Here is a 115343-nt window from a genome sequence, read left to right as displayed (position 1 = left end):
TTCCCTCGGTCACATACGCCGGATGGAGCCGGTACGACTGCTCAGTCATGCCGGACGGCACTTAGGGTCGTTACATGGCGCGACCGCAACGCATAGTTCTCGTCCGGCACGGCGAGTCCGAGGGCAATGCCGACGACACGGTGTACGAACGTGAGCCCGACCACGCGCTGAGACTCACGGCGACCGGTCTGCGCCAGGCGCGGGAGACCGGGACCGAACTGCGCGAGCTGTTCGGGGACGAGAAGGTCAGTGTCTACGTCTCGCCCTACCGGCGCACCCACGAGACGTTCCGGCTGTTCGGCCTCGATGGGCGGCAGGTCCGCATCAGGGAGGAACCACGGCTGCGCGAGCAGGACTGGGGCAATTGGCAGGACCGGGACGACGTCAGGCTGCAGAAGGCCTACCGCGACGCGTACGGGCACTTCTTCTACCGCTTCGCGCAGGGCGAGTCCGGGGCCGACGTCTACGACCGGGTCGGAGCGTTCCTGGAGAGTCTGCACCGCAGCTTCGAGGCCCCCGACCACCCGAAGAACGTTTTGCTGGTCACCCACGGACTGACCATGAGGCTCTTCTGCATGCGCTGGTTCCACTGGTCGGTCGCCGAGTTCGAATCGCTGTCCAATCCCGGCAACGGCGAGACCCGCACGCTGCTGCTCGGCGAGAACGGCCGGTACACGCTCGACCGGCCCTTCGAACGGTGGCGCACACCCGAGCCGTACGGCCGTACCGGATAGAGTGGTGGAGCGATGACCGTTGACTCCGCTTTCGACCGGCGCTTCGAACGCGCTCTGGCCAGCCTGCGTGGACTGTCCGTGGGAGATGCCCTCGGCTCCCAGTTCTTCGTACCGGCCAACTATCCGCTCCTCAAGAGGCGAGCCCTGCCGCCGGGTCCCTGGCAGTGGACCGACGACACCGAGATGGCGTCCTCGGTGCTCGCCGTCCTGGCCGCGCACCAGCGCATCGACCAGGACGCGCTCGCCCACTCCTTCGCCGAGCACCACGATTTCGACCGGGGCTACGGGCCGGCGGTGAACCGTCTGCTCAGACTCGTCCGGGAGGGCGGTGACTGGCGCGAGCTGGCTGCGGCTCTCTTCCAGGGCCAGGGGTCCTGGGGCAACGGGTCGGCCATGCGGATCGCACCGCTCGGCGCCTGGTACGCCGACGACCCCGAGCAGGCGACCCACCAGGCCGAGATCTCCTCGTACACCACGCACCAGCACCGCGAAGCCGTCGTCGGTGCCATGGCCGTCGCGGCAGCTGCCTCGCTGGTCGCGTCGCCGGACGGGCCGCCGACGCCGGAGGGCCTGCTCGACGGCGTCGTCGCACTCGTGCCGCGCAGTGCGGTCGGTGCCGGGCTGCGCCGTGCACGCGACATGCTCGACTACCGGGACGCCGGGACGGTCGCGGCCGTCCTCGGCAACGGCCGCCGTACGAGTGCGCACGACACGGTTCCGTTCGCTGTCTGGTCGGCGGCCCGCAGTCTCGGTGACTTCGAACAGGCTTTCTGGGTGACTGCTCAAGCAGGCGGCGACGTGGACACCACCTGCGCGATCGTCGGCGGCATCGTGGCCGCGGGCGAGGCCGGCAGTCCTCCGGCCGACTGGCTGGCCCTCACGGAAGAGCCGCCGCACTGGCTGACCCGGGCACACGCCTGACGTTCCGACCGGCCGCTTCCACTTGTCACGGTCCTGCCACAGCAGCCCCCCGGACGCCTGGAGACGCCGGGACGGGGCTAATCTTTCGGCCACGCCGCTCTCATTGATCTTGAAGGGCGTGCGCCGATGAGACGCCGGGGCCGGCGCGCCGCCATGGGGCCGTGCGGAAGGACCCCGGTGGGGGAGGGGTCCCATGTCCGATCAACCGTCCGAGGCAGCCGGCCGAGCCGAGGCGTCACCGCCGCCCGAGGGCGCCCAGACGCCCGGCAGCGTGCCCGGGCCGGCCGACGCGGAGTCTCCCGAGGGCACCGGCAGAGCGCAGGCGGCTCCCCGGGAGCGCGCGCAGACACCGCCGGCGGTCCCGGGCCAGGCTTCCGGCCAGGAACCGCCGGTACGGCCGGCCTATCTCCAGCCGCCGCCCGCCGATCCCTGGCAGCGCCGCGCGCAGAAGCCGTCCCCCGGTGTGCTGTCCGGACTCCGGCCCTCTTCGCCGCCCGCGATCGGGACCGCGACGTTCTGGTCGGTCCTCGCCACGGCCCTGCTCAGCGCGCTGCTGCTCGGCGACGGTATCGGGGTGAATCTTCTACTGGTCGCCGTGCCCGCGACCCTGGCGGCATTCTTCGCCGCGCGTGCGGCAGGCCGCAGGATTCGCCCGTGGACCGTCACGTGGGCGGTCGGAGGCCTGGCACTCCTGGTGGTCCCGGCGCTCCGGGACGCCGGGTGGCCGACCTTCCTCGCCGTGGTCTCGGCACTTGCCCTGGGCTCGCTCGCGCTGCACGGCAGCCGAAGCTGGCTGGGAGTCCTGCTCGCATCGCTGGGGCTGTTCAACTCGGTCCCGGCGGGTCTGCGCTGGGGACTGCGGGGCGTGCGCGACCGCGCCGACGATTCCAAGGGCCGCGTGCGCACGGCGGTACGCAGCGTTGCGGTGGCCATCGTCCTGCTCGTCGTGTTCGGGGCGCTCTTCGCCAGCGCAGATGCCGCGTTCGCGGACCTTCTGGGCAACCTGCTGCCCGACGTGTCGATCGGCGAGGCGCCGTGGCGGGTCTTCCTGTTCGTGCTCGGGCTCGTCGGCGCCCTCGCCGCCGCGTACACCGCGGCCGCCCCGGTTCGCTGGGACGGCATCACCGTCCGCCCGGGACCGGCCCGCAGCAGGGTCGAGTGGGCGCTTCCGCTGATCGTGCTCGACCTCCTCTTCGCCGCCTTCATCGCGCTCCAGCTCGCAGTCCTTCTCGGTGGGTACGACAAGGTCTACGAGGAGACCGGGCTGTACCCGGCCCAGTACGCACGCCAGGGGTTCTGGCAGCTGCTCTGGGCCACGGTCCTCACCCTGGTCGTCATCGCGCTCGCGCTGCGCTGGGCCCCGCGGGGCGGATCGCGTGACCGGACCCTGGTCAAGGGCGTCCTCGGTGTCCTGTGCGTGCTCACCCTCGTCGTCGTGGCGTCGGCACTGCGTCGTATGGACCTCTACGTGGACGCCTTCGGCCTGACGCGGCTGCGGATCTCCGTCGCCGCGGTGGAACTCTGGCTCGGCGCGGTGCTCGTCCTCATCATCGCGGCGGGCGTGTTCGGCGCCAGGCTGCTGCCGCGCGCGGTTGCCGTGAGTGCCGCTGTCGGTGTCCTCGCCTTCGGGCTGCTCTCGCCCGACGGGCTGATCGCGGAGCAGAACGTCCAGCGCCACGACAAGGGCGGAACCATCGACATCGACTACCTCGGGGGCCTCTCGGCCGACGCCGTACCGGCGCTGGACGAACTGCCCGAGCCGCTGCGGTCCTGCGCACTGGAGAGGATCCAGCGCGACCTCGTCACCTCGGACACCCCTTGGTACGCGTCGAGCTGGGGCGAGGCGAGGGCCCGCGACATTCTTGAGGAGCGCGAGGTCTACAACCGGAGCCTCGAGTGTGCCGGGCTGGGCAGCGACACCAGCGAGCGGGACTACGAGGAAGAGGACTCGTACGACCCGTACTGATGATGCTCGCACTGTGCGGGCCGTCTCCCAGGAGCGGCCCGCGCAGTGCTGTCCGGGCCCGCTAGGCGCCCGGCCCCGCTGCCGCGGACTTCCCGCTCAGTGCTTCCAGGTCGCTCTTGCGTACCCGGATCACGAGCGCGGCAGTCAGCAGAGCGAGTGCGACCATGGCGACGGCCGCGGTGAAGGCCGTCGAGATGCCGTGGGTGAGCACGTCGTGTCCCCAGGGCGCGGGCAGTTCGTGCGTCCTGGCGAACTCCGCCTTCTGCTCGGGTGTCGCCTGCGCCAGGAAGGACGGAAGCTGTTTCTCGGCCTCGTTGCGGCTCGCGGTGCCGAAGACGGTCACCAGGATGGACAGGCCCAGCGAACCTCCGACCTGCTGGCTCGCGTTGAGGAGGCTGGAGGCTGCGCCGGCCTCGTGCTGAGCGACGCCGGAGACCGCTGTCAGGGTGAGGGTGACGAAGTTCAGCCCCATGCCGAACCCGAAGAGGAACATCGGGCCGAGCACGCCGCCCAGATACGAACTGTCAGGTGAGATGAGGGTCAGCCAGAAGAGCCCGATCCCGGTGATGGCCGACCCGGTCACCATGAACGGCTTCGGCCCCAGCACCGGGAGCAGCCGCTGGGAGATCCCCGCGCCCAGGATGATCGCGACCGTGACGGGCAGGAACGCCAGACCCGACTCGATCGGGCTGTAGTTCAGCACGTTCTGGACGAACAGCACGATGAAGAAGAACATGCCGAACATGGCCGCAGCCAGGCTGAGCATGATCATGTAGGTGCCGGAGCGGTTGCGGTCGGCGAACATCCGCAACGGGGTGATCGGTTCCCTGGCACGCGACTCGATGAGCACGAACGCGGCCAGGAGCACCACGGCGGCACCGAAGGACGAGAGCGTGAGGGAGTCCCGCCAGCCCGCCTCCGAGGCGCGGATGAAGCCGTACACCAGCGAGGCCATGCCGAGCGTCGAGGTCAGGGCCCCGGAGATGTCGAAACGCCCCGGGTGCTTCTCCGACTCGTTGATGTACATCGGTGCCAGGACCGCGATCAGCACACCGATGGGGACGTTGACGAAGAGAACCCAGCGCCAGTCGAGCCATTCGGTGAGCATGCCACCGGTCAGCAGCCCGATCGCTCCGCCACCTGCCGAAACTGCGGCGAACACGCCGAACGCCCGGTTGCGTTCGGGTCCTTCGGGGAACGTGGTGGTGATCAGGGCGAGGGAGGTGGGCGACGCGATCGCGCCCCCGACGCCCTGCAGCGCCCGTGCGGCCAGCAACTGCCAGGGCTCCTGGGCGAGTCCGCCGAGGAGCGAGGCAAGGGTGAAGAGCAGGATGCCGGCCATGAAGACCCGGCGGCGCCCCAGGATGTCGCCCGCCCTGCCGCCCAGCAGCAGCAGTCCGCCGAAGGTGAGGGTGTAGGAACTCAGCACCCAGGAGAGGTCGGTCGTCGAGAAGCTGAGCGCGTCCTGGATGTGCGGAAGAGCGATGTTGACGATCGTGGCATCGAGTACAACCATCAACTGACATGCGGCAATCACGGCGAGGGCGATCCCCGGGCGCCCTGTCCGGCGCGCTGCGCCTGGTTTGCTCTGTGTTTCTAACTGAGATGTTGTCACTATGGATCCCCCACAAGTGAGTTAGTGAACGAACGCGTTCACTGTCCCGCCAACGGTAGTGAGTCCCCATTAGTGAACGCAAGCGTTCACTGATACTGCTGTCGGCGGGATGCGATCGGGGGTGCTCGTCCTCGGTACCGGGTCCGCTCAGGCCCGCGACGATGTGCGCTTCCCTGTTTCGATGGAGAACTGCTGATGACTTCTTCGCGTCCCACGGCCGCCGCCCGGCCCGGGCCGATGTCCCTGCGCCGCCGCGGGCCGGTGCTCGAACGGGCCATCCTCGATGCCGCTCTCGAGCAGCTGAGCACGGTGGGATGGGGTGGGCTGACGATGGAAGGCGTCGCGGCCGGCGCCCGGACCGGCAAGGCCGCGGTGTACCGGCGGTGGCCCTCGAAGGAGGACCTGGTCGCTGACGCGCTGCGTGCCGGCCTGCCGGCCCTCGACGAGGCGCCCGACCGTGGAGGAGTCCGTGAGGACCTCTACGAGGTATGCCGCAGGATGCGCGACGCGATGCTTTCGGGACCCGGTATCGCCCTGAGGTCGGTCCTGCACGAGTGCGACGTGAACGCGGCCGAGCGGTTTCAGGCGGTGATCGTCAACGGAATGATCGAACCGTCCACCGAACTCTTCCGGGAAGTCGTCGCCCGTGGTGTAGCCCGGGGTGAGGTGCGACCGGACGCCATGAGCGGGATGGTGCTGGACGTGATTCCGGCCATGATGATGTACCGCACCAAGGTGAGCGGAAGCGAGTGGCCGGACGACGAGATCGCTCAGATGATCGACGAGGTCATGATGCCGCTGTTCCGCTCCTGACGCCCCCGGCGGTCGCCCTGCTGCGGTGTCCGTCCGGTGCGTCGGCGGTCGCCCGGCCACGGTCTCCGCCCGCGCGTCGGCGGACGCCTGGTTACGGTGCCCGCCCCGACCCGTTCCGGCCGGGTGCGGGTCCGCCCGCTGTCCGGTGCCCCCGGGGTGTTCTTGCCGTGCCCATCGGCGTACGCTGACAGGCGTCATGCCGTACGAACCGCCCACGCACACCGTCGAGCGCTCACTGCGCGCTACCTCCGGTGCCCGGACCGTCGCAGGTGTCGATGAGGTCGGACGCGGAGCGTGGGCCGGCCCCGTCACCGTGTGCGCGGCCGTCACCGGTCTCCGCAGACCCCCCGAGGGCCTCACCGACTCCAAGCTGATCAGCCCCAAGCGCCGGGCGGAACTGGCCCCGCTGCTCGAGGGCTGGGTCACGGCCTACGGGCTGGGTCACGCGTCTCCGCTGGAAATCGATGATCTGGGCATGACCGCGGCGCTCCGACTCGCGGCGGTCAGGGCCCTGGACGAGCTGCCGGTGCGTCCGGATGCCGTGATTCTCGACGGCAAGCACGACTACCTCGGACAGCCCTGGAACGTCCGTACGGTGATCAAGGGCGACCAGTCCTGCATCGCTGTCGCCGCGGCGTCGGTGATCGCGAAGGTCCGCCGGGACACGATGATGGCCGAACTGGGAGCGGAATCAGGCGAGTACGCAGACTTCGCCTTCTCCGCCAACGCGGGTTATCCGTCACCGGTGCACCGGGCCGCGCTGGAGGAGATGGGGCCCACGCCTCATCACCGCCTCAGCTGGTCCTACCTCGACGCGCTGCCGAAATGGCAGCACCTGAAGAAGGTCCGACTCTCCGCCGAGGCGGCCGCACTGGAAAGCGGGGGCCAGCTCGGCTTCGACTTCTGATCGCACAGGTGTATCTCCCCGGCGTGCCGCCGGTGTTCGACAGACAACCAATCAAGCGTCCCAACCCCTCCACGAGGAGCCTCAGATTCCCGAGAGCGTCCAGGGTCCCCGCGCCACTCCGGCCGCCGGCCGCACCGCGCCGACCCCCCGTCCCGTACCTGGTCCGCGTTCCGCGGCCACGCCGCGTCCCGGACATCCGGGCCCCGGCCCCGCGCGGCCCGCGCCCCCGGCGCAGCGCCCGCTTCCCACATCCACGCGTCCCGCTGCCCCGGCTGCTGCCCAGGCTCCCGCCCCGGCCGAGCGCAAGCGGCCGGAGAATCGTTCCGCGGCGCAGCTCCAGCTGATCCCGGCTCCGGCCGGCGGCGCGCTCGACGCAGCCGACGAGGCCGTCGATCTGCTCCTGGACTCCGGGCGGGCGCCCGGGGAAATCCTGGTGCTCACCACGGGTGAGAACCACCCCTGGGCCACACACGAACTCTCCTTCGGAGAAGCCGCGTACTGGGCCCAGCACGATGCCGGTGACGATGTCTTCTTCGCCCGCACAGCGACTGTCGACCGCTGTGCTTCGCGTCCCGTAGTCATCGTCGCGGCCAACGGGGACATCGATGACAGTGCCGCCCGTGCACTGTCCGTCGCCCGGGACCGCGCGGGCGCGCTGCTGATCGTGTGCGGTGACGCGCAGAAGATCAACTCCGCGCTCGGCGCGGGCGTCTGAGTCGTACGTCCGTGGGTCCCGATGGTCCGAAGAATGGGCTCTCGGGACCCACGTTCCGTTTCACCGGGCGGCGGTTCGCCTCAGCGCCTCCGCCGCTCCGCCGCCCGTGCGCAGCGGGACCGGATCATGATCGGCGAATGTGTCGGCGAGAGCCGACGGCTGGGACAGCGAACTGGGACGCCGGCCTCCCCGGCCCTCACCCAGCACCTGCCACCCTCCACGCGTCAAGGTGATGTAGGCGCCGCAGCGAAGCCCGTGCAGCGTGCAAGCATCCCTCAGCCCCCACATCCACGCCCCGTCCTCCTCCGTCCACCGTTCGTCGCCCTCGCGGCAGTAGAGCAGTACTGCGGTACGCACCGGGGTACGGCGGCGCAGATCGTGCGGGATCACCCGGCGCAGATGGGCGAGCACCGCGTTACGGAACTCCCATCCGTCCGCCGCCACCGAGGTGCGGCGGGCGAACGAGGCGCTGGCTGTGAGCCGTTCCTCATGATCGAGGACAGCGACGACGGCGGTGGCCGGGGTGGGCCGGTGCCGTGCGTGCAAGCCGCTGACGACCTCGCGCGGGCTGCGCAGCAGGGGTATGCCGGCCGCTGCCCACTCGGCCGGTTCGAGCATCCTGGCAAGGTGGTTGACGGAGTCTGCGGATACCGGGGACGCCGACAGCGATGTGGCTGCGGACGGAGCGAATCCGAAGGTCACGGTCCTCCCTTCGCTACGCGCCCACGGTGCGGGCAGGGTCGAATGAGGGCGCGCCGCGGCACAGCCCTTGCGGGCCCGCGAAAGGACCGTGCGGGGAGCGAGTTCAATTCTTCCTGTCGTATCGGCAGGCGGCAACGAGCAATTGGTGAGCCTGACGGGTATCAGCCGGAATGACACAGATATCCCTGCCCACGCGGCGCCCGATGAAGCCTGGGGTCATGCCTGGATGGCGAGGACCAGCGGAAACACACCCTCTGCGCCGGCCCGGCGGAGCAGCCGAGCCGCTACGGCGAGCGTCCAGCCGGTGTCGGAGAGGTCGTCCACGAGCAGGACCGGCCCCCTTGCGGCTGTCAGGGCTTCGGCGAGGGAAGGCTCCACGACGAGCGCCTCGTGCAGGGCCTTCACCCGCTGTGCGCTGTTGGTCTGCGAGATGCGGAGGTCCTCGGCAGCGGGCGCGTAGGACACGGTCCCGAGCAGGGGCATCCTGCCTACCTCGGCGATGCGGCTTCCGAGCGAGTGCACCAACTGCGGTCTGCGGCGCGACGCGACCGTGACGACGCCGACCGGTCTGGCGGCGGCGTCCGGAGCCCCGGAAGCCCAACCACCCGGCCCCTTGGCCCAGTCGGTGATCACCGTGACCACCGCGTTCGACACATCGTCCGGAACAGCCGTGTCCGGGGCCTGGGCTGCGAGCATCGGGCGGAGCCTGTTGCCCCAGCCGATGTCGGAGAGCCGCCCCAGCGCGCGTCCGGTGAAGGCCAGCTCTCCCGCCGGGATCCGTCCCTTGAGGTCGATCCCGACGGCTGCCAGCCCCGTGGGCCACATCTTGCGCGGCTCGACATCCACGCCCGGACGGCCGAGCTCGCCCCGCGCACCGTCGAGCGCCGCGGTTGAGACCTTGTCGTCGAACCGGGCGCCTGCGCAGTTGTCACAGCGGCCGCACGCCCTGGCCTCCTCGTCGTCCAGCTGGCGCCGGAGGAACTCCATGCGACAACCGGTTCCCGAGGCGTAGTCGCGCATGGCCTGCTGCTCGGCGGACCGCTGTTTGGCGACCCAGGCGTAGCGCTCCGAATCGTAGATCCATGGCTGGCCCGTGGAGATCCAGCCGCCCTTCACGCGCTTCACGGCTCCGTCGACGTCCAGCACCTTGAGCATCGTCTCGAGGCGGGTGCGCCGCAGATCGACCAAGGGCTCCATGGCGGGCAAGGACAGGGGCCGGCTGGCCTGGGCGAGGACATCGAGCGTTCGGCGCACCTGCTCCTCGGGAGGGAAGGCGACCGAGGCGAAGTACTGCCAGATGGCTTCGTCCTCCTTGCCGGGGAGCAGCAGCACCTCGGCGTGCTCGACCCCACGCCCCGCGCGTCCCACCTGCTGGTAGTAGGCGATGGGGGAGGACGGCGACCCCAGGTGCACGACGAACCCGAGGTCGGGTTTGTCGAATCCCATACCGAGTGCCGATGTGGCGACCAGGGCCTTTACCCGGTTGGCCAGCAGATCGTCCTCCGCCTGCTGCCGGTCGGCGTTCTCCGTCCGGCCGGTGTAGGACGCGACCGTGTGCCCGCCCTGGCGCAGGTAGGCCGTGATCTCCTCGGCAGCCGCGACGGTGAGCGTATAGATGATTCCGGAGCCGGGAAGCTCCCCGAGATGGTCGCTCAGCCAGGCCAGACGATGCGCGGCGTTGGGCAGTTGGAGCACGCTGAGACTGAGGCTCTCCCGGTCCAGCGGGCCACGCAGGACCAGCGCGTCCGTGCCCGCGCTCGTTCCGAGCTGCTCCGCGACGTCCGCGGTCACACGGGCATTGGCGGTGGCCGTGGTGGCCAGGACGGGGACGCCTGCGGGGAGGTCCGCGAGCATGGTCCGCAGACGCCGGTAATCCGGCCGGAAATCGTGCCCCCAGTCGGAGATGCAGTGCGCCTCGTCCACCACCAGCAGACCCGTCGCGGCGGCGAGTGCCGGCAGCACCTGGTCGCGGAAGTCCGGGTTGTTGAGCCGCTCAGGGCTGACGAGCAGCACATCCACCTCTCCTGCGGCGACCTCTGCCTGGACGGTCTCCCACTCCTCGGTGTTCGAGGAGTTGATCGTGCGGGCGCTGATGCCCGCACGGGCCGCTGCGGCGACCTGGTTGCGCATCAGCGCGAGCAGGGGCGAGACGATCACCGTCGGACCGCTGCCCTGTGCGCGCAGCAGCGAGGTGGCCACGAAGTACACAGCGGATTTGCCCCATCCCGTCCGCTGTACGACCAGGGCTCTGCGCTTGTCGGCGACGAGGGCCTCGATGGCCCGCCACTGGTCCTCGCGCAGGCGGGCAGTGCCGGTGGTGTCCCCGACGAGTCGGGCAAGTACGGAATCGGCCGAGGCTCTGAGCTCTGCGCGGTCTGCGTTGGTCATGCACCCATGCAACCCGATGCCTGTGACAACCGCGAACGGCCGTGCGGTTCCTGTGGATAAAGTTATCCACAGGGGTCGCGGAAATCGGCTGCCCGCGGGACGGTCGTGCCATGAACAAGCACCACGAATCCACCGGACCGGCCGACGAGCAGCAGATCACCCTGCGCGGCCCCGCCGAACTTGCCGACGCCCTGCCGTACCTCATGGGCTTCCATCCGAACGACAGCGTGGTCATGGTGGCCCTCCACGGTGGGCGGGGCCGTTTCGGAGGGCGGCTCAGGCTGGGCATTCCTCAGGCGCCGACGGAGTGGGCGCCGGTCGCCGACCAGCTCGCGCAGTGCCTGATCTCCGGCAGCGAACGGCGCGACACGCGTCCGGACGCGATCGTCGTCTTCCTCTGCCAGGACCCGGCCGACGGAGAAAGCGGCAATCGGACCATGGAGCGGCTGAGGCCCCTCGCGCAGCTTCTGCGCAGGGCCTGCGGGGCGCTCGACGTTCCGGTGCTGGAGGCCCTCTGTATCTCCGACGGCCGCTACTGGTCCTACTGCTGCCCCGATGAGCGGTGCTGTCCGGCCGAGGGGAATCCGCTGGCCCTTCCCGGTACCACCGTGATGGCGGCGGCAGCCGCTTACGCCGGCATTCAGGTGCGCGGTTCGCTGCGGGAGATGGAGGCGCGGCTCTCTCCGTGGGATTCCGCGGCTCAGGCCGCGGCGGAACAGGAGCGGGCTCTGGACTCCGCGGGAGCTGCGCTGATGTCCAGGATCCTCGACGCCGTGGGGCGGCGTGAGGTGGCCGGGGAGACTCTGACACTCGCGCGAGCCCTCATGGACCGCCTCGGAAGTGCGCCGGTGCCCGCTCCGTCGGATGCGGACACCGGTGACGACAGTCTGATCAGCGCGGACGAGGGAGCCGCTGTGATTCTCGGGCTTCAGGACAGGGAGACGCGGGACAGGGCTGCGGAGTGGATGGAAGGCCGAGAGGCCGAAACGGCGCTTCGGCTGTGGCGGGCTCTGTCCCGTCGATGTGTCGGTCCCTACGTGGAACACGCGGCTGCGCCGCTCTCGCTGGCGGGCTGGGTCTCCTGGTCCTCGGGCGACGAACCGGCTGCGAGGGTGGCGCTGGGGCTCGCGCTGCGGGCCGACCCGGACTACACGTTCGCCCAGTTGCTGCACCAGGCGTGCAACGAGGGCCTGGACCCGGAGACACTGCGCCGCTGTCTTCGCAGCGAACGCAGGGTGCGCTCCGGACAGAGCGGCGGCCGCAAGGCAGGTGAACAGGTTGCGCGGCGTGAGGAGCGACGCACTCGGACGCAGCAAGCGCGCACCTCGGCGGCACGGCGCAGGAGGGCGTCCCCCGGCTCTGCGCGTCCCAGGCCTGCTTCGTCGTCCCGGCGTCGGGTGAGGGACCTCCAGCAGGGCCGACGTGAGACCAGGAGCCGCCGTTGACCAAGAGGACCGTCGGGGGGTGGGTCCGCCCGGAGCGGGCGCTGAGACGGGCAGCGGGCACCGGGACGGGCAAGGGGGACGAGTGCGGCTCGGTCCGGGCATCGGCCGACCGAAGGTGAACGCGGGCCCTGGGCGAGTGCCGCCGCGCGGCACGGACGTGGCCGAGTGGCGGACGCCCGCACGGCGAAGGGACTGTTTATCGTCAGGCAGACGACTATGATCTCGGCATGCCGCCCTACGACCCGTCGACCTTCCCGCCCTTCGCTGTCACCGTCGACCTGGTTGTGCTCACGGTGCGTCGTCACGCGCTCTGTGCGTTGGTGGTGCGCCGCGGCGAACAGCCTTTCCAGGGCAGGTGGGCGCTACCGGGCGGATTCGTCAGAGCCGATGAGGATCTCGCTGCCGCGGCAGCGCGTGAACTCGTCGAGGAAACCGGGCTCTGCGCGCACGATCCGGCGGTCCCCGCTGTCGGAAACGGTGCCCACCTGGAACAGCTCGCCACATACGGAGACCCGGAGCGCGACCCCCGGATGAGGGTCGTCAGTGTCGCGCACCTCGCACTGGCGCCCGATCTTCCCGCGCCTCGCGCCGGCGGTGATGCGAACAGCGCCCGCTGGGCCCCGGTCGAGGATCTGCTCGGCCCCGAAGGAGGCTTCGGCCGCGAGGGCGAGCAGTCCGAGCCGCTCGCCTTCGATCACGCGCGGATTCTCGACGACGGGGTGGAGCGGGCGCGATCCAAGATCGAGTATTCCTCGCTGGCCACCGCGTTCTGCCCGCCCGAGTTCACTGTCGGTGAGCTGCGCCGGGTCTACGAAGCGGTGTGGGGTGTCGTCCTGGATCCTCGCAACTTCCACCGCAAGGTCACCGGCACGCCCGGATTCCTGGTTCCCTCCGGAGGAACGACCACCCGCCAGGGCGGGCGCCCCGCGCAGCTCTTCCGGGCGGGTGCGGCCAATGTGCTCAACCCGCCGATGCTGAGGCCCGAGGTCTGACGGCGCGGACGTGTGAAGTCCGGGGCGGCGGAACGCCCGCCGCCTCAGCGCTGCACAAAAAGTCTGAAATGTCGCGTTATCTTGCTGGGGTACCCAACCCTGCCGCCGAGCGGTCTCACACTCCGCGAGAGAAGCGATGCTCCAGGCCATCGGACTCACAAGCACCCCCCGCCGCGACCTTTCCCCCGCTGTGGACGACCTGACCTTCGAAGCCCCGCCCGGCCGCGTCACCGTACTTCTCGGCGCCCCGGGATCCGGCAAGACCACTGCTCTGCGTCTGATGCTCGAGCTCGAAACCGGGCGGGGTGTCACCTACTTCCGAGGCCGGCCACTGCATCGCATCGGCCACCCCGCCCGCGAGGTCGGCGTACTGCTCGGCGACGTCCCGGGCCATCCCGCACGTACCGCCCGCGGGCAGCTCCGCATGCTCTGCGCCGCCGCCGGCGTCCCCGCGTCGCGAGCCGACGACCTGCTCGAAGTCGTCGGTCTCGGCGGACTGGGGGATCAGCGCCTCGGCACGCTCTCGGTCGGCATGGACCGTCGCCTCGGAATCGCGTCGGCACTGCTCGGCGACCCGCACACGCTCGTTCTCGACGACCCCGCCGAAGGACTCTCCCCTCGGGAGAGGAGTTGGTTGCACGGGCTGCTCCGCGCGCACGCGACCGAGGGCGGCACCGTTCTGCACACCACCAGTGATCCGAAGGAGGCCTCTCGTACCGCCGACCGCGTCGTGACCATCGAGGACGGGCGCCTCGTCGCCGACCAGGACGTCGCCGACTTCTCCCGCACCAGACTCCGTCCCCGTGTCGCGGTGCGGACTCCGCATGCGGCCAGACTGGCCTCGGTGGTCAGGCGTGAGGCGAGGGCCGCTCAGCGCTCCGTCGAGGTGGTCGCCGAGGCGAGCAACCGGTTGTCGGTGTACGGCAGCAGTTGCGCGGAGATCGGTGACACCGCATACCGGCACGGGGTTCCCGTGCATCAACTCGCAGACGAGACCGGGGACACGGGGCCGGCAACCGCTTCCGCAGCCGGTCCCGGTGGGCGAGCCGCGCCGAGGCCCGCCTCGTCCGTAGCGATCTCGGAGCTCCCCCCTCCGATCCCCGTACGTCCGGCCCGGGGCCCCCTGCGTCCGCTGCGCTACGAACTGCGCCGCCTCCTGGGCGTCCGGACAACGACCATGATTATGGCGGCCGTTCTGGCCGTCTCCGTGGGGCTCTCCGTCCTGCTGGCCCGCTCGGGCCGGACGCCTCTGCCTGATCTGCTGGTTGCCTGGCCCGACCTGCTGCCTCTTCCCCCCGCGGCGCTCGGCGCAGGTCTGCTCGGTGCGCTTTCCTTCGGCGACGAGTTCCGCTACCCGGCACTCGCGGCGGGACGCGGGACCGTCCCGCGTCGCTTGGGGCTCCTGGTCGCCAAGCTGGCCGTCTCCGCGGGCGTGGCGCTGTTCCTGGCCGCGGCATCCGTGCTCGCGGACGCCGAAGCCCTGCGTCTCGTCTACGGCGGCGACTTGGTCGAGGTCCCCGCAAACGCCGCGCCGCTGGCGGCGAGTTGGGCAGGTCTCGCGGTCGGCTGCGCCTGGGCGGGGCTGCTGGCGGCCGGTGTCTTTCGCCTGACGGGCGCCGGAGTTGCCGCAGTCCTCGCCGTTCCTGTCCTTGTCGTTCCCCTCGTGCAGTGGCTGCTCTCGGGTCCGTCCACCCGTTCGATCGTCGGACTCCCGAGCAGGCTGCGGGAGCTCGCCTGGCTGCAATGGCCCTATGAAACGGACAGGTGGGCGATGGCTGCCGTGCGCGTGGTGACCCAACCCGTGGGAGTGGCACTTTCCTTGTCGTTGTCGGCCCTCATCTGCGCGTATGTGTTCACCAGCCTTCGAGGAAGGGCCCGTTGGTGATCGCGGAGGGTCGCCCTGGAAACGGGAGGCGGACAACTCTCCAGAAAATGTGCGATTTCAGACGATAAGGCGTCAATTGCGCGGTGGGTGCCGATCACCCTTTCGTGTGCTTTTCACCAAAGACCTCAAGGGTCGGCTGAGCCGCGCCGACAAAGGATGCGTGAGTACCCTTGCGCACACCATGATGACCGCCGCCCGCTCCGCTGATTCCGGCCTCGCCGGCCCGGGCGAACTCGACCGATACCCCTACGGGGAGGCGCCGGCCGGCGAGCGTGCCCCGCTGCGTTCCTGGGGCGTCGGTGATTCCGATTTCGGGCGGGCGAGCCGACGCGGCACGGCCAGTCGGGGCCGTGGGCTCCATGGCCAACTGGTCCAGCAGCTGGGTCAGATGATCGTTTCCGGCGACCTCGGTGCCGACCGGCCGCTGGTTCCGGAGGAGATCGGACAGCGATTCGAGGTCTCCCGCACCGTTGTGAGGGAGTCCCTGCGCGTTCTCGAGGCCAAGGGGCTGGTCAGCGCCCGGCCCAATGTGGGCACGCGCGTCCGGCCGGTCAGTGACTGGAACCTTCTGGACCCCGACATCATCGAATGGCGGGCCTTCGGTCCTCAGCGCGACGACCAGCGCAGGGAGCTGGCCGAGCTCCGCTGGACGATCGAGCCGCTGGCCGCCCGGCTCGCCGCGGGTCATGGGCGTGAGGACATCCAGCAGCGCCTCGGCGACATGATCGAGATCATGGGGCACGCGATGGCGCAGGCGGACGGAATCACGTTCTCCCGGGCGGACGCGGAGTTCCATTCCCTCCTCATCCAGGCGGCGGGCAATCGCATGCTCGAGCACCTTTCCGGGATCGTCTCGGCGGCCCTGCAGGTCTCCGGTGGCCCGGTCACGGGCTGTGACCGGCCCGGTGAAGTGTCGCTCGGTCACCATGCGCGCATCGTCGAGGCGCTCGCGTCGGGCGACTCCGCCGGTGCTGAAGCGGCGATGCGGCAGTTGCTCGTCGTCCACCTGGATGTGGAGCGGGTGGTTCCCGCGCCGCGCGAGCACTGACCGCCGCACTGCCGGGGTACGGAACCGTGTGCCGCCGGACCCTCATGGTCCGGCGGCATAATTATACGGAAATATGACCCTTGGGTATGTTTGTCGGTAATGAGGTGTGACTCGGGCCACGCGGATTGGGCGTAACACTCCTCGAAACAGTGCGATGACTTAAGAGGTGACCGCCGCGGAAGGAATACAGCAGCCACGTAGTGCGCTGTGCAGTTCTGAGGCCAAGCCCGCGCCGTCGGCAACATCCCCAGCCGCCGGTCGTCGGTTCCAGCCCTCTCCAGGGCAGGGCCGGAAGCCGTTTCCATCGTTCCGAGAGGTTGTTCGTGTCGGCCAGCACATCCCGTACGCTCCCGCCGGAGATCGCCGAGTCCGAGTCTGTGATGGCGCTCATCGAGCGGGGAAAGGCTGATGGGCAGATCGCCGGCGACGACGTGCGTCGGGCCTTCGAGGCTGACCAGATTCCGCCAACCCAGTGGAAGAATGTTCTGCGCAGCCTCAACCAGATCCTCGAGGAAGAGGGTGTGACGCTGATGGTCAGTGCCGCGGAGTCGCCGAAGCGCGCCCGCAAGAGCGTCGCAGCGAAGAGCCCGGTCAAGCGCACCGCCACCAAGACTGTCGCCGCCAAGACCACCGTGACGCGGACCGTCGCGGCCACTGCCGCCCCGGCGGCCGAAGGCGTGGACTCGGCGGCTGACGACGCCGCCGTGGCCGCCCCCGCGAAGAAGACCGCCGCCAAGAAGACAGCGGCCAAGAAGACTGCCGCGAAGAAGACCGTGGCCAAGAAGACCGCGGCGAAAAAGGCCGGCAAGCAGGACGAGGAGCTCCTCGACGGCGACGAGGCGGCCGAGGAAGTCAAGGCTGCCAAGGGCGACGAAGAGGAGGGCGAGGGCGAGAACAAGGGCTTCGTCCTCTCCGACGACGACGAGGACGACGCACCTGCCCAGCAGGTCGCCGTCGCCGGCGCCACTGCCGACCCGGTCAAGGACTACCTGAAGCAGATCGGCAAGGTTCCCCTCCTCAACGCCGAGCAGGAGGTCGAGCTCGCCAAGCGCATCGAGGCCGGTCTCTTCGCAGAGGACAAGCTGGCGAATTCCGACAAGCTCGCGCCGAAGCTCAAGCGCGAACTGGAAATCATCGCCGAGGACGGCCGCAGGGCCAAGAACCACCTGCTGGAGGCCAACCTCCGGCTCGTGGTCTCGCTGGCCAAGCGCTACACCGGCCGCGGCATGCTCTTCCTGGACCTCATCCAGGAGGGCAACCTCGGTCTGATCCGCGCGGTCGAGAAGTTCGACTACACCAAGGGCTACAAGTTCTCCACGTACGCCACCTGGTGGATCCGTCAGGCGATCACCCGCGCCATGGCCGACCAGGCCCGCACCATCCGTATCCCGGTGCACATGGTCGAGGTCATCAACAAGCTCGCGCGGGTGCAGCGCCAGATGCTCCAGGACCTGGGCCGTGAGCCCACCCCGGAGGAGCTGGCCAAGGAGCTCGACATGACCCCTGAGAAGGTCATCGAGGTCCAGAAGTACGGCCGTGAGCCGATCTCCCTCCACACCCCGCTGGGTGAGGACGGCGACAGCGAGTTCGGAGACCTGATCGAGGACTCCGAGGCGGTCGTGCCGGCCGACGCGGTCAGCTTCACGCTGCTCCAGGAGCAGCTGCACTCCGTACTCGACACGCTCTCCGAGCGTGAGGCGGGCGTGGTGTCGATGCGCTTCGGTCTCACCGACGGCCAGCCGAAGACGCTGGACGAGATCGGCAAGGTCTACGGCGTGACGCGCGAGCGCATCCGTCAGATCGAGTCGAAGACGATGTCGAAGTTGCGTCACCCGTCGCGCTCCCAGGTGCTGCGCGACTACCTCGACTAGATCGCGGACAGGCACGGACGCGGGGCCCGGAACCTTCTCAGGTTCCGGGCCCCGCGTCTGTCTGCAGGTGCGGGCGGCTGCGGTGCGGATGACGCTGAGTAGGCAACGTCCACCCCGGAGTCAGGAGTCTTCATGCCCCGCTTTGTCGTCCGTGCCTTGCCTGTGGCGTTCTCGCTGGCTGCTGTTGCGGCCGTGATACCCCTCGCCCCCCAGGCCCCTGCCGTGGCGGACAGCATTGTTGTCGGCGGTCGGCCGGCGAAGATCGCGGACAGTCCCTGGACGGTGGCGCTGTCCAGCCGTGACCGGTTCGGAGGAACTCGTGACGGTCAGTTCTGCGGTGCGGTGGCGATCGCGCCCGCGAAAGTGCTGACGGCCGCGCACTGCCTGAGGCAGGACGTCCTGGGCGTCGGTGTCTCCGAGGTCCGAGATCTGCGGATCATCGCGGGCCGGGACGAGCTGAGCGGACCCGGCGGTCAGGAGATCCCGGTACGTACGGCATGGATCAATCCCGCTTACGACCCGCGCACGAACGCCGGCGATCTGGCGGTGCTGACACTGGCGGGGAGGCTGCCGGCGAGCAGCGTCATCCCGATGGCCGGAGCCGGGAACGCCGCGTACGAGCCGGGCACCGCTGCCAAGGTGTACGGCTGGGGGGACACGTCCGGCTACGGCGCCTACGCGTCCGTCCTGCACGCCGCCCAGGTGCGTGTGCTGTCGGACAGTGCCTGCGCGCGCGCCTATCCCGGCGGCCTGCACGGCACGTACGACGCCTCATCCATGCTCTGCGCCGGCGACACGGCCGGCGGGCGGGATGCGTGCCAGGGCGACTCCGGCGGCCCGCTGGTGGCCCGTGGGCGGCTCATCGGCCTGGTTTCCTGGGGCAGCGGCTGCGGGAGCCCGGGGAGCCCCGGTGTGTACACGCGTGTCTCCGCCGCGATCCGGTGGATGGCCGCCGGTCAGGAGTGACCGCGCGAGCACCCCGGAGATACGAGAACGGGCGGCTTCCCCTCACGGGAAGGCCGCCCGTCGGCCGGTCCTGGACAGGCCCCTGGCTCGTCGTGGATGCGAGGTGTCAGTGTTGTTCCTCGTCGGCCGCACTTGCCTGTACGGCAGTGAGCCGATCTGTCTCATCCTGTATTTCCGCGGCGATCTTCTTGAGTTCCGGCTCGAACTTGCGTCCGTGGTGGGCGCAGAAGAGCAGTTCACCGCCGCTGATCAGGACGACGCGCAGATATGCCTGGGCGCCGCAACGGTCACAGCGGTCAGCTGCGGTCAGCGGGCTCGCGGGGGTCAGAACAGTAGTCACGTCGCCTCTTCTCTAGCTCGACGAGCTGTCGTACCAGGGTCAACATCCAACCAGGCCGAAAACGTTCCCGCTCGTGGCTTTTCTTCGAAACTTCTTCTCAAGATGGCTGTCTGTTGCCGGTTGGCGGCGAATGTGCCGTATTGCGTAGCGCTACGGTTTCGCGTTGCTTGCGGTGGGTGGGTCCGCCGGCTGGCTTGCCGGTTGTTCATGAGGACGTGCCCGGAGCCTAAATGGTTCATGCCTCGAAGGGAACGTGATGTGCACGTCACTCCAACGAATGATCGAACGCCTATGCGAGGCTGGACTAGCATAATGATTCCCCCTGGGTGGCGTTACAACCGCTCTACCAGGCCTCGGTAGGCTCTCAGCGGCTACCGAGGCCGAGCCCGTTACCCACTGGGCCCCAAATGAAATTCAGCGAGGAGCGAACCGCGTGACCGCCGATTCCGTGCCGTCCACTGCGCTGCTGACCGGAGCAGGCGGCGCAGACAGGGACAGCTCCAACTACACCGCGCGGCACCTTCTCGTTCTCGAGGGGCTCGAAGCGGTCCGCAAGCGCCCCGGAATGTACATCGGGTCCACGGACAGTCGCGGACTCATGCACTGCCTCTGGGAGATCATCGACAACTCGGTCGACGAGGCTCTCGGCGGGTACTGCGACAGCATCGAGGTCATCCTCCACGACGACAGCTCCGTCGAGGTGCGCGACAACGGGCGGGGCATCCCCGTCGACGTCGAGCCCAAGACGGGGCTCTCCGGCATCGAGGTCGTCATGACCAAGCTCCACGCTGGCGGAAAGTTCGGCGGTGGCTCCTACGCGGCGTCGGGCGGCCTCCACGGCGTAGGTGCCTCGGTGGTCAACGCGCTCTCTGCCCGGCTCGACGTGGAGGTCGACCGCACCGGCTCGACCCACTCGATCAGCTTCCGGCGTGGCGTTCCGGGCATGTTCACGGAGCAGGGTCCGGACAGTCCCTTCGATCCGGCCAACGGGCTGCGCAAGGGGAAGCGAGTAGCGAAGAACCGCACCGGTACCCGGGTGCGGTACTGGGCGGACCGGCAGATCTTCCTCAAGGACGCCAAGCTCAACCTGGAGACGCTGTACCAGCGAGCACGACAGACGGCCTTCCTGGTGCCCGGCCTGACCATCGTCGTACGGGACGAGCGCGGCATCGACGGCGAGGGCAAGACGGAGGAGACGTTCCGCTTCGACGGCGGAATCAGCGAATTCTGTGAGTACCTGGCACAGGACAAGGCGGTCTGCGACGTCCAGCGCCTGACCGGGACGGGGACGTTCAAGGAGACCGTGCCGGTCCTGGACGACCGCGGGCACATGACGGCGACAGAGGTCACCCGGGAGCTGGGCGTCGATATCGCGCTGCGCTGGGGCACCGGGTACGACACGAACGTCAAGTCCTTCGTCAACATCATTGCCACCCCCAAGGGCGGCACCCATGTGTCGGGCTTCGAGCGCTCCCTGACCAAGACCGTCAACGAGGTGCTCCGCTCCGCCAAGCTGCTGCGCGTCGCCGAGGACGACGTCGTCAAGGACGACGCCCTGGAGGGCCTCACGGCGGTCGTCACCGTACGGCTTGCGGAGCCGCAGTTCGAGGGTCAGACCAAGGAGGTGCTCGGCACCTCGGCGGCCAACCGGATCGTTGCCAACGTGGTGGCCAAGGAGCTCAAGGCGTTCCTGACCTCGACGAAGCGTGATGACAAGGCCCAGGCCCGCTCGGTGCTGGAGAAGGCGGTGGCAGCCGCCCGCACCCGCATCGCCGCCCGCCAGCACAAGGACGCACAGCGCCGCAAGACCGCGCTGGAGTCCTCCTCGCTGCCCGCGAAGCTCGCCGACTGCCGCAGCGACGACGTCGAGCGCAGCGAGCTCTTCATCGTGGAGGGAGACTCGGCGCTCGGTACGGCCAAGCTCGCCCGGAATAGTGAGTTCCAGGCGTTGCTGCCGATCCGCGGAAAGATCCTCAACGTTCAGAAGTCGTCCGTGTCGGACATGCTCAAGAACGCCGAGTGCGGCGCCATCATCCAGGTCATAGGAGCGGGGTCCGGTCGGACCTTCGACATCGACGCCGCGCGCTACGGCAAGATCGTCCTGCTGGTGGACGCCGACGTCGACGGCGCTCACATCCGGTGCCTGCTGCTCACGCTCTTCCAGCGCTACATGCGGCCCATGGTCGAGGCAGGGCGGGTCTTCGCGGCGGTTCCCCCGCTGCACCGGATCGAGCTCGTCCAGCCCAAGAAGGGCCAGGACAAGTACATCTACACCTACTCCGACAACGAGCTGCGGCAGACACTGCTGGAGCTGCAGCGGAAGAACGTCCGGTACAAGGACTCGATCCAGCGCTACAAGGGTCTCGGCGAGATGGACGCGGACCAGCTGGCGGAGACCACGATGGACCCGCGCCACCGCACGCTGCGCCGGATCAACATCGGTGACCTCGAATCCTCCGAGCAGGTCTTCGATCTGCTGATGGGCAACGAGGTGGCGCCCCGGAAGGAATTCATCACGAGTTCGGCGGCCACGCTCGACCGCTCGCGCATCGACGTCTGACCGAGTCCATGCCGGACGGAGCCGACGTCCGGCGGAGTCCCGGTTGACCGACGTCTGACAGAGTCCACCCGTGGGTGGAGACACCTTCTCCACCCACGCTCAACCCCTGAGCCGATCCCCTGATCCGCGCGCTTCCGTAGCGTCGAAGGCCTCGAACCTTCCCGCCTGTCGGAGGCATCCATGTCCGCGCTCTTCCACGTTCTGGTGATCGCTGCGGTTGTCGCGCTCGTCGTCGTGCGCCAGTTCACGGCGCAACGGATCGGCGACGACAAGCGGTGGTGGGTCCTGCCGGGGATCTTGCTGATCATTTCCGCGCGCAACGACGGGGCCCTCGACCCGCACCACGAGGCACTGTCCGCTCTGATTCTCGGGGCCGGGATCGTGGTGGGACTGGTCACCGGCGCCGGTTGGGGCTGGACCGCGAGGCTGTGGCGCGAACCGGACGGCTCGGTGTGGAGCAGGGGTACCAAGGGCACGGTCCAGGTGTGGGTGGGTGGCCTCACGATCCGCGTCGCGCTGGCGGGTGCCGGGGTGCTGCTGGGCATACACCAGGGGCCGGCCGCCCTCACGATGTCTCTCGCGGCCATGCTGCTGGCGCGCAGCGGTGTGCTGAGCGTGCGGGCCCTGAGCCTGCGTGCGCAACACGGCGGTCCGGCCGGCGGAATGCCGTTGCGGCCCGCACATGCCGCGTGGAAGGGGCACGCGTGAACCGCAGCAGCACCTGGACGAGCTGGCCGTCCAAGGAGGCGCTCGCCAGAACCGCGCACACACGCCCGCGGGCCGCCATCGGTCGACTCGTATGGACCGCTGTGCTCGTCGGCCTTCTCTGGCGCACTCTCGCCGAAGGGGGATTCGCCCTCTGGCAGGTCGCGGTCCTCCCGGTGGGGGTGGCCGGCTGCGCGGTCGCGGGCGTCGCGTTCTTCCGGAGCACCCTGGCGCAGCGTCTCTGGCCCTCCCTGGGGCTGCTGGTCCTGCTGATGGCCGCGGCGTTCGGGGCTCAGGAGGCGGGCGCGGGAGCCCTCGCCGTCGTGCTGTGGGGCGGGTGCGCCATCACCGCTCTCGAGCGTCTTCCACTCTCCGCGGCCGTGCCGCTCACCGCCGTGGCACTCGCCGCCTACGCGATCGTGGAGAGCGACGGGTGGCTGACCACGGTGATCACCACCGGAAGCCTGTGCCTGGGGGGATACGTCCTGCGACTCGACGCCGAGGCCCGCGGCAGCGCCAGGCGACTCCTCGACCAGGAGCGGGCTGCGAGGGTGGCGGAGGCCGGGACGGCCGCGCTGGCCGAGAGGTCGAGGATCGCCCGTGAGATCCACGATGTGCTCGCGCACAGCCTCTCCGCACAACTGGTGCACCTGGAAGCTGCCCGGCTGCTGATCGAACGAGAGCCTGCGGGGGAGTTCCGCGACCTTGTGCTGGAGAGAGTCGTCGCAGCGCGCGCCATGGCGCGTGAGGGCCTTGCAGAGACGCGTCAGGCCCTGTCCGCACTGCGAGGGGAGATGACTCCGGTGGAGGACTTCCTGCGGCAGTTGGTGGCCGGTGAGGCGGCCGAGGTGCTCGTCGCGGGGGACTGCAGACCACTGGCCGCGGAGGCCTCCCAGACGGTGCGGAGGGTGGCACAGGAGGCGATGACCAATGCCCGGAAGCACGCTCCGGGGGCCACGGTCATGGTCCGGCTCGAGTACCTGCCGGACTCCGTCGCCCTGGAAGTGCGGGACTCCGGCGGACGCCGCTCGGAGGGAGAGCTCGCTGTCAGTGGCTCCGGCTACGGTCTGCTGGGGATGAGGGAGCGCGCCGAACTGATCGGCGGAACGCTGGAGGCAGGGCCGGGCGAGGAGGGGTTCGTGGTGAATCTTCGGGTGCCTGCGTGAGTGCGCGGGTGGTGGTCGCCGATGATCAGGCAATCGTGCGCGAAGGCATCGTCATGCTGCTGGGGCTGCTGCCCGGCATTGAGGTGGTCGGTGCGGCGAAGGACGGGAACGAGGCGGTTGCCCTCGTAGCCGAGAAGGCGCCCGACGTGGTCCTTATGGATCTGCGGATGCCCCGCTGCGACGGCGTCGAGGCAACGCGCAGGATCCGCAAGGAATACCCGCGCACCCAGGTGGTGGTGCTCACGACCTTCGCCGACGACGACTCGCTCTTCACGGCGCTGCAGGCAGGCGCGCGAGGCTATCTGACCAAGGACGCGCGGGGTGAGGAGATCGTGCAGGCCATCGAGGCGGTGCTGGCCGGCGAGGCCGGACTCTCGCCGAAGGTGCAGCGCTGGCTGCTTGAGCGCGTCACCGCGGAGGCCGGCCCGCCGGTTCCGTCCGAGCTGCCCGACGGGCTCACCCCACGGGAGGCCGAGGTGCTCGCCCTGATCGCCGGGGGACTGTCCAACGCGGAGATCGCCCGCACGCTGCACATCTCCCGGGCCACGGTGAAGACTCACATCAACAACCTCTTCGCCAAGACGGGAGCGCGTGACCGCGCACAGGCCGTGCGCTATGCGTACGGCCGGGGACTCGCACACCCGCCCGGCACTTCCGTCACCTGAAATGGTGAAGCGGGGCGAATGAAGTGCCCGGGATCTTCCCGATCTGCCCATTCTTGGCTACGCGACCGAAAAGGCTCGTGGACAAGGGAGTTGTTCGGGTGGAGAAGGAAGCAGGGCCGAAAGTCGCAGCAGTGCGGCTCGACGACCCGTGGTACGACGCGTTGGCTCCCGGATGGGGTGACCTGGACGGTACGGGAGGTATTGCGCCCGACGGGCCGCCCGGGCCGCCACAGCACAACCACAGTGCCGCCGACATCTATCTCGAGGTGCAACAGAGCGCGGCCTTCCGCGAAGTGCGCCGCCGCTACCGCAGGTTCGTGGTCCCCGCGGCAGCCGCCTTCCTCCTCTGGTACTTCGCCTATGTCGTCGCAGCGATCACGGCACACGACCTGATGGCGCGCCCGGTTGCCGGTGCGCTCAACGTGGCGATGGTCGCGGGGCTCGGACAGTTCGTCACCACGTTCCTGCTCACCTGGGCGTACGCACGTCATGCCCGGCTGTGCAGGGACCGGGACGCGCTGGAACTGCGCTGGGACACCCAGGAGATGACGAGAGGGATCGACCGGTGAGCGGGGACCACCAGACGCTGGCGCTGTTGCTGTTCAGCGCGTTCATCGCCGTGACGCTCGGCATCACCACCTGGGTGAGCCGGAACAGGCAGGGATCGCCGGAGGAGTTCTACGCGGGCGGGCGGCTCTTCTCGCCCATGGAAAACGGATTCGCCATCGCCGGCGACTACATGTCCGCCGCCTCCTTCCTCGGGATCTCGGGACTGATCGCCCTTTTCGGCTACGACGGCATGCTCTACTCCGTCGGGTTCCTCGTCGCCTGGCTGGTCGTTCTGCTCCTGGTCGCGGAACTCGTGCGCAACTGCGGACGGTTCACTCTCGCCGACGTGGTTGCCGCCCGCATGGCGGAGCGTCCCGTGCGCACCGCGCTCGGCACCTCGTCGGTCACCGTCTCGGTTCTGTACCTGGTGGCACAGATGGTGGGTGCGGGCAGTCTCGTGGCGCTTCTGCTCGGCGGGACGAGCGACACCGCCCGGTCGTGGACCGTCGTCGGGGTCGGCGCACTCATGGTGATCTACGTGTCGCTCGGCGGTATGCGCGCCACGACCTGGATCCAGATCGTCAAGGCCGTCCTTCTGATGGCCGGTGCTCTCGCGCTCACCGTGCTCGTCCTCGTGCACTTCCACGGCAACGTCAACACGCTGCTCAACACGGCCGCCGAACGCAGCGGCCACGGGCGGGATTTCCTCTCGCCCGGACTCAAGTACGGCGGAAGCTGGACGGCACGCTTCGACTTCATGAGCCTGGGCCTTGCCCTCGTGCTCGGCACGGCCGGCCTGCCGCACATTCTGTCGCGCTTCTACACCGTGCCCACGGCCCGGGCGGCCCGGCGCTCCGTCGTCTGGTCCATCGGCCTCATCGGCAGCTTCTACCTGATGACGATCGTGCTCGGGTTCGGAGCCGCCGCCCTGGTCGGCTCGGCGGACGTACGGGCGTCGAACGCCTCGGGGAACACCGCGGTCCCACTCCTGGCACTCGTTCTCGGAGGCGGCGAGGGATCCACCGGCGGCACGGTCCTGTTCGCCGTGGTCGCGGCCATCGCCTTCGCGACCATTCTCGCCGTCGTCGCCGGGATCACGCTGGCCTCTTCGGCCTCCGTCGCCCACGACCTCTACGCGTCGCTCCGCCGCCGGGGTTCCAAGCAGCGCAGCGAGGTGGCCGTGGCCAGGACGGCGGCTGCGGGCGTCGGCGTCGTCGCGATCGCCCTGGGGCTCCTCGCCCAGGACCTCAACGTCGCGTTCCTGGTGGGACTGGCCTTCGCCGTCGCAGCATCGGCCAACCTTCCCGCGCTGATCTACTCGCTGTTCTGGCGGAACTTCACCACGCGGGGGGCGGTCTGGGCCGTCTACGGCGGGCTGATCCCCGCAGTGCTGCTCGTCCTGTTCTCGCCGGTCGTCTCGGGGAGCCCGACCTCGCTCTTCCCGGGCGTGGACTTCCAGCTCTTCCCCTTGGACAACCCGGGGCTGGTCTCGATCCCGGCCGGTTTCCTGGCCGGCTGGATCGGCACGGTCACCTCCACGGAGCCGCCCGACGCGGCCAGGCACGCGGAGGCGGAGGTCCGGTCGCTGACGGGCGCGGGTGCGGCCTGAGGACCCGGTCCTCTCCTGCGATTGGTTTCAGGGGCCCGGAGCCCAGGTGTACCGGTGTTCGGGGCGGCCCGTCTCGCCGTACTTCAGGGACAGCCGCACCCGCCCCGTTCGCTCCAGCAGTTTCAGATAGCGCTGGGCGGTCTGCCGGCTCATTCCGGCGCTCTCCGCGATCTCCTGTGCGGAGAGGGGCCCGTCGGCGGTGCGCAGGGCCTGACGGACCAGCTCGGCGGTGGTGGGCGAATGCCCCTTGGGCAGGTCGGGTTCCCCGGTGGCCCACAGGGCGCCGAAGAGTCGGTCCACCTCTGTCTGCTCGGCCTCGCCGCCGCCTTCGAAGGTGTGCCGAAGGGCTGCGTACGCCTCCAGTTTGGTGCGCAGCCCCGCGTACGTGAACGGCTTCACCAGGTACTGAAGGGCTCCGTGGCGCATCGCCGCCTGAACGGTCGCGACGTCGCGTGCGGCCGTCACCATGATCACGTCGGTGTGATGGCCGAGCCCTCGCAGTTCCCGTACGAGGGTCAGACCGTTGCGGTCCGGCAGATAGTGGTCGAGCAGGATCAGGTCGACGGGTGTCTCACCGATCCGGGCGAGGGCCTCGGTGGACGAGTGTGCCTGGCCGGCCACGTGGAAGCCGGGCACCTTGGAGACATACGCCGCGTTGATCTGCGCGACCCTGATGTCGTCGTCCACGATCAGGACCTCGATCACGCGGTCTCTCCTGCCGTTGTCGGTCGCGGGGGTGTCGTGATGCCGTCCGGGGCCTGTTCCTCGAGGGCCTCGGGCAGGACGACCGTGAACACGGCCCCGCCCTCCTGGGAATCCGACACGGAGACGCTGCCGCCCTGCCGTTCCGCCAGCCGCCGCACCAACGGCAGGCCCAGCCCGCGTTTGCCGTGGGCGGGGAGCTCCTTGGTGGACCAGCCTTCCATGAAGATCGATTCATGGCTGCCCGCGGGTATGCCCGGGCCGCTGTCGTGCACGCGCAGGACCACCGTACGGCCGTCGGCCCGCAGGTCCACCTCGACCCGGGCGTCCCCCGATCCCGCGGCGGCGTCCAGGGCGTTGTCGACGAGATTGCCGACGGCCGTGACGAGACCGCGCGGGTCCACCAGCCGGTCCGGCAGGAGCGTGCCGGGCGATATGCGCAGGGCGACACCACGCTCCGCGGCCACCGTCGTCTTGCCGACGAGCAGCGCGGCAAGGAGTGGGTCGTGGACCTTCTCGGTGACCTGCTCAGCGGTCGCCCGGTGGACTCCGACGACTTCGGTGACGAACTCCATCGCGTCGTCGTGCATCTCCAGCTCGAGGAGACCCAGGAGGGTGTGCAGCCGGTTCGCGTGTTCATGGTCCTGGGCGCGGAGGGCGTCGATCAGGCCGCGGGTGGAGTCGAGCTCACGGCCGAGGTGCTCCAGCTCGGTCCGGTCGCGGAGGGTGGCGACCGCACCGCCGTCGTCGGTCGGCATCCGGTTGGCGAGCAGCACACGGTTGCCGCGGACCGTCACCAGGTCGTGCCCGACCACTCGGCCCGCCAGCACATCGGCGGTCCGCCCGGCTCCCAGGGCCTCGTCGAGCGGGCGGCCCGCAGCATCGGGACCGAGCCCGAGGAGACGCTGGGCCTCGTCGTTCAGCAGCCGGATGCGTCCCGTGCGGTCGAGGGCGACGACACCCTCACGGATGCTGTGCAGCATGGCCTCGCGCTCCGTCAGCAGCGCGGAGATGTCGGAGAACGCCAGGTCGTGGGTCTGCCGCTGCAGGCGGCGCGAGATCAGGTAGGCGGCGAAGGCTCCCACAGCCAGCGCCCCGCCGGCATACGCGAGCAGCCCCGGGATCGTCGCGAGCAGCCGGGCGCGGACGCTGTCGTACGCGATGCCGACGGAGACGGCGCCCACGATCCGGTCCGCCCCGTCGCGCAGCGGCACCTTGCCGCGGGCGGAGCGGCCGAGCGTGCCGCTGTCGATCTCCATCACGGATCTGCCCGCGAGAGCCGTGCTGGGGTCGGTGGAGACGACTGCGCCGATCCGGGAGGTGTCGGTGTGTGACCAGCGCACCCCACGCCTGTCCATGACCACGACGTACTCGGCGCCGGTGGACCGCCTGATCCGCTCGGCGACGGTCTGGACGGGGCCGTCCGGAGCCGGGGCGGTGGAGAGCAGCGACGCGGCGATCTGCGGCTGTGCCGCGGTGCTCTGCGCGATGGCGAGGGCCCGGCGCATCGCCTGGTCGTCGAGCTGGTCGCTGAGCGGCGCCAGGAAGAGGCCGGTGACCAGCGCTGTGACACCGGTGATGATGGTCAGCTGCATCAGGAGGACCTGCGAGAAGACCCGCTTCGGCCAGCCGAACCGGCGGGGTCCCCGGACGGTGGTCGGTGGGGCGCTCATCGTACGAACGGTAGAGGGCATTCCGGTCCTTCCCGAAATCCGTCGCCGTTGATCTCCGCCGACGCACAGGAACGCTTGCGCCGGAGGGCTTGCCTCCAGGGTCTCGATCTGTGAGCGTGCAGTGGGTTTCGGTGATTTCCACCGCAGCGCAATCTTCTTGCGGTTCTTGCGCTAATCTTGCGTTCATGACGCGACGACTTGCTCAAGTTGCCCAGAAGGTAGGAGTCAGCGAGGCCACGGTCAGCCGGGTGCTGAACGGCAAGCCGGGCGTCTCCGACGCCACGCGGCAAGCCGTCCTCTCCGCGCTGGACGTCCTTGGTTACGAGCGCCCCACGCAGCTGCGTGGCGAGCGGGCCCGGCTGGTCGGGCTCGTCCTTCCCGAGCTGCAGAACCCGATCTTCCCGGCCTTCGCCGAGGTGGTCGGCGGCGCGCTCGCCCAGCAGGGGCTGACGCCCGTGCTCTGCACCCAGACCAAGGGTGGCGTCTCCGAAGCCGACTACGTCGAGCTGCTGCTGCAGCAGCAGGTGTCCGGGGTCGTGTTCGCCGGTGGCCTCTACGCCCAGGCCGACGCCCCGCACGATCACTACAAGGTGCTCGCCGACCGCAAGATCCCCGTGGTTCTGATCAACGCGGCCATCGCTCATCTCGGGTTCCCCGCGGTCTCGTGCGACGACTCGGTGGCCGTCGAGCAGGCGTGGCGCCACCTCGTCTCGCTCGGTCACGAACGGATCGGGTTCGTCCTCGGCCCCTCCGATCACGTGCCCTCGCAGCGGAAGCTCGCCGCCGCCCGCGCGCTCGCCGAAGAGGCGGGGACGACGGTGCCGGACGAGCGGGTGGCCCGGGCCATGTTCTCGCTGGAGGGCGGGCAGGCCGCCGCCATGCGGCTTCTGGACCAGGGGGTCACGGGCATCATCTGCGCCAGCGACCCGCTCGCCCTGGGGGCTGTGCGTGCGGCACGCCGCCGCGGACTGTCCGTGCCCGCGGACGTCTCGGTCGTCGGCTATGACGACTCGGCCTTCATGAACTGCACCGAACCGCCGCTGACCACGGTCCGCCAGCCCATCGAGGCCATGGGCCGGGCCGCGGTGGAGCTGCTCTCTGTGCAGATCGCGGGACGTGCCGTGCCGTCCGACGAGCTTCTCTTCGAGCCGGAACTCGTGGTGCGCGGCTCCACGGCTCAGCCTCCCCGTGAAAATTCCCGCTGATTGTAGCTAATTTGCAGGATCGTCCAGCGGCGGTGGATCGGTGCGCGGCAGTGGTGCCCACCGCGGCACCGGCGCGGGCAGTGGCTGCGGCGGGCGAGGTCCTGTGTACTGCCCGCTGGGCCGCATCCGTAGGGGCCGCTCCCTGTACTCCTCCAGCGCGTGGGCGATCCAGCCCGCGGTGCGAGCCACGGCGAACACCGTCTCGCCCGCCTCCGCGGGCATGCCGGAGGCGACCGACAGGACGGCGAGCGCCAGGTCGACATTGGCGTGCAGGGGGGTGTGGCGGGCGGTGGTGGCGACCACGTCGCGGGCCGCGGCCAGCGCCGGGGCGGCCTGCGGTACGTCCTCCAGCAGATCGAACAGGACCTGTGCCCGCGGATCCTCGCCCGTGTACAGGCGGTGCCCCAGCCCGGGGACGTGGCGGCCGGCGCGGAGGTGGTCGGCGACGACCGGGGACGCGCTGCCCCGTTCCACGACCTCGGACAGCATCCGATGGGCCAGGCCGCTCGCGGCACCGTGCAGGGGTCCCTCCAGTACGCCCAGCCCCGCCGAGACCACTGCGTACGGATGGGCGTGTGCTGACGCGGCGACCCGCGCGGCCAGCGTCGACGCGGCGAGGTCGTGGTCCGTGAGCAGTGCGAGAGCGGCGTCGAGCACGGCCAGTGAGGCCGCGTCGGCCGGCCGGCCGGAGAGCCGCGGCCACAGCTGCCGGGCAAGGGTCGCGGCGGAGGCGCCGCCCGCCCCGTCGTGGCCTTCGGCGGGCGGCTGGTCCCCGATCACGGGCAATGCGGCCACCAGGGTGGGGATCAGGCCGCGTGCGCTGCTGAGAACCCCCTGGGGCGACAGATCGAATCGCAGGGGATCGGCTGCCGCGGCCGCGCTGACCGCGACCCGCAGCCGGTCCGTCGACCCGCTGTGGTCCGGGAGTGCGGCGACCGTCCGGCGCGCGGCGGCGAGCGATTCCGGGGGCGCGGTGAAACGGATGCCCGGACGGAGCTCGCCGGTCCAGATCCACTCCGCGACTTCCTCGTAGCCGTACTCGCGGGCGAGCTCGGTGGCGTCGACACCGCGGAAGTAGTAGGCGTCGTGCTCGATGAGCGTGATGCCCGTACGGAAGACCAGCTCGCCCGCGGCGGGAACGGGCTCCCTGCGCCCGGTGCGCCGGACCAGGGCCGCGACCTCGGCGGCGTCGAACGTGCTGCCGCGTCCCCCGGGGGCCCGCCTGCTGCTGAGCTGTCCCCGGCTCACGTACGCGTACACGGTCTCGGGCTTCACTCCCAGCTGTTCCGCCGTCTCCCGCGTGGTGAGCCTGCGCGCCTCCCCCGGATCTTCGCCCCCGGCGCCTTCCGTGTCCGCCCCGCGCGCTGCCTCATGCGTCATGGCGCCCACCGTATCCATATCCATCGGCATCCATCGACACTCCATATTGATTGAATCAATGTTGACATGAATTGAGTCAATCATAGACAGTCGAATCAATGTTCAATCGACTGTCGGAGGAGAGACCCGAAATGTCTGCCCTGAGGACTGGTACCGCCCCGCTCGACGTGCCCCGCGGTCTCGCCGGAGTGATCGTCACCGACACCGCACTCGGCGATGTGCGCGGGCGCGAGGGCTTCTACCACTACCGGCACTACTCGGCGATCGATCTGGCGCGGAGCCGTAGCTTCGAGGACGTCTGGTACCTGCTGTTCCACGGCGAACTGCCCGACCGTGCCGCAGGCGCCGACTTCGCGGCCCGCACGGCCGGTCTGCGCCGTCTGCCGGACGAGGTGCGCGACGCGCTGCCGGCCATCGCACGCGCCGGCGCGGTCTCCGGCCCGCTGGCCGGCCTGCGCACCGCACTCTCACTGCTCGGGGCCTCGGCCGGATTCCGCCCGGTGTACGACATCGGCGCCGACCGCCGCCGTGGCGACGCGCTCGCCGCCTGCGCGGCCGTACCGACCGTGCTGACCGCCCTGTACCGGCTCGGCCAGGGACTCGAACCGGTCGAACCGCGTGAGGACCTGCCGTTCGCGGCGAACTACCTGTACATGCTCACCGGAGCCGAGCCGGACGCCGCGCGGGTCAGGGCCGTCGAGCAGTACCTGATCTCCACCATCGACCACGGCTTCAACGCCTCGACGTTCACCGGCAGAGTGGTGGCGTCCACCGGCGCGGACGTGGCCGCCTGCCTGGTCGCGGCGGTCGGCGCGCTCTCCGGACCTCTGCACGGCGGCGCGCCCAGCCGGGCCCTGGACACCCTGGACGCCATCGGGACCCCGGACCGTATCGACGGCTGGATCCGGGAACAGGTCCTCGCGGGAGGCCGGATCATGGGCTTCGGACACCCCGTCTACCGCACCGAGGATCCGCGCTCACGCATGCTGCGCTCGATCGCGCAGGGCTTCGGCGGACCGCTCATCGACTTCGCCGTCGAGGTCGAACGGCAGGTGGAGGCCATCCTCGCCGAGCTCAAGCCGGGGCGTGAGCTGCACACCAACGTGGAGTTCTACGCCGGGGTCGTGATGGAGCTCTGCGGTCTGCCGCGCGAGATGTTCACCCCCACCTTCTGCGCCGCGCGTGTGGTCGGCTGGAGCGCCAATATCCTGGAGCAGGCGGAGGACTCGAAGATCATCCGACCGGCGGCCCGCTATGTGGGAACGCCCCCGCCCCAGCCCGTACCGGCACCCTGACCGACCCCGAGAAAGGCCCACGTTGACCCCGCCCCGCGCCCCGCAGATCCCGGTCGTCGTTCTGGCGGGGTTCCTGGGATCAGGCAAGACGACGCTGCTCAACCATCTGCTCCGCAACCGGGCCGGCAACCGGATCGGGGTGATCGTCAACGACTTCGGTTCCATCGAGATCGACGCCATGGCCGTCGCGGGCCAGGTCGGGTCGACGGTCTCGCTGGGCAACGGCTGCCTGTGCTGCGCGGTCGACGCGAGCGAGCTCGACACCTTCCTGGAGACGCTGACCAGGCCTGCCGCCCGGCTCGATGTGATCGTCATCGAGGCGAGCGGTCTTGCCGAGCCCCAGGAGCTCGTACGGATGCTGCTGGCCAGCGACAACCCGCACATCCGGTACGGGGGGCTGGTCGAGGTCGTCGACGCCGCCGAATTCGTGACCACGCGGGAGCGGCACCCGGAGATCGACCGTCATCTGGGGGTGGCCGACCTCGTCGTGCTGAACAAGACCGACAGGGTGGCGCAGGCGGAACTGGACGCCGTGCGAGAAGCGGTGGCGACCGCGGGCAGCAGGGCGGCTGTCATCCACGCCGAGTTCGGGCGCGTCGACCCCGAGCTGCTCGTCGATCCCGTGCTGCGGCCGGACGGAGACGACACCGCAAGTCAGCTGACGTTCGAGGACCTTCTCCTGGACACGGACCACGAGCACGACAGCCATATGCACGCGGCGTACGAGAGCGTCTCCTTCACCACCGACGTGCCGATGAACCCACGGCGGTTCATCGAGTTCCTCGACTCCAGGCCCGAAGGCCTCTACCGGATCAAGGGGTACGTCGACTTCGGCGCGGGCGACCCGGGAAACAGGTACACCCTGCACTCCGTCGGGAGGTTTCTGCGCTTCGTTCCGCAGCCCTGGTCGCGGGACGAGCCCAGGTGCACGCAGCTGGTGCTGATCGGTTCCGGGATCGACGCGGAGGCGCTGGACAAGGGGCTCTCCGACTGCCGGGAGCCGGAGCAGGGCGCCGGCGGAGAACTCGAGCGCAGCATGTGGGGCATCCTGCGCTACGTACAGCAGCCGGACGACGACGAGGCCTGAGCGGCCCCGGCGTCGTCCGGCCGGGTGTCTACAGCGGGCCTGCGATCACGGAGACCGGGCTCGTCAGCGGTGTGCCCGAGCCGTCGCGCCGCGGATCCGGGGCGGGCAGCTCCGCCGGTGTGCCGTTCTGCTGCGCGGCGCGGGCCGGAACACCTCCCGCCCAGGCGAACACCAGGACGTCCTCCCCCTTGAGGAAGCGCTGGCAGCGCACCCCGCCGGTCGCCCTGCCCTTGCGCGGATACTGGTCGAACGGGGTGAGCTTCGAGGTCAGCTCCGAATCGTCCAGCGTGCCGTGCGACCCGGCCACCGTGAACACCACGGCGTCCAGCGCGGGATCCACCGCCGTGAACGAGAGCACCACGGCCCCCGCCGTGAGCTTGACGCCCGCCATGCCGCCCGCGGGGCGCCCCTGCGGGCGCACCTGCGCCGCCGGATAGCGCAGCAGCTGGGCGTCGGACGTGATGAAGACCAGGTCCTCCTCGCCCGTACGCAGCTCCGTCGCGCCGACGATGCGGTCACCGTCCTTGAGCGTGATGACCTCCAGCTCGTCCTTGTTGGCCGGGTAGTCGGGCACCACGCGCTTCACCACCCCCTGCAGGGTGCCGATCGCCAGGCCGGGCGACTCCTCGTCCAGCGTGGTGAGGCAGATCAGCTCCTCGCCCGTCTCCAGCGTGAGGAACTCCGAGATCTGAGCCCCTCCCGAGAGGTTGGGAGCCGCATGGGTGTCCGGCAGCCGCGGCAGGTCGATCACCGACAGCCGCAGCAGGCGCCCCGTGGACGTCACCGCACCCACATCGCCGCGCGCCGTCGCAGGGACGGCCGACACGACCACGTCGTGCTTCGTGCGCTTGGCGTCCTCGGCCGCCACGACCTGGTCGGCGTTGGCCGTACGGGCCAGCAGACCGGTCGACGAGAGGAGCACGCGGCACGGGTCGTCGGCGACCTCCAGCGGTACGGAGGCGACCTGCGAACCCGCCGACTCCAGCAGCACCGTGCGGCGGTCGGTGCCGAACTTCTTCGCCACCGCGGCCAGTTCGGCCGAGACGAGCTTGCGCAGCTCCGCGTCCGACTCCAGGATCGCCGTCAGCTTGTCGATCTCGTCGTTGAGCCGGTCGCGCTCGCTCTCCAGCTCGATCCGGTCGAACCGGGTGAGCCTGCGCAGCGGGGTGTCCAGGATGTACATCGTCTGGATCTCACTCAGGGAGAAGCGCTCGATCAGCCGCTCCTTGGCCTGCGCCGAATTGTCGCTGTCCCGGATGATGCGGATGACCTCGTCGATGTCGAGCAGGGCGACGAGAAGACCCTCGACCAGATGCAGCCGGTCCCGGCGCTTGGTCCTGCGGAACTCGCTGCGCCGGCGCACCACCTCGAAGCGGTGGTCGAGGTAGACCTCCAGGAGCTCCTTGAGCCCCAGGGTGAGCGGCTGCCCGTCGACCAGCGCCACGTTGTTGATGCCGAAGGACTCCTCCATCGGCGTCAGCTTGTAGAGCTGCTCCAGCACCGCCTCCGGAACGAAGCCGTTCTTGACCTCGATCACCAGCCGGAGCCCGTGCGAACGGTCGGTGAGGTCCTTGACGTCCGCGATGCCCTGGAGCTTCTTCGCGGAGACGAGGTCCTTGATCTTGGCGATCACCTTCTCCGGGCCGACGGTGAAGGGCAGTTCGGTGACGACGAGGCCCTTGCGGCGCGGGGTGACGTCCTCTATCGCGACGGTCGCACGGATCTTGAACGTGCCGCGGCCTGCCGCGTACGCGTCCTTGATGCCGCCGAGGCCGACGATCCTGCCACCGGTCGGCAGGTCGGGGCCCGGGACGAAACGCATCAGGGTCTCGAGGTCCGCGTTCGGGTGCCTGATGAGGTGGCGGGCGGCGGCGATCACCTCGCCGAGGTTGTGCGGGGGCATGTTGGTCGCCATGCCGACCGCGATCCCGGACGCCCCGTTGACCAGGAGGTTCGGGTACGCAGCCGGGAGGACGACGGGCTCCTGCTCCTGGCCGTCGTAGTTCGACTGGAAGTCGACGGTGTCCTCGTCGATCGACTCCGTCATCAGCGACGTGGCGTCGGCCATCCGGCACTCGGTGTACCGCATGGCGGCCGGCGGGTCGTCGTTGCCGAGCGAGCCGAAGTTGCCGTGTCCGTCGACGAGGGGAAGGCGCATCGAGAACGGCTGTGCCATGCGCACCAGTGCGTCGTAGATCGACGCGTCACCGTGCGGGTGCAACTTGCCCATCACTTCGCCGACGACACGGGCGCACTTCACGTAGCCGCGGTCGGGGCGCAGCCCCATCTCGTTCATCTGGGACACGATGCGGCGGTGCACGGGCTTCATGCCGTCGCGGGCGTCGGGCAGGGCCCTGGAGTAGATCACCGAGTACGCGTACTCGAGGAAGGAGCCCTGCATTTCGTCGACGACGTCGATGTCGAGGATCTTCTCCTCGAAGTCGTCCGGCGGCGGGGTCTTCGTGCTGCGGCGGGCCATCGCGGCTGCGACTCCTTCACAGATTCTGTCGGGCAACCTCAGGTTCTGACGCCGACCATTGTGGACCGCCGTACTGACAACCCCGACCTCGACCCGTCCGAAGTGGTCTCAGGGGCCCCTCCGGAGCCCCTGTTTACGGCACCATCTACGACAACATTCACCGATCGGGAACTTCGCCAGGTGCCGGTGCGCTTGCTTACAGTGGCAGGTCCGGCAGGAAATCCTGTATCGCGATCGAAGGGACGTACATGCCCATGGGTCACACGGCCACAGCCCAGGCCGGTTCCGGCGGCTTGACGGCGACCGAGCACCGCCTGGCCAACGGCCTGCGCGTGGTGCTCTCGGAGGACCATCTGACCCCGGTCGCCGCGGTCTGCCTCTGGTACGACGTCGGTTCCCGTCACGAGGTCAAGGGACGCACCGGTCTGGCTCACCTCTTCGAGCACCTGATGTTCCAGGGCTCCGGCCAGGTCAAGGGGAACGGGCACTTCGAACTGGTGCAGGGGGCCGGCGGTTCCCTGAACGGCACCACCAGCTTCGAGCGCACCAACTACTTCGAGACGATGCCCACCCACCAGCTGGAGCTCGCCCTGTGGCTCGAGGCCGACCGGATGGGCTCGCTGCTCGCCGCGCTCGACGACGAGTCCATGGAGAACCAGCGCGACGTCGTGAAGAACGAGCGCCGTCAGCGCTACGACAACGTTCCGTACGGCACGGCGTTCGAGAAGCTCACGGCCCTCGCGTACCCGGAGGGCCACCCGTACCACCACACGCCGATCGGCTCGATGGCCGATCTGGACGCGGCGACCCTGGACGACGCGCAGGCGTTCTTCCGCACGTACTACGCGCCCAACAACGCCGTGCTCTCGGTGGTCGGTGACATCGACCCGGAGCAGACGCTGGCCTGGATCGAGAAGTACTTCGGATCCATCCCCTCGCACGACGGCAAGCAGCCGCCGCGCGACGGCACGCTGCCCGGCACGATCGGTGAGCAGCTGCGCGAAGTGGTGCACGAGGAGGTTCCCGCGCGTGCGCTGATGGCCGCCTACCGGCTGCCGCACGACGGCACCCGTGAGTGTGACGCCGCGGACCTGGCGCTGACCGTCCTCGGCGGCGGAGAGTCGTCCCGGTTGCACAACCGCCTGGTCCGCCGCGACCGTACGGCGGTGGCCGCGGGATTCGGGCTGCTCAGGCTCTCCGGCGCGCCCTCCCTGGGCTGGCTGGACGTCAAGACGTCCGGTGGCGTCGAGGTGCCGCAGATCGAGGCGGCCGTCGACGAGGAGCTGGCCCGCTTCGCGGCCGAGGGCCCCACGCCCGAGGAAATGGAGAGGGCGCAGGCCCAGTTGGAGCGCGAGTGGCTGGACAGGCTCGGCACGGTCGCGGGCCGTGCCGACGAACTGTGCCGGTACGCCGTGCTGTTCGGCGACCCCCAGCTCGCCCTGACCGCGGTGCAGCGGGTGCTCGACGTCACCGCGCAGGAGGTCCAGGCGGCCGCCCAGGCGCATCTGCGTCCCGACAACCGGGCGGTCCTGGTCTACGAGCCGGTCGAGCCGGCGGACGAGGCCGAGGACGCCGCAGGCAGCACCGACGACCACGAGGGGGCCGAGAAGTGACCGACGCCGCCGTGACTGGAGTAGCGATGGAGTACCACCCGCAGCCGACCGCAGGCGAGGCCAGGCCCTGGGCCTTTCCCGCGCCCGATCGCGGCGCTCTGCCCAACGGCCTGACCGTGCTGCGCTGCCACCGCCCCGGCCAGCAGGTCGTCGCCGTGGAGATCTTCCTGGACGCGCCGCTCGACGCCGAGCCCGAAGGCCTGGACGGCGTGGCCACGATCATGGCGCGTGCGCTGTCGGAGGGCACGGACAAGCACTCCGCGGAGGAGTTCGCCGCCGAGCTTGAGCGCTGCGGTGCCACGCTCGACGCGCACGCCGACCACCCGGGTGTCCGGGTCTCCCTGGAGGTCCCGGTCTCCCGGCTCTCCAAGGCGCTCGGCCTGGTCGCCGAAGCGCTGCGGGCACCGGCCTTCACCGAGAGCGAGGTGGAGCGCCTGGTGGGCAACCGGCTCGACGAGATTCCGCACGAGCAGGCCAACCCCGCCCGGCGTGCGGCCAAGCAGCTCTCCAAGGAGCTGTTCCCGGCCACGGCACGTATGTCGCGTCCGCGCCAGGGCACGGAGGAGACCGTGCGGCGGATCGACGCCGGGGGTGTGCGCGCCTTCTACGACGCCCACGTACGCCCGTCCACGGCGACGGCCGTCATCGTCGGCGATCTCACCGGGGTCGATCTGGACACGCTGCTCGCGGACACCATCGGTGACTGGTCGGGCAACGCCGGCCAGTCGCGCCCGGTGCCGCCGATCACCGCGGACGACACCGGCCGGGTGGTGATCGTGGACCGTCCCGGAGCCGTGCAGACGCAGCTGCTGATCGGCCGGATCGGCGCCGACCGGCACGACAGCGTCTGGCCCGCCCAGGTCCTGGGCACCTACTGCCTGGGGGGCACCCTCACCTCCCGTCTCGACCGCGTCCTGCGCGAGGAGAAGGGCTACACCTACGGGGTCCGGGCCTTCGGCCAGGTGCTGCGTTCGACGGCACCCGGCTCCGTCTCCGGGGCGACCGGCGCCGCGATGCTCGCCATCAGCGGCTCCGTGGACACGGAGTCCACCGGGCCGGCCCTGGAGGACCTCTGGAAGGTCCTGCGCACCCTGGCGGCCGAGGGGCTGACGGATACCGAGCGCGAGACCGCCGTACAGAACCTCGTCGGGGTCGCCCCGCTGAAGTTCGAGACGGCGGCATCGGTCGCGGGCACCCTCGCCGACCAGGTGGAGCAGCACCTCCCGGACGACTACCAGGCCCAGCTGTACGCGCGCCTGGCGGAGACGGGCACGGTGGAGGCGACGGCCGCGGTGGTCAACGCGTTCCCCGTGGACCGCCTGGTCACGGTCCTGGTGGGAGACGCTTCGCAGATCGCGGAGCCCGTGAGGGCCCTGGGTATCGGCGAGGTGTCGGTCGTCACCGGCTGACAGGACGGAACGGAGCGAACCCCGGCGAGTGTGTTCTCGCCGGGGTTCTCCTTTTTGTCTGATTTGGAGAAGAACGTTCATGTATGACCTGTGGGATGTGCGACAAAGCGACCTGTCCGTTTGGTGATTGAAAGTCGCCCGGCCTAGCGTCGGCTCGGCTGTCCGCCAGACGTATGCCGCATCCGCGGCGCCGGACAGTCATCGCCGAGTCCCCGTCAGGCGCGAGCCTGGGGAGCCGGGGACCCACGCAGTCCCTGGGGTGAATCGGATGTCCGCGTCTCGTAGGAGGCCGGGGATCCGTAGGAGACCTTCCTGCTCCGAACCCGTCAGCTAACCCGGTAGGCGAGAAGGAAGGAAAGGATCAGCCCCTCCATGGCGTTCACCCGTGCCACCGGGAAGCACCGTGCCCCGAGCCGCCTGACGCGCAGCAGCGCCAAGGTCGCCGGCATCGCGGCTCTGGCCACCACCGGCGTCATCGGCGGCATGGCCTCCCCGGCCCTCGCCGCGGACTCCGAGGCCCTCACCGTCACCGGTCTGACCCAGGCCGTTGCCATCGACACCACCCTCGCCGCCCAGATCGACGCCCAGGCCGAGGCGCAGCAGCACCAGGCCGACCTCGCGGCGAAGGCGAAGGCCGAAGCGGCGGCGAAGGCGAAGGCCAAGGCCAAGGCGAAGCGCGAGGCCGAAGCCCGCGCCGAGGAGGCCCGTGAGGCCAAGGCGCGCGCCGCCCGCGCCGCCGAGCGCGCCCGGCTGAACGCCTTCCACCTCCCGGTCGCCGGCTCCTCCGTGACCACCGGCTACAAGTCCAGCGGCGCCCTCTGGTCCTCCGGCAGCCACTCCGGCGTCGACTTCCGCGCCGCGTCCGGCAGCTCCGTCGTCGCGGTGGGCGCCGGAACGGTCGTCGAGGCGGGCTGGGGCGGCGCGTACGGCAACAACATCGTGCTCCGGATGACGGACGGCACGTACACCCAGTACGGCCACCTCTCCTCGATCGGCGTGTCCGTCGGACAGAGCGTCACCTCGGGGCAGCAGATAGGCCTGTCGGGCTCCACCGGCAACTCCACCGGACCGCACCTGCACTTCGAGGCCCGGACCACCCCGGAGTACGGATCCGACATGGACCCGGTCGCCTACCTCCGCGCGCACGGTCTCCAGGTCTGAGACCCCGTACCGCACAGCTTCCCGAAGGCCCCGGCACCCGCCGGGGCCTTCGTCGTGCCGTGCCCCGGGGCTGCTCCGTCCCGAACCGCCGGAGAAGTACCCGTCGGCTGGAAGATATCCATGGATTCCGCTCCGCCATCGGAAATTGCGGCTGATTGCAATAGAGTCACAGAACAGGCGTCGATCGGCCGCGTTTCGCGGGGATTAAGGCGGAGGTTCGGACATGCGCATTCCCGCGCATTCGGTATGCACGGCAATCCGTGACGACATCGTCTCCGGTGTCTTCGAACGCGGCAGCCGCCTCACCGAGGAGGTGCTCGCACGTCGGTACGGGGTCTCCCGCGTCCCGGTGCGCGAGGCACTGCGCACCCTGGAGTCCGAGGGGTTCGTCGTCACCCGCCGGCACGCCGGCGCCTGTGTCGCCGAGCCCACGGAGCAGGAGGCCGCCGACCTCCTGGAGATCCGCATGCTCCTGGAGCCGTTGGGCGCCGCCCGTGCCGCCCAACGCCGTACCGAGGCCCACCTCAAGGTGCTCCGAGGCCTGGTCAGGCTGGGGCAGGAGCGGGTTCGCCGGGGCGAGGGGGAGGATCTGCGCTCGCTCGGCGGCTGGTTCCACGAGACGCTGGCCCAGGCGTCGGGCAGCCCCGCCCTCATCGCGCTGCTCACCCAGCTCAGGCACAAGATCGCCTGGATGTACGCGGTCGAGCATCCGGTCCGCCCCGCCGATTCCTGGGCGGAGCACGGCGCCATCGTGGACGCCGTGGCGCGCGGTGACGCGGAACGGGCCAGAGCGCTCGCGGCCCAGCACGCCGAGCGGGCCACCACCGCCCACCGGCTGCGGCGCGCGGACCGGCCGGGCCGCACGACCGGTCCGGCGCGGGTGAGGACTTCGCAACATTCTGTAAACATCGCAGGCGTCCGGCATTAACAATGGCGCCGTATACAAAGAAGGGAATTCGGGAGGGCTTTCTTTTTGCTGCCCGAATTCAGCTCGTCCTCGCAGTCGCCCGCGACTTTCCGGCAACGAGAAAGCCGCGGCTCCCGATCGGGACACCGCGGCTTTGTCGAGAGAGTAATTCCGGACCGGAACGGGCGGAATCAGACGGTCTCCGGAAGCTCCTCGAGCCCCTCGGTGACCAGCTTCGCCAGACGGTCCAGGGCGGCTTCGGCGTCGTCCGCCTCGGACGCGAGCACGATCTCCTCGCCGCCCTGGGCGCCCAGGCCGAGCACCGCGAGCATGGAGGCGGCGTTCACCGGGTTGCCGTCCGCCTTGGCGATCGTCACGGGGACGCCGGAGGCCGTGGCGGCACGGACGAAGATGGATGCGGGGCGGGCGTGCAGGCCCTCGGCCCAACCGACGTTGACGCGGCGCTCAGCCATGGTTCTGCCCTTCACGTATCAATGGTTGTCTAGACCAGTCTCTCATGCAGTGCGCACTGCTGTGCCCGACCTCCGGCCCGGCCGCCACCGCCGATCGGCTCCCTCAGACTGCCCGCGCGACGATCCGTCCGCGACCGGTGCGGCGGCCGTAGGCTTTGCCCATGGAGCCCACGCCGGAGCAGAGTCCGCACCACGCGTACCCCGACCACTGGGAAGCGGACGTGGTGCTCCGCGACGGTGGTACCGCCAGGATCAGGCCGATCACCACGGACGATGCCGAACGGCTGGTCAGCTTCTACGAGCAGGTCTCCGACGAGTCGAAGTACTACCGCTTCTTCGCCCCCTATCCACGTCTCTCCGCCAAGGACGTGCACCGCTTCACCCATCACGACTACGTCGACCGGGTGGGGCTGGCCGTCACGATCGGCGGAGAGTTCATCGCGACCGTCCGCTTCGACCGGATCGACGAACAGGGCAGGCCGGCCTCCGCACCCGCCGACGAGGCCGAGGTCGCCTTCCTCGTCCAGGACGCCCACCAGGGGCGCGGCGTGGCATCGGCGCTCCTCGAACACATCGCGGCGGTTGCCCGCGAGCGCGGCATCGTTCGCTTCGCCGCCGAGGTGCTGCCCGCGAACAACAAGATGATCAAGGTGTTCCGGGACGCCGGCTACACCCAGCAGCGCAGCTTCGAGGACGGTTCCGTCCACCTCACGCTCGACCTCGAACCCACCGCGGCGTCCCTCGCCGTCCAGCGCGGCCGTGAACAGCGGGCCGAGGCGCGCTCCGTGCAGCGACTGCTGGCCCCCGGCTCCGTCGTCGTGGTCGGCGCCGGCCGCGCCCCGGGCGGAGTGGGCCGCACGGTGCTGCGCAACCTTCTCGGCTCGGGCTTCACCGGGCGCACCTACGCGGTGAACCGGTCCTTCGCCGCCGAGCAGGCCACGGTCGACGGTGTGCCCGCGCACCGCTCCGTGGGGGAGATCGGCGAGCAGGTCGACCTCGCGATCGTCTCCGTCCCGGCCGAGCGGGTGCCGGAAGCCGTGGCCGACTGCGGTGAACACGGGGTCCAGGGCCTCGTCGTCCTCTCCGCCGGTTACGCCGAGCGCGGCGCCGAAGGCCGGGAGCGCCAGCGCGAACTCGTCCGGCAGGCCCGTTCGTACGGGATGCGGATCATCGGTCCGAACGCCTTCGGCATCATCAACACCTCCGACGCCGTCCGGCTGAACGCCTCGCTCGCACCCGAATCGCCCGCACCCGGACGCATCGGGCTGTTCACCCAGTCCGGCGCGATCGGGATCGCCCTGCTGGCCGGCCTGCACAGGCGCGGCGCGGGGCTCTCGACGTTCATCTCCGCAGGCAACCGGGCCGACGTCTCCGGCAACGACTTCCTGCAGTACTGGTTCGAGGACCAGGACACCGATGTGGCCCTCCTCTACCTCGAGTCGCTCGGCAACCCGCGCAAGTTCACCCGGCTCGCCCGCCGGACCGCCGCCGTGAAGCCCGTGGTCGTCGTCAAGGGCGCCCGGCACAGCGGCTCCACCCCGCCCGGCCACGCCGTCCCCGTCAGCCGGATCCCCGACGCGACGGTCTCCGCACTGATGCGCCAGGCCGGCGTGATCCGCGTCGACACGGTCACGGAGATGGTCGACGCGGGCCTGCTGCTCGCCGATCAGCCCTTGCCGGCCGGTCCCCGGGTGGCGATCCTCGGCAACTCCGAGTCCCTCGGCCTCCTCACCTACGACGCCTGCCTCGCCGAGGGACTGCGCCCGCGCCCGCCGCGCGACCTGACGACCGCGGCCGGGCCGCAGGACTTCCGGGACGCCCTGGCCGAGGCGCTCGCCGACCAGACCTGCGACGCCGTGATCGTGACCGCGATCCCCTGGGTGGGAGAGAACGGCGAAGCGGAGACGGGCGAAGGTGAGGTGCTCGCCGCGGCCCTGCGCGAAGCGGCGGCCACCGGCCCGGCCAAGCCGGTCGCCGTGGTGCACGTCGAGATCGGCGGCCTGGCCGAGGCTCTGGCCGCGGCCGCGAGCACGGCGACCCCGGCCGGCGGATCAGGGACAGCGGCGCCGACACCGGCCCCGTACGCGACAGGCGACCCGGCGACCGTCGGGGCCGGCGAGCGGGGACCGGGCGGCGAGCCCCCGGCCGGTACCTCGCGGCCGGACGCGTCGCGTGCCGGCACGGCAGCCCGGGAGGGGACCGGCCGGGACGGTGCCGCCGGGGCCGGGAGCAGCGGCACCGCCGAACGCGGCGAAGAGCCCGACGACGCGCTCGGTCCGCAGCCCCGGACCGGGCGGATCCCCGCCTACCCGGCCGCCGAGCGTGCCGTCCGGGCGCTCTCCGAGGCCGTGAAGTACGCGCAGTGGCGGCGGCAGGCGGCCATGCCCGGGAAGATTCCCGAGTTCCTGGACGAGACCATCGACGAGCCGGGGGCGGCCGCCCTGATCGAGGAGCTGCTCGGCACCAGTCCCGATCCGAAGGGCCGTCCGCTCACCCACGACGAGGCAGCCGAACTGCTCGGCCGCTACGGCATCGCCGTACGGCCCGCCCTTCCGGCCCCCGACCCGCAGGCCGCCGCCGTCGCCGCCGAGCGGCTCGGCTACCCGGTGGCGCTCAAGACGACCGCCCCCCACCTCCGGCACCGCGCGGACCTCGGCGGTGTCCGGCTCGACCTCGCCAACGAGAGCGCCCTGGGCCGGGCCTACGGCGAACTGACCGAGCTCCTCGGTACGCCTGCCGAGCTGCGGCCCGTCGTCCAGGCCATGGCGCCGCGCGGCGTCGACACCGTCGTACGGGCCTCGATCGACGCCGCCGCGGGAGCCGTCCTGTCCTTCGGTCTGGCCGGCGCACCCTCCGAGCTGCTCGGAGACGTGGCCCACCGCCTCGTACCGGCCACCGACCGTGATGCGGCGGAGCTGATCCGGTCGATCAAGGCCGCGCCCGTGCTGTTCGGCTGGCGGGGCTCCGCTCCCGCGGACACCGCGGCGCTCGAAGAGCTCCTCCTGCGGGTGTCCCGGCTGGTCGACGACCACCCCGAGGTCGTGTCGGTCGCGCTGGAGCCCGTCGTCGTCGCCACGCAGGGCCTGACCGTTCTCGGGGCGAGCGTCCGGCTCGCGCCGCCTCCGGCCCGTACCGATCTCGGTCCCCGCAGACTCCCCAACTACTGACCGCCCCCGGACCTCACCACGGCGTCCCCGGCAGCCACCGGCCCCCCGTAGGATGGTCCCTATGGCAAAGACCGGTACGACGACCCAGGGGCTGCGCGCGGCGATCGAGCGCAGCGGCTACTACCCGGCCCTCGTGGCCGAGGCGGTGGAGGCCGCCGTCGGCGGTGAGCCTGTCGCGTCGTACCTGGTGCACCAGGAGACCACCTTCGACTCCAACGAGGTGCGTCGCCATGTCACGGTCCTGGTCCTGACGGACACCCGCTTCATCGTCAGCCACACCGACGAGCAGGCCGCCGACACCAGCTCCCCGACGCCGTACGCCACGACGTCCACCGAGTCGGTCAAGCTCGACCGGATCTCCTCCGTCGTGGTCAGCCGCGTGGTCGCCGACCCCGAGAAGTACGTGCCCGGCACCCTGCCCCGCGAGGTCGTCCTGACCATCGGATGGGGCGCGGTCTCCCGCATCGACCTCGAGCCCGCCGCCTGCGGCGACCCCAACTGCGAGGCCGACCACGGCTACACCGGCAGTTCCACCGCCGACGACCTGAGCCTGCGGGTCAGTGAGGCCGGTGACGGACCGGACACCGTGCGCCAGACCCTGGCCTTCGCCCAGGCCCTCTCCGAGGCCACGGCCGCCACCGCGGCGACCGGCCGCTGATGGCCCAGCCGGCCTGGCAGGACCCCGTTCTGCTCACTCTCGACAGCGCTCCCGTTCCCGAGTACGGCAGTGGCTCGCTCGCGGACCTGCTCCCGACGATCGCCGCGGGGCAGGGTGTACCCGGCTTCGAGGCGACGCTCGCGGAGCTGACCCCCGCCGACCGGAACTGCGTCTTCCTGATCGACGGACTCGGCTGGGAGCAGATCAAGGCACACCCCGACGAGGCGCCCTTCCTGTACTCGTTGCTCCCCACGTCCCGCGGCGGCACGGGCCGCCCGATCACGTCGGGCTTCCCGTCCACCACCGCGACTTCGCTCGCCTCCGTCGGTACGGGGCTGGCGCCCGGCGAGCACGGCCTTCCCGGCTACACCGCGCGAAATCCGGAGACCGGTGAGCTGATGAACCAGCTCCGCTGGAAGCCCTGGACCGAGCCCAAGGTCTGGCAGCCGTATCCCACCGTCTTCCAGCTCGCCGACGCGGCAGGTGTGCGCACGGCCCAGGTCTCCGCGCCCACGTTCGAACAGACTCCGCTCACCAAGGTCGCGCTCAGCGGCGGTTCGTTCCTCGGCCGGCTCTCGGGCGAGGACCGGATGGACCTGGCCGCGGAGCGGCTCGCCGCCGGTGACAGGTCGCTCGTCTACACGTACTACAGCGAGGTCGACGGCAAGGGGCACCGCTTCGGCGTCGACTCCGACGCCTGGCGGGGCCAGCTGATGTATGTCGACGGGCTGGCCCGGCGCCTCGCCGAGCAGCTCCCGCCCCGGTCGGCGCTGTACATCACCGCCGACCACGGCATGATCGACATCCCGTTCGACGAGCAGTCCAGGATCGACTTCGACGAGGACTGGGAGCTCCGTGCCGGAGTCGCCATGCTCGGCGGCGAAGGGCGGGCCCGTCACGTGTACGCGGTGCCCGGGGCGCAGAACGACGTCCTGACCGTCTGGCGCGAAGTGCTCGGCGAGCAGTTCTGGGTGGCGAGCCGGGACGAGGCGATCGAGGCCGGCTGGTTCGGCCCGCGGGTCGACGAGCGGGTCCACGGCAGGATCGGGGACGTGGTGGCGGCCGCGCACGACGACGTGGTGATCACCGCGTCGGTCAACGAGCCCCATGAGTCCGTGATGGCCGGCATGCACGGTTCGCTGACCCCGGCCGAGCAGCTCGTCCCGCTCCTCGAAGTACGCTCGTAACTCCTCCCCACCCCACCACGCACGACCCGAAAGGCGCTCAACTCCTCATGCCCGAGCTTGTGTTCTTCTCCGGAACGATGGACTGCGGAAAGAGCACGCTCGCGCTGCAAATTGCGCACAACCGGTCGGCGAGAGGGCTGCAGGGTCTGAACTTCACCCGGGACGACCGCGCGGGGGAGGGAAAGCTCTCCTCCCGGCTCGGTCTGGTGACGGAGGCGGTCGAGGCGGTGGCGGGCATGAATCTGTACGCCTACGTCGTCGACCGGGTGTCGCAGGGCGGCAGGGTCGACTACTTGATCGTGGACGAGGCGCAGTTCCTGGAGCCCGTGCAGATCGATCAACTGGCACGCATCGTGGATGACCTTGACCTGGATGTCTTCTCCTTCGGTATCACCACCGACTTCCGCACGAAGCTCTTCCCGGGCTCGCGGCGGCTGTTCGAGCTGGCGGACCGTGTCGAGACGCTGCAGGTGGAGGCGCTGTGCTGGTGCGGGGCGCGTGCGACGCACAATGCCCGCACCGTGGGCGGCGAGATGGTGGTGGAAGGTGAGCAGGTCGTCGTCGGTGACGTGAGCAGCCCCGCTGCGGACGTCGGCTACGAGGTGCTGTGCCGACGTCACCATCGTCGCCGTATGACGAGCGGCTCCGTCCACGCCGGCGCGCTCTCGCCCGACGTCCTGCCGATGGGCTCCGACTGAACGTTGTCGACTCCGTACGCCATGGTTCACCGTGCCGTGCCACCTCGACGTCGTCACCGTCCGGCTCAACGGCCGCCCACACAGAACGCTCGGCCGGAAAACACGGCCGAGCGCCTTCACGCGGACGCCACGGCCTGGAGTGCAACCGTGCCGTGCTGGTTCCGGCCGATTGTCGAGTACCAGCCGTTCACGCCCGCGAGGACGGCGGAGAAGGCGCGTCACAGGCGGCCAAGTCGCCTTTGTGCACGCCGAGTTCGCGTAGCCTGATGAGGACAGGACCCGTTACCCGTGGGTGCGATCGGCAGTTGTCCGGTTACCGGCCAATCGGACCAATCCATAGGGCATTTGGATCCGAACAGCCAGCGGAGGGGACGGGTCCGGCGCCGTTTGCCGGACCTCTTCAGCGCGCGCGTGGCGCGGACCCCGGCAACGGACGACCCCTGCCGACGAGCGATCCGGCAGGCCGACACAGGTGGAGACGCACGTGGGCATACGCAGCGCGACAGTGGACGAGATACGGAGCAAACGGGCCGACATGGCCACGGGCGACGAAACGGACAGGTGTCAGGGCGATGCCCTTCGTCGCGGCAGCGGCGCGAACAGTGTCGAGGACCCGGCCGTGGACGGCAGGGCACCCGCCGTCGCCGCTGTCGGTGACGACGCGGACTCCCGCACCGTTGTGCCGCCCACCCGGGCGGTCTTCGTCGACTCCACCGGGAAGCGCAGCCGTACCTGGCGTCGCGCAGGGGCCGTTACCGCGCTCTGCTGCACCTGCTACGCCACGACCGTGGTCGCCGCGCTGATCGGAGGCGACTCCAGCGCGCCCTTCTTCCAACTGCCCCGGGCGTTGGGCCTGGAGCGCGAGGCGGGGGAGCGGCCTGCTGAGTCCCGGGACACCTCGCCCACCGAATCCGCGCTCGGCACGCCCGGTCCGGTGACACCCGATCAGGAACGCCTGTCGGCTGCTGCCCGGCCCACCGTTCAGCGGCCGGTCGAAGCGTCCTCCGACCCCGCGGACATCCCCACCCTGGATGCCGCGCCCACGCCCGGACCCCGGACGTCCGACGGGGCCGCGCAGGCCGGTGGGGGCGGCGGGGAATCGCCGGGCGAGCCCTCGGTGCCGGCGCCCGCTCCGGAGACAAGCAGCGGCTCCGGTACCGAGGGCTCGCCCGGCGGCGATGATGACGCCCAGGGTCCGGACGCGGAGGACCCGCCCGGCGGGCCGCTCGGCGATCTGCTGGGAGGACTGCTCGGCGGGTTGCTGGGAGGCGCCTGACCGGCCACGAACGCCGTGCCGCAGGATGCCGGGCGCGGCCGGGCAGGGCTCAGCGGTCCGCCGATCGCACGATCGTGAACACCGCACCCTCCGGGTCCGCGACCGTGGCGAGCCGCCCGCTCGACCCCTCCCGCGGCGGCTGCAGAACGTGTCCGCCGAGCTCCACCACACGCGCGGCTGCGTCGTCCGTGTCGGACACCTCGAAATAGGTCATCCAGTGCGGTCCCCGGTCGCGCGGCAGCGCATGGCCCACCCCGTGGAGGGCCGCCACGGGGCGGCCTTCCAGATGCAGTGTCTGGTAGTCGAAGTCGGCCGAGACGACCGCCTCCAGCTCGAACCCGAACACGGCCTGGTAGAACTTGGCGACCGAGGACGTCTCGCGCGTCACCAGCTCGTTCCAGACAGGGGTTCCCGGTTCGCCCGCCAGGGTCGTACCGACGTGCGCGGCGGCCTGCCAGATACCGAAGACCGCTCCGCTCGGGTCGGAGGCGATGGCGAGACGGCCCGCGCTCCCGGCGACGATCGGTCCGACGGCGACCGTTCCACCGCAGGCCCGAATGACCTCCGCGGTGAGATCGGCGTCCTCGGTGGCGAGATAGGTGGTCCAGGCGATCGGCAGGTGGCGGTCGGGAGGAAGCTGGCCGATGCCTGCGACGTCCTTCCCGTGAAGCAGCGCGCGGACATACGGTCCGAGCTCTGCGGGTCCCGGCCGGAACTCCCAGCCGAACAGATTGCCGTAGAACTCCTGGGTCGTGCTCAGGCCGTGCACGATCAGACTCACCCAGCAAGGTGCTCCGGGCGTGCGCCGGGCGGCAGCCTCGGTCATCTTCTTTTCTCTCCTCGGACCATCGTCGTGGCCGTACGGGGGGAACGGGGCCGGTACGCCGTCCAGCGGTACGGATACGGGTGTGTACGCTCCGTGCAGATGCTCGCACCACCGAGCTCCACAGGCACCCCGGCCGCGCCGCATTTTCCGGGTTCTGCATGCGCGAAGACCGATTTGATGCGGTACATCCGTTTTGGTATCGCCCTGTGCGGGGCGCGGTCTGCGCGAAGATGGCACATATGAAGCCCATCATCACCGCATCCGAATACGTGAGCGAGTCGGCAGGGCCGCGTCCCCCGGTGCTCCTGGACATCCGCTGGCAGCTGGGCGGTCCTCACGGCCGCCCCGACTACGAAGCCGGGCACATTCCCGGCGCGGTGTACATCGACCTCGACGCGGAGCTCGCCGGTCAGGCGGGCAGCGGCGGGCGCCACCCGCTGCCCCGGCCGGAGACCTTCGGAGCGGCCATGAGGCGGGCAGGGGTCTCCCACGACACGCCGGTGGTGGTCTACGACGGCGGCCAGGGCTGGGCGGCGGCCCGCGCCTGGTGGCTGCTGCGATGGTCCGGCCACCCCGACGTCCGGGTTCTGGACGGCGGTCTCGCGGCATGGACCGGAGAGCTCTCGACGAAGGTTCCGGAGCCTGCCGAGGGCGACTTCCGGCCCGAACCGGGCGCGCTCCCCTTGCTGGACGCGGACGCCGCCGCGGCACTCGCCCGCTCCGGACTGCTCCTCGACGCGCGGGCCGCGGAGCGTTACCGGGGCGATGTGGAGCCGATCGACCGGGTGGGCGGTCATATCCCCGGCGCGGTATCGGCACCGACCGTGCAGAACGTGGCCGAGGACGGGCGCTTCCTCCCCGCCGGATCGCTGGCCTCCCGTTTCGCCGCCCTGGGGGCCGACGGGGGCACCGAGGTCGGCGTCTACTGCGGCTCGGGTGTCTCGGGCGCTCATGAGGTGCTGGCACTGGAGATCGCCGGGCACCGGGCGGCGCTGTACGCGGGCTCCTGGTCCGAGTGGTCCTCGGACGAGTCCCGCCCCGTCGCGACCGGGCCGGACCCCAGCTGACGCGACCGCGTCCGGACAGAGCGAGGGCCCGTACGCGGCGGCGTACGGGCCCTCGTCATGCCACGGGCATCCGGATGGACCTCAGTCCTGCTTCTTCCGGCGCGTACCGAAGACGATCTCGTCCCAGCTGGGCACCGCTGCCCGGCGGCCCGGACGGACTCCGTCCGCCTCGGCCTGCCGGTCCGTCGTCCCGGTCAGCCGGTCGCGGTGGCCGGCCACCGCGCGCGGCATGAGCACGTCCGCATAGGCGGAACCCGCACCCGCGGACGCGGCAGCAGCCGGCGGTTCGTCGGCCACCGGCTCCTGGGAAGCGGGTTCGATCGCCGGCGGTTCGGGCTGCTGGGGACGCTCCGGGACGACCATGTCGCCACGGAAGCTGGGCACCGCCTCCAGCAGGCTGGTCAGCGAGTCGCGCTCGCCGGCCGACACACCGCTGATGCGCTCCTCCGGCTCCGGTGCCGGGGGAGTGGGGCGCTCGATCTGACGGTCGAGCGCACGGTCCAGCGGCCGGTCGCGCGGCAGCCGCGCGATCCGCGGCACGAACGGGAAGCTGGGCTCCGGCGCGGCGACGTCGTCCGTCTCGCCGATCAGTGAGCGCGCCTCGTCGTCCACCGCCTGGACCAGCCGGCGGGGCGGGTCGTACGTCCAGCTCGCCGAGTGCGGCTCGCCCGCGACCCGGTACACCAGGAGGACCTCCCAGGTGCCGTCGTCTCGGCGCCAGGAGTCCCACTGGACGGTCTCCTTGTCGGCGCCGCGCAGCAGGAGACGCTCCTGCACCGCCTCGCCGAGCTGGGGGCCGGTGTTCTCGCCGGGGCGGCGCACGGGAGTCTTCCGGGCCCGCTCGGCCATGAAGGCGCGCTCGGCGAGGACGGGGCCCTCGAAGCGGCGCACACGGTCGACGGGGATTCCGGCGAACTGGGCGACTTCCTCCGCGGAGGCACCGGCTCGTATGCGTGCCTGGATGTCGCGGGGGCGGAGGTGGCTCTCCACCTCGATCTCGATCTGGCCGAGCCTGGCGCGGTCATTGCGCACGGCGGCACGCAGCCGCTCATCGATCGGAAGCGTGTACTCCGTGCTGTCCGCAGCCTTGAGCACCAGTCGTGTGCCGTCGTTTGAGACGGCCACGACACGCAGTTCGGGCATGGGAACCTCCCGGGTGGTGCCTGCCGACGTCACGTGCGTCGCTGCTTCCGCTAGTCGAGTGTGGCCTGCCCGGGTGCAGCCTGCCACAACCTTGCCAAGTTACCCGGCGTGTCGGGCGTTGGCCCTGGATCGCCACCATGGCACGGTTACCTGTTTGCGACACATGGTGACCAGGTGGTCGCTCTGTGTCGCTGGCGCCCGTGCGATGCCGCGGCGCCGCCGGTTCGAGTGCCGTCTTCGGCCCCCTCCCGCAGGTCCCGGATACCCATGTGGGAGTCCGGCCCCAGGGCTCGCCACAGTACTCCATTCGGGCCACGAGGGTGGACCGGCGCGCCGCCGAAGTTCTCGCCGGGCACGGGAGTTGGGCTACCCAGTTGTCGGCGCTATGCCCTCAATGCGTGTGCTGCTTCACACAATCTCCAGAATCGGAACTATTCCTTTCGCTCATATGTCCCTTCTTGGTGCAGGGTGGGGTAGTTGTCGAGCAAGGGCTGGTAATGGATCAGAAGCCGCAAAGGGATGCGGAACCCGGGCAGAAGCGCATAGAGCTGAGCCTGCCGCAGGTCGCGGGGAGCGCCGTCGCAGCGGTCGCCGCGGCGGTGATGGCTTCGCAGCTGGGTGTGTACGGGACGATCGCCGGCGCGGGTGTGATGAGCGTGGTCGCCACCTGCGGGGGGTCGGTCTTCCAGCACTTTTTCCGTCGCACGGGTGAACAGATCCGCGAAGTCACGGTCCAGGTGAAGCATCCGGCCGGCCGTCAGGTGGCCGTACTCACGCGGGAGACGGCTCCGGAGCCGCAACGGCACCCCGGTGACGCACCGACGACGGTCCTGCGGCCGGCACGGCTCCCGGGCGACGACGCGACGACGGTCCTACGCACCGTGGAGTCCGACCCGGAGCGTACGCAGCTGCTGCGGGCCGACGCGGATGCCACGCAGCTGCTCGTCGGCCAGGTCCTGCCCGACGCGTACTCGGACGCCCGTACCCACGGCACGCGGATCCGGGGCGCACGGCGCTCGGCGCTCGCGGCGGTTGCCGTCTTCGCCCTGTCGATGGCAGGTATCACCGCCTACGAACTGGCCTCCGGCAACGACCTCAGCGGGGGTGGAGGAACGACCGTCGGCTCCGTCGTACACGGCGAACGGGACACCGGAACGACCGCTCCGGAGCCCTCGGGCAGTACCGGCGAGGAGCAGGACGGTGACCACGGCAGCGATCCGGGCAGCGGGACCGGCACCACACCCGGCACGGACGCGGACGACGGGCGGAGCACGGCCCCGGACCCGGTTCCGGACCGGAGCGGCGGCTCGTCGGCCGAGCCCGGCACCACTCCCTCCGGCCCCGGCGGAGACCCGGCCCCGGATCCCACCGCCACGCCGACGGCGCCCGGCGACGGAGCTCCGGCGGCACCGGACCCGAGCGGAACCGGCGAGGCCCAGGAACAGAGCGACGGTTCCACGGCGGGGTCGGACGCAGGCCGGTGACCGGCCGTCCGCGCGGCGCCGCCCGGTTCAGTCGCCCAGAACGCGCCGCAGATAGTCGTTGGCGAACAGCCGGTCCGGGTCGAGCCGGTCGCGTACGGCGGTGAACTCGCCGAACTTCGGGTAGGCCCCGGCCAGATACTCGGCGTCCCGGGTGTGGACCTTCCCCCAGTGCGGGCGGCCGGCATAGCCCGTCATGATCCGTTCGACGGCTGTGAAGTACGCCTGGTGCGGGGTGCCGCGGTACAGGTGCACGGCGATGTACGCGCTCTCGCGGCCGTGGGCCGTGGAGAGCGTGATGTCGTCCGCGGGCGCCGTCCGGACCTCCACAGGGAAGCCGACCTTCAGCGGCGAGCGCTCGACCATGGCCTTGACCTCGCGCAGTGCCTCGACCGCGGCCTCGCGCGGCAGCGCGTACTCCATCTCGACGAAGCGCACCCGCCGGGGACTGGTGAACACCTTGTAGGGAACGTCGGTGTACGTACGGGCCGACAGGGCGCGGCTGGAGAGCTTGGCGAGGGACGGGATCGCCCCCGGGACGGCCCGGCCGACCGAACAGGCGACCTGGAAGATCCCGTTGGAGAGGAGCTCGTCCTCGATCCAGCCGCTGATCCTTCCGGGCGGATCGGCGGGGCCAGCGCTGCGGTTGTTGCGCTTGGTGTTGCAGTTGCCCGTGTGCGGGAACCAGTAGAACTCGAAGTGCTCGTTCTCGGCTACGAGCTGATCGAAGTCGGCGGTGACCCTGTCGAAGGCCATCGGCTCCTCGCGTGCCCTGAGCAGAAAGACCGGCTCCACCGCGAAGGTGACCGCGGTGACCACACCGAGTGCGCCGAGTCCGATCCGGGCGGCCGCGAAGACTTCAGGGTTCTCGCTCTTCGAACAGCGAAGCACCCTGCCGTCCGCGGTGACCAGTTCGAGCGCGCGTATCTGCGCGGATATGGAAGCCGAGTCGCGACCGGTGCCGTGGGTACCCGTGGAGGTGGCACCGGCGACCGTCTGCTCCATGATGTCGCCCATGTTGGTGAGCGAGAGTCCCTCGCGGGCGAGCACCAGGTTGAGTCGCTTCAACGGCGTGCCGGCCTCGACGGTCACCGCCATCGCCGAGCGGTCGATCTCCCGGATCCCGGTGAGCAGACCGGGGCGGATCAGCACACCGTCGGTCGCCGCAGCCGCGGTGAACGAATGACCGGTGCCGACCGGCTTGACCGTCAGGCCGTCCTCGGACGCCTTGCGGAGGACCTCGGCGAGCTCGTCGACGGAGGCGGGGGACACGGTCCGTACCGGCCGGGCGGTGACGTTTCCCGCCCAGTTACGCCACGTGCTCGTCGTCGTCCGTGCGTAGGTGTCGGTCATCTTCCCCGCGCCCTCCCGTAGGAACCGGCTCGGCGAGCCGGCGATACCCCAGGAACGCCACCGCGGCCGCGAGCGCTCCCGCCACCGCGGGCACCGCGTACCCCGCCTCGGCCCCGGAGGCGTCGACCATCCATCCGGCGGCGGAGGAGCCGAGCGCCACCCCGACGGCGAGCCCGGTACTGGTCCAGGTCATGCCCTCGGTCAGCTGGGTGCGCGGTACGTGCTGTTCGACGAGGGCCATGGTGGTGACCATCGTCGGTGCGATGGCGAGACCCGCGACAAAGAGCGCCACGGCCAGGAACGGCAGGCTCCCGGCCAATTGGAGGGGGATCATACTCACGGCCATCGCGCAGACCCCCACCAGCCACCTCGTGGACGACTTCCCCTTGAGGTGCAGCAGGCCGAAGACGGCTCCGGCGAGACACGACCCCAACGCGTAGACCGCCAGTACGAGACTGGCCGCGGCCTTGTGGCCGCGCTCCTCCGCGAAGGCCACCGTCACCACGTCGACCGCTCCGAAGATCGCGCCCGTGGCGACGAAGGTGACCACCAGGACCTGCAGACCGGTCGAGCGGAGCGGCGAACGACCCGAGTGGTGCTCCTTGGGGTGCGGTCTCGGTTCGGTGGCGCGCTGGGCCGTCAGCCAGAAGACGCCGATCACCAGGAACCCGGCCGCGAGCAGCGGCCCGGCCTCCGGGAACCACGCGGTGGACAGGCCGATGGAGATGATCGGCCCGAAGATGAAGCACACCTCGTCGACGATCGACTCCCAGGCGTACGCGGTGTGCAGCTGCCGGCCGGAACCCCGGTAGATCTCGGCCCAGCGCGCCCTGACCATCGAACCCACGCTCGGGACGCAGCCCGCGCCCGCGGCGAAGACGAAGAGGGTCCAGTCCGGCAGCCGCTGCTGGGCGCAGATCAGGAGCCCCGCGACCGCCGCGACGGAGGCCAGGGTGACCGGGCGCAGGACCCGGCGCTGCCCGTACCGGTCGACCAGCCGGGAGATCTGCGGCCCCATGACGGCAGCGGCCATGGCGAGCGTCGCCGAGAGCGCACCGGCGAGCCCGTAACGGCCGGTGATCTGGGACACCATCGTCACCACGCCGATCCCCATCATGGAGAGCGGCATCCGGCCGAAGAATCCCGCCGCCGAGAAACCCCTGGTTCCGGGGGCGGCGAAGATGGCGCGGTAGGGGCTGGGCAAGAGGAGCTCCGGGGAAGCCTGTCAGGCGTATAGATGGCTGATACAGCTTACGGGCGGTCGCGGGCACCTGGGACCGGGACCGATGTCGGCTGTCGCACGGGCGGCGGCGGGTGGCAGGATCGGGTGCATGTCCGATCTGCGCGATCCCGCTCTCTACGACGCCCTGCTGCTGCTCTCCTTCGGGGGCCCCGAAGGCCCGGACGACGTGGTCCCGTTCCTGGCGAACGTGACCCGGGGCAGGGGCATCCCCGAAGAACGGCTCAAGGAAGTCGGCAAGCACTACTTCCTGTTCGGCGGCGTCAGCCCGATCAACGCGCAGAACAGGTCGCTGCTCGACGCGCTGCGCAAGGACTTCGCCGACCACGGCCTCGATCTGCCGGTGTACTGGGGCAACCGCAACTGGGCGCCGTACCTCACCGACACCCTCCGGGACATGGTCGCGGACGGCCACCGCCGCATCGCCGTCCTCGCCACCAGCGCCTACGCCTCCTACTCGGGCTGCCGCCAGTACCGCGAGAACCTCGCCGAGTCGCTCGCCGCCCTGGAGGCCGAGGGGCTGCCGGTGCCGCGGGTGGACAAGCTCCGGCACTACTTCAACCACCCCGGCTTCGTGCGTCCCATGGCGGACGGTGTGCTGGCCTCGCTGGCGGACCTCCCCGACGACGTCAGGGCGGGCGCGCACCTCGCCTTCACCACCCACTCCATCCCGACGTCCGCCGCCGACACCTCGGGCCCCGTGGAGACGCACGGGGACGGCGGCTCGTACGTGGCGGAGCACCTCGACGTCGCCCGGGTGATCGTCGACGCGGTGCGCGAGGAGACCGGGATCGACCACCCGTGGCAGCTCGTCTACCAGTCGCGCAGCGGTGCCCCGCACATCCCGTGGCTGGAGCCCGACATCTGCGACCACCTGGAGACCCTCCACGGCGCCGGTGTCCCGGCGGTCGTCATGGCGCCCATCGGCTTCGTCTCGGACCACATGGAGGTCCTGTACGACCTCGACACCGAGGCCACCGCGAAGGCCGCCGAGCTGGGGCTGCCGGTCCGCAGGTCCGCGACGGTCGGTGCGGACCCCAGGTTCGCGGCGGCCGTGCGTGAGCTCCTCCTGGAGCGCACCGCCGCGGAGGAGGGCCGCCCGGTGGACCGGTGCGCCCTGGGCGCCCTCGGCCCCTCCCACGACCTCTGCCCGGCCGGGTGCTGTCCGGCCAGGGCCGTCAGGCCCGCAGCTGCGGGTGCCGACAGCCCGTACGCCTGAATCCCCGGTGAGCAAGCCGGCCGGAACACCCCTGGAGCGCTGTGACCGACCCCTTCCTGTCCGAACTGCTCGACCTCGCCATGGAGGCGGCCCGCCGGGCCGGAGCCCTGCTGCGTGACGGCCGCCCGGCCGACCTGGGGGTGGCCGCGACGAAGTCCAGCCCCATCGACGTCGTCACCGAGATGGACATCCGGGCGGAGAAGCTCATCACCGGCTTCCTCTCGGGGAACCGCCCCCGCGACGGCTTCCTCGGCGAGGAGGGCGCCAGCGCCGAGGGCAGCAGCGGGATCCGGTGGGTCATCGATCCGCTCGACGGCACGGTGAACTACCTCTACGGGCTGCCCACCTGGGCCGTGTCCATCGCAGCCGAGCGCGACGGCGAGCGCGTCGTCGGCGTGGTCGAGGCCCCGATGCGCCGCGAGACGTTCCACGCGGTGCTCGGCGGCGGCGCGTACCTGAACGGCGAGGCCCTGACCTGCCGGCCCGCCCCGCCCCTCGGCGAGGCACTCGTGTCGACCGGCTTCAACTACGTCACCGAGGTACGCACCCACCAGGCCGCCGTCGCGCAGCAGCTGATCCCGAGGCTGCGTGACATCCGGCGCGGCGGATCGGCCGCGGTCGACCTCTGCGACGTCGCGGCGGGCAGGCTCGACGGCTACTACGAGCGCGGACTGCACCCCTGGGACCTGGCTGCCGGCGATCTCATCGCCCGCGAGGCCGGAGCGCTCACGGGAGGCCGGCCGGGGCTCCCGGCGGACCGCGACCTGACCGTCGCAGCGACCCCGGGCGTCTTCGAGCCGCTGCAGGCGCTCCTGGAGGAGCTGGGGGCCTGGCACGACTGACGCCGGGTCCGGGGCCCCTGGTGGCGCCCCGGACGGGCGCGGACGTACGAGAGGGCCCCGGGTGCCGTAATCGGCTCCGGGGCCCTCTCGTGGCGGCTCAGACGCTTGTGGCGCTGATTTCGACGCCGTGCTCGGCGGCGAGGCGGTGCAGGTCGTCCAGCTCTCCCTGCTCGACGTCCGCGAGGAAGTCGTCGCCCGTCTCGCGAGCCCTCGTGAGATCGGACTCGGTGGTCTTGATTCGTTGCAGCAGACCTGCGGTGAAAGCGTCCATGGAGCGCCCCCTCATCGTGGGTCGGTGGCACGGGGGTGTGCCCGGGATTCCCCCGGCCAGCGGTCGGGGGAGGGTGATCACGCAGGCCCTCCGGGGAGAAGGGTGTGCTGTGGAACGCCACGTGCATGGCGTGATCGCGGGTGTGAAATCGTCCTCCCCGGGCCGCATGCCGGAGAAACCTCAACTGGCCCGGGAATCCGATGAATTCCCGGGAGGCGCAGCCCGGGCCGCGTCGTCTTACCGCCGGTTTATGCGCGTTACGGGCAGGATGGACGCGCACAGTCGGTGCCGCTGACGTGCAGCGAGCGGCCGGAACGAGGGCCGCTCGCCGTATTTCTGGAGATCTAGGGAAGGACTGCGCCGTGCGCGTACTCGTCGTCGAGGACGAGCAGCTGCTCGCCGATGCGGTGGCCACCGGACTGCGCCGGGAGGCCATGGCCGTCGACGTCGTCTACGACGGAGCGGCGGCCCTGGAGCGCGTCGGGGTCAACGACTACGACGTCGTGGTGCTGGACCGGGACCTTCCGCTGGTGCACGGCGACGACGTCTGCCGCAGGATCGTCGAGCTCGGCATGCCCACCAGGATCCTCATGCTCACCGCGTCCGGGGACGTCAGCGACCGGGTCGAGGGCCTGGAGCTCGGCGCGGACGACTACCTGCCCAAGCCCTTCGCCTTCAGTGAGCTCACCGCGCGGGTACGCGCCCTGGGACGCCGCACCACGGTCGCCCTGCCGCCCGTCCTGGAGCGGGCCGGCATCAAGCTCGACCCCAACCGCCGCGAGGTCTTCCGGGACGAGCAGGAGATCCAGCTGGCCCCGAAGGAGTTCGCCGTGCTCGAGGTGCTGATGCGCAGCGAGGGCGCGGTCGTCTCGGCCGAGCAGCTCCTGGAGAAGGCGTGGGACGAGAACACCGACCCGTTCACCAACGTGGTGCGCGTGACGGTGATGACCCTGCGGCGCAAGCTCGGGGAACCGCCCGTCATCGTCACCGTGCCCGGCTCCGGATACCGGATCTGAGCGCCCCGTGGCCGCCTCCCCGGCGCCCGTGAAGGCGCCTCCGAAACCCACCTGGGAGCCCAAGCCGCAGGAGCCGCCGTACCCCTGGCTGCGCCCGACCATCCGGATACGGCTCACCCTGCTCTACGGCGGCATGTTCCTGATCGCGGGCATCCTGCTGCTCTCGATCATCTACATGCTGGCCGCACAGGCGCTGAACGTGGGCAGCGACCTGCCGTTCCGGATCGTGAACGGCCAGGTCACCAGTGAGGTCTGCGACCTGCCGAAGACGGCGAGCCCGGAGACCTTCAACGCCGCCATGAACGCCTGCGTCAACCAGCAGCGCCAGCAGGCGCTCGACTCCCTGCTGAACCGCTCGCTGCTGGCCCTCGTGGGCCTCAGCATCATCGCCTTCGCCTTCGGCTACGCCATGGCCGGCCGCGTCCTGTCCCCGTTGGGCAGGATCACCCGCACCGCACGCAGGGTGGCCGGCACGGATCTGTCCCGCCGGATCGAGCTGGACGGGCCGGACGACGAGCTGAAGGAGCTCGCGGACACCTTCGACGAGATGCTGGACCGCCTGGAGCGGGCCTTCACGGCCCAGCAGCGCTTCGTCGGGAACGCCTCGCACGAGCTGCGCACGCCGCTCGCGATCAACCGGACCCTGCTGGAGGTGCATCTCTCCGACCCGGAAGCCCCCATGGAGCTCCAGCAGCTCGGCAAGACACTCCTCGCCACCAACGAGCGCAGCGAGCAGCTGGTCGAAGGCCTGCTGCTGCTCGCCCGCAGCGAGAACCAGATCGTCGAGCGCAAGCCGGTGGACCTCGCCGAGGTCGCCGACCGCGCCATCGACCAGGCCCGCGCCGAGGCGGCGCAGAAGGCGGTGGAGATCCGCGGCGAGCGTGCCCCGGCCGTCGTCCAGGGCAACGGTGTCCTCCTGGAGCGGATCGCGCTGAACCTCGTACAGAACGCCGTCCGCTACAACGTGGCGGAGGGCGGCTGGGTGGAGGTCACCACGGAGCTCCAGCCCGGACAGGCGCTCCTGGTGGTCTCGAACACAGGTCCTGTGGTGCCCGCCTACGAGATCGACAACCTCTTCGAGCCGTTCAGGCGGCTGCGTACGGAACGCACAGGCAGCGACAAGGGGGTGGGGCTCGGCCTGTCGATCGCGCGGTCCGTCGCGCGGGCGCACGGAGGCCGTATCATCGCGGAGCCCCGCGAGGGCGGTGGTCTCGTGATGCGCGTCACCCTGCCGGTCTGAGAGGCTTCGCGGTGTGAAGCCGCATTGGATCGCTCTGTTCGCTTTGGGCGGAATTTACGGGCGGCAGTCCCGTTGACTCCCTGTGTGATCGATCACAGGAGCCATTTTCGGTCCTTCTACTCTCGGTGATCACGTCTCTGCCGGAAAGCCGGGAAACGTCCGGGTTTCCGGGGGTCGATATCACGGGAAGTACACGGGGTGGCACCCGTGAACTGCAGCAATCGGACCGTGTACGGTCCCCATCGCCACCCAAGCTGATCGCCCTCGGGAGATCCGGTTGGGTGTCGATTGAGTAACAGACCTTGATGTGAGGCAAAATCTCCGCCTCAGGTCGGGCACAAGTCCGGCCTCTCACGCGTTACGTGCGCTGAGACACCGCAGACACCCAAGAGGGGGAGAGCGACATGGCAACGGATTACGACACCCCACGCAAGACTGACGACGACGTGGACCAGGACAGCCTCGAAGAGCTCAAGGCTCGTCGGAGCGACAAGACGGCATCCGCCGTCGACGTGGACGAGTTCGACGCGGCAGAGGGCCTTGAGCTGCCCGGCGCAGACCTGTCCAACGAAGAACTCGCCGTGCGGGTCCTGCCCAAGCAGGCGGACGAGTTCACCTGCATGAGCTGCTTCCTGGTCCACCACAGGAGTCAGCTGGCGCGCGAGAAGAACGGCCAGCCCATCTGCCGCGACTGCGACTGAGGCAGGCCGGCCGTGGCAGGCGACACACCGTTCCGGAAGCGGCGCTTGCGGCGCACGAAGTCGTCGGAGGCGCATCAGGGCGGTACAGGCCCGGCAGAAGGCGCAAGCCCACCTGCCGAGAACCAGGCCGCCCTGCCGCCCTCTCCCGGCACATCTGACGACGAGCGGGGCCGGTCGGCCTCGCTCGAAGCAGTCCGGGCAGCGGCATCTCCGGAGATGCCCGGACAGGACGGCACGACGGAGCCCACGACCGGGGCAGGCCGTCTGAGGAAACTGAAACGGGGCGTACACAAGGGCGGGGAGAGCGCCAGGGCGGCAGTCGGCCAGCTGGCCGACCGGATCATCGACACGGCTCCCCGCATCCCTGTGCGCGACCTCGCCAGGCTGCGCAAGCAGTTCCCGGGACTGGGTCCCGAGGAACTCGCCGACAAGCTCGTAGCGGGCGCGTGCAACGCGACCGCCACCGTCGGCGCGGGGATCGGGGCGGCGGCCATGATGCCCGTACCACCCGCCATGCTGGCCGAGCTGGCCGCAGAGATCACCGGCGTGGCAGCCATCGAGATGAAGCTCGTCGCCGAGCTCCACGAGGTCTACGGCCGGCGCCCGCCGGGCAACCTCGGGCAGCGCAGCACCGCGTATCTGACGTCCTGGACGGAGGAGCGCGGCATCGACGTGTCACGCCCCACCACGCTGAACGCGGCGCTGGGCGGGCAGATGAAGCGCGAACTGCGTCAGCAGATCATGAAGCGCATGGTGCGCGACCTGCCCAATCTCATTCCGTTCATGATCGGCGCCGCGGTGGGCGCGCTGATGAACCGCCGGGACACCAGAAAGCTGGCCGACCGGGTCAGGGCGGATCTGCGCAAGCAGCAGGTCACCTGGGACCGGCTCCCCGAGCTGCCCCCGCTGGAGCAGCCCGCAGTGCCTGCGAAGGAGCTGCCGAAGGGCCTCGACGAGCCCGGCTTCTAGGGCCTCAGGCGGGGACACCCGTAAGGGCGGCCACCAAGGCCTGCGGCTCCCGGGTCGAGAGGTAGACGTACGGCGTCGGGTCGTCCGGATCCGTGACCTTCACCCGCACCGCGGTCGGGATGTAGCTGCGCAGCAGCATGAAGGCGCGGGGATCAGCCCTGTACGAGCGCCAGGCGCGCGCCTCCTCCGCATCCAGCGCCTCGGCGTCGCCGAGCGCCGACAGCGGGATCCGCGCATCGCCCGCGACGAGGGCGCCGGCCACCACCCGGACGCGTGCCGAGCCGTACGAGCTCACCACCACGGCGGCCGCGACGGTGCCGCCGGCCAGACCGCCGAGCATGGGCAGCGTGCCGAGCGGCAGGAGCATCAGGGCGCAGGCGACGCCGACCCCGAAGGCGATGAGCCACCACGTGCGGGGTGCGGTGAGACGTTCGTCGAAGGGCGGTGCGGAAGGCTGCATGGAGCCAAGCTTGGCACGGCGCGACCTGCGATCGGCCGCGCGGGTAAGGTCTGCGCCTGTGAGTGGAACATCTACACGTCTGACACCCCCGGCCGATGCCGCGAAGCCGGAACGGCACCCCGATGCCCCGGCGCCGGGCACGCTGCTCGGGTCGCACTACGAGCAATGCTTCGGCTGCGGGGACGAGCAGCCCCACGGGCTGCACCTCCGGGCGCGGGCCGGGGAGGGCGTGAGCGTCACCGCCGAGTTCACCGTGAAGCCCGCGCACCAGGGTGCTCCGGGGCTCGCGCACGGCGGCGTGCTCGCCACGGCGATGGACGAGACCCTCGGTGCGCTGAGCTGGCTCCTGCGGGTGATCGCGGTGACCGGACGGCTGGAGACCGACTTCGTCAGGCCGGTGCCGGTGGGCACGGTGCTCTTCCTTGACGCCGAGGTCACCGCAGTGCACAGGCGGAAGATCTTCTGCCGGGCCACGGGCCGGATCGGCGGCCCCGATGGGCCTGTCGCGGTCCGTGCCGAGGCCCTCTTCATCGAGGTCAAGATGGACCACTTCATCGACAACGGCCGGCCGGAGGAGATCCGGGCGGCGATGGCCGACCCGGACCAGGTCAGGCGTGCCCGTGCCTTCGAGGTGAACCCGTGATGCGCCATCCTGTCGACGTGCTGATCCGCCGGGTCGACCCGGACGTGCCGATTCCTGCTTACGGACACCCGGGCGATGCCGGTGCCGATCTGGTGACCACCGAGGCCGCCGAGCTCGCCCCGGGAGAGCGGGCGGTGCTCCCCACCGGGGTGTCGATCGCGCTGCCCGACGGGTACGCCGCGTTCGTGCATCCCCGATCCGGCCTCGCAGCCCGCTGCGGAGTGGCCCTCGTGAATGCCCCAGGGACGGTTGATGCCGGGTACCGTGGGGAGATCAAGGTAATCGTGGTCAATCTCGACCCGCGCGAGACCGTGCGGTTCGAGCGGTTCGACCGGATTGCCCAGCTGGTCGTCCAGCAGGTCGAGAAGGTGCGCTTCCACGAGGTGGCGGAGCTTCCCGGTTCGGCGCGGGCCGAGGGGGGCTTCGGGTCCACCGGCGGTCACGCCGCCGTGGACGGCGTCAGGGGCGGTAACACCCAGGGTGGGAACAGCTACGCTTCGGTCGTATCCGACCGGGAAGGACAGTGACGTGTTCGGACGTCGCAAGAACAGTGGTTCCGCCGAGGACAGGGCGGACGAAGCGCGCGAGGCCGAGCAGGTCGCCGACGAGCTCGATGGCACCGACGGAGCCGCATCCGGCTCGCGCCGGACGAACCTTCCGCCGGCCCCCAGGCCGGACGGGCCGTGGGACATCTCCGAGGTCTCCCAGCCCGGCGAGGGCCGCGTGGACCTCGGCGGCATCTTCGTGCCCGGAGTCGAAGGCATGGAGCTGCGGGTGGAGGTGGCCGGTGACGCGATCGTCGCCGCCACCGTCGTACTGCGCGACAGCGCGGTCCAGCTGCAGGCCTTCGCCGCCCCCAAGAAGCAGGGCATCTGGGGCGAGGTCCGCGAGGAGATCGCCTCGGGCATCACCCAGCAGGGCGGGATCATCGACGAGGTCGAGGGCCCGCTGGGCTGGGAGCTGCGCGCGCAGGTCCCCGTACAGCTTCCCGACGGGAAGAACGGCGTACAGCTGGTGCGCTTCATCGGTGTCGACGGACCTCGCTGGTTCCTGCGCGGAGTGATCTCCGGTCAGGGTGCCGTGCAGCCGGAGGCGGCCGGACTCCTGGAGACGATCTTCCGGGACACCGTCGTCGTCCGTGGCGACGGCCCGATGGCCCCGCGCGACCCGATCGTCCTCAAGCTTCCCAACGACGCCCAGATGGTGCCGGAGGGTGTGCAGCAGGAGGACCAGGAGAGCTCGAAGTTCTCCGGCGGCATGGGCCAGCTCCAGCGCGGACCCGAGATCACCGAGGTGCGCTGAGCGGCTCGCACAGCATGATCCGGCCGGTGGGCCGCACCCTTCCCGGGGTGCGGCCCACCGGCCATTGCCCGTGCGTGTGCCTCGTGCACATACTGGCGGCGACGAGAGCACGTACGTACGGGGGAGAGACATGACCGAGAGCGCCACCGGACAGAGCGGCACGGCAGTGGCCGAGGACCCGGCCGGCGGGCCCATGGTGCGGATCGAGGACCTCCACCGCTCGTACGGAACCGGCGCGGCCGCCGTGCACGCCCTGCGCGGCGTCTCCTTCGAGATCCCGCGCGGGGAACTGGTCGCGCTCAAGGGCCGCTCGGGCTCCGGCAAGACGACTCTGCTCAACCTCGTCGGCGGCCTCGACTCACCGGACGGCGGCCGGATCACCGTCGACGGTACGGACCTCTCCGAGCTCGGCGAGAACGGCCTGCTGGAGCTGCGCAGGGACCGGATCGGCTTCATCTTCCAGTCGTTCGGTCTCATCCCGATCCTGACCGCGGCGGAGAACGTCGGCGTGCCGATGCGGTTGCGCAGGGCGGACCCCGGTGAGCGCGAGGACCGGGTGGCGCTCCTGCTCTCCCTGGTGGGCCTCGGCGACCACGCGCAGCAGCGCCCCGGGGAGCTCTCCGGCGGCCAGCAGCAGCGTGTCGCCATCGCCCGTGCGCTGGCCAACCGGCCCGCTCTCCTGATCGCCGACGAGCCCACCGGGCAGCTCGACGCGGAGACCGGTCTCGCGGTCATGGAGCTGCTGCGGGCCGTGGTGCGCAGCGAGGGCGTCACCGTTCTCGTCGCCACTCACGACGCCCAGCTGCTCGGCTTCGCCGACCGGGTCCTGGAGCTCAGCGACGGGCACATCGTCGAGCAGGTGTGAAGGGCGGGCACACCGCCGGCCCGCATCAGAATCCCGTCAATACGGACCCTGCGCCCGCCCCTGGTCCCATATGCCGGAAATTCTCGGGGTAGCTTCTGAAGCAGCCGCCGGTTCCACGGCGGCTGGTTCAGAGAAGACAATGGGGCCATGGCACGCGGCAAGCTTCGGATCTACCTGGGTGCGGCACCCGGCGTCGGCAAGACGTACGCGATGCTGTCCGAGGCGCACCGCCGGGTGGAACGGGGCACGGACTGCGTCGTCGCCTTCGTGGAGCACCACGAACGGGAACGCACCGAGGTCCTGCTGCACGGCCTCGAACAGATCAGCCGGCGCGAGATCGAGTACCGTTCCGCGGTCTTCGCGGAGATGGACGTCGACGCCGTTCTGGAGCGGGCCCCCGCCGTCGCACTGGTGGACGAACTGGCCCACACCAATGTGCCGGGCTCACGCAACGCCAAGCGCTGGCAGGACGTCGAGGAGCTCCTGAAGGCCGGCATCGATGTGATCTCCACCGTGAACATCCAGCACCTGGAGTCGCTCGGCGATGTCGTCGAGTCGATAACCGGTGTGCGGCAGAAGGAGACGATTCCCGACGAGGTGGCACGCCGGGCCGACCAGATCGAACTTGTCGACATGTCGCCCCAGGCGCTGCGCCGCCGTATGGCCCACGGCAACATCTACCGGTCCGACAAGGTCGACGCGGCCCTGTCCAACTACTTCCGCCCAGGCAACCTCACCGCCCTGCGCGAGCTGGCCCTCCTCTGGGTCGCCGACCGCGTCGACGAGTACCTCCAGCAGTACCGCGGCGAACACAACATCCGCACCACCTGGCAGGCCCGCGAACGCATCGTGGTGGGACTGACCGGCGGCCCCGAGGGCCGTACGCTCATCCGCCGGGCGTCCCGGATGGCGGCCAAGGGCTCCGGCAGCGAGATCCTCGCGGTGTACATCGCCCGCAGCGACGGGCTGACGTCCGCGTCGCCCAAGGAGCTCGCGGTCCAGCGCACCCTCGTCGAGGACCTGGGCGGCACCTTCCACCACGTCATCGGCGACGACATACCTTCGGCGCTCCTCGAATTCGCCCGGGGAGTCAACGCCACCCAGATCGTCCTCGGCTCCAGTCGCCGCAAGGCCTGGCAGTACATCTACGGACCCGGAGTCGGCGCCACCGTCGCCCGCGAGTCCGGACCCGACCTGGACGTCCACATCGTCACGCACGAAGAGGTCGCCAAGGGACGCGGCCTCCCCATGGCCCGCGGGGCCCGGCTCGGCCGCACCCGGATCATCTGGGGCTGGACGGTCGGCGTCGCCGGACCCGCCCTGCTCACCCTGCTCCTGCTCCGCCTGGAGAACGGCCCGGGTCTCGCCAACGACGTCCTGCTCTTCCTCTTCCTGACGGTCGCCGCCGCCCTGCTCGGCGGACTGGCGCCCGCGCTCGCCTCGGCCGCCGTCGGCTCGATGCTCCTGAACTACTGGTTCACCCCGCCCACCCACACCCTCACCGTGCAGGACCCTGAGAACTTCGTCGCCATCGTGATCTTCTTCGCGGTGGCCGTCGCGGTCGCCTCCGTGGTGGACCTGGCGGCCCGCCGCACCCACCAGGCGGCACGGCTGCGTGCCGAGTCGGAGATCCTCTCGGCCCTGGCCGGGAGCGTCCTGCGCGGCGAGACGGCCCTGGACGCCCTGCTGGAGCGGGTCCGCGAGACCTTCGGCATGGAGTCCGTCGCCCTGCTGGAGCGGCAGAGCGACGTCGATCCGTGGACCTGCGCCGGATCCGTCGGCCCCGCCCCCGTGACCCGGCCGGACGACGCCGACGTCGACATGCCCGTCGGCGACAACATGGCGCTCGCCCTCTCCGGCCGGGTGCTGCCCGCCGAGGACCGCAGGGTGCTCGGAGCGTTCGCGGCGCAGGCTGCGGTGGTCCTGGACCGCCAGCGCCTGGTGGGGGAGGCCGAGGCGGCCCGGCGGCTGGCCGAGGGGAACCGGATCAGGACCGCGCTGCTCGCCGCCGTCAGCCACGACCTGCGCACGCCGCTGGCGGCCATCAAGGCCGCCGTGAGCTCGCTGCGCGCCGACGACGTCGCCTGGTCCGACGAGGACGAGGCCGAGTTCCTCGCCGCCATCGAGGACGGCGCCGACCGACTGGACCACCTGATCGGCAACCTCCTCGACATGTCCCGCCTGCAGACCGGCACCGTCACCCCGCTCATCCGTGAGATCGACCTCGACGAGGTCGTGCCGATGGCCCTGGGGGGCGTACCCGAGGGCAGCGTCGACCTCGACATCCCCGAGACGCTGCCGATGGTCGCCGTCGACCCCGGGCTGCTGGAGAGGGCCGTCGCCAACATCGTCGAGAACGCGGTCAAGTACAGCCCCGGCCGGGACCGCGTCACCGTCGCCGCCAGCGCCCTGGGCGAACGCGTCGAGCTACGGGTGGCCGACCGCGGCCGCGGTGTCCCCGACGAGGGCAAGGAACGGATCTTCGAGCCCTTCCAGCGCTACGGCGACGCCCCCCGCGGCGCGGGGGTGGGCCTCGGGCTCGCCGTCGCCCGGGGCTTCGTGGAGTCCATGGGCGGAACGCTGGGGGCCGAGGACACCCCGGGCGGCGGGCTCACGATGGTCCTCACGCTCAAGGCGGCACCCGGTCAGGTCGGAGTGGACCCCGGTCTGCCCGTCCAGGTCACCTCGTGAACCTCCCGGGGCGGAACCCCACCTCGTACACATGTTCAGGAAAGGCAGGATCGCGATGACCCGGGTGCTTGTGGTCGACGACGAGCCGCAGATCGTACGCGCCCTCGTGATCAATCTGAAGGCGCGCAGGTACGAGGTGGACGCGGCGCCCGACGGGGCGACAGCCCTGCAGCTCGCCGCCGCCCGCCATCCCGACGTCGTCGTCCTGGACCTCGGGCTGCCGGACATGGACGGCGTCGAGGTGATCAGGGGCCTGCGCGGCTGGACACGTGTGCCGATCCTCGTGCTCTCCGCCCGCCACACCTCCGACGAGAAGGTCGAGGCACTGGACGCCGGCGCCGACGACTACGTCACCAAGCCGTTCGGCATGGACGAGCTCCTGGCCCGGCTGCGCGCGGCGGTGCGCAGGGCCGAACCGGTCGGCCAGGACGGGGCCGACGACCTCGTGATCGTCGAGACCCAGGGCTTCACCGTGGACCTGGCGGCGAAGAAGGTCCACCGGGAGGGCCGCGATGTGCGGCTCACCCCCACGGAGTGGCACCTCCTGGAGGTCCTCGTCCGCAACGCGGGCCGGCTCGTCAGCCAGAAACAGCTGCTCCAGGAGGTGTGGGGGCCCTCCTACGGCACCGAGACCAACTACCTGCGGGTCTACATGGCGCAGCTGCGCCGCAAGCTGGAAACCGACCCCTCGCACCCCAGGCACTTCGTGACCGAGCCGGGCATGGGCTACCGCTTCGAGAAGGGCTGACGGGGTCCCGGGGCGGCCTTGGTCATCCGTTCGGGTGGGACCCCCTCGGGCCAGCCCTTACCACAGGAGACCGGTACCCTTCGGGTATGAGCGCTGTTCCCCGATTCGAGAAGGCCGGCAGGGCCGAGAAGCCGTCCGGCCGCTTCCGCCGCATGCTCGACCGGCTGTCCAGTTCCCAGGAGGATCTGGAGTCCGAGGAGCTGCAGGAGGACACGCACGCCTCGGGCTGCACGCGCATTTCCGAGTGCTCGGACCGCCAGATCGTCAAGGTGGCTGGTACCTTGCGGACGGTCACCTTGCGCCCGCGTGCCGGAGTGCCCGCCCTGGAGGCGGAGCTCTTCGACGGCACCGCGCCGCTCGACGTGGTCTGGCTGGGCCGGCGTTCCATCATCGGCATCGAGCCCGGCCGCAAGCTCATAGCCTCGGGCCGCATCGCCATGAGTCACGGGCGCCGGGTGCTGTTCAACCCCAAATACGAACTCCGACCACTCGGCAAGGAGTAGCCGGTGACGTCTCTCGACAAGCCGACGCCCGACACGCACCAGCCCCACAGCACCGACCAGCCGGCAGCCGACGCGAAAGCGGTCACGGAAGCCGCGCTCTTCGAGGCCTTCGGCGGCGTGCGCGGCATGGTGGAGACAGTCCTGCCCGGGCTGCTCTTCGTCACGATCTTCACCGTCAACAAGGACCTGAAGGCCTCGGCCATCGCCGCGCTGGCGCTGTCCCTGGTGCTCGTCGTCGTACGGCTGATCCGTAAGGACACCGTCAAGCACGCCTTCAGCGGTGTCTTCGGCGTCGCCTTCGGTGTGGTCTTCGCGATGATGACGGGCAACGCCAAGGACTTCTACCTGCCGGGCATGATCTACACGCTCGGCCTGGCGCTCGCCTACCTCGTCACGACCCTCGCCGGGGTCCCGCTGATCGGACTGATCCTCGGTCCGGTCTTCAAGGAGAACCTCTCCTGGCGCACCAGGAACCCCGGTCGCAAGAAGGCCTATGCCAAGGCCAGCTACGCGTGGGGGCTGATCCTGCTCGCCAAGTGCGCGATCCTCTTCCCGCTGTACTGGTGGGCGGACACCACGCAGCTCGGCTGGGTGCTCGTCGCGCTCAAGATCCCGCCGTTCCTGCTCGCGGTGTACCTGACCTGGGTCTTCCTCGCCAAGGCGCCGCCGCCCATCGACGTCTTCGCGGAGATGGAGGCGCAGGAGGAGGCCGAGAAGGCCCGCAAGGACGCGCAGAAGGCCCGGGCCGCCGAGGCCCGCAACTACGACGTCTGACCCGGCCGCGTACACGCTGGACATCGCCCGGCCCGTACGCGCCGGACAGGAGAGGGGCCCGGAACCGTGACACACGGTTCCGGGCCCCTCTCCTGTCCGGACCTCAGCTGTCGGAAGGCTCGCGGCGGACCGAGAGCAGGTCCTCCAGCTGCTCCTCGCGGGCCTGGGCGGCCACGAACAGCAGTTCGTCACCGGCCTCCAGGGTCTCCTCGGGGCTCGGCGTCAGGACGCGCGTACCGCGGATGATGGTGACCAGCGAGGTGTCCTCGGGCCAGGCCACATCGCTGATCGGGGTGCCGGCCAGTGCCGACTCCGGGGGCAGCGTCAGCTCGACGAGGTTGGCGTCGCCGTGGCTGAAGCGCAGCAGCCGGACCAGATCACCGACGCTCACCGCCTCCTCGACCAGGGCGGACATCAGACGCGGCGTGGAGACCGCGACATCGACCCCCCAGGACTCGTTGAACAGCCACTCGTTCTTCGGGTTGTTGACCCGGGCGACGACCCGCGGAACGCCGTACTCGGTCTTGGCGAGCAGCGAGACGACCAGATTGACCTTGTCGTCCCCGGTCGCGGCGATCACCACGTTGCACCGCTGCAGCGCCGCCTCGTCCAGCGACGTGATCTCGCAGGCGTCCGCGAGCAGCCACTCGGCCATCGGGACCCGCTCCACCGAGATGGCGGTCGGCGCCTTGTCGATCAGCAGCACCTCGTGCCCGTTCTCCAGGAGCTCGGCCGCGATGGAACGCCCCACCGCGCCGGCCCCGGCAATCGACACGCGCATCAGTGACCGCCCTCCTCAGGACCTTCGGCAAAGGCCTCCTCGACCTTCGCGATCTCGTCCGTACGCATCATCACGTGGACCAGATCGCCCTCCTGCAGAACCGTCTGCGACGAAGGCAGTACGGCCTCGCCCAGCCGGGTGATGAAGGCGACGCGAACGCCCGTCTCCTCCTGCAGCGTGCTGATCTTGTGACCGATCCAGGAAGGCGTCGTATGGACCTCGGCGAGCTGGACACCGCCGCTCGGGTCACGCCACAGCGGCTCGGCCCCCGAAGGCAGCAGCCGTCGCAGCATCTGGTCCGCCGTCCAGCGGACCGTGGCGACGGTGGGGATGCCGAGGCGCTGGTAGACCTCGGCACGCTTCGGGTCGTAGATGCGCGCCGCGACGTTCTCGATGCCGAACATCTCGCGGGCCACCCGGGCCGCGATGATGTTGGAGTTGTCGCCGCTGCTCACCGCCGCGAACGCCCCGGCCTCCTCGATCCCGGCCTCGCGGAGGGTGTCCTGGTCGAAACCGACCCCGCTCACCCGCCGGCCGCCGAACCCGGAACCGAGCCGGCGGAACGCCGTGGGGTCCTGGTCGATCACGGCGACCGTGTGCCCCTGCCGTTCCAGGGTCTGTGCGAGTGCGGCTCCGACTCGGCCGCAGCCCATGATGACGATGTGCACCTTGCGCCTACCTCGCAGTCCTGGTCGTCCGGATGACCTGCGAAAACACCCTGCTCACACTTCTCTCTCAGCTTGCGGGGCAAACAATGGGGCAACCACCTTCGGTGTTGCCCGGGGATGAGCTTATGCGGCGCCGCATCCACTGCCTCATCCGAGTGTGCGTACGCCGCGGCCGGAACGGCAAAGGGAACCCCGCGGGGGCTGCGCCGCGGGGCCCGCGGACCCCCGCCCAGCCCCTCGCACCGCAAGGATTCCGTTAAGGATTCCATGGACTTTTCCGGTGAGGGCGGGTAATTATGAAGGATTTACGGGCACCGAGGGGGTGGTGCCCCGACGGCCCGTCTTCGCAGCGCTTACGATCCTCAGCGTGTCCAAACTGACCGACGTGCCCAAACGGATCCTGATCGGCCGGGCGCTGCGCAGCGACAAGCTGGGAGAGACACTCCTCCCCAAGCGCATCGCGCTCCCCGTCTTCGCATCCGACCCGCTGTCCTCTGTGGCGTACGCACCGGGAGAAGTCCTCCTCGTACTGTCCATCGCGGGCGTGTCGGCGTACCACTTCAGCCCATGGATCGCGGTCGCCGTCGTGGTCCTCATGTTCACGGTCGTCGCCTCCTACCGGCAGAACGTGCGCGCCTATCCGAGCGGTGGCGGTGACTACGAGGTCGCCAACACCAACCTCGGCCCCAAGGCCGGCCTCACCGTTGCCTCCGCCCTGCTGGTCGACTACGTCCTCACGGTGGCTGTGTCGATCTCCTCGGGTGTGGAGAACCTCGGTTCGGCCATCCCCTTCGTCGTCGAGCACAAGACGTTCTTCGCCATCGGCGCCATCATCCTGCTGACGCTGATGAACCTGCGCGGCGTCAAGGAGTCCGGCAGGCTCTTCGCCATCCCCACGTACCTCTTCGTGTTCGGCGTCTTCGCCATGATCCTCTGGGGCGCGTTCCGCGGTCTCGTCCTCGGCGACACCATGCACGCCCCGACCTCGGACTACGAGATCAAGGCCGAGCACCAGGGACTGGCCGGGTTCGCCCTGGTCTTCCTGCTGCTGCGGGCCTTCTCCTCCGGCTGTGCCGCACTCACCGGCGTCGAGGCGATCAGCAACGGTGTGCCCGCCTTCCGCAAGCCCAAGAGCAAGAACGCCGCGACCACCCTCGCGGCGATGGGCCTGCTGGCCGTCACCATGTTCTGCGGCATCATCGGCCTGGCCATGGCCACCGATGTGAAAATGGCGGAGAACCCGGCCCAGGACCTCATCCACAACGGAGTGGCCGTAGGCGCGGAATTCGTCCAGGACCCGGTGATCTCCCAGGTCGCGGCAGCGGTCTTCGGTGACGGAACGTTCTTCTTCGTCATCCTCGCCGCGGCCACCGCACTCGTGCTCTTCCTGGCTGCCAACACCGCGTACAACGGCTTCCCCCTGCTCGGCTCGATCCTCGCCCAGGACCGCTACCTGCCGCGCCAGCTGCACACCCGCGGTGACCGGCTCGCCTTCTCCAACGGCATCGTGCTGCTGGCCGGCGCGGCCATCCTGCTCGTCTGGATCTACGGGGCGGACTCGACCAAGCTCATCCAGCTGTACATCGTCGGCGTCTTCGTCTCCTTCACGCTCAGCCAGACAGGCATGGTGCGGCACTGGAACCGCCACCTGCGTACGGAGCAGGACCCGGCCAAGCGCCGCCACATGAAGCGCTCCCGGGCCATCAACACCTTCGGCGCCTTCTTCACGGGCCTGGTGCTCGTCGTCGTCCTGGCGACGAAGTTCACGCACGGTGCCTGGGTCGCGCTCCTCGGCATGGTCATCTTCTACGGGACGATGACCGCGATCCGTAAGCACTACGACCGGGTCTCGGAGGAGATCGCCGCCCCGGACGCCCCGTCCGACGACACCATGCGGCCCTCCCGGGTCCACTCGATCGTCCTGGTCTCCAAGGTCCACCGGCCCACGCTGCGGGCACTCGCGTACGCCAAGCTCGTGCGCTCCGACCGTCTGGAGGCGCTCTCGATCAGCGTCGACCCGGACGAGACCAAGGCACTCAAGGACGAGTGGGAGCGACGCGGTATCAACGTTCCGCTGAAGATCCTCGACTCGCCCTACCGGGAAGTGACCCGTCCGGTCATCGAGTACGTGAAGGGCCTGCGCCGGGAGAGCCCGCGCGACGTCGTCAGCGTGTACATCCCGGAGTACGTCGTCGGGCACTGGTACGAGCACCTGCTGCACAACCAGAGCGCCCTGCGCCTCAAGGGCCGGCTGCTGTTCACCCCGGGGGTGATGGTGACCTCGGTGCCCTACCAGCTGGAGTCCTCCGAGGCCGCGAAGCTGCGGGCCAGGAAGCGCGCGGACTGGAACGCTCCGGGATCGGTCCGCCGAGGCCCCGTGGAGCGGCGGAACAAGGAATCCAGCCACAAGGGCTGACTCGGCGCAACCGTTCGTGGTAAGCGGCAGGGCGACACCCACGTAGACTCGTGGGTTGTTGTCCGGCCGCTTTCCCCTTGATCTCTGGAGCCACCCCCTCATGCAGAACGAATCCACATCGTCGCAGGCCGGGGAGTCGCTGATCGGTCGGGAGTACGAGGTCGAGGTCGGCCCCGTGGCACACGGCGGTCACTGCATCGCCCGCACCGCCGAGGGCCAGGTCCTCTTCGTACGGCACACCCTCCCCGGTGAGAAGATCGTGGCCCGGGTCACCGACGGCGAGAGCGACTCACGCTTCCTGCGCGCCGACGCCGTACAGATCATCGAGGCGTCCAAGGACCGGGTCGAGGCCCCCTGCCCCTACGCGGGCCCCGGCAAGTGCGGCGGCTGCGACTGGCAGCACGCCAAGCCCGGCGCCCAGCGCCGCCTCAAGGGCGAGGTGATCGCCGAGCAGCTGCAGCGCCTCGCGGGCCTCACCCCCGAGGAAGCGGGCTGGGACGGCACCGTCATGCCCGCCGAGGGCGACAAGCTCCCGCCGGGCGAGGTGCCCGCATGGCGCACCCGCGTCCAGTACACGATCGACGCGGACGGCCGGGCAGGGCTGCGCAAGCACCGCTCGCACGACGTCCAGCCGATCGACCACTGCATGATCGCCGCCCCCGGGGTCTCCGAGCTGGGCATCGAGAAGCGCGACTGGCCGCAGATCGCGTCGGTCGAGGCCATCTCCGCCACCGGGTCGCACGACCGCCAGGTCATCCTGACCCCGAAGGAGGGCGGCCGGCTGCCGCTCGTGGAGCTCGACAAGCCCGTCTCGGTGCTCCGCGTCGAGGAGAAGGACGGCGGCGTCCACCGCGTCCACGGCCGCGCCTTCGTCCGCGAGCGCGCCGACGACCGTACCTACCGCGTCGGCTCCGGCGGTTTCTGGCAGGTCCACCCGCAGGCGGCCAACACCCTGGTCCGCGCGGTCATGCAGGGCCTGCTGCCCCGCAAGAACGACACCGCCCTGGACCTGTACTGCGGTGTCGGCCTCTTCGCCGGCGCGATCGGCCAGCGCATCGGCGAGAAGGGCGCGGTGCTCGGCATCGAGTCCGGCAAGCGCGCCGTCGAGGACGCCCGCCACAACCTCCAGGACCTCGACCGCGTCCGCATCGAGCACGGCAAGGTCGACCAGGTCCTCCCGCGCACCGGCATCACCGAGTGCGACCTCATCGTCCTCGACCCGCCCCGCGCCGGTGCCGGCAAGCAGGTCGTCAAGCACCTGTCGGGGCTGGGCGCACGCAAGATCGCCTACGTGGCCTGCGACCCGGCGGCACTGGCCCGGGACCTTGCGTACTTCAAGGACGGCGGCTACAAGGTCCGCACGCTGCGGGCGTTCGACCTGTTCCCGATGACGCACCACGTGGAGTGCGTCGCGATCCTGGAGCCGGTGAAGAAGGACGACTGACCCGACTCCGTCGGGGAGGCGAGGGCGCCGACGGCGGGCACTCGGCTGCGCGCACAACCGCAGAAGGTCGCCTCCGGTGCCTGGCACCCACCCAGATCGGCTTCGCCGACCTGCACCTTGCCGTGTTCGCTGCCCGTCCGTGGCCGGACAGCCGGCACGGTGATCAGATCGGCAGCAGGCGGGCGATCAGGGTGCTGAGCTGTTGGACGTTACGGCACTCGTGCATCTCGACCAGGTCGGCATAGGCGAGTGCGGCGGAGTCGCCCGTGCCCCACTGGGCACGGTGCTCGGGGTTCAACCAGTAGACACGGCGGGCCTGTCCGACGACGCGTCGCACGGCTGGAAGGTTCGGATCGCACATGTTTGTCCGGGCGTCACCGAGTACGAACACCGTCGTGCGCGAGCCGACCGCTTCTCCGTACCGCTCGGCGAACTCACCCAACGCCGTACCGTAGTCACTGCTGTCGCGCCAGCTCGTGAGTTCCGCCTCGGACCTGATGCGCGCGCTCAGCTCCTCGGGGGCGGCTGCGCCGTGCTCCATCAGCCGGGTCACCTCGTCGATCCGGTTGACGAAGGCGAATGCCCGCACCCTGCTGAACTGGTCGTGCAGCGCCTGCACCAGCAGCAGCGTGAAGTTCGAGAAGCCTGAGACCGAGCCCGACACATCGCACAGCAACACCAGTTCGGGGCGAACAGGACGCCGCTTACGCAGTACGAGCCGCATCGGAACGCCGCCTGTCGACAGCGATCCTCGCAAGGTCCGCCGCAGGTCGATGGACCCACGCGCGGCACGGCGGCGGCGTGCGGCCAGCCGGGTCGCCAGTTTGCGGGCGAGGGGCTGAACGGTCCGGCGCAACTCGGCCACCTGGGCCTGCCCGGCGCTCAGGAAATCGACCCGGTCCGCGGTCGGCGCAATCGCCCGCCGGGCGATCTCGTCAGTGCCGCGCCGCTCGGCGACCCGGCGCCGTGCCTCCGTGGCGACCTGCCGGCGGAACGCCTCGATGCGCCGACGGATCTCGTCCTCCAGCAGCCGGTCGGCGAACCCTGTCGGGCCGGTCCGTGCCCGGATGCTGTCCCGGACGCCGGCCAGGAGCGTCTGGGGCTGGAGCCGCTCGAGCGTCTGGTGCGACGACCAGCCGCCCGGCCCAGGTGAGGATCCGTATCCTCCGAATCCGTTGACCGCCTCGACGGCCAGTCGGCCGAGCATTGCCTGGTCGCCCGTGGTGAGGGCGAGCGAGAGTCGGTCACGCAGATCACCCAGGTCTGCGGGCGCGTCCGTGCTCGGCGCCCCGACACCGCCCGGAAAGTAGAGGTCGAAGACCCCGTCGAAAATCGGCCGTTGACCCGCGTTGTGCAACAGCGTCGCGGCAAGCCCCTCGCGCAGCTGTTCGCGATCGGCCAGGCCGAGCGCGGCTACCGCCTGAGCCGCGTCCACGGTCTCCCCGGTGCCGATGCGGATACCGTGCACGCGCAGTGTCCCGACGAGACCGGTCAGTCGCTCCGCGACAGCCGTCTGCGCACTCACAGGGCATCCAGATCGAGCTTGGCGGACGCCTTCACGAGGTCGTCCTGATGCTTGAGGATCACGCCGAGACTGTCGCGCACGATGGTCTCGTCGAGCGTGTCCGCTCCGAGCGCGAGGAGTGTGCGCGCCCAGTCGATGGTCTCGGCGACCGACGGCACCTTCCGCAGGTCCATCTCTCGCAGCGCGCCGACCACCCGCACCACGGACTCGGTCAGCGCCTCTCCGAGGCCCGGTACCTTCAGCCTCACGATGTGCCGCTCCAACTCCTGGTCCGGGAAGCCGATGTGGAGGAAGAGGCAACGGCGGCGCAGCGCTTCGGACAGCTCACGGGTCGCGTTCGAGGTGAGGACGACGAACGGGCGTCGTGCGGCGGTGATCGTGCCCAGTTCGGGGACGGTGATCTGGAAGTCGCTGAGCACTTCGAGCAGCAGCCCCTCCACCTCGACGTCGGCTTTGTCCGTCTCGTCGATCAGGAGCACCTTCGGGTCGTCGCCGCGGATGGCTGTCAGCAACGGACGCGGCAGCAGGAACTCCTCGCTGAAGATGTCCGTGCGCGTCTCGTCCCAGGTCTTGTCGCGGCCCGAGCTGATGCACAGGAGCTGCTTGGCGTGGTTCCACTCGTACAACGCCCGTGACTCGTCGACGCCTTCGTAGCACTGCAGCCGGACAAGCCGCGCGCCCGCGACCTGAGCGACGGCTTTGGCGAGTTCCGTCTTGCCGACCCCGGCGGGGCCCTCTACCAGGAGCGGCTTGCCGAGGCGGTCGGCAAGGAAGACGGTTGTGGCGACCGCCGGAGATGCCAGGTAGCCGGTCTCGGCGAGGCGCGCAGAGACGTCGTCAACGGATGTGAACAGCAACGGGATCTCCAGCTCGGTGGGCGCACGTTCGGGACGTACTATCTAAGCGCTTGCTCAGGGGCGTGTCACGTGAATGTACTGAACGGCACCGTCGGGCGAATGTGGAGCCGTGCCCCGGAAACCGCAGAGTGAGCGCCAACGAACGCTTCTGCCGGGACCACAATGAAGTGTGTGGGCATCACTGCGGCGGAGCTGCTGGAGAGCGCGGCCGTCGGAGGGTTCGCGGCGCTGCTGTGGTGCCTGATCTTCGCTCCGGGGCCAGGGGCGGATGAGTGAGCGCCTATGAAGGGACCGACATGAGTGTCGGAGAGAAGGCCAAGGCCAAGACCGAGCGGGCTGTCGGGAAGGTCGTCAGGAAGGTGGCGCACGCGGTGGGTAACGAGACCACGGCAGCCAAGGGAGCCGCACTGGAGGCCCGGGGTAAGGCCCGGGACGTCAAGGAGAGGTCGAAGGACAGCTTCAAGCGCTGACCGCGCCGTGGTCGGAGGCGGTGCGAGGCTCGAGTGGCTTCGTGCGTCCGGCGGTGCGCGGCAGGGCTCGGTGCCGCAACGGTTGCCCCCAGAACGCATCCGTCGCACCGGCCCGCTCCTGTGAGCGACTCAAGGCGAGGGGTGGGCATCGGGGTTGTCGGCGTGGGTTCGAAATTTCGGACTTCATTCGGAAAACCGAGGTGCCGCGCATCCGGGAAGGGTGGTCGGTCATGTCAAGATCTTTCCCGAAATCGGCCCTATTCCGCAGCTGAAGAGCTGTCCTTCCGTGTAGTCCGGCCATCTGATCAGTCAGGCCTGCATGTTTGGCCCACAAGGTCCTGCGAATCTTTCGGCACTGCTCGCGAATCATGCGAGAAGTATTGACGCAATTCAGCGGTTCCCTATTATTCAGGTTGCTCGACACTTCGACCCTTGTTCGAAATTACGAACACGTGGAAGTTCCACCGGGCGCAGCGGAGTGCCTGCGAGTCGCGCCCACCGAAATGTCGAGCCGAGGAGGAGTGCGCCGCGCAGGTGTATGTCATGGCCATGCCTAATTGCGCATGGTCGCGCGCCGACCGCACCACAACGACAGTCCGGACAGCCTCTGACGGGGTCGGCCGGAACCGCTTACTCGAGGTTTGGGAAGTCCCCATGCGCAGTGGAAAATTCAGCCGCAGGCATCTGTCTGTGGTTCTCGCCGCCGCGGTCGCGGTCCTGGTCACGTTGGCGGCGATGCTCGTCGCCAACCCGGCCCAGGCGGCAACCAGTGGCGCCTTGCGCGGTGTCGGTTCGGGCCGGTGCCTCGATGTGTCGGGTGCCGTCCAGACCGACGGCACGTCCCTGCAGATCTACGACTGCTGGAACGGAACCAACCAGCAGTGGACGTTCACGGACGCCAACCAGCTGACCGTGTACGGCAACAAGTGCCTGGACGTTCCGGGCCACGCCACCACGGCCGGTACCCGGGTGCAGATCTGGAGCTGTTCCGGCGGTGCGAACCAGCAGTGGCGGGTGAACTCCGACGGTACGGTCGTCGGCGTGGAGTCCGGACTGTGCCTGGAGGCCGCGGACGCCGGAACGGCCAACGGCACGGCGGTGCAGCTGTGGACGTGCAACGGCGGCGGCAATCAGAAGTGGACCGGTCTGACCGGAACCCCGCCGACGGGCGGCACGTGCGCTCTTCCGTCTACGTACCGGTGGACGTCGACGGGTGTTCTGGCGCAGCCGGCGAACGGGTGGGCCGCGCTGAAGGACTTCACCAGCGTGATGTACAACGGCAAGCACCTGGTCTACGCGTCGAACGTGTCAGGATCGTCGTACGGCTCGATGAGGTTCGCTCCCTTCACGAACTGGTCGGACATGGCTTCGGCGGGCCAGGCCGGGATGAGCCAGGCCGCAGTTGCGCCCACGCTGTTCTATTTCGCGCCGAAGAACATCTGGGTGCTGGCGTACCAGTGGGGTGCGTCGGCCTTCGTCTACCGCACCTCCGGCGACCCCACCGATCCCAACGGCTGGTCCTCGCCGCAGCCGCTTTTCACCGGCAGCATCTCCGGCTCCGATACCGGACCGATCGATCAGACCCTGATCGCCGACGGTCAGAACATGTACCTGTTCTTCGCCGGTGACAACGGCAAGATCTACCGGGCGAGCATGCCGCTCGGGAACTTCCCGGGCAGCTTCGGCTCGTCGTACACGACGATCATGAGCGACACGAAGGCCAACCTCTTCGAGGGCGTACAGGTCTACAAGGTCCAGGGCGAGAATCAGTACCTCATGATCGTCGAGGCGATGGGCGCGAACGGGCGCTACTTCCGCTCCTTCACGGCCTCCAGCCTGAACGAGTCATGGACCCCGCAGGCCGCCGGCGAGAGCAACCCCTTCGCGGGCAAGGCCAACAGTGGTGCCACCTGGACCAACGACATCAGCCACGGTGATCTGGTCCGCAACAACCCCGACCAGACCATGACCATCGACCCCTGCAACCTGCAGCTCCTCTACCAGGGCAAGTCCCCCACCGCGGGCGGACCCTACGACCAGCTGCCCTGGCGGCCGGGCGTCCTTACCCTGCAGCGCTGACCCGCCTGATCCGCGGTGAGCGCGATGTGGTGCGGTCCGCAGGCGCGTAGGCGAGCGTTCTGCGGCGTGGGCAACTCCACCACCTGACCGGTACTCATCGCATGGAGGAACCCCATCCGCGCGTCGGATGGGGTTCCTCTTTTGAGCGCAGGCGCACTCGGCGAACGGCCGGCGCGCACCCCATGGCCGAGGTCGACTATCTCGTTGCCCAGCGCATGGAAATCTATGGTGGCGGTAGTAGACATTGGGTGGTGGGGTGGTTATGGTTTCTCACGTAGTCGAGATCGAGCAAGGCCCGGCAGGCATGAACTGCCAGGCAGTGGTACGCAGTTGCAGTCGCACGACGGTGCGGTGGTGGAGTTCCGAAGCCAGGGCTGTTGCAGGACGGCGACGGGACTGACGACCGGACCGGGCGGCCCGCGGGACCAGGGGCTGCCATGAGAAGGGCCGCAGTTCATGCGGCAGCGGTCCAGTAGGTGCAGCTCGCAGTACCAGTAGTACGCAGGTCTTGCTCGGTAAGCAGTTCATCCAGAGGGAAAGAACGGAGGAGCCCCGCGCCATCAGGATCGCCCGGGCGGACATCGTTGGGCCCGGGTACCGCAGGACATCGATAGTGAGGTGGTCTCCGGTCAAGCAACCGCGATCCCCGCGTCCCCGACAGCGTTCAGGTCGGGTCTGCGGAAACAGAGGGCCGGCGCAGTATCTGGGCCGGTGGATGGTGTAGAAGTTCCTTCGGGGCCTTGGTGCCAGTACGGCACCAAGGCCCCTCAACGCGTTCCGCAGAGAGGTGCAAATGACAGTAAATGACTCGTTCGGTCGTCTCGATGACGACGACTACCCCGCCTACACCATGGGCCGGGCCGCTGAGATGCTCGGCACCACCCAGGGATTCCTCCGCGCCATCGGAGAGGCCCGACTGATCACCCCGCTCCGCTCCGCGGGCGGCCACCGCCGCTACTCCCGCTATCAGCTGCGCATCGCCGCGCGAGCCCGGGAACTTGTCGATCAGGGCACCCCCATCGAGGCAGCCTGCCGCATCGTCATCCTTGAAGACCAGCTCGAAGAAGCCCAGCGCATCAATGCCGAATACCGCCGGGCCGCGGGGCCGTCCGTTCCGCCCACGCCCTGAGACGGTGCACCCCAGTTCTTTCCGAAACGTTGTGCTCCGGATGGATTAATAGCTGCGACGGCGAGATGAGGGTTTGACGTGCCACGGCGGGAGCATTTTTCCCACGCGCCGACCGCACCGCGCACTACCTGCCCACCCCCGGCGGCATGCTCACCGGTGCCCTGCCCCGGCTCCTGCCCGGCGACACCCTGCTTCTCTGCACCGACGGCCTGACCGAACCCCGCATCGGGCCCGGGCGTGAGCTCTACGGCGATGACGCCCTGCGCACCTCCACGCCCTCCGCGCAGGACATCCTCCGGCTGTGACGGAACGTCACTGATGCCGGGCCTACCCGGGTTTGACGATGGGCGGAGCGGTGCCGCGGAGGTTCCCGGCACCGGCGGCGCCGGGAACGTTCAGCCCGTGGTGCGAGGGTTCACTTGAGGCGTTCGAGGCACAGGGTGAAGTCCCGGCCCGCGCCGCCCTGGGTGTAGCGCTGGTACTGACTGTCGCAGGTACCGTCCGTGCCGGAGGTACGGCCGGTGACCTTGAACTGGGCTTCGGGCGTGCCGCAGTCCACGATCTCGAACTCGGGATCGCCGACGGATATCACCGCGGTGGCCGACGCGTTGCCCGCGTGCAGGCAGTCACCCGCGTCGGCGGTCGCCGCGCCGCCGAACCAGGTCGTGTACCCGCCGTACACGACGACGCCGGCCACGACGACGGTGACGACTCCCCTGAGGACGCGTTTGACGCTCGAGCCGCGGGCGGGGACCGGCGCGGCGGGTTGTCTGTACGGGTTCTGACCGGGCGGCGGCGGAGTGGTCATCAAGTTCCCCTGAGGTGTCGTGGGCCATGTCGATCGGCGGCAGAAAATACCACCATTGACCGACGCCGGGACCCGCCCGTGACCACCGGGCCGCTGATCCGGTTCCGGGCGGGCGGCGTTGAACACGGCCGAGAGCAAGAATGTGTTCCAGGCTGCCCTGTTGGCGCTGGTTGCCGTCGAAGACGAAGCGGGTCTCAGCGGCCCACCGCGGTTTCCCGATTGACGCGTGACAGCTTCTCGGGGTTGCGGACGGCGTAGAGGCTGATGATCCGACCGTCCTCGATGCGTACGGCCAGGACGCTGTCGATCTCGTCGCCGAGGCAGAGGAGCAAGGCCGGATGGCCGTTGACCTGCGTCGGTCGCAGCGCCCTGCGGCTGTCTCCCGGCCCGAGGGCGATCCGGCCCAGAACCTCGGCCACCGCGTCGGCGCCGACGACAGGCTCCAGCGCGGCCGGCACGATTCCGCCACCGTCGGTCAGCAGGACGACATCGGGCGCGATCATGTCGAGGAGGCGCCGTAGATCGCCCGTTTCGAGCGCCTGCCGGAACGCGGTGAGCACGTCGCGGGTCTCCGTCGGGGACACGACGGCGCGGGGCCTGCGCGCCGCGACGTGGGCCCGTGCACGGTGGGCGATCTGCCGGACTGCAGCGGGCGTCTTGTCGACAGCCTGCGCGATCTCGTCGTACCCGAGATCGAAGACGTCGCGCAGCACGAAAACGGCCCGCTCGGTCGGCGCGAGCGTCTCCAGCACGAGCAGCATCGCCATGGAGACGCTGTCGGCCAGCTCGATGTCGTCGGCGACATCGGGAGCTGTCAGCAGAGGTTCGGGCAGCCAGGGGCCGACGTAGGACTCCTTGCGCCGGCGCAGCACGCGCAGCCGGGTCAGCGCCTGGCGTGTGGTGATGCGGACCAGGAAGGCGCGAGGGTCGCGGACCGTGTCCTGGTCGACGCCCGCCCAGCGCAGCCAGGTCTCCTGGAGGACGTCCTCGGCGTCGGCCGCGGAACCGAGCATCTCGTAGGCAACGGTGAACAGCAGGTTGCGATGGGCGACGAACGCCTCGGTGGCGGGGTCCGTACCCCCGACGTGAGGGCTGTGCCCGCTCACGCCGGCAGCCGGCTCGGTGCGCTCGTCCATCGTTGGCTCCCACCTGTCGCGTCCAGTCCCTCCCGCACAAGTCGCCGTTCCTCACGTACTTGTGACACAGAAACGTGGTGGCCTGCGTCACATCGCCGTGTTGTCACAGCACCGGGCCGATCGGCGACTCATGGGCATCAGGACGCTGCCCGGCCGATCCGGGCGGCACACGATTCCACGAGCGAGGACGTTGTGATGGAACCCCGTATGAACCTGTTCGAGAACGAGACCGGTGCCAGGATCGGCAAGCGGATCTTCGCCGTGAGCCAGGTGATCCAGGAGTCGCCGCTGCCCAAGTCCACCCAGGAGCTGGTGCAGCTGCGCGCCAGCCAGATCAACGGCTGCGGCTTCTGCGTCGACATCCACGGCAAGGACGCCGCAGCCGCAGGTGAGACCGCGGCCCGGCTGAACCTGGTAGCCACCTGGCGTCACTCCACCGTGTTCACCGAGGCCGAGCGGGCCGCGCTGGCCCTCACGGAGGAGGGCACCCGCATCATCGACGGCTACGAAGGCGTTTCCGACGAGACCTGGGCCCAGGTCCGCAAGCACTACGACGAGGACCGGACCGTCGCGCTGGTCGCCCTGATCGCCATGATCAACGCGACCAATCGGCTCGGCGTCATGCTCAACAACCAGGGCGGCGCCTACGAACCCGGCGATCTCGCCGCCATCGCCGGCTGATCAGTGTCGATGCCGCCGGGCCGACCCACGATCGTCCGATCCGGGTCGGCCCAGCGGCGAGGCCACCCACCCCGCCCCCGTACGACGACCGGCGGCACTCCGCCGAGTTCGACCCGCCTCAGTCCTTCGGCAGGCCCACGCGCCGCAGCCAGGACTCGACGGCGGCGCCGGCCTTCCGGACCTCCTCGCCGCGCACCGCGAGTCCTTCACCGATGGTCGCCCCGGAGCAGAAGTCCGCGTAGTCGCGCTCCGTGGTGCCGAGACCGCTCATCGCGTACGTCGTGACAGGGAGGACGGTCTTCCCGCTGAAGTCGAACGCATCGGTGAACGTCGACATGATCATGGGGGCGCGAACGTTCCATATGGGACTCGCCAGCAGCACCGTGCCGTACTGGTCGATCGAGTCCGGGAATCCGGCGATCGCGGGGCGGGCATCGCCCTCCTGCTCGCGGATGTTGCGCGCGACGGTCTCTTCGTAGTCGTCGGGGTAGGGGTCGACGGCCTTGATGCGGTGCACGTCGCACCCGGTGCGCTCGCTGATCATCCGGGCGAGGACCTCGGTGTTGCCCGTCCTGAGGTCGGTGCGCCCGCCGTAGTAGTAGTTCTCGCCCGGCCGCGAGAAGTAGGCCAGCAGCACCCGCTGTCCCGGCGTGACGGACGGGGCAGGCCGCCCGGTGGTCTTCGTGGCCGCAGGTGCGCTCCCTTCGCCCGGTGGCGGGGAACAGCCGCTGATCCGGGCTCCGGTCATGACGGTCACTCCTGCCAGAAGTGCGCCGCGAAGCAGCGCACGGCGTCGTGCTCCGGCCGACGGGCCTGTTCGTATGTCGGTGATCTTCTGCTTCTGGGACAAGGGGCCCCCTGGGGCCGTGGGACGGGCCGCCGATGGTGGCGGAACGGAGGGGGATGGCCGGGGCCGCCGTGTCGGGCGGAAGCCCCGGCCACCTTGGGCGGTTCGCGGTCAGTCGGTCAGTCGCCGCTTGCCCAGCTGTCCTGCGACGGCCGGGTCCCGGTGGTCGAAGAACAGGGAACTGCCGGTGTCCAGGCCGGCGATGGAGGCCATCTGGTCGTCGGAGAGCTCGAAGTCGAAGACATCGAAGTTCTCGGCCATGCGGTCCGCGCGAACGGACTTGGGGATGGTCACGATGCCGCGCTGGACCAGCCAGCGGAGCACGACCTGGGCCACGGACTTGTCGTGCGCCCTGCCGATGTCGCTGAGGACCGGGTTCGTGAAGAGACTGTTCCTGCCTTCGGCGAATCCGCCCCAGGACTGGATCTGAACGCCGTGCTCGCGCATGACGTCCTGGTCGGCGGTGCGCTGGAAGAAGGGGTGGGTCTCGATCTGGTTGACCGCGGGCGTCACGTCGTTGTTGCTGAGGAGGTCGACGAGGCGGTCGGGGTAGAAGTTGGCGACGCCGATCGCCTTCGCACGGCCCGCGTGGTGCAGCTTCTCCATGGCCCGCCACTGCCCGTACACGTCGCCGAAGGGCTGGTGCATCAGGTACAGGTCGAGATGGTCGAGGCCGAGCTTGCGCAGCGACGTTTCGAAGGCGCGCTCTGCGTTGTCCTGCGCGGGCGCGTCCTGGATCCACAACTTGGTGGTGACGAACAGGTCCTCGCGCGGGATGCCGCTCTTCCTGATCGCGCGGCCGACGGCTTCCTCGTTGCCGTACGCGGCGGCGGTGTCGAGCAGCCGGTAGCCGGCGGTGAGGGCGTCGGTGACGGTCCGCTCGGTGTCCTCCGGCGGGATCTGGAAGACGCCGAAGCCGAGGATCGGCATCTCGACGCCGGTGTTCAGGGTGACGGTCTGCACGGGGTCTCCTTGATGCGATGCGATGCGATGCGGTGTGGGCCTGCACGCCCGGGGCGTGACGGGTCAGAAGGTGATGAGGGCCTTGAGGACACGCCGGTCGGCCATGTCCTGGTAGGCGGCGGGGACTTCGTCCAGGGAGATGGTCCGGTCGAAGACGCGGCCCGGCTGGATGGTGCCGTCGAGCACGGCAGGCATCAGATGCTCGATGTAGGCGCGGGCCGGGGAGACGCCGCCGGTGAGGGTGATGTTCCGCATGATCATGGAGGCCCCGATGGGGCCTTCCTCGTACTGCGGCATGCCCAGACGGCTGATCGTGCCGCCGTCGGTGACGGCGGCGAGGGCGGTGTCCAGGCCCTGGCGGGCGCCGACGGCCTCGATGACCCTGCCGACGCCGTTCCCCGCGGTCAGCTCGCGTACACGGGCGACGCCTTCCTCCCCGCGCTCGGCGACCACGTCGGTCGCCCCGAAGTCGCGGCCCAGGTCGGTGCGGTCGGTGTGCCGGCCCATGAGGATGATCCGCTCCGCGCCCAGGCGCTTGGCGGCGATCACCGCGCACAGGCCGACCGCGCCGTCCCCGATCACGAGGACGGAGTCGCCGTCGGACACGCCTGCGGTGACGGCGCCGTGGTGTCCCGTGCCCATGACGTCGGACAGGGCGAGCAGGGAGTGCAGCAGCGGTGAGTCCTCGCCGACCGGGAGCCTGACCAGGGTGCCGTCGGCGTACGGGACGCGGACGGCCTCGCCCTGGCCCCCGTCCACGCCGTCGATGCCGTACCGGCCACCGTGCCGGCACGAGGAGTGCAGCCCCCTCGCGCAGTAGTCGCACGTGTTGTCGCAGTAGGTGAACGGGGTGACGACCAGGTCACCGGCCTTGATCCCGGTGACGTCGGAACCCGTCTCCTCGACGACGCCGAGGAACTCGTGGCCCATCGGGCGGCCGGTGTCCGTCACGGGCATGGATCTGTAGGGCCACAGGTCGCTGCCGCACACGCACGACAGGACGGTGCGCACCACGGCATCGGTGGGCCGGTGGACCTGTGGGTCCGGCCGGTCCTCGATCCGGACGTCGCCGGCTCCGTACATCACTGCTGCGCGCATGGGGTGGTGCTCCTGGTGGAAGAGGTTCGGTCGTCATGGGAGAAGCCGGGCACGTACGGCGCGGGTCAGCGCTCGAGCATCTGCCGCTGAGCGTCGGTATGGGTGTCACCTGCGGCGGGCGGCAGACTGCCGAGCTTGTCGAGCTGTTCGGCGGTCAGCTCGACGCCGTCCGCGGCGGTGTTCTCCTCGACCCGGGTCACGCGCTTGGTACCGGGGATCGGGGCGATGTCCTCACCCTGGGCGAGCAGCCAGGCCAGGGCCACCTGCGCCGGTGTGGCGCCGACCTCGGCCGCGATGGCCTTGACCTCGTCGGCCAGTCGCAGGTTGTGCTGGAAGTTCTCGCCGGTGAAGCGCGGGTTGTCGCGGCGGAAGTCGGTGGCGTCGAACTGGTCGGCGGAGCGGATCGTGCCGGTGAGGAACCCGCGGCCGAGCGGGGAGAACGGCACCAGGCCGATGTTCAGCTCGCGCAGCACCGGCAGCACCCGCTCCTCCACGCCCCGGGTCCACAGGGAGTACTCCGACTGGACGGCCGTGACCGGTTGGACTGCGTGGGCGCGGCGGATGGTGTCGGGGCCGGCCTCGGACAGGCCGAACGCGCGGACCTTTCCCTCGGTGATCAGCTCGCCCACCGCGCCGGCCGTCTCCTCGACGGGAGTGTTCGGGTCGACCCGGTGCTGGTAGCAGAGGTCGATGTGATCGGTGCCGAGACGCCGGAGCGAGCCCTCGACAGCGGTGCGAATGTTGGCCGGGCTGCTGTCCAGGTTCCACGCACCGTCACCGGCATGGGAGACGAGACCGAACTTCGTCGCCAGAACGACCTCGTCGCGACGGCCCTTCAAGGCCCGGCCCAGAAGCTCCTCATTGGTGTACGGGCCGTAGATCTCCGCAGTGTCGATGAGGCTGACACCGAGCTCCAGCGCGCGATGCACGGTGCGCACGGACTCCGCCTCGTCCGTTCCGGACCCGGTGTAGCCGTGCGACATCCCCATCGCACCGAGACCGATCCTCGACACCTCCAGATCACGCAGCTTGATGGTTTTCATGACTATTTCTCCCTTTTGTTTGTTTCCTCGTTCAGTCTGCTCCGTGGCAGCGCGGCTTCTCCGCATACACGCGGGCGCCGGGACGGAGCCGAAGGACGCCGTCGGACCGGCGGAAGGTGCGAGTGGGCACGTCATCCACAGTGCCGCTCCAGGCGTCGAACAGGCAGGCCGGGTTCTGCCGGGGAGCGGCCAGCGGGGGTGTGACAGGGCCCCTCTCGCGCATGCCCTCCCGGTGGCGGCGGGGCGACACTGGCACCATGGCACCCGAGCACACGAGCGGCGACGAACTGGCGCGATTCCTGCACGCCCGTCGCACCCAGACCAGTCCCGGCAGCGTCGGCCTCACCCCCGGGCCCGGAGTGCGCCGCACGCCTGGACTGCGCCGCGAGGAGCTGGCCACGATCGCCGGGATCAGCATCGACTACTACACCCGCATCGAACGCGGCAAGGAGACCCGGCCCAGCTCCGCGGTGATCGACGCCCTGGCCCGCGCCCTCCGCCTCGACGACGACGAGCACCACCACCTGCGTGAGCTCGCCGCACGCGCGGCCCAGCACGCGTCCGAGCCGCCGCTCCCACCGAGCCGGACGGTCCGCCCGCACCTGAAGCTGTTGCTGGAGACGATGCGGCCGAATCCGGCCTACATCGTCAGCCGGAGCATGGACCTGCTCGCCTGGAACACCGGCGGCCTGGCCCTGTACGCGGGAATGGCCGACTGGCCCGCCAACCAGCGGAACCTGGCCCGCTACCTCTTCCTCCACCCCACCGCGCGCGAGTTGTTCCCCGACTGGGACACGCAGGTCCGCGGCTGCGTAGCCCGCCTCCGCGCCGAGGCCGGTATGAACCCCGACGCCCCCGACCTGGTCACTTTGGTCGGCGAGCTCCTGCTCAAGAGCCCCGACTTCGCCAGGCTGTGGGAACGCTACGAGGTCGTGGGCCGGAAGAAGATCCAGAAGACCTTCCACCATCCTCAGGTCGGTGTGATCACCCTCAGCGGGCAGAGCATGCACATCGAAGGCACACCGGGCCAACGCTTCGGTGTCTACACGGCCGAACCCGGCTCACCCGATCACGACTCGATGCTCCTCCTCGACATGACCTCGCCCCAGCCCGCCGGGAGTTCGCACACGCAGGACGAGCAGCACCCGCCCACACGGCCCTGACCGGTTCCCGTCGCCGAATCGGCGTCCGGCGCCGACCGGCGGTGCGGGGCGGCCGTCGTACCCGGTACCCGGCGGCGGCACCCGGCTCCACGAACCCGGTGGAGCGGGACCGTCCGGCGGGCAACCGCTGATCCGGCCTGCCTGACGCGACGGCCGGACATCCCGGTGGGTCCGGCCGTCGCGCGCAGGTCCGCAGGCTGCCCGGGAAGCCGCTCGTCCAGCCGTGAGCGGCGCCGAAGGCGTGGGGCTTCCGGGGCCGGATCAGGCGAGGCGGCCGAGGATGTCCTGGGACTCGACGAGTCCCTCGTCGCTGGGCTCCTTGCCTTCACCGAAGCGCCGTGCGGCCTGGCGGGCACGCAGGTCGAGATGCGCCTCGGCGGGCTTGGCGTAGCCGTGGCGGGCGCGGGCTTCGGCGGGGGTGAGCACCTCGTCGGTGCGCGGGGGAATGCCGAGCTTGACCGGTGCGACGACAGGGACGGTGGAGGGGGAGAGCTTCTCCAGGATCGTCAGCTCGGCACGGGGGCTGAGATGCAGGAGGGCGAAGCCGGCCTTCACGACGGGCACGATCAGGACGTCGGTCAGTCGCGACTGCCGGATGCCGGCCATCTGGCGCATCCAGCGGGGCAGTGTGGCGATGGTGGCTGCCCGGATCGCCCTGGCCGCCACCAGGGCGCCGGGCTTCTCCCACCAGGGCATCCCCGGAAGGAGGACGAGTTCTGTCCTGAGCAGGTGGTGCATGGCCTGCTTGGCGATCGGGCTGGCGGACATCTTCGGGCGCATCCGCTCGAAGTACGCGCGGACACCGGCACGGTCGCGTGGGATGTCACCGGGCGGGCAGGTCTGGAACTCCGCGGCCACGGCACAGGATTCCCAGTACTCCTTCTCCTCGTCCGCGGAGAGCTTGCCCGGCCCGTACTTCTCGTAGGCGTAGAGGATCGAGTGCCAGCCCGTGAGCTGGATCCACAGCTGGGAGTCGGGGTCGTTGGCGTCGTAGGTGCCGCCGCCGTAGGGCAGTGTCCCGATCGCCTTGGAGTGGACCTTGACCAGGATGTCCGCCGCTTTGCACACGTCCCGTGAGCCCGCGAAAGCCACCATCGAGAAGTAGCGCAGGGTCCGGTCGTAGCGGGTGCGGGGACGGCGGTAGATGTCCTGGGTCCCGTGCACGGCCGCCACCAGGGGCGGGTCGAGTTCCTCCACCACGACAGCCCGCTGCAGAGCGACGGTCGGCGCCGTGGGATAACCCCAGACCTTCCACACCACCGAACCGGGGCCGAAGAACCCGTAGTCCTCGTGCGGCTCGACCGTACTGTGCCGTGTCGGCATGCTGCGCCTCCTCATGTCCGTGCTGCGTACGCCTGATGGCTGTCCCGGGTCTGCCCGACCGTATTTACGACACTGCCGTCGTAAATTAAGACACGGATGCCGTAAGATGCCAAGGTGTCGACCACGAGCAGTCCGAAGGCCAGACCGCGCAAACGTCGCCCCTACGCCCCGCGGGTACCGATCGAGGAGCGCCGTGAGCAGCTGCTCGACGCGGCGCTCGCCGTGATCGTGGACGCGGGCCACGACCGGGTGTCCATTGACGCCGTGGCGAAGCAGGCCGATGTCGCGCGGGCCGTGGTCTACAGCGCCTTCGGTGATCTGGGCACACTGCTCAGTGCGTTGCTCGACCGGCAGCAGGCGCGCGCCTTCGGCCGTCTGCTCGCCGTCTTTCCCCAGGGGGACGGTCTGCGCGATCCGGCCGGGTTCGTCGCGGAGTCGGTGCGCCGCGGGGTGGAGATGCTCTCCGAGGACCCCGACACCTGGCGGCTCATCCTGCTGACCCCGTCGGCCATGCCCTCCGTGGTCCATGAGCGGATCGAGGCGGACAGGGAGCGGGTGCGGCAGCGGGTGGCCGAGTGGATCACCCGGCTCGGGGCCGCGCGCGAAGACGTCCCTGCCCTCGACCCCGAGATCATGGCTCATGCGCTGGTCGCCTGTGCGGAACACTTCTGCCGCATCGAACTCACCGACCCCGGCAGGTTCGCCCCGGAACGTCTGGCCGGGCAGATCCGGGCGGCCCTCGGCGCGCTGTGGCCGCCCGGTTGATCCATGGCCGGAGGCCGTTCGGGCTGAAGCCGTTGTGCCTGGCGGGTCCGTCCGGGGGTGTCGGGTGAAACGAAAGCGGTACGCCCGCCCACTGCTCAATGCGTTGACATGTACCGGACTAATCAGGATGCTGTGAGAGCGCTCTTCCATCGATGTAAACCCCCCGCCGGCCCGGCGTCGCAGCGGCGGCCAACCTTGGAACGGGACCATGAAGCTCTCTCGACTTCTCTCCGGCGCCGCCGCCGTCGTGCTCTCCGGCGTCCTCGCGGCCGTCATGTCCCTGTCGTCCGCCCAGCCCGCTCAGGCCGAACAGACCATCAGGGCCGCGGATCCGAGTGTGATCCGGGTCGGCAGCACCTACATATCGGCGCAGTCCACCGGTGGGGGCATCGCCGTGCGTCAGGCGTCGTCGACGGCCGCGCTGGCCTCGGCGCCCGCACGGCAGGTGTGGTCGGACACGGCAGGCCGCGGTGAGGTCTGGGCTCCGGAGATCGTCACCGACGGCGGCCGCTACTACATCTACTTCTCGGCCGGCCGCGGATCCGCCCACCGGATGTACGTCATCAGCTCGGCCGGCCCGGACAGCGGATACACCGGGGAGAGCCAACTGGCCCTGCCGGACAACAAGTGGGCCATCGACGGGACCCTGTTCACCTTCGGTGGGCAGCGCTGGTTCGTGTGGTCCGGCTGGGCCGGCGACACCAACGTCGAGCAGAACCTCTACATCGCGCGGATGAGCGGTCCCACCACGCCGACCGGAGCGCGGTACGTCATCTCGCAGCCTCGGGAGAGCTGGGAACGGGTGGTCGGAAACCCGTTCATCAACGAGAGCCCCGAGGCCATCAAGGACCCGAACGGGCAGTTGCACATCGTGTACTCCGCCAACGGCAGTTGGAGCGACCAGTACTGTCTGGCCGACCTGCGGCTGCGGGCCGGCGGCGACCCGACGTACGTCTGGGACTGGTACAAGTCGAACGGCTGCCTGTTCGGCTCCAACCGCGCGACGATGATGTCCGGTTGGGACCCGACGCTGTACGTCAACGGCCCCGGCCACCACAGCTTCGTCCTGCTCAACGGCGACATCAACACCAGCCCGCCCGCCGGCCCGAGGTTCCCCCTGATGTTCCATGCGGTACCGAAGGGGACGCCGTACACGTGGGAGAACCGGTACTGGTACACCGGGACGTTCGCCTGGTGGGGCAACACGACCTACAGCCGTGCCAATGTCCCCGGTCCGACGGCCGACACCGGCTGGAGCCTCAAGTTCTTCGAGTAGGGCGGAGGGCGGCCGGCGCGGTGCTCGGGCGGGCCTCCCCGCAGGGGCCCTTCCCGCACCGGCCGGCCCGATATTCGGCTGCGGAGCTCCGTGGGGCCTCCCATACTGAGCGGGCTCGAACTCCCAAGCCCCGAAGGAACATTCCCGCGTGCAGGCCGCCGTCACCGTCACTCCCGCCCAGATTCCCGAACTGCTGCTCGGGCTCGCCACCGTGCGGCCCGTGTTCCTCTGGGGAGCCCCCGGGATCGGGAAGTCGTCGCTCGTGCGGAGGTTCGCCGAGTCGCTGGGACTGGAGTGCGTCAGTCTCCTTGGGACGCAGCTCGCGCCCGAGGACCTGATCGGTGTGCCGCAGATCCGCGACGGGCGTTCCGTGTTCTGCCCGCCGGAGATCATCGCGCGCGACGAGCCGTACTGCCTCTTCCTCGACGAGCTCAACGCCGCCACCCCCGATGTCCAGAAGGCCTTCTACTCGCTGATCCTGGACCGGCGGATCGGCTCGTACGAGCTGCCCGCCGGCTCGATCGTCATCGGGGCCGGCAACCGCGCCACGGACAACGCGCTGGCGAGGCCCATCGCGTCCGCGCTGGTGAACCGCCTCACCCACGTCCATCTGCGGGCATCGGGAGCGGACTGGCTGGTGTGGGCGGGGGAGAACGGCATCCACCCGTGGGTGACGGACTACCTCGTCGACCGCCCCGACCACCTGTGGTCGCAGCCGCCCAAGACCGAGGAGCCGTTCTCCACGCCGCGCTCCTGGCACATGCTCTCGGACGCCCTGCACTCCTTCGGGCCGGACGTCGACGAGCAGACGCTGAAGGTGATCGTGCACGGCACGCTGACGCCCGCGCATGCCGTCTCGTTCTGCGGCTACGCGAAGATCGTGCGCCACACCTTCGGCATCGAGGCGATCCTCAAGGGCGACGCCTCCTGGCCCGCCCGGCTCGAGGACCGTGACCTCCTCTACTACCTGGCCGAGGCGTTCCGCGGACGGCTGGTGAAGGAGCTGCCGCGCCAGAAGGAGCACGTCTCGGCTTCCATGCGGCAGGTCTCCTACCGGGCCAAGTCGCTGCTCGTGCAGCTGGCCGAGATCTCGGTCGAGGTCGCGCAGACCGTCATCGCGGACGACGCCGACGGCCTGCCGGTGCTGCCCGCCTGGTTTCTCATCGACGCGGCGCGCGACATGCCCAGACTGGTCGAGGCCCGGCGATGAAGGCCGTGTCGCGCGGGGCCAAGGGCGGCGGCGGGAAGAACGGCAAGGGCGGGAAGAACGGCAAGGGCGGCACCTCCGACCCGGCCGCCGAGGCGTTCGCGGCTGGGCTCGCGACGGTCAAGCGGAACCCTGCCTTCGCCGCTGTCGACGCTTCCGTCTGCAGACAGGACAAGTGCGCCCTGACCCCGGCCGGGGGACTGGCCGCCGTCACCTCCAACGGCACCATCCACGTTCACCCCGCCAAGCGGGCGGATCCCGCCGAATGGGCCTGGGCCCTGGCCCACTGCCTGCTGCACCTGGGCTTCGGGCACGTACCGGCCGCCGCGGACGACCCGCGCGAGCAGCCCGACCGGTTCGACCTCGCGGCTCGCTGCACGGTCGTCAACCGCTTTCTGCTCACCTTCCCGGTCGGCCGTCCCCCCGTACACCTGCCGGAGTCCTTCCCCGGCGGTGACGAGGCAGAACTCGCCGCCCGCTGGCGCCGCGACGGCATCCCCGCCGCCCACGAGCTCTGCGGCACCGCGGGCGGACACCCGGACCAGGTCCTCACGACGTGGCCGGCATGGAACAGCACCTCTGTCCCGGACTGGGAGACGGCCTTCGCACACGCCCTCACCCGGAGCGTCTCCACCGCCATGGACGTGGCGGGCGGACGCGTCGACCGGGTCACAGGAGAGCGCGCACCGCAGCACCCCTGGAGCCGGGCCATGAACTGGTTCGTCTCCTCGTACCCGCTGCTCGGCGGACTCGCCGCCGGCCTCACCGTCGTGGCCGACGCCGAACTCGCCCGCACGCAGGGCATATCGATCGCCGCGGTGAGCTCTGCCGCGGGTGAGATCTACATCAACCCGCTGCGTACGTTCACCGATGAGGAATGGCGCTTCATCATCGCCCACGAGATGCTGCACGCCGCGCTGCGCCACGGCGAACGTCGCGGTGGCCGCGACCCGTTCCTCTTCAACGTCGCGGCCGACTACGTCGTCAACGACTGGCTCGTCCAGATGCGCGTCGGCGACATGCCCGAGGGGCTGCTGTACGACCCGGGCCTGCGGGACCTGTCCGCCGAGGAGGTGTACGACCGCATCGCGGTCGACCTGCGTCGGCAGCGGCGGCTCGCGACCCTGCGCGGCAAGGGCGCCGGCGACATCCTCGGCGAGCCACTGCCGCACGCGGGGGCCCGCCCGTACACCGACCTGGACGAGTTCTACCGGCGCGGCCTGGTACAGGGTTTCGATCTGCACCAGTACGGTGAGCGCGGCCTGTTGCCGGCCGGGCTGATCCAGGAGATCCGGGCGCTGGCACACCCGCCCGTACCGTGGGACGCGCGGCTCGCCCGCTGGTTCGACGAGTACGTCCCCCGCCCGGAAGCCGTACGCTCCTACGCGCGCCCGGCGCGGCGCCAGGCCTCCACACCTGACATCCCGCGCGCGGGCCGCTACTTCCCGCCCCAGGAGACGGCCCGCTGCACGTTCGGAGTCGTTCTCGACACCTCCGGCTCGATGAACAGCGCCCTGCTCGGCAAGGCGCTCGGTGCCATCGCCTCGTACGCGGAGGCCCGCGACGTACCCGCGGCGCGTGTGGTGTTCTGCGACGCGGCACCGTACGACGCCGGATATCTGCCACCGGCCGAGATCGCGGGCAGGGTCCGGGTGCGCGGCCGTGGCGGAACCCAACTGCAGCCCGGCATAGACCTGTTGCAGAGGGCCGACGACTTCCCGTCGGCGGCCCCGGTACTCGTCATCACCGACGGATGGTGCGACACCCTGCGGATCCGCCGTGAGCACGCCTTCCTGATCCCGCAGGGCGCCTCCCTGCCGTTCACGCCGCGCGGCCCGGTGTTCCGGCTGAGCTGAGGGTGCGGCGTCCCCACGTGACGTCACGGATGTCCGGCACCGACCGGCCCCGGCCGCCGCAGTGGCTTCGTCACGCCGCGTCCGTGCGGGCGTCGGTGCGGGGCGTCGGTGCTTACCTCCGACGTAATCGACGCTCCGTCACCGCCCCGGCAGACTGGTCCCATGACGCACACCACCGCGGATGTCACCCGCGCCACCGTGGAGAAGTTCCTCGCCCTCCGGCTCGCCGGGGACACCGAGGGGCTGACCGCCCTCTTCGCCGACCACGTCGACTGGCTGCTCGCCGAGAACCCCGCAGTCCCCTGGATCAGGCCCCGTTCCACCGCGGCTGAATGTGCCTCCCAGGGTGCGGAGTTGGCGGAGTACACCGTGCCGGAGGATGCCCGCGCGTCTGTCGACGCCTTTCTCGTCGACGGCGCCGACGCCGTTCTGATGGGTCACCTCTCAGGAACCGTCCGCGCGACGGGCAAGTCCTTCGCGGGCCCCTTCGCGCTGCATCTCACCGTCGAGGGCGGCCGGGTCACCCGGCATCATCTGTACGAGAACAGCCTGTCGATCGCGGAGGCGTGTGCTCCCTGAAGATGCCTGGTGGTGCGGCATCCCGAGGAGGCGATCGGGCAGGTCGGCATGGGTTTCCCGCGGCTCAACGCCAGCTGCCGCGGCGGGGGTTACCGCCTTCGGCGGATGTCCCTCCTCGTTCCGTCTGTGCCCGCGCGGGCTTCTTGACGCGATGGAAGTTACCGGTAACATCGAGCCTGCTCCTTTCCGTGACGGGCTGACGGGCTGACGGGCACGGCAGGCCCGCCCGTGGAAGGCCGCACGGGGAACATGAGTCACCTCCGGCGTCGCTCCCTGCGAACCATGCCCCCGACCAGGGATCGGAGATCTCCTGATGCGAAACCACCTGCGACTGCCGCCCCCTGCCCCCGCCCCGTTGTCGGGCCACCTGCCCTTCGGTGACGCGACGGAGGCCACCGACCCCATCGAGGTGACCAGCAGGTACCTCACCCGCGGCGGCCGCCCCTGGTTCCCCGTGTCCGGCGAGTTCCACTACACCCGCTGCCCCGCACGGCACTGGGAGGAGGAACTCCTCAAGATGAAGGCCGGCGGGATCACCGTCGTCGCCACCTACGTGATCTGGATCCACCACGAGGAGACCGAGGGCCGTATCCGGTTCGACGGAGACCGCGACCTACGGCGTTTCGCCGAGCTGTGCGCTCGCCACGACCTCGGCCTCATCCCCCGTATCGGGCCCTGGTGCCACGCCGAAGTACGCAACGGTGGGCTGCCCGACTGGATGCTCGCCCGGGACTGCGCACCACGCACCGACGACCCCGCCTATCTGGAGCCCGTGCAGCGGTGGTTCGCGGCCGTCGGGGAGCAACTGCGGGGAATGGACCGGGCCCACGGCGGTCCTGTCGTCGCCATCCAGATCGAGAACGAGCTCTACGACCGGCCCGGCCACCTGCTCACGCTCAAGCGGCTCGCCCAGCACAGCGGCCTCAGCGCACCGCTGTGGACAGCCACCGCCTGGGGCGGCGTACAGCTTCCCCCGGACGAACTGCTGCCCCTGTACGGCGGTTACCCCGAGACCTTCTGGACCGATGCGGACGGTGGCTGGCCCGACACCTGCCGCAAGCACTTCTTCTTCACCCACCAGCGGGACGACGAAGGCATCGGCGCCGACCTGCGGCCCACGACCGTACGGGGCGGGGCGGGTGCGCCCACCGACCGGTTCCCCTGGGCCACCTGCGAACTCGGCGGCGGCATGGCCCACTCCTACCACCGGCGGCCGCGGGTCGACGCCGCCGATGTCGCCGCACTCGGACTCACGAAGATCGGATGCGGTTCGGCCTGGCAGGGCTACTACATGTTCCACGGCGGCACGAACCCGACGGGCGAACTCACCACCCTGCAGGAATCACACGCCACCGGTTATCCGAACGACCTGCCGGTCCTCAGCTACGACTTCCAGGCTCCGCTCGGCGAGTACGGCCAGTACAGGCCCTCGTACCACGAGCTGCGCCTCCAGCACCTGCTGCTCGAGGACTTCGGGCACCGCATCGCGCCCATGGCCTCCGCCCTGCCCGGCGAGCAGCCCACCGGGCAGGACGACCGTTCCACCTTGCGCTGGGCGGTGCGCTGCGACGCCGGGGCGGGATTTCTGTTCGTCAACAACCATCAACCGTACGAACCGCTGCGCTCCCACCCCGAGACCACGTTCGGCGTCGACTGGCCCGACGGCACCGAACTCTCGCTTCCCAGCACGCCGGCGACCATCCCCTCCGGCGCCTTCTTCTGCTGGCCGCTCCGCATGCGGGTGGCCGGGGCGCGGCTGGAGTGGGCGACCGCACAGCCCGTGTGCCGGGTCGAGGCCGACGGGCAGACCGTCCTCGTACTCGCCGCCGTCGACGGCATCGACCCCGAACTCGCCCTGGACGCCTCCACGGTCTCGTCGGTGAGGACGCCGAGCGGCGACATCACCCGGGTCGACGGACGCATCCTGATCACCGGTCTGGCAGCCGGGACCGACGCCCTCGTGGAGATCGACACCGCCGACGGAGGCCGCGTCGCCCTGCTGGTACTGGACGCGACCACGGCCCGGAGTGTCTACCGCGGCCGCGCCTGGGACGCCCGACGCCTCGTGCTGTGTTACGAAGGGGTGGTCTTCGACCACGAAGAGGTCCGCATCCACAGCGCCGCCGGGGAACCGTCCTTCGCGGTGCTCCCGGCCCCGCAGGTACCGCTGAAGGTGACCGGCGCCCAGGTGCGCACGGAGCCCGACGGAGTCTTCACCCGCTACCGCCTGACCCCGGCCCCGGAGCAGTCGGCGGCCCCGGTGGCCCTTGCCGTCCGGCTCACCAGGCCCGCAGGCCCCGCTCCCGCGCCGAAGACCAACGCCCTGGGCAGGGCGAGCGCTCCGGCCGACGAGGACTTCGACACCTCGGCCGCCGAATACCGCCTCGACATCCCGGACGACGTCCTCGACCGGCCCGACGGAGTTCTCCTGCACATCGACTGGACGGGAAACGTGGCACGCGCGTACACGGGTGACACGCTCGTGGCCGATCAGTTCCAGGCCGGACAGCCCTGGGAGATCGGCCTGGACCGGTTGGACGCGACAGCGGTACGCACCCACGGGATCACGCTGCGGCTGCTTTCCCTGCACGAGGAGGAACGCGGAGTGCACCTCCCGCCCGCCGCGGAGCCTGCCCCTGAACGGGATCACCGAGAGGCCCTGGTCATCGGTGCCACGCTGAACACGACGCGGAGTTGGGCGGTCCGGCCGGGCTGAGCCGGGTGGGCACCGGTCCGGCCGTCCGGCATATCCTGCTTTCCGGCCGGACGGCCGTGCCCGATCACCGGCGCTCCGGAGGGGACCCCAACGATGCCCGCAGCCGCTACCGGCGGACCGGCTCCGGCCGGGCGCAGCCGCCGCAGCTTCGCCCGGTCCAAGCCGGTCATGGACGATGTCGCCCGGCTCGCGGGCGTCTCCAAACAGACCGTCTCCAGAGTCCTCAACAAGAACCCCTCCGTGCGTGCCGAAACGCGTATGAAGGTGCTGGCAGCGATGAACGAACTGGGATACCGGCCCAGTTCGAGCGCCCGCTCCCTGGCCAGCGGCCGTACCCGGGTGCTCGGCGTGATCTCGTTCGACGCGGCCCGTCATGGACCCGCCTCCCTCCTCACCGCGATCAACCTCGCCGCTCGCGAGGCCGGATACCTGATCAGCTCGATCTCCTTGCCCCCGTCCGACGCGGACACCGTCATGAAGGCCGTGGACCTGCTGGCCGCGGAGGGGGCGGACGGTGTCATCGCCATCGCTCCTCAGCAGAACACCGACGAGGCGCTGTCCGGCGTCGTCCCGGCCATTCCGCTGGTCACGCTGGAGAGCCACCTCGGCCCGGACACCCCCGTCGTCACGTCGGACTCCGCCGCCGGAGCCCGCATGGCCGTCGAGCACCTCCTGGCCCATGGACACTCCACCGTCTGGCACATCGCGGGGCCGGACGGCTGGCTCGCCGCCGAGCAGCGCGTATTCGGCTGGCGTGAGGCTCTGGAGGAAGCGGGCGCATTCGTACCCGGCCGGCTGATCGGCGACTGGAGTGCCGGCTCCGGGTACGCCCTCGGCCGGCAACTGGCCTCCCGGCCGGAGGTCACGGCCGTGTTCGCCTCCAACGACCACATGGCACTGGGAGTGCTGCGAGCCCTGCACGAGGCTGGGCGCCGGGTGCCCGAGGACGTCAGCGTCATCGGCTACGACGACATCCCCGAAGCCGCTTACCTCATACCGCCGTTGACCACCGTCCGCAACGACTTCGCAGAGACCGGCCGACGCGCGCTCCACCTGCTGCTGCGGCAGCTCCGGGGGGACGTGGAGAGCGATGTCCGCTCGGTCGTCCCGGTCGAACTCGTCGTGCGGGCCAGCGCGGGACCTGCGCCGCGGCGAACAGGCGCCTGAGGTTCTCCCGGCGCCGAGGTCCTGCCGCCGGAGTTCATGGAGCCGTCATCCGCACCCCTTGCCACCTGCTCGAACGTTCGTTCATGATCTGCGGCATGCCAGCAGACATCCGTGCGGACAGTGAACCGGGTCCACGCCTGCCACGCCGGGTCCGTATCGGATACGGGCTCGGCTCCCTGTGCACCGGCACCTTCGCCACCGTGCCGGGACTGATCCTGCTCTACTACCTCACCAACGTCCTCGCCGTACCCGCGGCCGTCGCGGGGGCGGCGGTCTTCCTGCCGAAGGCCTGGGACGTCCTGGTCAACCCGCTGGTCGGCGCGGTGTCCGACCGCAGCAGGCTGCGCGGCGGGCCACGCCGTCCGTTCCTGCTCATCGGCGCCTGCACCCTCCCACCGCTCTTCGCGCTGATCTTCGCCGCGCCCCCGCTGCGGGGAGCGGCCGCGGCCGGCTACGTGGCGGTGCTGTTCCTGCTGGCGGCCACCGCGTACGCCGTCTTCCAGGTGCCGTACGTGACGATGCCCGCCGAGATGACCGAGGACCCGGCCGAACGCGGCCGGATCCTGGGCTGGCGGGTGGGTTTCCTCGGCGTCGCGATCCTGCTGTCCGGGGCGCTCGCACCGGCGATCGCCCACGCCGACGGCGACAGTCCGGCGAGCTACCGGACGATGGGGATCGCCGTCGCCGTCCTGCTCGCCCTGGGCATGTTCGGCGCCTGGTTCACCACCCGGTGGGCCCCCGCGGTGGCCCGCAGCGAGGCCGAACCCTCGCTCCGGGCCCAGTTGGCCGCCGCCCGCTCCCACAAGCCGTTCCTGTTCCTGGCCGGCATGTGGACCCTCCAGGCCCTCGCCATCGGCGTGATGCTCGCGGGAGTCCAGTACTTCGCCACGTACACCCTCGGCTCACCCAGCGCGGTCACGCCGCTGTTCGCGTGCCTGATCGGACCGCTCGTCCTCGTCATGCCGCTGTGGAACCGGCTGGCCCGCCTGCGCGGAGTGAAGGGGGCCCAGTGGTGCGCGTCCCTGCTCTTCCTCGCCGGCGCCGTGCTGCTCGCCTTCACCCCGGCGGCCGGACCGGCCCTGGGCTACGCGGCGGTCGTGCTCATCGGTGTCGCCTACGCCGGGCTCCAGTTGCTGCCGCTGACCATGCTCGCGGACACCCTCGCCGCCGATGTCGCCCGTACCGGCAAGAGGCGGGCCGCGACCTTCACCGGACTGTGGACGGCCGCCGAGACCCTGGCCTTCGCGCTGGGTGCGGGGGTGTTCGCGCTGGTCCTGGCGGTGACGGGGTTCCGCTCGTCCGACGCCGACCACCGGGTGGCCCAGCCCGAGGCCGCCCTGACCGGCATCACCATGGGCATGAGCCTGCTGCCCGCCGTCCTCGCCGGGGCAAGCCTCTGGCTGCTGCACCGCTACCGCGAGGACCGCATCGGGCCGGTACCCCCGGAGTCCGTACCTCAGCCGTCCGCAGTGCCCCCGCAGCCCGCACCTCAGCAGGAAGAGACCGACCGTGTCGACTGAAACCACCCGCGCCCTTCCCGCAGGCCGTTCCGCCGCCGAGGTGCTCGCCGAGCTGCGCGGCCTGCGGGAAGCCGACGCACCCACCCGCGGCGGGCGCACCTTCGCGTACGTCTACGACGCGGGCCTCGACGGCCTCGACGAACTGGCCGCCGCCGCGTACACGGCGTACGCGACCGTCAACGGGCTCGACCCCACCGTCTTCCCGAGCGTGGCCCGGCTGGAGAACGACCTGGTGGGGGCCGTCGCGGCGCTGCTGGGCGCACCGGGTGCCCAAGGCACGTTCACCAGCGGCGGGACGGAGAGCATCATGCTCGCCGTCAAGACGGCCCGGGACCACGCGCGTTCGGTACGAGGCATCACGGCACCGCAACTCGTCCTCCCGGCCACCGCGCACGCCGCCTTCCACAAGGCCGCCCACTACCTCGGCCTGGAGACGGTCGTCGTCCCCGTCGACCCCGTCACCTTCCGTGCCGACGCCGCCGCCGTCGGCGCGGCGATCACCGACCGCACCGCGCTCGTGGTCGCCTCGACCCCCTCGTACGCGCACGGGGTGATCGACCCGGTGGCCGAGATCGCCGAGGCCGCCTCGCGGCGCGGGGTCCTCTGCCACGTCGACGCCTGCATCGGCGGCTGGCTCCTGCCCTACCTGCGGCGCGCCGGACGCGAGGTGCAGCCGTTCGACCTGTCGGTTCCCGGGGTCACCTCGCTCTCCGTCGATCTGCACAAGTACGCGTACGCGGACAAGGGCGCCTCCGTCGTCCTCTACCGGGATGCCGAACTGCGCCGGTACCAGTACTTCGCCCATGCGGGCTGGCCCGGCTACCCGGTCGTCAACCCGACGGTCCAGGGCACGAAGTCCGGCGGTCTGCTGGCCCAGGCGTGGGCGGTCCTCCAGCATGTCGGCGAGGACGGCTACACCACGCTGGCCGGCCGGGTCGCCGAAGCTTCGGACCGGCTGCTGGCGGGCCTGCGCGGGACCGACGGCGTACGGGTGCTGGGGGAACCGGCCGCCGGACTCGTCGCCTTCACCGTCCACCGCGGGCCGGTGGACGGTGACCCCGACCTGAGCCTGCTGCTCCACCTCGCCGACGAGATGCGCGACCGCGGCTGGTACCTGCAGCCCCAGCTCTCCTTCGACGGCCTGCCGCCCAATCTCCACCTCACCCTGACGCCGGCCACCGTCGGGCAGGTCGACGCGCTGCTCGAGGACCTCGTGGCCGCCCTCGGGGCCGCGCGGGCGCTGCCGCCGGTCACCGTGGCCCCCGGGCTCGCGGAGATCGCCGCCGGGCTGGACCCGGAGATGCTCGCTCCGGACGAGATCGCGGCCGTCCTGGCCTTCGCGGGGCTCGGCGGCGGCTCCGGGCTCCCGGGCAGGATGGCACCCGTGCTGGTGCTGCTCGACGCGCTCGACGGGCCGCTCAAGGAGCGGCTCCTCACGGAGTTCATCGGCTCGGTCTTCCAGGTCGGCTGAGCAGCCGCGCCCAGGTCGGGTGCACCGCGCGCACGGGACCGTCCCTGCTCAGGGGCTGAGCGACCGCCAGATCCTCTCCGGCAGGACGCGCGCGGCCTGATCGAGGTCGACGTCGTCCATGCCGGACAGCCAGCGGCGCGCGGTCGCGACGACGGGTCCCATCACCAGTGCCTCGACCAAGGGGACGGACAACGGGGCGAGTTCTCCCGTTTCGACATGCTGCCGCACCCACTCGGTCATGGGCGACAGCCTGGCCTCCTGGGCGTCGCGGAGCTGCCTGGCCTGCGCCATCCCGAGCCGGTCGGCGTAGGAGGAGTGCAGGAGCCGGGCCGCGTCCGGGTGCTCCTGGATGAAGGTCAGATAGGCCCGCACGAGGGCGCCGATGCCGGTACGGGCCGTGCGGGAACGCTCCACGGCTGCGGCCAGCTCGGCCAGGAGACGGCCGAGCCAGCGGCGCAGCAAGGCGTTCATCAGGCCGTCGACGCTGCCGAAGTGGTGGTAGAGGCTGCCGAGACTGACACCGCTCGCCTTGGTGAGGGCACTGACGGTGACGCCCTGGTCGCCGGACTCGGCGTACACCTGGAGGGCGGCGTCCAGGAGGCGGTCGGCAGTTTCCTCGCCACGTTGTTGCTTGGGGCTCATGGTGACCATCAGCGTAGTACCCCGAGGTCACGGCCACGCCGGCGCAAAGTGGAATCCTTTTCTAGAAAGATCTTCCAATCGGAAGGATCGATGGTTCAGACTGTTCCCCGTGCCGGGTGCCTGTGCCGGCCCGTGCGGACCGCGGGGGAGCGCATGGACGGAACAGGCGCCCGGCCGACCGGCCGGTGAACGGGGAGAGCGTGAACGGGGAAGACGGGTTCGACCTCGCGGGCAGTGGTGCGGAGCCGCTGCGCGCGAAGGACCCACGGCGGATCGGACCGATCCCTCTGGTGGGCCGGATCGGGGCCGGCGGCATGGGGCGGGTGTACCTCGGCGTCGCGGACGGCCGGTACGCCGCCGTCAAGCAGATGCTGGCTTCCGTCGTCGCCGAGGACGAGGGGTTCGTACGCCGGTTCGGGCAGGAGATGGACAACCTCGCACGGTTACCTGCCGAGGCCACAGCGCCCCTGCTCGCGAGCGACCGCACCGCGGAGCCGCCGTGGTTCGCCACCGCGTACGTGCCCGGGATCACCCTGGCAGAGGCCGTCGAACCGCACGGCGCTCCTTCCCCGGACTCTCGACCGGGCTCCCCACCCGGCCCTCCGCCGGGTGCCGGCAGCGGAAGCCCCGTCCCGGCAGACGCCCTGTGGCTGCTGCTGCGGGAGGTGGCCGCCGGACTGAAGCCGGTGCACGCGCTCGGCATGGTGCACCGGGACCTGAAGCCGTCGAACGTCATGCTGACCCTCGACGGCGTCACCCTCATCGACTTCGGCATCGCCCGCGCCGCCGAACAGAGCCAACTGACCCGGACCGGCCTGATCGTCGGCACACCCGCGTACATGTCGCCCGAACAGGCCATGGGCACACGGCGGTTGACCAGCGCCTCCGACGTGTTCGCGCTGGGACTGCTCGTCGCCTACGCGGCGAGCGGCCGCTGGCCTTTCGCGGACGGGGCCGAGGGCAGCCCGCTCTACCGCATCGTGCACGACGAGCCCGATCTGGGGCCGGTGCGCGAGCGCGACGCCCGGCTCGCCGAAGTCGTGGCGTCCTGCCTGGACAAGGACCCGGAGGGCCGTCCGACCGCCGCCGAGCTGGTCGAACTCATCGGGCGGCGGAGCCCGTCGGCCCCGGGCCGCTGGCCCGAGGCCGTCATGGAGAAGCTGACCCTGCGGGCAGCCTTCGCCGCGCGGGTGCCCGGGAACATCGAAGACCCGTACGTCCCCGTGAGCGCACCGGACCCCGCAGAGGACGCGAGGAACACCGGAGGTGCGGGGAACACCGCAGGTGAGGGTGGCACGGGGGACGTACCGGCGACCGCACCCGATGCCCGTTCCCCGCGGCGTGAGCGGCGTCGTACCCGCATCCTGCTGGCCGTCGTGCCCGTTGTCGTGACCACCGTCGGGACGACGCTGGCCCTCCAGAACCTGCCGTACGCCACCGGCCCCGACCACGCCGTGGGATCGACGCCGTCCGTCTCCGTCACCGCACCGGCCGACCCCACGCAGTCGTCCGGCGCGAGCGCATCGGCCGCCCCCGCGTCGGACCGGCCGAAGAAGCCGGAGGGGAAGGGCAGGTCCTCGCCGGACACCGCGAAGGGCGGTGCCGGTACGGGCGGCGCGGCTTCGGGGAGCGGGGCGGGTGACACCGCCGGAGGGAGTGATGGGTCCGGTGGTTCCGCCGGTTCGGGCAGCTCCGGCACGGGCGAGGGCGAGTCGTCCGGTTCGTCCGGCTCGGGGACCTCCGGTTCGGCCACAGGCGGAGGAGAGCCCGCGCCGCCGCCCTCGTCGGGCACCTTCCGGTTGAAGAACGCCGACAACGGTTCGTGCCTGATCCAGGTGTACGGCTCCGCGGACGACGGCAACTGCGCGGACCCGAGCGCCTCCTGGACCACGGTGAGCGCCGAGAACAACAGCCTCAAGGTCGTCAACAAGCAGTCCGGCGCCTGTCTCGTCGCCAACATGCTGGGCCAGGCCGTGTTCGTGGGCGACTGCACCCAGGGCACCCAGCGCCTGTGGCGCTGGGGCGCGGGCGGCACCTTGAAGAGCGTCCCGAACGGCGGCTGCCTCGACCTCGCCTACGGCGGCGGCATCTCGACAGCGACCTGCGCGTCCGGGAAGGCGTCCCAGAACTGGCGGAAGTCCTAGCCCTCCGCCACTGCGGAGCAGCCACCGTCGCGGCGCGGCCGGGCACCGCCTCGGCCCGGTCGGCCGCCGCCGGGGGAGGGGAGCTACGGCTTGCGCCCCAGCGCCACGTAACCCGCGCTGACGATGTCGTCCTGCCCGGGGATCGGCTCGCCGAGCTCGGGGTGCCACGCCTCGGCGGCCACGATGCCGGGCTCGACGATCTCGAGTCCCTCGAAGAACGCGGCGAACTGGGCGCGGTTGCGCGGCGCCAGCGTGAGCGTGTTGGCCTTGTACATCTCGTCGACCTTGCGCGCCTTCTCCGGATGGAAGTCCGCGGTGAGGTGCGAGATCACCAGATAGCTGCCCGGCGCCAGCACGTCGGTCAGCCGGCTCACCAGTTCGTAGGCGCCGCCCTCGTCGGTGACGAAATGCAGCAGCGAGATCAGCGAGAGCGCGACCGGCTTGCTGAAGTCCAGTGTCTTGCCCGCGTGTTCGAGGATGGCATCCACGTCCCGCGCGTCGGCCTGCACGTAATCGATGCTGCCCTCCGGAGTGCCGCTCAGCAGGGCCTCGGCATGGGCGAGCACGATCGGGTCGTTGTCGCAGTAGACGACCCGCGTGGCGGGCGCGGCCTCCTGGGCCACCTGGTGGAGGTTGGGCTCGGTGGGTATCCCGGTACCGATGTCGAGGAACTGCAGGATGCCCTGGTTCGACAGCCACCGCGTGGCGCGGTGCATGAAGGCCCGGTTCACCTTCGCCATCACCGGGACGGCGGGCTCCACGGCGAGCATCTGCCGGCCCATCGCCTCGTCCACCGGGTAGTTGTCCTTGCCGCCGAGGAACCAGTCGTACATCCGCGCGGGGTGCGGCTTGCTGGTGTCGATGTGCAGTGCGGCGCTGCTGTTCTCCGGTCGGGACATTGCGAACTCCAGGGGGCATGAAGCTGTGGATGATCAGTTCGCCCCAAGAATAGGGAACTTGAGCGCGGAAGAGGACACGTTCGCAGGCCGGCGGGCCATCGGCCGCACGGCCGGCGGCTTCCGCAACGGATGGGCGTGACTCACCGCTCCCGGCCCGCACGGACAGTCCGCAACACGTTCTTCATGCCCTGTGCATGGTCCGCGGGCCGGACCTCACGCGATGATCGGCAGCACCTCCGCGACGGGGCTGGGGGTCGAGGACGCCGACAGCCGCACGTCCTTCGACCGCACGTCCTGAGCCTCGGCCCACCTCACCGCGGGTCCATGAGCCTGTGGCGGCACCGACACGACGATCAGCAGGATGGAACGGAGTCACCACCATGCCCTCAACCAAAGGGCGTTGCCACGCACGGCGTCTCACGGCGCCCGCGGCTCTGCTCGCCGCAGCGCTCCTGATGTCCGGAACACCGGCGACGGCCGCCACCTCGGCCCCGGCTGCCGCCGCCACGTCCGTACTGCCGGCCAACCCGTACGCGGGTCCGCCCGGAACCGCCACCATGCACGGTGACACCGGCTCCTCCGACACCACTCCACTCGCAGGCCCGGGGCCCGGAAGCCTCTCCGGCAAGCTGAACGGACTGCTTTCCGCCTGCCCCACCGTCCTCGTCGGCGCCGACGACTACCCCGTGGCGCTGTGCACGCCGATTCTGGGCCAGGTGCCCACCGTCCATCTCCTCGATCCGCACACCGGCGCCTCCCTCACCTCGCTGCAGCTGACCAAGGGCTCGCTGCTCGGCGGCGTCTACGCCTACATCGACCACGAGGACCGGCTCGTCGTCGTCGACGGCAGCCGCTCCCTGCTGCGCATCGGGCACCACCGGGACGCGGCCGGCTCCTGGCGGCTGACCGTCGACAGCAGCCTCCCGCTCGGCCCGGCCGTGCCCGCGGACGATGCCGTCACCGGGCTCTCGCCGGACTGGCAGGGGCGTGTCTGGTTCGCCACGGGTGGCGGCGTCGTCGGTACCGCGGACGACAGGACCGGGACGGTGAGGTCCGTGGCGCTCCCTGCCGGTGAGCGGGTCGCCAACAGCATCTCGACCGCACCGCAGGGCACCGCCGTGACCACCACCCACGCCACCTACCTGCTCACGGCGTCCACCGACGGCACCCCGCGGATTTCCTGGCGGCAGGTGTACGACCGGGGCCAGGCCCGTAAGCCCGGCCTGCTGAGCTGGGGCAGCGGTTCCACGCCCACCTTCTTCGGACCCACCGACGGCACGGACTACGTGACCATCGTCGACAACGCCGACACGTCGGTCCGGCTGAAGGTCTACCGCACGTCGACCGGTGAGACCGTCTGCTCGGTCCCGGTGCTGCTCGCGTCGGGCGGACCCGGCAGCGAGAACTCCCCCGTCGGCGCGGACCGCAGCGTCTACGTCGCCGGCACGTACGGCTATCCCTACCCCGCCGTGCCCGAAGGCGCGGGTGACAGCGTGCCCGCATCGGCACCCTTCGCCGGTGGCCTGAGCAGGGTGGACGTCCGGGCCGACGGCAGCGGCTGCGACGTTGTCTGGGACAACACGCTGCGCTCCGCCGCCGTGCCGAAGCTCTCCACCGCGGACGGGAAGCTGCATACGGTGCTGCGTGACCCGGTCATTCCCGGAACCAAGGGGACCAGCCTGCTCGACCCCTACCGCTACGCGCAGATCGACCCGGCCACGGGAGCAGTCCTGCGCAGCAAACTGATAGGGGTCGGCGCCCTGTACGACACCCTGCAGATGGCCGGGACCGTCGCACCGGACGGTGCCTACCTGCAGGGCACGGTCACCGGCATCCTGCGGATATCCGCGGGCTGAGGGAACGCCGAGCGCAGGGCCCGGTCCCGCCGGACCGGGCCCTGCGCGAACCGTGGCGCCGTGTCAGTGGCTCAGGGTGAACGCCTGGGCCGCGGATCCGTTGCACGGCTGCTGCGACAACGCGGCACCGTTGGCGGTGGAAGAGCCGTTCACGGTGAGGCACTTGCCGCTGTGGCGCGCGGCGAAGCGATACGCGCCGGCCGTGCCGACGGCCTCGGGCCGCCACTGCTGGTTGGTCCCCCCTTCGTAGCTCCAGAGGTGGACCCTGGTGCCGTCCGCGGTGGCTCCGGTGCCGCCGTCGACATCCCAGACCTTGGTGTTGTGCTGGTTGACGACCTGGTAGTTCCCACCGGTGGTCGGCCGGAACTGCCAGCTCTGGTTGGCGCCGTTGCCGCAGGCCCACTGCTGGAGGCCGGTGCCGTTGGTGGTGCCCCAGTCGGCGGCGTCGAGGCAGGCTCCGCTGTGGCTCCTGACCTGGTACCAGGTGCTCGGGTCGATGGAGCCGACGGGAGGTTCGGTGGTCCCGCCGTCGCCGCTCCAGACGAAGGTGGCGACCGCGCCCGCGGGGAGGGTGTAGGCGAGGGACTTGCCGTTGTCGGTCACGGAGAAGCGCTGGGCGCCGGCCGCGGTGTTGACGACGTAGGCGGCGCGGGTGCCGTCGGGGTTCTGGAAGGCGACGTTCTGGACGCCTCCGGCACCCTGGCTGGTGGAGCCGATGCGGGTGGCGCCGGGCTTGATGAACTTGGTGACGTGGCCGAGGACGTAGTACTCGGCGTTACGGCTGACGTTGCCGTTCGCGATGTCGACGATGCCGTTGCACCTGTTGGTGCAGTGGCCCTGGTGGGGGCCGCCGTTCTGGTCGAGGGCGAGGTTCCAGTTGATGACGGTCTCGCCGCCGTTGCGCATGTTCTGTACGACGAGGTTCTCGGCGTGCCACTGGAGGGTGTCGCGGAAGGTCGTGCCCGGGTCGGCGCTCTCGGTCCCGGAACATTCGGTGAAGAAGACGCGCTTGCCCGCGTTCACCACCTGTTGCTGCGCCGAGGGCGTGCCGCCGTAGCAGTGGAAGGCGGCGCCGATCACGCGGCTGATCCCCTGGGTGCCGTTGAAGACCTCGACCGGGTAGTTGGGGTGGTCCCAGTTGTGGTCGTAGGCCAGGAGGTTGGTGGGCAGGCCCGCCGAGGTGAGGGTGCGGTCGAGCACCTTGAAGAACTCGGCCTGCTGCGAGGACGTCATGCTCATGGACGGGTAGCTCGTGGCGAACTCGGGCTCGTTCTGCACGGTCAGGTCGGTCAGGGTGATGCCCTGCTGGCCGTACGCCCTGATCGAGGCGACCAGGTAGTCGGCGTACGCCTGGTAGTGCTCGGTCCTGAGGCTGCCGCCGTTGAGGGAGTTGCCGGTCTTCATCCACGCGGGCGGGGACCAGGGCGATCCCATGAAGCGGATGGCGGAGTTGACCGCGGTGGCCTGCTTCAGGACCGGGATGATCTCCGCCTTGTCCCGGTCGATGGAGAAGGAGCCGCGGGTGTCCTCGTAGGTGTAGAAGTCGCCGGTGGAGTTGAAGTCGGTGCTGCCGAGCGGCTGGCGCAGGTAGTTGAGCCCGATGCCGTCCCCGTCGGCGGAGAACAGGGACGTCATCAGCGCGTTGCGCCTGTCCTGCGGAAGGCCCTGGATGAGGCGGGCGGAGGCGCCGGTGACCGAGGCGCCCGCACCGGTGAACCTCTGGCTCCTGCTGGTGCCGTCGATACGTATGTCGACGGACTGGGGGGTGCCGGTGAACGGGACGCTGCCCTCGGCGGACAGCTTCTTGCTGCCGTCGGCCGTGGTGACCCACACCTGGGCTGTCGGGTCGGCGGCCTGCGCCGTGCCGGTGCCGGTGCCGGTGAGGCCCAGTCCGGTCACGGCCAGGACGAAGGCGGCGCCTGCGGCACGTGTCCGCGGACTGAGGGGACTGCGAGGTGGCATGGTGCGGCTCTCCTTCGGTCGGTACCTGACGGGGTGGTGCGGCCGGCTGTCGCACCCCGGCGCGCCGGGGTGGGGGTGAGCGGACGGGTCTCGCCGCAAGGTCTCCCGGTCGGCAGGTACGACCGGTGCGCGTAAGAAGGCCATGAGTGTCCTTCCCGCCGTGACGTCGGCATTTCGTGGGGGGAGACGGCGACATAGAAGCACACCCACTAAGTGGTTAGTAAGTAGTCTGCCCGGACTTTCCTCAAGGCGTGAAGATCGCCGTGGGATCCCCGGGCGGGCTTAGGGTGAGCCGGTGAGCAACCAGTCAGTGGGCGGACCGGCGCGTCCTGCCAAACCCCGTGTACCGCGCAGCCCGGAAGCCCGGCAGCGGCAGCGGGACATCCTGCACATCGCGACGGACACCTTCGCCGCGCGCGGCTACAACAACGCATCGCTGGCGGAGATCGCGGACCGGGCAGGCCTGACCCAGGCAGGCGTGCTGCACTACTTCCGCTCCAAGGCGCTCCTGCTCACCAGCGTCCTCGAACTGCGCGACCAGACGGACATCGAGCAGCTCGGGGCCGACCGGCCACAGGGCCTGGAGTTCCTGCGTCACCTGGTGGACACCGCGCTGCGCAACGCCGAACGGGAGGGGATCGTCCGGCTCTACGCCGTGCTGTCGGCGGAATCCGTCACCGACGACCACCCGGCCCAGGCCTACTTCCGCGACCGCTACAGCGGTCTGCGCACCTTCGTCGTCGACGCCCTGCGCGAGGCGTGCGACCTTCCCGAACGCGACGCGGGCAGAGCCGAGAACGCCGCCAACGCCATCATCGCCGTCATGGACGGCCTCCAGGTGCAGTGGCTTCTCGCCCCCGACGCCGTGGACATGGCGGCCTCGACCGAGCTCGTGGTCACCTCCCTGCTGGCCGCCCTCGCACCGGGCACGTTCGGGCCGGCCGCCGGAGACCGGTAGCCCGGCCTCTGTCCGGACAGCCGGGTCGGCATCGTCGCCCGATGCCCCACCGGCTCACGCTTCGTGCAAGGGCCTCCGGGGCGTGGAACGGCGAACTACAGCGCACCGACGATCGCGGAGGCGACCTCGGGAACATGCCGGTCGAGGTAGAAATGGCCGCCCTCGAACACCTGCGTGTCGGTGCCCTTCGTGGTGTGCGCCTCCCAGGCCGTCACGTCCGCGGCCGAGGTCACCGGGTCGGATGCGCCCGCGAACACGGAGACGGGACAGGTGAGCCGGGCTCCGGGCGCGGCCGTGTACGTCTCGACCGCGCGGTAGTCCGCCCGTACGACCGGCAGGATCAGCTCCCGCATTTCGGGGTCCTCCAGCACGGACCGGTCCGTGCCGCCGAGCCGCACGATCTCCTCGACCAGGCCGTCGTCGTCACGGAGATGGACCGTCCCCGCGCGTGCGATCGACGGTGCCCGGCGGGAGGAGGCGAAGAGCCGTACCGGTCCGTGCGGTGTCTGCTGCTCGAACCGGCGGGCCACCTCGAAGGCGACGACCGCACCCAGGCTGTGGCCGAAGAAGGCGAAGGGGGCTTCGAGCCGGTGGCGCAGGACGGCGAAGGCGGCGTCGGCCAGCTCGTCCACGCTGTCGAGGAGCGGCTCCCCGTGCCGGTCCTGACGTCCTGGGTACTGGATGGCCAGGGTGTCGATCCCAGGTGCGAGGGCGTGGGCCAGGAGGCGGAAGTACCCCGCCGACCCTCCCGCGTGCGGAAAGCAGACGAGCTGGGCCGTGCTCTGCGCGGTGGTCGCGAAGCGCCGTATCCAGGAGTCGTCGTCATGTGTGTGCTGCTGAGACATGAGTTCACCAAGTCGGGGGGCGGAGCGTGCCGGTGTCGGCAGAACAGGATATGGGTTCATGGCCGGCGCCGGGGGAGCCGCCGGCCATGAACGGTCGGTGAGGCCCGTCAGCCGTTGCTGCGTGCTCCGAAGTCTCCGATCGCCCGGCCCGCCGCCTGAGGGGCTCCTGGCTTCCCCGGAGTGAAGGCGAGGAGGTCGCCGATGGTCGAGGCCGCCCCGCCCACCCACATCGCGGTGCGCGCGTGCCTCGCTTGCGGTCGGCGGGTCGGGGCGGCAGGGTTCCTGGGTGTGGCCACTCTGCTGATCGTGCATCACACACCCTCGCCGAACTGCCAGGCGCTGTTCGAAGCCGTCGTCTCCGGGGCGACGACGGAGGAGATCGAAGGGGTGAAGGTCGAACGGCGCGCGGCGCTCTCCGCCACCGCTTCCGACGTGCTCGCCGCCGACGGCTACCTCCTCGGGACCCCGGCGAACCTCGGCTACATGTCCGGCGCCCTCAAGCACTTCTTCGACCAGGTCTACTACCCGTGCCTGGACGCGACGCGCGGCCGGCCCTTCGGCTACTACGTGCACGGCGGCAGCGACGTCACCGGCGCCCTGCGGGCCATGGAGTCGATCACGACCGGCCTGGGCTGGCGCCGTACGGCCGACGCCGTGACGGTGACGGGCGAGCCGGGCAAGGCCGACATCGAGGCGTGCTGGGAACTGGGAGCGACCGTTGCCGCCGGCCTGATGGGCTGAGGCCCGCAGCCCTTGGGGCTGCCGCTCGGCCTCGCACGATGCCTCTCGCGCCGTACGGACACGGCCGCTGGGCGGATGAACGCATGCGGTGGGCTTCCTGCGGGCAGGGGGTCTGCGTCGACGAGGAGCCACGCCGGGACCTCGAGTCACCGCTGGGCGCCGCGCGGAGCCTGGGCCCACGGGGCCGGCGGGACCGGGGTGATGGCGCCCGGTCCCGGTCCCGCTGCTCAGTGCGGCCGCCAGGTGAGCTTGCCGCCGCCCACCCACCGCACCGTGGCGGGGTCGTCGAGGTCATGGACGGTGATTCCGGCCGCGCTGGCGAGGAAGAGCACGTCCGTCATCTCCGTCGCCTTGCCGACGAGCTCTCCGTCGATCTCCACGAGGCGGAAGGGCGGATCTCCCGGCTGTACGGCCAGGACGGTGATCGGCGGGTTCCAGGTGGTGGGGCTCGCGCTTTCGGTCATGCGTGGATCGGTTCCACACGGACGGTCGCGGTATGCACGGATGCGGCTTCAATGAGCTGTATGCCTGATTTGGTCGTTTTTTGGGATTGATCCCGTAATTCATAAGGCCCATATCGTGCGGCCTGTGATCATTCGGCACAACGCAAATCGCCCTTATCGGACTCAGTGACCAGCGTCACCTGTCGCGCCGACGACGTCGTGAGTCGTCGGCCGGTTCCCTTGTGCGCCAAGAAAATTGGCTTTGCCGTGTGGGGTCGATTACACGAATTTCCATCAATGGATCTTGCGAATGAATTGTGATCACCAATTCGTGGCTTGTTCCTTTCGCTATTTCTCGCCTACGGTCACCCTCACTCCGGATGGAACGCCGAATCCTGCCGCCGTCCGGTAACCCGACCACTCACGTACGGCAGGAGCGGGGGACCCAGGTAAGCGCCGATCCGGTATCCGGAGCGGCTCGGGGTGAAGTCGCATTCGCATGCGACCGGGCATCTCCAGCCCGAACCCGACAGCTCACTTCGCAGGCGACGGAGAGGAAATCACCATGCCCGCAAAGGGTAAGCACCGTCGTTCCAGGACCAGTTCGCTGACCCGCGGCATCATCGCCGTGAGCACGGGCGGAGCCGCTCTGGCCCTCCCCGTGATCGGTGCGACCGGCGCCTTCGCGGCACCGGCCCACCCGGTCGCCATCGAAAAGGCATCGACGTCTACTGCCGTGTCCGCCAAGGGAATTGCGGCCAAGAAGTCCGCGCCCGTCACCTATTCCGTGATCTTGGGTGACTCTCTCGCCAAGATCGCACGCGGACATTCCGTGAGCGGTGGCTGGCAGGAGCTGTACAAGGACAATCGCGCGGCTGTCGGCGACAACCCCGATCTGATTCGCCCCGGTCTGAAGCTGACCATCGGCGCCAAGGCCGAGAACAAGGCGGCGAAGTCGGGTAAGGCCGAATCCAAGGCCTCGGACCGCGCCGAGAAGAGCGCCGACCGCGCCGACCGTTCGGAGCGCACGAGCACGAAGCTCGCCGCGCAGGGCGCGCCCGCCGCCGCTCCCGCGGCCCAGCCGGCCACGTACACGAACGACCTCGACGGCTGGATCAAGGAGTCGCTGGCGGTCATGGCCGAGCACGGCATCCCCGGCAGCTACGACGGCATCCACCGCAACGTCATGCGTGAGTCCTCGGGCAACCCGCTCGCCATCAACAACTGGGACTCGAACGCCGCCGCGGGCATCCCGTCCAAGGGCCTGCTGCAGGTCATCGACCCGACCTTCGAGGCCTACCACGTGCCCGGTACGTCGACCGACAGCTACGACCCGGTCGCCAACATCACCGCCGCGTGCAACTACGCCGCAGACCGGTACGGCTCGATCGACAACGTCTTCGGGGCCTACTGACACACGGCTGTGTGACAGCTGAGCAGTATCGACGGGTGGTGGGGGGGGGGGGGGGGGCCCCCCCCCCCCCCGGGTTGGACGGGCGCCAACGGCCGGGCGAAGGGGGAAAGTAGTTCGGCCACCCGCGGGGCCCGGGGTTTTATTAAAAAAAATACCAGCGCACCC

General features: G+C 70.2%; 98 protein-coding genes, 1 pseudogene and 2 riboswitches. Of the genes and pseudogenes, 68 read left to right on the top strand and 31 right to left on the bottom strand.

What is annotated here, in order from left to right:
- The first annotated feature begins 74 nt into the window (after nt 1-74).
- The 3 genes from ACFW9O_RS23590 to ACFW9O_RS23580 all read left to right on the top strand — a co-directional run bounded on the left by ACFW9O_RS23590 (nt 75) and on the right by ACFW9O_RS23580 (nt 3621).
- Nucleotides 75-734, top strand: a complete 660-nt coding sequence (locus ACFW9O_RS23590; protein WP_351170518.1) for a histidine phosphatase family protein — start codon at nt 75-77, stop codon at nt 732-734.
- A 12-nt stretch (nt 735-746) separates the two neighbouring features.
- A complete protein-coding gene (locus ACFW9O_RS23585; protein WP_384611900.1) occupies nt 747-1655 on the top strand; it encodes an ADP-ribosylglycohydrolase family protein in 909 nt (302 codons plus the stop codon).
- A gap of 193 nt (nt 1656-1848) precedes the next feature.
- The gene (locus ACFW9O_RS23580; protein WP_384611898.1) at nt 1849-3621 is read left to right on the top strand and encodes a DUF4153 domain-containing protein; all 1773 of its coding nucleotides are present in this window, start codon (nt 1849-1851) and stop codon (nt 3619-3621) included.
- A gap of 61 nt (nt 3622-3682) precedes the next feature.
- Here the strand turns inward: ACFW9O_RS23580 and ACFW9O_RS23575 are convergent, their stop codons facing one another.
- On the bottom strand, nt 3683-5236 hold the full coding sequence (locus ACFW9O_RS23575; RefSeq protein WP_384611896.1) for an MFS transporter: 1554 nt from the start codon (nt 5234-5236) through the stop codon (nt 3683-3685).
- Nucleotides 5237-5431: 195 nt separating this feature from the next.
- Between ACFW9O_RS23575 and ACFW9O_RS23570 the strand changes: the two genes are divergently transcribed.
- From ACFW9O_RS23570 to ACFW9O_RS23560, 3 genes are all read left to right on the top strand, one after another.
- The gene (locus ACFW9O_RS23570) at nt 5432-6049 is read left to right on the top strand and encodes a TetR/AcrR family transcriptional regulator (RefSeq protein ID WP_351170530.1); all 618 of its coding nucleotides are present in this window, start codon (nt 5432-5434) and stop codon (nt 6047-6049) included.
- A gap of 196 nt (nt 6050-6245) precedes the next feature.
- Complete coding sequence (locus ACFW9O_RS23565) at nt 6246-6956, top strand: ribonuclease HII (RefSeq protein ID WP_384611895.1); 711 nt, start codon at nt 6246-6248, stop codon at nt 6954-6956.
- An 85-nt stretch (nt 6957-7041) separates the two neighbouring features.
- A complete protein-coding gene (locus tag ACFW9O_RS23560; RefSeq protein ID WP_384611979.1) occupies nt 7042-7671 on the top strand; it encodes a hypothetical protein in 630 nt (209 codons plus the stop codon).
- 60 nt (nt 7672-7731) lie between these two features.
- Here the strand turns inward: ACFW9O_RS23560 and ACFW9O_RS23555 are convergent, their stop codons facing one another.
- Both ACFW9O_RS23555 and ACFW9O_RS23550 read right to left on the bottom strand, forming a co-directional pair.
- Nucleotides 7732-8373: a hypothetical protein gene (locus ACFW9O_RS23555; protein ID WP_351170536.1), complete on the bottom strand. Its 642-nt coding sequence runs from the start codon at nt 8371-8373 to the stop codon at nt 7732-7734.
- 216 nt (nt 8374-8589) lie between these two features.
- Nucleotides 8590-10761, bottom strand: a complete 2172-nt coding sequence (locus tag ACFW9O_RS23550; RefSeq protein WP_384611893.1) for a RecQ family ATP-dependent DNA helicase — start codon at nt 10759-10761, stop codon at nt 8590-8592.
- Between the two features lie 110 nt (nt 10762-10871).
- Here ACFW9O_RS23550 and ACFW9O_RS23545 point away from each other — a divergent pair, with 110 nt between their 5' ends.
- The 6 genes from ACFW9O_RS23545 (at nt 10872) to ACFW9O_RS23520 (ending at nt 18968) form a co-directional block, all read left to right on the top strand.
- Entirely contained in the window at nt 10872-12206 is a 1335-nt protein-coding gene (locus tag ACFW9O_RS23545; RefSeq protein WP_384611892.1) for a DUF4192 domain-containing protein, read from the top strand.
- A 227-nt stretch (nt 12207-12433) separates the two neighbouring features.
- Nucleotides 12434-13198, top strand: coding sequence for an NUDIX domain-containing protein (locus ACFW9O_RS23540; protein ID WP_351170545.1), 765 nt, complete (start codon nt 12434-12436; stop codon nt 13196-13198).
- A gap of 136 nt (nt 13199-13334) precedes the next feature.
- The gene (locus tag ACFW9O_RS23535) at nt 13335-15083 is read left to right on the top strand and encodes an ATP-binding cassette domain-containing protein (RefSeq protein ID WP_384611890.1); all 1749 of its coding nucleotides are present in this window, start codon (nt 13335-13337) and stop codon (nt 15081-15083) included.
- Nucleotides 15084-15264: 181 nt separating this feature from the next.
- Nucleotides 15265-16131: a FadR/GntR family transcriptional regulator gene (locus ACFW9O_RS23530; RefSeq protein ID WP_351170618.1), complete on the top strand. Its 867-nt coding sequence runs from the start codon at nt 15265-15267 to the stop codon at nt 16129-16131.
- Between the two features lie 323 nt (nt 16132-16454).
- Entirely contained in the window at nt 16455-18002 is a 1548-nt protein-coding gene (locus tag ACFW9O_RS23525) for an RNA polymerase sigma factor (RefSeq protein WP_351170551.1), read from the top strand.
- Between the two features lie 132 nt (nt 18003-18134).
- Nucleotides 18135-18968, top strand: coding sequence for a S1 family peptidase (locus ACFW9O_RS23520; RefSeq protein WP_384611888.1), 834 nt, complete (start codon nt 18135-18137; stop codon nt 18966-18968).
- 106 nt (nt 18969-19074) lie between these two features.
- On the opposite strand, the gene ACFW9O_RS23515 is transcribed toward ACFW9O_RS23520, so the two are convergent.
- Nucleotides 19075-19308, bottom strand: a complete 234-nt coding sequence (locus tag ACFW9O_RS23515) for a hypothetical protein (RefSeq protein ID WP_014153643.1) — start codon at nt 19306-19308, stop codon at nt 19075-19077.
- Between the two features lie 433 nt (nt 19309-19741).
- Between ACFW9O_RS23515 and ACFW9O_RS23510 the strand changes: the two genes are divergently transcribed.
- From ACFW9O_RS23510 to ACFW9O_RS23485, 6 genes are all read left to right on the top strand, one after another.
- Nucleotides 19742-21868, top strand: coding sequence for a DNA topoisomerase IV subunit B (locus ACFW9O_RS23510; protein ID WP_351170558.1), 2127 nt, complete (start codon nt 19742-19744; stop codon nt 21866-21868).
- A gap of 180 nt (nt 21869-22048) precedes the next feature.
- Nucleotides 22049-22576: a DUF1453 domain-containing protein gene (locus ACFW9O_RS23505; RefSeq protein ID WP_384611886.1), complete on the top strand. Its 528-nt coding sequence runs from the start codon at nt 22049-22051 to the stop codon at nt 22574-22576.
- Nucleotides 22573-23739: a sensor histidine kinase gene (locus ACFW9O_RS23500; RefSeq protein ID WP_384611884.1), complete on the top strand. Its 1167-nt coding sequence runs from the start codon at nt 22573-22575 to the stop codon at nt 23737-23739. The genes ACFW9O_RS23505 and ACFW9O_RS23500 overlap by 4 nt, the downstream gene beginning before the upstream one ends.
- Complete coding sequence (locus tag ACFW9O_RS23495) at nt 23736-24404, top strand: response regulator (protein ID WP_384611882.1); 669 nt, start codon at nt 23736-23738, stop codon at nt 24402-24404. Before ACFW9O_RS23500 ends, ACFW9O_RS23495 begins: the two co-directional genes overlap by 4 nt.
- Nucleotides 24405-24502: 98 nt before the next feature.
- Nucleotides 24503-24973 (top strand): DUF485 domain-containing protein, encoded by a 471-nt coding sequence (locus ACFW9O_RS23490; RefSeq protein WP_384611880.1) that lies wholly within the window; start codon nt 24503-24505, stop codon nt 24971-24973.
- Nucleotides 24970-26562 carry a cation acetate symporter gene (locus ACFW9O_RS23485; RefSeq protein WP_384611878.1) on the top strand — a complete coding sequence of 531 codons (1593 nt, stop codon included), beginning with the start codon at nt 24970-24972 and terminating at the stop codon, nt 26560-26562. Before ACFW9O_RS23490 ends, ACFW9O_RS23485 begins: the two co-directional genes overlap by 4 nt.
- A 27-nt stretch (nt 26563-26589) precedes the next feature.
- Here ACFW9O_RS23485 and ACFW9O_RS23480 read toward each other — a convergent pair whose 3' ends face one another.
- The gene (locus ACFW9O_RS23480) at nt 26590-27267 is read right to left on the bottom strand and encodes a response regulator (RefSeq protein ID WP_384611876.1); all 678 of its coding nucleotides are present in this window, start codon (nt 27265-27267) and stop codon (nt 26590-26592) included.
- The gene (locus ACFW9O_RS23475; protein WP_384611874.1) at nt 27264-28937 is read right to left on the bottom strand and encodes an ATP-binding protein; all 1674 of its coding nucleotides are present in this window, start codon (nt 28935-28937) and stop codon (nt 27264-27266) included. Before ACFW9O_RS23475 ends, ACFW9O_RS23480 begins: the two co-directional genes overlap by 4 nt.
- 185 nt (nt 28938-29122) lie before the next feature.
- On the opposite strand from ACFW9O_RS23475, the gene ACFW9O_RS23470 reads away from it, so the two are divergent.
- Nucleotides 29123-30142 carry a LacI family DNA-binding transcriptional regulator gene (locus ACFW9O_RS23470; RefSeq protein WP_351170582.1) on the top strand — a complete coding sequence of 340 codons (1020 nt, stop codon included), beginning with the start codon at nt 29123-29125 and terminating at the stop codon, nt 30140-30142.
- Nucleotides 30143-30148: 6 nt separating this feature from the next.
- Here ACFW9O_RS23470 and ACFW9O_RS23465 read toward each other — a convergent pair whose 3' ends face one another.
- A complete protein-coding gene (locus ACFW9O_RS23465) occupies nt 30149-31522 on the bottom strand; it encodes a citrate/2-methylcitrate synthase (protein ID WP_384611872.1) in 1374 nt (457 codons plus the stop codon).
- A 131-nt stretch (nt 31523-31653) separates the two neighbouring features.
- On the opposite strand from ACFW9O_RS23465, the gene ACFW9O_RS23460 reads away from it, so the two are divergent.
- Together ACFW9O_RS23460 and ACFW9O_RS23455 are read left to right on the top strand one after the other, a co-directional pair.
- Nucleotides 31654-32817, top strand: coding sequence for a citrate/2-methylcitrate synthase (locus ACFW9O_RS23460; protein ID WP_384611870.1), 1164 nt, complete (start codon nt 31654-31656; stop codon nt 32815-32817).
- Nucleotides 32818-32839: 22 nt separating this feature from the next.
- Nucleotides 32840-33904: a CobW family GTP-binding protein gene (locus ACFW9O_RS23455; RefSeq protein ID WP_384611868.1), complete on the top strand. Its 1065-nt coding sequence runs from the start codon at nt 32840-32842 to the stop codon at nt 33902-33904.
- 28 nt (nt 33905-33932) lie between these two features.
- On the opposite strand, the gene ACFW9O_RS23450 is transcribed toward ACFW9O_RS23455, so the two are convergent.
- Nucleotides 33933-36383, bottom strand: coding sequence for a DNA topoisomerase IV subunit A (locus ACFW9O_RS23450; RefSeq protein ID WP_351170594.1), 2451 nt, complete (start codon nt 36381-36383; stop codon nt 33933-33935).
- 248 nt (nt 36384-36631) lie between these two features.
- On the opposite strand from ACFW9O_RS23450, the gene ACFW9O_RS23445 reads away from it, so the two are divergent.
- The 4 genes from ACFW9O_RS23445 (at nt 36632) to ACFW9O_RS23430 (ending at nt 41494) form a co-directional block, all read left to right on the top strand.
- Complete coding sequence (locus ACFW9O_RS23445) at nt 36632-37996, top strand: M16 family metallopeptidase (protein WP_384611867.1); 1365 nt, start codon at nt 36632-36634, stop codon at nt 37994-37996.
- Between the two features lie 26 nt (nt 37997-38022).
- Nucleotides 38023-39405 carry a pitrilysin family protein gene (locus ACFW9O_RS23440; RefSeq protein ID WP_351170621.1) on the top strand — a complete coding sequence of 461 codons (1383 nt, stop codon included), beginning with the start codon at nt 38023-38025 and terminating at the stop codon, nt 39403-39405.
- A gap of 192 nt (nt 39406-39597) precedes the next feature.
- Nucleotides 39598-39765, top strand: a riboswitch (cyclic di-AMP (ydaO/yuaA leader).
- 12 nt (nt 39766-39777) lie between these two features.
- Nucleotides 39778-40566, top strand: a complete 789-nt coding sequence (locus tag ACFW9O_RS23435) for a M23 family metallopeptidase (RefSeq protein ID WP_384611865.1) — start codon at nt 39778-39780, stop codon at nt 40564-40566.
- Nucleotides 40567-40789: 223 nt separating this feature from the next.
- A complete protein-coding gene (locus ACFW9O_RS23430; protein ID WP_351170600.1) occupies nt 40790-41494 on the top strand; it encodes a GntR family transcriptional regulator in 705 nt (234 codons plus the stop codon).
- 170 nt (nt 41495-41664) lie between these two features.
- Here the strand turns inward: ACFW9O_RS23430 and ACFW9O_RS23425 are convergent, their stop codons facing one another.
- A complete protein-coding gene (locus ACFW9O_RS23425; RefSeq protein ID WP_329206688.1) occupies nt 41665-41946 on the bottom strand; it encodes an HPr family phosphocarrier protein in 282 nt (93 codons plus the stop codon).
- Between the two features lie 161 nt (nt 41947-42107).
- Between ACFW9O_RS23425 and ACFW9O_RS23420 the strand changes: the two genes are divergently transcribed.
- From ACFW9O_RS23420 to ACFW9O_RS23400, 5 genes are all read left to right on the top strand, one after another.
- Nucleotides 42108-45113 carry a GNAT family N-acetyltransferase gene (locus ACFW9O_RS23420; protein WP_384611863.1) on the top strand — a complete coding sequence of 1002 codons (3006 nt, stop codon included), beginning with the start codon at nt 42108-42110 and terminating at the stop codon, nt 45111-45113.
- Between the two features lie 61 nt (nt 45114-45174).
- Nucleotides 45175-45771 (top strand): DUF5998 family protein, encoded by a 597-nt coding sequence (locus ACFW9O_RS23415; RefSeq protein ID WP_329206686.1) that lies wholly within the window; start codon nt 45175-45177, stop codon nt 45769-45771.
- Nucleotides 45771-46958 (top strand): alkaline phosphatase family protein, encoded by a 1188-nt coding sequence (locus ACFW9O_RS23410; RefSeq protein ID WP_384611861.1) that lies wholly within the window; start codon nt 45771-45773, stop codon nt 46956-46958. The genes ACFW9O_RS23415 and ACFW9O_RS23410 overlap by 1 nt, the downstream gene beginning before the upstream one ends.
- 47 nt (nt 46959-47005) lie before the next feature.
- The gene (locus ACFW9O_RS23405) at nt 47006-47656 is read left to right on the top strand and encodes a thymidine kinase (RefSeq protein ID WP_384611859.1); all 651 of its coding nucleotides are present in this window, start codon (nt 47006-47008) and stop codon (nt 47654-47656) included.
- Between the two features lie 484 nt (nt 47657-48140).
- Nucleotides 48141-48932 carry a hypothetical protein gene (locus tag ACFW9O_RS23400; RefSeq protein WP_384611857.1) on the top strand — a complete coding sequence of 264 codons (792 nt, stop codon included), beginning with the start codon at nt 48141-48143 and terminating at the stop codon, nt 48930-48932.
- A 49-nt stretch (nt 48933-48981) separates the two neighbouring features.
- On the opposite strand, the gene ACFW9O_RS23395 is transcribed toward ACFW9O_RS23400, so the two are convergent.
- A complete protein-coding gene (locus tag ACFW9O_RS23395; protein ID WP_384611855.1) occupies nt 48982-49758 on the bottom strand; it encodes a VOC family protein in 777 nt (258 codons plus the stop codon).
- Nucleotides 49759-49997: 239 nt separating this feature from the next.
- Between ACFW9O_RS23395 and ACFW9O_RS23390 the strand changes: the two genes are divergently transcribed.
- Entirely contained in the window at nt 49998-50825 is an 828-nt protein-coding gene (locus ACFW9O_RS23390) for a sulfurtransferase (protein ID WP_384611854.1), read from the top strand.
- 81 nt (nt 50826-50906) lie between these two features.
- Here ACFW9O_RS23390 and sepH read toward each other — a convergent pair whose 3' ends face one another.
- On the bottom strand, nt 50907-51968 hold the full coding sequence (gene sepH, locus ACFW9O_RS23385; RefSeq protein WP_384611852.1) for a septation protein SepH: 1062 nt from the start codon (nt 51966-51968) through the stop codon (nt 50907-50909).
- Between the two features lie 497 nt (nt 51969-52465).
- On the opposite strand from sepH, the gene ACFW9O_RS23380 reads away from it, so the two are divergent.
- Entirely contained in the window at nt 52466-53452 is a 987-nt protein-coding gene (locus ACFW9O_RS23380; RefSeq protein ID WP_384611851.1) for a hypothetical protein, read from the top strand.
- Nucleotides 53453-53479: 27 nt separating this feature from the next.
- On the opposite strand, the gene ACFW9O_RS23375 is transcribed toward ACFW9O_RS23380, so the two are convergent.
- Both ACFW9O_RS23375 and ACFW9O_RS23370 read right to left on the bottom strand, forming a co-directional pair.
- Nucleotides 53480-54802, bottom strand: a complete 1323-nt coding sequence (locus ACFW9O_RS23375; RefSeq protein ID WP_384611850.1) for a D-arabinono-1,4-lactone oxidase — start codon at nt 54800-54802, stop codon at nt 53480-53482.
- Entirely contained in the window at nt 54759-56006 is a 1248-nt protein-coding gene (locus ACFW9O_RS23370; protein WP_384611848.1) for an MFS transporter, read from the bottom strand. The genes ACFW9O_RS23375 and ACFW9O_RS23370 overlap by 44 nt, the downstream gene beginning before the upstream one ends.
- A gap of 127 nt (nt 56007-56133) precedes the next feature.
- Between ACFW9O_RS23370 and ACFW9O_RS23365 the strand changes: the two genes are divergently transcribed.
- Together ACFW9O_RS23365 and ACFW9O_RS23360 are read left to right on the top strand one after the other, a co-directional pair.
- Nucleotides 56134-57261, top strand: a complete 1128-nt coding sequence (locus ACFW9O_RS23365; protein WP_384611847.1) for a ferrochelatase — start codon at nt 56134-56136, stop codon at nt 57259-57261.
- A gap of 41 nt (nt 57262-57302) precedes the next feature.
- Entirely contained in the window at nt 57303-58103 is an 801-nt protein-coding gene (locus ACFW9O_RS23360; RefSeq protein ID WP_351178899.1) for an inositol monophosphatase family protein, read from the top strand.
- A 97-nt stretch (nt 58104-58200) separates the two neighbouring features.
- Here the strand turns inward: ACFW9O_RS23360 and ACFW9O_RS23355 are convergent, their stop codons facing one another.
- On the bottom strand, nt 58201-58374 hold the full coding sequence (locus ACFW9O_RS23355) for a hypothetical protein (protein WP_167359495.1): 174 nt from the start codon (nt 58372-58374) through the stop codon (nt 58201-58203).
- Nucleotides 58375-58736: 362 nt separating this feature from the next.
- Here ACFW9O_RS23355 and ACFW9O_RS23350 point away from each other — a divergent pair, with 362 nt between their 5' ends.
- The 4 genes from ACFW9O_RS23350 to ACFW9O_RS23335 all read left to right on the top strand — a co-directional run bounded on the left by ACFW9O_RS23350 (nt 58737) and on the right by ACFW9O_RS23335 (nt 62300).
- Nucleotides 58737-59390, top strand: coding sequence for a response regulator transcription factor (locus ACFW9O_RS23350; protein WP_329206664.1), 654 nt, complete (start codon nt 58737-58739; stop codon nt 59388-59390).
- Between the two features lie 7 nt (nt 59391-59397).
- Nucleotides 59398-60630, top strand: a complete 1233-nt coding sequence (locus tag ACFW9O_RS23345; RefSeq protein ID WP_351178904.1) for a HAMP domain-containing sensor histidine kinase — start codon at nt 59398-59400, stop codon at nt 60628-60630.
- Between the two features lie 404 nt (nt 60631-61034).
- Nucleotides 61035-61331, top strand: coding sequence for a DUF4193 domain-containing protein (locus ACFW9O_RS23340; protein ID WP_003965732.1), 297 nt, complete (start codon nt 61035-61037; stop codon nt 61329-61331).
- 12 nt (nt 61332-61343) lie between these two features.
- The gene (locus tag ACFW9O_RS23335) at nt 61344-62300 is read left to right on the top strand and encodes a hypothetical protein (protein ID WP_351178908.1); all 957 of its coding nucleotides are present in this window, start codon (nt 61344-61346) and stop codon (nt 62298-62300) included.
- Nucleotides 62301-62304: 4 nt separating this feature from the next.
- Here ACFW9O_RS23335 and ACFW9O_RS23330 read toward each other — a convergent pair whose 3' ends face one another.
- Entirely contained in the window at nt 62305-62760 is a 456-nt protein-coding gene (locus ACFW9O_RS23330) for a DUF3093 domain-containing protein (RefSeq protein WP_384611845.1), read from the bottom strand.
- A 58-nt stretch (nt 62761-62818) separates the two neighbouring features.
- Here ACFW9O_RS23330 and ACFW9O_RS23325 point away from each other — a divergent pair, with 58 nt between their 5' ends.
- The 8 genes from ACFW9O_RS23325 to ACFW9O_RS23290 all read left to right on the top strand — a co-directional run bounded on the left by ACFW9O_RS23325 (nt 62819) and on the right by ACFW9O_RS23290 (nt 70286).
- Nucleotides 62819-63403 (top strand): PaaI family thioesterase, encoded by a 585-nt coding sequence (locus ACFW9O_RS23325; protein ID WP_384611843.1) that lies wholly within the window; start codon nt 62819-62821, stop codon nt 63401-63403.
- Complete coding sequence (gene dut, locus ACFW9O_RS23320; RefSeq protein WP_351178930.1) at nt 63403-63930, top strand: dUTP diphosphatase; 528 nt, start codon at nt 63403-63405, stop codon at nt 63928-63930. Before ACFW9O_RS23325 ends, dut begins: the two co-directional genes overlap by 1 nt.
- A 1-nt stretch (nt 63931) precedes the next feature.
- Complete coding sequence (locus tag ACFW9O_RS23315) at nt 63932-64705, top strand: DUF3710 domain-containing protein (protein ID WP_351178915.1); 774 nt, start codon at nt 63932-63934, stop codon at nt 64703-64705.
- A gap of 130 nt (nt 64706-64835) precedes the next feature.
- On the top strand, nt 64836-65570 hold the full coding sequence (locus ACFW9O_RS23310) for an ABC transporter ATP-binding protein (protein ID WP_384611841.1): 735 nt from the start codon (nt 64836-64838) through the stop codon (nt 65568-65570).
- Between the two features lie 147 nt (nt 65571-65717).
- Nucleotides 65718-68261: an ATP-binding protein gene (locus tag ACFW9O_RS23305; protein WP_384611840.1), complete on the top strand. Its 2544-nt coding sequence runs from the start codon at nt 65718-65720 to the stop codon at nt 68259-68261.
- Nucleotides 68262-68316: 55 nt separating this feature from the next.
- Nucleotides 68317-69009, top strand: coding sequence for a response regulator (locus ACFW9O_RS23300; protein WP_384611838.1), 693 nt, complete (start codon nt 68317-68319; stop codon nt 69007-69009).
- 152 nt (nt 69010-69161) lie between these two features.
- Nucleotides 69162-69512, top strand: a complete 351-nt coding sequence (locus tag ACFW9O_RS23295) for an OB-fold nucleic acid binding domain-containing protein (RefSeq protein ID WP_383179311.1) — start codon at nt 69162-69164, stop codon at nt 69510-69512.
- A gap of 3 nt (nt 69513-69515) precedes the next feature.
- Nucleotides 69516-70286 (top strand): DUF3159 domain-containing protein, encoded by a 771-nt coding sequence (locus ACFW9O_RS23290; RefSeq protein WP_351178927.1) that lies wholly within the window; start codon nt 69516-69518, stop codon nt 70284-70286.
- Between the two features lie 103 nt (nt 70287-70389).
- Here ACFW9O_RS23290 and ACFW9O_RS23285 read toward each other — a convergent pair whose 3' ends face one another.
- Nucleotides 70390-71067 carry a TrkA family potassium uptake protein gene (locus tag ACFW9O_RS23285; protein WP_329206646.1) on the bottom strand — a complete coding sequence of 226 codons (678 nt, stop codon included), beginning with the start codon at nt 71065-71067 and terminating at the stop codon, nt 70390-70392.
- Nucleotides 71067-71735 carry a potassium channel family protein gene (locus ACFW9O_RS23280; protein ID WP_384611835.1) on the bottom strand — a complete coding sequence of 223 codons (669 nt, stop codon included), beginning with the start codon at nt 71733-71735 and terminating at the stop codon, nt 71067-71069. The genes ACFW9O_RS23285 and ACFW9O_RS23280 overlap by 1 nt, the downstream gene beginning before the upstream one ends.
- Before the next feature lie 367 nt (nt 71736-72102).
- Here ACFW9O_RS23280 and ACFW9O_RS23275 point away from each other — a divergent pair, with 367 nt between their 5' ends.
- Nucleotides 72103-74151: an APC family permease gene (locus tag ACFW9O_RS23275; RefSeq protein ID WP_384611834.1), complete on the top strand. Its 2049-nt coding sequence runs from the start codon at nt 72103-72105 to the stop codon at nt 74149-74151.
- Nucleotides 74152-74251: 100 nt separating this feature from the next.
- A complete protein-coding gene (locus ACFW9O_RS23270) occupies nt 74252-75595 on the top strand; it encodes a class I SAM-dependent RNA methyltransferase (RefSeq protein ID WP_384611833.1) in 1344 nt (447 codons plus the stop codon).
- Nucleotides 75596-75758: 163 nt separating this feature from the next.
- Here the strand turns inward: ACFW9O_RS23270 and ACFW9O_RS23265 are convergent, their stop codons facing one another.
- Together ACFW9O_RS23265 and ACFW9O_RS23260 are read right to left on the bottom strand one after the other, a co-directional pair.
- Nucleotides 75759-77120, bottom strand: a complete 1362-nt coding sequence (locus tag ACFW9O_RS23265) for a VWA domain-containing protein (protein ID WP_384611831.1) — start codon at nt 77118-77120, stop codon at nt 75759-75761.
- Nucleotides 77117-77974, bottom strand: a complete 858-nt coding sequence (locus ACFW9O_RS23260) for an AAA family ATPase (RefSeq protein WP_384611976.1) — start codon at nt 77972-77974, stop codon at nt 77117-77119. The genes ACFW9O_RS23265 and ACFW9O_RS23260 overlap by 4 nt, the downstream gene beginning before the upstream one ends.
- A gap of 299 nt (nt 77975-78273) precedes the next feature.
- Here ACFW9O_RS23260 and ACFW9O_RS23255 point away from each other — a divergent pair, with 299 nt between their 5' ends.
- The 4 genes and pseudogenes from ACFW9O_RS23255 to ACFW9O_RS23240 all read left to right on the top strand — a co-directional run.
- On the top strand, nt 78274-78447 hold the full coding sequence (locus ACFW9O_RS23255; RefSeq protein WP_384611829.1) for a hypothetical protein: 174 nt from the start codon (nt 78274-78276) through the stop codon (nt 78445-78447).
- A gap of 654 nt (nt 78448-79101) precedes the next feature.
- The gene (locus tag ACFW9O_RS23250) at nt 79102-80526 is read left to right on the top strand and encodes a non-reducing end alpha-L-arabinofuranosidase family hydrolase (RefSeq protein ID WP_384611828.1); all 1425 of its coding nucleotides are present in this window, start codon (nt 79102-79104) and stop codon (nt 80524-80526) included.
- A 793-nt stretch (nt 80527-81319) separates the two neighbouring features.
- Complete coding sequence (locus ACFW9O_RS23245; RefSeq protein ID WP_384611826.1) at nt 81320-81655, top strand: MerR family transcriptional regulator; 336 nt, start codon at nt 81320-81322, stop codon at nt 81653-81655.
- Between the two features lie 104 nt (nt 81656-81759).
- A pseudogene (locus ACFW9O_RS23240) lies at nt 81760-81921 on the top strand (SpoIIE family protein phosphatase); the annotation flags it as partial.
- Nucleotides 81922-82070: 149 nt separating this feature from the next.
- On the opposite strand, the gene ACFW9O_RS23235 reads toward ACFW9O_RS23240, so the two are convergent.
- Nucleotides 82071-82463, bottom strand: a complete 393-nt coding sequence (locus ACFW9O_RS23235) for a hypothetical protein (protein ID WP_384611825.1) — start codon at nt 82461-82463, stop codon at nt 82071-82073.
- Nucleotides 82464-82657: 194 nt separating this feature from the next.
- On the bottom strand, nt 82658-83599 hold the full coding sequence (locus ACFW9O_RS23230; protein WP_384611824.1) for an RNA polymerase sigma-70 factor: 942 nt from the start codon (nt 83597-83599) through the stop codon (nt 82658-82660).
- A 195-nt stretch (nt 83600-83794) separates the two neighbouring features.
- Here ACFW9O_RS23230 and ACFW9O_RS23225 point away from each other — a divergent pair, with 195 nt between their 5' ends.
- The gene (locus tag ACFW9O_RS23225; protein ID WP_383178976.1) at nt 83795-84280 is read left to right on the top strand and encodes a carboxymuconolactone decarboxylase family protein; all 486 of its coding nucleotides are present in this window, start codon (nt 83795-83797) and stop codon (nt 84278-84280) included.
- A 118-nt stretch (nt 84281-84398) separates the two neighbouring features.
- Here ACFW9O_RS23225 and ACFW9O_RS23220 read toward each other — a convergent pair whose 3' ends face one another.
- The 4 genes from ACFW9O_RS23220 to ACFW9O_RS23205 all read right to left on the bottom strand — a co-directional run bounded on the left by ACFW9O_RS23220 (nt 84399) and on the right by ACFW9O_RS23205 (nt 88231).
- Nucleotides 84399-85028 carry a flavodoxin gene (locus ACFW9O_RS23220; protein WP_384611821.1) on the bottom strand — a complete coding sequence of 210 codons (630 nt, stop codon included), beginning with the start codon at nt 85026-85028 and terminating at the stop codon, nt 84399-84401.
- 210 nt (nt 85029-85238) lie between these two features.
- Nucleotides 85239-86090, bottom strand: a complete 852-nt coding sequence (locus ACFW9O_RS23215; RefSeq protein WP_384611819.1) for an aldo/keto reductase — start codon at nt 86088-86090, stop codon at nt 85239-85241.
- 63 nt (nt 86091-86153) lie between these two features.
- Complete coding sequence (locus ACFW9O_RS23210) at nt 86154-87188, bottom strand: zinc-binding dehydrogenase (protein WP_384611817.1); 1035 nt, start codon at nt 87186-87188, stop codon at nt 86154-86156.
- 65 nt (nt 87189-87253) lie between these two features.
- The gene (locus ACFW9O_RS23205; protein ID WP_384611816.1) at nt 87254-88231 is read right to left on the bottom strand and encodes an aldo/keto reductase; all 978 of its coding nucleotides are present in this window, start codon (nt 88229-88231) and stop codon (nt 87254-87256) included.
- A gap of 257 nt (nt 88232-88488) precedes the next feature.
- On the opposite strand from ACFW9O_RS23205, the gene ACFW9O_RS23200 reads away from it, so the two are divergent.
- Nucleotides 88489-89394: a helix-turn-helix transcriptional regulator gene (locus ACFW9O_RS23200; RefSeq protein WP_384611814.1), complete on the top strand. Its 906-nt coding sequence runs from the start codon at nt 88489-88491 to the stop codon at nt 89392-89394.
- Nucleotides 89395-89655: 261 nt separating this feature from the next.
- On the opposite strand, the gene ACFW9O_RS23195 is transcribed toward ACFW9O_RS23200, so the two are convergent.
- Entirely contained in the window at nt 89656-90717 is a 1062-nt protein-coding gene (locus ACFW9O_RS23195; RefSeq protein WP_384611812.1) for an oxygenase MpaB family protein, read from the bottom strand.
- Nucleotides 90718-90831: 114 nt separating this feature from the next.
- Between ACFW9O_RS23195 and ACFW9O_RS23190 the strand changes: the two genes are divergently transcribed.
- From ACFW9O_RS23190 to ACFW9O_RS23150, 9 genes are all read left to right on the top strand, one after another.
- A complete protein-coding gene (locus tag ACFW9O_RS23190) occupies nt 90832-91482 on the top strand; it encodes a TetR/AcrR family transcriptional regulator (protein WP_384611810.1) in 651 nt (216 codons plus the stop codon).
- A 208-nt stretch (nt 91483-91690) separates the two neighbouring features.
- Nucleotides 91691-92758, top strand: a complete 1068-nt coding sequence (locus tag ACFW9O_RS23185) for a glycoside hydrolase family 43 protein (RefSeq protein ID WP_384611809.1) — start codon at nt 91691-91693, stop codon at nt 92756-92758.
- Between the two features lie 148 nt (nt 92759-92906).
- Nucleotides 92907-93968 carry an ATP-binding protein gene (locus ACFW9O_RS23180; protein ID WP_384611807.1) on the top strand — a complete coding sequence of 354 codons (1062 nt, stop codon included), beginning with the start codon at nt 92907-92909 and terminating at the stop codon, nt 93966-93968.
- Nucleotides 93965-95821 (top strand): hypothetical protein, encoded by a 1857-nt coding sequence (locus ACFW9O_RS23175; RefSeq protein WP_384611805.1) that lies wholly within the window; start codon nt 93965-93967, stop codon nt 95819-95821. The genes ACFW9O_RS23180 and ACFW9O_RS23175 overlap by 4 nt, the downstream gene beginning before the upstream one ends.
- 162 nt (nt 95822-95983) lie before the next feature.
- The gene (locus ACFW9O_RS23170) at nt 95984-96400 is read left to right on the top strand and encodes a nuclear transport factor 2 family protein (RefSeq protein WP_384611803.1); all 417 of its coding nucleotides are present in this window, start codon (nt 95984-95986) and stop codon (nt 96398-96400) included.
- 313 nt (nt 96401-96713) lie between these two features.
- Nucleotides 96714-99116: a beta-galactosidase gene (locus ACFW9O_RS23165; protein ID WP_384611802.1), complete on the top strand. Its 2403-nt coding sequence runs from the start codon at nt 96714-96716 to the stop codon at nt 99114-99116.
- A gap of 93 nt (nt 99117-99209) precedes the next feature.
- Nucleotides 99210-100283 carry a LacI family DNA-binding transcriptional regulator gene (locus tag ACFW9O_RS23160; RefSeq protein ID WP_384611800.1) on the top strand — a complete coding sequence of 358 codons (1074 nt, stop codon included), beginning with the start codon at nt 99210-99212 and terminating at the stop codon, nt 100281-100283.
- A gap of 95 nt (nt 100284-100378) precedes the next feature.
- Nucleotides 100379-101803: an MFS transporter gene (locus ACFW9O_RS23155; RefSeq protein ID WP_384611798.1), complete on the top strand. Its 1425-nt coding sequence runs from the start codon at nt 100379-100381 to the stop codon at nt 101801-101803.
- Complete coding sequence (locus tag ACFW9O_RS23150; protein WP_384611796.1) at nt 101793-103274, top strand: pyridoxal phosphate-dependent decarboxylase family protein; 1482 nt, start codon at nt 101793-101795, stop codon at nt 103272-103274. The genes ACFW9O_RS23155 and ACFW9O_RS23150 overlap by 11 nt, the downstream gene beginning before the upstream one ends.
- Nucleotides 103275-103322: 48 nt before the next feature.
- Here ACFW9O_RS23150 and ACFW9O_RS23145 read toward each other — a convergent pair whose 3' ends face one another.
- Nucleotides 103323-103916, bottom strand: coding sequence for a TetR/AcrR family transcriptional regulator (locus ACFW9O_RS23145; protein ID WP_351174574.1), 594 nt, complete (start codon nt 103914-103916; stop codon nt 103323-103325).
- Nucleotides 103917-104116: 200 nt separating this feature from the next.
- Between ACFW9O_RS23145 and ACFW9O_RS23140 the strand changes: the two genes are divergently transcribed.
- The gene (locus tag ACFW9O_RS23140) at nt 104117-106060 is read left to right on the top strand and encodes a protein kinase (RefSeq protein WP_384611794.1); all 1944 of its coding nucleotides are present in this window, start codon (nt 104117-104119) and stop codon (nt 106058-106060) included.
- Nucleotides 106061-106143: 83 nt separating this feature from the next.
- Here the strand turns inward: ACFW9O_RS23140 and ACFW9O_RS23135 are convergent, their stop codons facing one another.
- Nucleotides 106144-106959, bottom strand: coding sequence for an SAM-dependent methyltransferase (locus tag ACFW9O_RS23135; protein ID WP_384611793.1), 816 nt, complete (start codon nt 106957-106959; stop codon nt 106144-106146).
- Between the two features lie 380 nt (nt 106960-107339).
- Here ACFW9O_RS23135 and ACFW9O_RS23130 point away from each other — a divergent pair, with 380 nt between their 5' ends.
- Complete coding sequence (locus ACFW9O_RS23130; protein WP_384611792.1) at nt 107340-108815, top strand: hypothetical protein; 1476 nt, start codon at nt 107340-107342, stop codon at nt 108813-108815.
- A 63-nt stretch (nt 108816-108878) separates the two neighbouring features.
- On the opposite strand, the gene ACFW9O_RS23125 is transcribed toward ACFW9O_RS23130, so the two are convergent.
- Nucleotides 108879-110777 carry an RICIN domain-containing protein gene (locus ACFW9O_RS23125; RefSeq protein WP_384611791.1) on the bottom strand — a complete coding sequence of 633 codons (1899 nt, stop codon included), beginning with the start codon at nt 110775-110777 and terminating at the stop codon, nt 108879-108881.
- Nucleotides 110778-111072: 295 nt separating this feature from the next.
- Here ACFW9O_RS23125 and ACFW9O_RS23120 point away from each other — a divergent pair, with 295 nt between their 5' ends.
- The gene (locus tag ACFW9O_RS23120; RefSeq protein ID WP_384611789.1) at nt 111073-111735 is read left to right on the top strand and encodes a TetR/AcrR family transcriptional regulator; all 663 of its coding nucleotides are present in this window, start codon (nt 111073-111075) and stop codon (nt 111733-111735) included.
- A gap of 95 nt (nt 111736-111830) precedes the next feature.
- Here ACFW9O_RS23120 and ACFW9O_RS23115 read toward each other — a convergent pair whose 3' ends face one another.
- Nucleotides 111831-112580 (bottom strand): thioesterase II family protein, encoded by a 750-nt coding sequence (locus ACFW9O_RS23115; protein WP_384611787.1) that lies wholly within the window; start codon nt 112578-112580, stop codon nt 111831-111833.
- Nucleotides 112581-112868: 288 nt separating this feature from the next.
- Between ACFW9O_RS23115 and ACFW9O_RS23110 the strand changes: the two genes are divergently transcribed.
- Nucleotides 112869-113321, top strand: a complete 453-nt coding sequence (locus ACFW9O_RS23110) for an NAD(P)H-dependent oxidoreductase (RefSeq protein WP_351174602.1) — start codon at nt 112869-112871, stop codon at nt 113319-113321.
- 227 nt (nt 113322-113548) lie between these two features.
- On the opposite strand, the gene ACFW9O_RS23105 is transcribed toward ACFW9O_RS23110, so the two are convergent.
- Nucleotides 113549-113785, bottom strand: coding sequence for a hypothetical protein (locus tag ACFW9O_RS23105; RefSeq protein WP_384611786.1), 237 nt, complete (start codon nt 113783-113785; stop codon nt 113549-113551).
- A 355-nt stretch (nt 113786-114140) separates the two neighbouring features.
- Nucleotides 114141-114327, top strand: a riboswitch (cyclic di-AMP (ydaO/yuaA leader).
- A 2-nt stretch (nt 114328-114329) separates the two neighbouring features.
- Here ACFW9O_RS23105 and ACFW9O_RS23100 point away from each other — a divergent pair.
- Nucleotides 114330-115178 carry a transglycosylase SLT domain-containing protein gene (locus ACFW9O_RS23100; RefSeq protein ID WP_384611785.1) on the top strand — a complete coding sequence of 283 codons (849 nt, stop codon included), beginning with the start codon at nt 114330-114332 and terminating at the stop codon, nt 115176-115178.
- Nucleotides 115179-115343 lie beyond the last annotated feature (165 nt).

Origin of the sequence: Streptomyces sp. NPDC059499, from assembly GCF_042749285.1 — a bacterium.
In the GTDB taxonomy this organism is placed as follows: Bacteria; Actinomycetota; Actinomycetes; order Streptomycetales; family Streptomycetaceae; genus Streptomyces.
Note: the sequence above shows the minus strand (reverse complement) of the source record. Positions and strands in the feature narration are given on the sequence as shown.

Coding starts and splice junctions, on each gene's coding strand:
- ACFW9O_RS23145 (WP_351174574.1), bottom strand. CDS start 103,916: ATGAGCCCCAAGCAACAACGTGGCGAGGAAACTGCCGACCGCCTCCTG.
- ACFW9O_RS23200 (WP_384611814.1), top strand. CDS start 88,489: ATGGCACCCGAGCACACGAGCGGCGACGAACTGGCGCGATTCCTGCAC.
- ACFW9O_RS23505 (WP_384611886.1), top strand. CDS start 22,049: ATGTCCGCGCTCTTCCACGTTCTGGTGATCGCTGCGGTTGTCGCGCTC.
- ACFW9O_RS23170 (WP_384611803.1), top strand. CDS start 95,984: ATGACGCACACCACCGCGGATGTCACCCGCGCCACCGTGGAGAAGTTC.
- ACFW9O_RS23125 (WP_384611791.1), bottom strand. CDS start 110,777: ATGCCACCTCGCAGTCCCCTCAGTCCGCGGACACGTGCCGCAGGCGCC.
- ACFW9O_RS23155 (WP_384611798.1), top strand. CDS start 100,379: ATGCCAGCAGACATCCGTGCGGACAGTGAACCGGGTCCACGCCTGCCA.
- ACFW9O_RS23475 (WP_384611874.1), bottom strand. CDS start 28,937: ATGAGCGCCCCACCGACCACCGTCCGGGGACCCCGCCGGTTCGGCTGG.
- ACFW9O_RS23520 (WP_384611888.1), top strand. CDS start 18,135: ATGCCCCGCTTTGTCGTCCGTGCCTTGCCTGTGGCGTTCTCGCTGGCT.
- ACFW9O_RS23205 (WP_384611816.1), bottom strand. CDS start 88,231: ATGAAAACCATCAAGCTGCGTGATCTGGAGGTGTCGAGGATCGGTCTC.
- ACFW9O_RS23270 (WP_384611833.1), top strand. CDS start 74,252: ATGCAGAACGAATCCACATCGTCGCAGGCCGGGGAGTCGCTGATCGGT.
- ACFW9O_RS23160 (WP_384611800.1), top strand. CDS start 99,210: ATGCCCGCAGCCGCTACCGGCGGACCGGCTCCGGCCGGGCGCAGCCGC.
- ACFW9O_RS23415 (WP_329206686.1), top strand. CDS start 45,175: ATGGCAAAGACCGGTACGACGACCCAGGGGCTGCGCGCGGCGATCGAG.
- ACFW9O_RS23380 (WP_384611851.1), top strand. CDS start 52,466: ATGGATCAGAAGCCGCAAAGGGATGCGGAACCCGGGCAGAAGCGCATA.
- ACFW9O_RS23530 (WP_351170618.1), top strand. CDS start 15,265: ATGATGACCGCCGCCCGCTCCGCTGATTCCGGCCTCGCCGGCCCGGGC.
- ACFW9O_RS23135 (WP_384611793.1), bottom strand. CDS start 106,959: ATGTCCCGACCGGAGAACAGCAGCGCCGCACTGCACATCGACACCAGC.
- ACFW9O_RS23465 (WP_384611872.1), bottom strand. CDS start 31,522: ATGACGCATGAGGCAGCGCGCGGGGCGGACACGGAAGGCGCCGGGGGC.
- ACFW9O_RS23330 (WP_384611845.1), bottom strand. CDS start 62,760: ATGCAGCCTTCCGCACCGCCCTTCGACGAACGTCTCACCGCACCCCGC.
- ACFW9O_RS23460 (WP_384611870.1), top strand. CDS start 31,654: ATGTCTGCCCTGAGGACTGGTACCGCCCCGCTCGACGTGCCCCGCGGT.
- ACFW9O_RS23445 (WP_384611867.1), top strand. CDS start 36,632: ATGCCCATGGGTCACACGGCCACAGCCCAGGCCGGTTCCGGCGGCTTG.
- ACFW9O_RS23570 (WP_351170530.1), top strand. CDS start 5,432: ATGACTTCTTCGCGTCCCACGGCCGCCGCCCGGCCCGGGCCGATGTCC.
- ACFW9O_RS23545 (WP_384611892.1), top strand. CDS start 10,872: ATGAACAAGCACCACGAATCCACCGGACCGGCCGACGAGCAGCAGATC.
- ACFW9O_RS23225 (WP_383178976.1), top strand. CDS start 83,795: ATGGAACCCCGTATGAACCTGTTCGAGAACGAGACCGGTGCCAGGATC.
- ACFW9O_RS23250 (WP_384611828.1), top strand. CDS start 79,102: ATGCGCAGTGGAAAATTCAGCCGCAGGCATCTGTCTGTGGTTCTCGCC.
- ACFW9O_RS23105 (WP_384611786.1), bottom strand. CDS start 113,785: ATGACCGAAAGCGCGAGCCCCACCACCTGGAACCCGCCGATCACCGTC.
- ACFW9O_RS23165 (WP_384611802.1), top strand. CDS start 96,714: ATGCGAAACCACCTGCGACTGCCGCCCCCTGCCCCCGCCCCGTTGTCG.
- ACFW9O_RS23310 (WP_384611841.1), top strand. CDS start 64,836: ATGACCGAGAGCGCCACCGGACAGAGCGGCACGGCAGTGGCCGAGGAC.
- ACFW9O_RS23585 (WP_384611900.1), top strand. CDS start 747: ATGACCGTTGACTCCGCTTTCGACCGGCGCTTCGAACGCGCTCTGGCC.
- sepH (WP_384611852.1), bottom strand. CDS start 51,968: ATGCCCGAACTGCGTGTCGTGGCCGTCTCAAACGACGGCACACGACTG.
- ACFW9O_RS23340 (WP_003965732.1), top strand. CDS start 61,035: ATGGCAACGGATTACGACACCCCACGCAAGACTGACGACGACGTGGAC.
- ACFW9O_RS23590 (WP_351170518.1), top strand. CDS start 75: ATGGCGCGACCGCAACGCATAGTTCTCGTCCGGCACGGCGAGTCCGAG.
- ACFW9O_RS23470 (WP_351170582.1), top strand. CDS start 29,123: ATGACGCGACGACTTGCTCAAGTTGCCCAGAAGGTAGGAGTCAGCGAG.
- ACFW9O_RS23440 (WP_351170621.1), top strand. CDS start 38,023: ATGGAGTACCACCCGCAGCCGACCGCAGGCGAGGCCAGGCCCTGGGCC.
- ACFW9O_RS23230 (WP_384611824.1), bottom strand. CDS start 83,599: ATGGACGAGCGCACCGAGCCGGCTGCCGGCGTGAGCGGGCACAGCCCT.
- ACFW9O_RS23255 (WP_384611829.1), top strand. CDS start 78,274: ATGAGTGTCGGAGAGAAGGCCAAGGCCAAGACCGAGCGGGCTGTCGGG.
- ACFW9O_RS23355 (WP_167359495.1), bottom strand. CDS start 58,374: ATGGACGCTTTCACCGCAGGTCTGCTGCAACGAATCAAGACCACCGAG.
- ACFW9O_RS23185 (WP_384611809.1), top strand. CDS start 91,691: ATGAAGCTCTCTCGACTTCTCTCCGGCGCCGCCGCCGTCGTGCTCTCC.
- ACFW9O_RS23390 (WP_384611854.1), top strand. CDS start 49,998: ATGAAGCCCATCATCACCGCATCCGAATACGTGAGCGAGTCGGCAGGG.
- ACFW9O_RS23430 (WP_351170600.1), top strand. CDS start 40,790: ATGCGCATTCCCGCGCATTCGGTATGCACGGCAATCCGTGACGACATC.
- ACFW9O_RS23175 (WP_384611805.1), top strand. CDS start 93,965: ATGAAGGCCGTGTCGCGCGGGGCCAAGGGCGGCGGCGGGAAGAACGGC.
- ACFW9O_RS23220 (WP_384611821.1), bottom strand. CDS start 85,028: ATGACCGGAGCCCGGATCAGCGGCTGTTCCCCGCCACCGGGCGAAGGG.
- ACFW9O_RS23195 (WP_384611812.1), bottom strand. CDS start 90,717: ATGCCGACACGGCACAGTACGGTCGAGCCGCACGAGGACTACGGGTTC.
- ACFW9O_RS23365 (WP_384611847.1), top strand. CDS start 56,134: ATGTCCGATCTGCGCGATCCCGCTCTCTACGACGCCCTGCTGCTGCTC.
- ACFW9O_RS23580 (WP_384611898.1), top strand. CDS start 1,849: ATGTCCGATCAACCGTCCGAGGCAGCCGGCCGAGCCGAGGCGTCACCG.
- ACFW9O_RS23115 (WP_384611787.1), bottom strand. CDS start 112,580: ATGTCTCAGCAGCACACACATGACGACGACTCCTGGATACGGCGCTTC.
- ACFW9O_RS23410 (WP_384611861.1), top strand. CDS start 45,771: ATGGCCCAGCCGGCCTGGCAGGACCCCGTTCTGCTCACTCTCGACAGC.
- ACFW9O_RS23540 (WP_351170545.1), top strand. CDS start 12,434: ATGCCGCCCTACGACCCGTCGACCTTCCCGCCCTTCGCTGTCACCGTC.
- ACFW9O_RS23285 (WP_329206646.1), bottom strand. CDS start 71,067: ATGCGCGTGTCGATTGCCGGGGCCGGCGCGGTGGGGCGTTCCATCGCG.
- ACFW9O_RS23305 (WP_384611840.1), top strand. CDS start 65,718: ATGGCACGCGGCAAGCTTCGGATCTACCTGGGTGCGGCACCCGGCGTC.
- ACFW9O_RS23235 (WP_384611825.1), bottom strand. CDS start 82,463: ATGACCACTCCGCCGCCGCCCGGTCAGAACCCGTACAGACAACCCGCC.
- ACFW9O_RS23375 (WP_384611850.1), bottom strand. CDS start 54,802: ATGACCGACACCTACGCACGGACGACGACGAGCACGTGGCGTAACTGG.
- ACFW9O_RS23395 (WP_384611855.1), bottom strand. CDS start 49,758: ATGACCGAGGCTGCCGCCCGGCGCACGCCCGGAGCACCTTGCTGGGTG.
- ACFW9O_RS23425 (WP_329206688.1), bottom strand. CDS start 41,946: ATGGCTGAGCGCCGCGTCAACGTCGGTTGGGCCGAGGGCCTGCACGCC.
- ACFW9O_RS23405 (WP_384611859.1), top strand. CDS start 47,006: ATGCCCGAGCTTGTGTTCTTCTCCGGAACGATGGACTGCGGAAAGAGC.
- ACFW9O_RS23130 (WP_384611792.1), top strand. CDS start 107,340: ATGCCCTCAACCAAAGGGCGTTGCCACGCACGGCGTCTCACGGCGCCC.
- dut (WP_351178930.1), top strand. CDS start 63,403: ATGCGCCATCCTGTCGACGTGCTGATCCGCCGGGTCGACCCGGACGTG.
- ACFW9O_RS23420 (WP_384611863.1), top strand. CDS start 42,108: ATGGAGCCCACGCCGGAGCAGAGTCCGCACCACGCGTACCCCGACCAC.
- ACFW9O_RS23300 (WP_384611838.1), top strand. CDS start 68,317: ATGACCCGGGTGCTTGTGGTCGACGACGAGCCGCAGATCGTACGCGCC.
- ACFW9O_RS23295 (WP_383179311.1), top strand. CDS start 69,162: ATGCTCGACCGGCTGTCCAGTTCCCAGGAGGATCTGGAGTCCGAGGAG.
- ACFW9O_RS23100 (WP_384611785.1), top strand. CDS start 114,330: ATGCCCGCAAAGGGTAAGCACCGTCGTTCCAGGACCAGTTCGCTGACC.
- ACFW9O_RS23210 (WP_384611817.1), bottom strand. CDS start 87,188: ATGCGCGCAGCAGTGATGTACGGAGCCGGCGACGTCCGGATCGAGGAC.
- ACFW9O_RS23550 (WP_384611893.1), bottom strand. CDS start 10,761: ATGACCAACGCAGACCGCGCAGAGCTCAGAGCCTCGGCCGATTCCGTA.
- ACFW9O_RS23435 (WP_384611865.1), top strand. CDS start 39,778: ATGGCGTTCACCCGTGCCACCGGGAAGCACCGTGCCCCGAGCCGCCTG.
- ACFW9O_RS23245 (WP_384611826.1), top strand. CDS start 81,320: ATGACAGTAAATGACTCGTTCGGTCGTCTCGATGACGACGACTACCCC.
- ACFW9O_RS23450 (WP_351170594.1), bottom strand. CDS start 36,383: ATGGCCCGCCGCAGCACGAAGACCCCGCCGCCGGACGACTTCGAGGAG.
- ACFW9O_RS23565 (WP_384611895.1), top strand. CDS start 6,246: ATGCCGTACGAACCGCCCACGCACACCGTCGAGCGCTCACTGCGCGCT.
- ACFW9O_RS23535 (WP_384611890.1), top strand. CDS start 13,335: ATGCTCCAGGCCATCGGACTCACAAGCACCCCCCGCCGCGACCTTTCC.